Source organism: Pseudomonas macauensis (assembly GCF_047902425.1).
Classification (GTDB): Bacteria; Pseudomonadota; Gammaproteobacteria; order Pseudomonadales; family Pseudomonadaceae; genus Pseudomonas.
Map to the genome: position 1 here is coordinate 114,200 of NZ_CP138377.1, position 113,391 is coordinate 227,590.

Below are 113,391 nucleotides of genomic sequence, written 5' to 3' on the forward strand. Positions count from 1 at the left end.
ACAGCTCGGCGCACTGGCCACGGTAGATGCCGGGCTTGTCGACTTTGGTCCAGGCCTCGTTGACGAAGCCGGGAATGGCGTCGCGCTTGACCGCGAAGGCCGGCACCCACCAGGAGTGGATCACGTCGCTGGAGGTGACCAGGAAGCGCACCTTGACCCCGGCCGGCAGCACCAGCGGGTTATCCACCTCCAACAGGTAGTGCTCGTCCTTGTCGGCCTTGTTGTGGATCTGGTCCTGGCTGGTGGCCAGGTTGGAGAAGAACTCCACGTCCTGGCCCAGGTACTTGTACTGCCACTTCCACTGGTAGCCGGTGACCTGCACGTCCAGCTCGGGCTCCGAGGTGTCGTACATGTGGATCAGCGTGCGGGTGGCCGGGACGGCCATCACCACCAGGATCAGGAAGGGAATGATGGTCCAGAGGATTTCCACCGTAGTGCTTTCGTGGAAATGCGCGGGCTGCTGCCCGGTGGACCGGCGGTGGACGATCATCGACCAGAACATCGCGCCGAACACGATGATGCCGATGACCACGCAGATCCAGAAGATGGTCATGTGCAAGTCGAAGACATTACGGCTGACTTCCGTCGCACCGGGGGCCATGTTGACCGTCCAGGCGGCGTTTGCCTGACTGAAAGCCAAGAGCAAAAGGAAGCCCATCCAGACTCGTGGATGTCGCAGCATTCGGGTTCCCCTTATCGTTGTTTTTATCCCGCCGGCATTGCGCTCGTGCGGCAAACCCCCATTCCAGAAGGTTTGCGCGCTTGAACTCGCCAACGGCCAAGGGAGCGACCGCCAAGACAACTGACTTTGACCGTCATCACCTCGGCGCACGCAGGGCAGGCCGGGTCCATCAGGTTTTTCGTGTGTCGAGTCGGAGTATAGACACGGCTTGCGACATAACAACGCAGAGTAAAAAACCGTTTCTAAAGACCGAAGAGTGATCTCAAAGCCGCGGCCGGCGCGGCTTTGGAGTACCATGGTGGCGGTGTGATATGCCTGGACGGCATAAACACTTCATGAATATGACAATCGCGTCTTAGCTGCAGCCGGACGCCGGCTAAGGTCTTTCTTCACGTTCCAAACCCGTTGTCTTGGAGTTGTCATGAATACCGCTGCACTGCGTGAGCTGATCCGTAATGCCCATCTGCTCGAGTCCCGCCACGGCCATCTCGCCCGCCTGATCCAGAGCCAACTGCAGAGCCTGCACAAGAGCATCGCGCTCGCCGGTGAAGACCCCAGCGGTACGCTGACCCGTTTCGTTCACGCCTACATCGAACAGGTGCCGGATTTCCTCGACGCGGCCAACGCCGTGGCCCGCGAGGCGGGTATCGAGGATCGCATCAAGCCGGTGCTCAAACTCGCCGAGCAATTCTTCCTCACCCCGCCAGCCCTGCTCGACGGCCATGACGGACTCGATGCGCTGCTGGACGAGGCCTACCTCGCCCATCGCCTGGTGGAGGAAGTGAACGACCGCTACATCGCCCACTTCAACCAGCCGCTGATCCCGCTGGACACCACGGTGGCCAATCTTGTCGCGCACCAGCTGATCGGCGAACCCTTCGCCAACCAGCTGGACGAAGCCGTGCACCACGCGGTCGACGGCATGCTCGACGAAAGCACCTTCGCCTCGGACACGGCGCAGAGCTACCGCGCGCGCCTGAACGACCCGCAGGTGGTGATGGCCTGGCAGCAGTGGCCGTGCCTGTCGCGGCAGTTCGGCGTCGAACTGGAGCTGGGCCGCGACTGAGGGGTCAGCTCGCGCCTTGCAGCGCGCGCACCCGTCCTTCCACGCGGCGCCGCAGGCCGTTGCCTTCGATGCAGAGCCGGCAATCGCTGGCCGCGGCGGTGCGTCCCCAATCCTCCAGCAACTCCATGCACGCGTGGTCGATGTAGCTCAGGTGCTGCAGCGGCACACGCAGGTGCGTTCCGGGCTTCACCGACTGCAACACCTTGGAGAGTGCCGGCACCTTCAGGAAAGTCGCCGCGCCGACCAGTCGCAGCTCCGCACCGTTGCCCTCGTCGTCGTAGCGCAGCTGGATCTTCAGCCGCGCGGCCTTGAACACCAGCTTCAGCACTGTCAGCGCGAAGCCCAGCAGTACGCCGGTCAACAGGTCGGTGGCGACGATGGCCAGCGCGGTGGCCGCATGGACCAGCACCGGCATCCGCCCGTAGCGGCCCAGTGAGCGCAGCGCCTTGAGGTCCACCAGCTTGATGCCGGTGTAGACCAGCACGCCGGCGAGGCTTGCAATGGGAATCTGCCGCAGCAGCCCGCCCAGCAGCGCGACGAACGCCAGCAGCCACAGCCCGTGGAGGATCGCCGAGGCGCGGCTGCGCGCACCAGCCTGTACATTGGCCGAGCTGCGCACGATCACCCCGGTCATCGGCAGCGCGCCGACCAGCCCGCAGAGCATGTTGCCCACGCCCTGGGCGCTCAGTTCGCGGTCCATGTCCGAACGCGGGCCATTGTGCATACGGTCCACCGCGGCGGCGGAAAGCAGCGTCTCGGCGCTGGCGATGAAGGCCACCACCACGGCGGCCAGCAGCAGCGTCGGGTCGAGCAGTGCACCAAGGTCCGCGGGCCGCAGCCAGTCGATGGCATCGCCGAGGTTCTGCGGCACGTTCACGCGCAGTACGTCGAGGCGAAACACCATGCTCGCCGCCGTTGCGAGGCTCACGCCAAGCAACGCGCCGGGCAGCATGCGCAGCTGGCTCGGTTTGAAGTGGTCCCACAGCGCCATGCACGCCATGGTGCCCAGCCCGAGCATCGCCGCGTCGAACCCGCTCGCCTCGGACAGCAGCGCGGACGGGAAAGCCAGCAGGTTATCCAGCCCGGACGCCTGCGGCTTGAGGTCCAGCATCACGTGTACCTGCGACAGTACGATGAGAATGCCGATGCCCGCGAGCATGCCATACACCACGGCCGGCGAGGTCACGCGGAACCAGCAGCCCAGGCGCAGCCGGCCCGCGAGCAGCTGTAGCGCACCGGCCAGCAGCAGTATCGGCCCGAGCATGGCCATGCCGTGGGTGCGTACCAGCTCGAAGACCAGCACCGCAAGGCCCGCCGCCGGGCCGCTGACCTGCAGCGGCGAGCCGGCGAGAAAGCCGACGACGAGGCCGCCGATGATGCCCGTCACCAGCCCCTTGGCGGGCGGCATGCCCGAGGCGATGGCGATGCCCATGCACAACGGCAGGGCGACGAGAAAGACCACCACCGACGCGAGCAGGTCGCGTGGCAGCGCTTGGCGCAGTTGGGAAAATCCGGATGCAACAGAGTGGGAAGCCGACATGGCGCTGTTCTCCTTCGGGCATTTTTCGGGCACGCGAAAGCCCACGATGACGGCCTCGACCGCATCGACACGCGCAATTCAACGGGGCGGCGAACGCGGTGGCCGCGCTCGCCTCAGGCAGGGATCAAGTCAGACGCGGGGCGCGGCGTTTGTTCTGAGGGCCGCCGCGCCCCTGGAAGCTTTTTACTGAGGGGAGTAACGCGGGCGCGGAGTGGCGTTGGGCGTCGGGCCTTCGCCGTCGAGGGCGCGGAAGCGGCCTTCCTGGGCGTCGTAGGCCTTGATGGCGCTGGTCTCGATGTCGTACACCCAGCCGTGGATGAACAGCTGGCCGGACGCCAGGCGCGCCGCCACCGAGGGGTGAGTCTTCAGGTGATCCAGCTGGGCCACCACGTTCTCCTCGGTGAGGATGCCCAGGTGCTCATGGCTGGCGCAGCCACAGGTCTGCGCGACCACTGTGCGAGCCACTTCGGCGTGGCGCAGCCATGCTTTTACCGTCGGCATGCCTTCCAGCGTCTGGGGCGCCAGCACCGCTTTCATCGCGCCGCAGTCGGAGTGACCGCAGACGATGATGTGCTGCACGCCCAGGGCCATGACCGCGAACTCGATGGCGGTGGACACGCCGCCGTTCATCTGGCCGTAAGGCGGCACGACGTTGCCGACGTTGCGGGTAACGAACAGGTCGCCCGGCGAACTCTGGGTGATCAGCTCCGGAACGATGCGCGAGTCGGCGCAGGTGATGAACATGGCGCGCGGGTTCTGCGCGTGGGCCAGCTTCTTGAACAGCTCTTCCTGCTGCGGGAAGACCTCATGACGGAATTGACGGAAGCCCTCGACGATATGGCGAAGCGCCTCATCAGCAGATTCGTGGGCGTGATCCTCACCGTGCGTTTTGTCGTTCATGTATCAGCCTCGAAGAATGACGAAGAATTTTCCCACGCCAGCCGACGCTCTCCCCAGGGAGAAAAGGCACAGCCGTGGGAAAAAATCTGTCGTGACCGGTAAGTCACTTTGTGCTCAAACCCTAGAGAAGTAAGATTAAACCAAAATTAAAAAACCGCTCTGGCATGAGCTTTTGCATGATGTTTCGCCGATATTTCGCGATGATATCGGCAAGCTATCATGGCGTTGCGATGTTGCCGTGATGTCGTTGCGCTTGTCGAATTTTCCCGCAACGTGTCAGAACAGGCTCATCTGGCTTCGCGGTGGTGCGAAGGCCGTGCAGTCCAGGCCGAAGCCGCCCCGGCGGTTCAGCCCCAGGCGGCGTAGAGCGACCTCGAAGCGCTTGGCCAGCAGCTCGGCGAATGGCCCCTCGCCACGGAAGCGGTGGCCGAAGCGGCTATCGTAGATTTCCCCGCCGCGCACCTGGCGGATCAGGCTCATCACATGGTTGGCGCGCTGCGGGTAGTGCGCCGCCAGCCATTCCTCGAACAGCGGCCCGACTTCCCGGGGCAGGCGCAGCAGCATATAGCTGGCGCTCTGCGCGCCGGCGTCGTGCGCAGCTTCCAGCAGGGCCTCCAGTTCGCGGTCGTTGATCATCGGGATCATCGGCGAACACAGCACCCCCACCGGAATGCCCTGTTCGCGCAGCACGCGAATCGCCCGCAAGCGTGCCGACGGCGCAGCGGCGCGGGGTTCGAGGATGCGTTTGAGCTCATCGTCCAGGGTGGTCAGGCTGATCATTACCCCGACCAGGTTCTGCTTCGCCAGCTCGGCGAGCAGGTCGAGATCGCGCAGGATCAGCGAGCCCTTGGTGACGATGGTCACCGGATGGCGGAAGCGCAGCAGCACTTCGAGGATCTGTCGGGTCAGGCGCTGCTGGCGCTCGATGGGCTGGTAGGGGTCGGTGTTGGCGCCCAGGTTGATCGGTGCGCAGACGTAGCCCTTCCTGCTCAATTCCTGCTCCAGTACCTCGGCGGCGTTGGTCTTGGCGATGAGTTTCGTCTCGAAATCCAATCCTGGCGACAGGTCCCAGTAGGCATGGCTGGGCCGCGCGTAGCAGTAGATGCAGCCGTGCTCGCAACCGCGATAGGGGTTGATCGAGCGGTCGAAGGGCAGGTCCGGCGACTGGTTGCGGGAGATCACCGTTTTCGCCAGCTCGGTACGGATTTCGGTCACCTGGGGCCTGGGGACCTCATCGAGCCAGTCGTTATCCACAGGCACCGAGGTGGTCGGCGCGAAGCGATTGTGCGGATTGCTGGCGGTGCCACGGCCGCGGGGTGGGAGCTGGGAGGTCATGTGGGAAGGCTCTGAAAGAATGCTGTATATAAATACAGTAATCCACGGAGTTTTCCACAGCCAGCGTGAACCGCCCGGTGGTCGGATTCACGCCTGTAGGGCGTATAACGCTCCGCGTTATACGCCGATTGATCCTGGTTCCAGCGCGCTTCGAGGTTGGCCATGAAGGCGCGCTGGGATCGGTGAGTCGGCGTACAACCGCGAACGGTTGTACGCCCTACGACCATGCTGGTTGAGGAGCTGTTGTAGGAGCAACTGTCTTGTCCCGGCTGAATCTGTGCCAGGGCTTTCCCCCTCACCCCAGCCCTCTCCCTCAGGGAGAGGGAGCCAGATCGTGCCGGCTGACAGAGTGCTTTCATCCTGCACCGGACGGTCCCCTCTCCCCCTGGGAGAGGGTGAGGGCCGACCCGAGCGCAGATGCATCTCGTAGGAGCGGACTCTGTCCGCGAAACGATCAAAGCACCCGCGCGAACACCCAGTACAACCCCGCCGCCAGCCCGATGGCCGCCGGCAGGGTGAGCACCCAGGCCAGCAGCATGTTGCGGATGGTCGGCCACTGCAGGCCGCTGCCGTTGGCGGCCATGGTGCCCGCCACGCCGGAGGACAGCACATGGGTGGTGGACACCGGCAGGCCGAAGCCATCCGCCGCGCCGATGGTGAGCATCGCCACCAGTTGTGCGGCGGCGCCCTGGGCGTAGGTCATCGGCGTCTTGCCGATGCCTTCGCCGACGGTGGTGACGATGCGCCGCCAGCCCACCAGGGTGCCCAGGCCCAGCGCCAGGGCGACGGCCACCTTCACCCACACGGGAATGAAGCGGATCGTCCGTTCGCCTTCGCTGCGCAGCGCCTGCAGGGTGCTCCAGGTTTCCAGGTCGACGTTCTGCTCGCTGTGGTCGAGCATGCGGATGGTCTCCAGGCTCAGGTACAGGTCGTTGCGCAGGGCCTGCACCTCCTCGCCGGGGACCTTCGCCATCTCGCCGTGCCGCTCCAGGCGCGCAGCGACATCGCCGATGACCGCGCCCAGCGCCGGCAACAGGCCCGCATCGACGCGCGCGTCCTGCTGATAGGCCAGCAGCACCTGGCGCGGGTCGCCACTGGCGGCGCCGCCGGCATGTTGCAGTTGCGCCTGGCTGGCCTGGGCCAGGCTCAGCAACTGGCGGGACTGCTCCAGGGAATGGCCGCGATCCACGGCGAACGCCAGCGGAACGGTGGCGATCAGGATGAGCATGATCAGGCCGATGCCTTTCTGCCCGTCGTTCGAGCCATGGGCGAAGGAAACCCCGGTACAGGTGACGATCAGCAACCCGCGAATCCACCAGGGCGGTGGCGTGCGCCCTTCGGGCGAGCGGAACAGCGCGCGGTTGCCAATCCCCGCGCTCATCGCCCGCAGCAGCACGAAGGCGCTGAAGAAGCCGACCACCGGCGACAGCAGCAGCGCATAACCCACCGTCAGCAACTGCGACCAGGCACTGCCGGACAGCCCCAGGTGCCCGGCCATTGCGCCATGGGCCAGGCCGATGCCGACGATGGAGCCGATCAGCGTGTGCGACGAGGACACCGGCAGCCCCAGCCACCAGGTGCCGAGGTTCCACAGGATCGAGGCGATCAGCAGGGCGAAGATCATCGCCAGCCCCGCGTTGCTGTCTACCTTGAGCAGCAGGTCCAGCGGCAGCAATGAGACGATGGCGAAGGCCACCGCGCCGCTGGAGAACAGCACGCCGAGGAAATTCCACAGCCCCGACCAGGCCACCGCGAAGCGTGGTGGCAGGGCGTTGGTGTAGATCACCGTGGCCACGGCGTTGGCCGTGTCGTGGAAACCGTTGATGAATTCGAAGCCCAGCGCCACCAGCAGGGCGATGACCAGGACCAGCATCGGCCAGCCCGGTTGCAGCGATGTGCCGCTGGCGCGAATGTCCTGGCCGAGGCTGGTGAAGGTGAACACCAGGGCCCCGGCCAGCAGCAGAAAGAACGTCAGGCGCCCCTTGAGGCCATGGGTTTCGCGCAGTACGGGGCTGATCGGGAACTGGGTCAGGCGCGAGGCGCGCATCACTTCCAGCAGGCCATAGCGGTCAAGCACGGTAGTGGCGCTCCCTCCGGGGAGTGAATGGGATGTCGGTCACGGCGGATTCCTTGCGGTGATGCGCTACAGACTAGCCGCCCTGCGGGCGACCGGCCTCAACGCAGGTCAATCGACAGCATTTTCCGGTTGCCAGCGGGCCGTTCGCCGGGAACCGCCGGACGGCCCGCTGGCGCCGATGCACGGCCCTATACTGAAGCCTGGACGACCGGACGCGCTATGTGCCCGGCCAGGGTCAGGAGCGGGCGGCAGGTCCTTCGGACGCCGTCGAGCCGGCGAGCGGCCATGAACAGTCTGTGTTTCTGCAGTGCCATCGGGGCGCCCTGGCGACGGTGCGGTGTCCTCATGTTGCTTCTGCTGGCGCTGGCCGGTTGTTCCCATCGCCCCCCCGAGCCTGTCGGTCCGGTCAGCGAGGCCACCTGGCGGCAGGTGGACGCCGACATCGGCGCCGCCTCCCTCAATGCCACGTCCCAGGCCCGCGCCTACGCTGAAGGCGCCATGGAGCACTGGATGGACCTGGTCTACCAGCGCACCGACAGCAAGTTCATCCCCTGGTTTTCCAGCTACTGGACGCAGCAATGGCTGAGCATGAAGGTCGCCTGGTACAAGATGGGCTCCCAGGGCGATCTCGATCCCACGGTGGATCGGCTGGCGGCCTACCTGCAGGAGGAGTACCACGAGCAGGTGCTGGTGCCGGTGGCCAGAGAGCTCGACCCCGACTCCATCATGGAAACCGCTGCCCGGCGTTACATCGGCGCGCTGGTGGAGGCCCTCGGCGCCATTCCCCAGCGCCGCGGCGTGCCGCAGAAGGCCTTCGACGAGCACCTGAGGGGCATTCCGGCGATTTCCCTCGGTCCGCCGTCGAGCCGCGACGCTTCGCTGTATGACGTGGTGCGCGCCAAGGACGTTGGCGAACTGCCGGCCTTCGCCGCGCTGATGCAGGAGATTCGCAAGGCGGCGGGCAAGGCGGGCGCCGGCACCAAGGTCAGCGGGGTTTCGCCGGTGGCCCAGCGAACCAGTGCCAAGCTGGTCAACGAGCTGCGCAATCGCAGCATCGCCGGGGTAGTCGCCAGCGCCGCCGGCAAGGTCGCGGGCTCGATCATCTCGGTGGCTTTCACCCTGTTCAGCCTGAGCAGCAACGACCATGACCGTCCCGAGGTGGAAAGCCAGTTGCGCAAGGAGATCAACGAAGCCTTCGACGAGCAGTGGCTGCTGCTGATGCACGACTCGCAGGGCGGGGTGATGGCGGGTGTCGACTACCTCGGCGGGCGGGTCCTGCAAAGCCTGACGGGGCAGCTGGCGCAACCGGTGGAGAATGGGCAGGGGACTGACGACGTTCAGTCCTTCGGCGCTACGCCGCCTCCGCCCATCGACGCCAGCGGCGGAATTCGTGTGCTGCGCCAGGGGCAGGGGGCCGCACCCTGAGCGCGACGTTCGGCGCCTGACGCTTCGCGCAGGCGGCCATGCGCAGTATCCTTGCCGCCCGACTTTCGCGGCCGGACGCTGATCCCATGCATTACCAGAACATCCTCTTCGACCTCGACGGCACCCTCACCGACCCGCGTGAAGGCATCACCCGTTCGATCCAGTACGCCCTCGCCCAGCTCGGCATCGACGAGCCCGACCTGCGCCAGCTCGAACACTTCATCGGCCCGCCGCTGCTGCAGTGCTTCATGAGCACCTACGACTTCGACGAGGCGCGCGCCTGGGAGGCGGTGAACCACTACCGCGTGCGCTTCAAGGAAACCGGGTTGTACGAAAACAAGGTGTTCGATGGCGTGGGCGAGTTGCTCGAAATGCTCGGCGGCCAGGGCCGCACGCTGTACATCTGCACCAGCAAGCCGACGGTGTTCGCCGCCGAGATCGCCCGGCACTTCGACTTCGCCCGAAACTTCAAGGTGATCTACGGCAGCGAGCTGGACGGCACGCGCACCAATAAGGTCGAGCTGATCGAGCACCTGCTGGGCATCGAGAAACTGGACCTTGCGCAGACGCTGATGATCGGCGACCGCAAGCACGACCTGATCGGCGCCCATCGCAACGGCCTGTCTGCTGCCGGAGTGGGTTACGGATTCGGTAGCCGCGAAGAGCTGCTGGCGGAAAATCCGGCGCATTACTTCGCGAGCATGGACGAGTTGCGCGCGGCGTTTGCCTGACGGCGTTGCGGCTTACCTGTAGGAGCAGATCTTATCCGCGATGGCCGTGGCACGGCGTCGGGATTTCGCGGGCAAGGTCCGCTTGTACGAGATGCATCTGCGCTCGGTTTGGCCCTCACCCTAACCCTCTCCCAGGGGGAGAGGGGACCGTTCGGTGCAGGATGAAACCTTCGCGTCAGCCGGCTCGGACTGCCACCTCTCCCTGAGGGAGTGGGCTGGGGTGAGGGGTAGGCATCGGCACGGACTACCCGGAAGAAGACAGTTGCTCCTACGCGATGCACACCTCGCGCGCGGCTTTGCTCACATCAGCCGCGCAGCCACTCCGCCAGGCGCGCCATCATCGCGTCGCACTTGGCCAACTGTTCCAGGCTGACGAACTCGTCCGGCTTGTGCCCCTGGTCCATGCTGCCGGGGCCGCAGACCACGGTGGGAATGCCGACCTGGTCGAACAGCCCGCCCTCGGTGCCATAGGCCACGGTGGAGAACTCGCGGGAGCCGCTGAGCAGGGCGATCAGGTCGGCCGCCTCGGTCTGCGGGTCGGTAGCCAGTGCCGGGTAGGCGGACAGCGGGGTGAAGCGGATGTCCGCCTCGGCCTTCACTGCGCGCATCTTCGGCAGCAACTCGGCTTCGGCGTAGTCGCGCAGGTCATCGGCGACCTGTTGCGGGTCGTCACTGGGCAGCGCGCGCACTTCGAAATCGAACTGGCATTCGGCGGGCACGATGTTCAGTGCGCGGCCGCCATTGATAACGCCGGTCTGCACGGTGGAGTAGGGCGGGTCGAAGCGGGGGTCGTGGCGCTCCGGCGCCGCCAGGCGGGTGCCGATCTCGCCGAGGCGGCCGATCAGCTTCGCCGCGTACTCGATGGCGTTCACGCCCTGCGGTGCATAGGCCGAGTGGCAGGCCGCGCCATGGACGTTGCAGCGCATCGCCAGCTTGCCCTTGTGCCCCAGCACCGGCTTGAGTTCGGTGGGTTCGCCAATGATGCAGACCATCGGCTTGTGTTCGCGCTGCTCCAGCGCGGTGATCAGCGAGCGCACGCCCAGGCAGCCGACTTCCTCGTCATAGGAGAAGGCCAGGTGCACCGGCAGGCGCAACGGCTGGGCGAGGAAGGCCGGAACCGCCGCCAGCACGCAGGCGATGTAGCCCTTCATGTCCGCGGTGCCGCGACCATAGAGGCGGCCGTCGCGCTCGGTCAGCTCGAACGGCGGGACCGTCCAGTTCTGCCCGTCCACCGGCACCACGTCGGTATGCCCGGACAGGCAAACGCCGCCGCGATCCCGCGGGCCGAGGGTGGCGTAGAGGTTGGCCTTGCCGCCTTCGGCGTCGTAGAACAGCTCGCTCTCGACGCCTAGACCTGCGAGGTAGTCGCGGATGTATTCGATCAGCGCCAGGTTGGGATTGCGGCTGACGGTGTCGAAGGCAATCAGCTTGGCGAGGATTTCACGGCTGGTAGACATGGTCGGGTCCTGCTTCTTTGCTTTTTGTAGGAGCGAGCTTGCTCGCGAACAAAACCCGCAGCGAGGCAGGGTTCGCGAGCAAGGACTAGGCGTCCCCCTCGCTCCTACATGTTCAAGGCATCACTCGTCGCCCGGCACGCCGTAGCTCGGCGCCTTGGTCGGGTCGAGGGCGCGGGTGAGGTAGTCCTGCAGCTGCGGCTTGTAGGCGACCCAGAGCTTTTCCAGCTCATCGATCGGCGCCTCGTCGGCCCAGTCTACGCGCAGGTCGACGATCGGCCAGACCAGGTCGCCCACCACCTTCATCGCCGCCGAATGCACCGGACCGGCTTCGCCACCGGCGGCCATCGCCGCCTGCATGGCCGCCAGCAGGCGCTCGGCCAGGCAGCCGTCGGCCTGCTCGAAGGCGCGGGTCATGGCTTCCATTACTGCCGTGGAGGACAGCAGGTTGCCCGCCGCCACGCAGTTCTCGCCGGCCACCGCGTGGTTCACGCCCAGCGCTTCGCTGCCGGTGAACAGCGCGACCTTGCCGTGCTGGTCGATCACGGTCACCTGGCGGTACTGGCTGTAGCCGTTGCTCGACAGCGCCTTGTCCAGTGCCGCGCCAGGCTCCAGGCCGGTTTCCAGCAGGTCCAGGATCTGCGGGCCGAGGGCCGGCAGGGTGACGTTCTGTGTGGCCACCGCGCCAACGCCGGCGCGTACCCAGGGGCAACGGGCGCCCACGGCAATGCTCGAGGAGCTGATGGCGATACCCAGCTGGCCGGTCTCGGCGCAGCGTCCAACGATGGAAAAGGTCATGGGAGCTCCTTAATCAATCCTGTGTCGTAAACGACAAAACGGCGAGGCAGGGAAATCCCCGCGTCGCCGCTTCGCCTCAGCCATTCATCAGTCCGGAATGACCGCGATGACGTCGATTTCCATCAGCCACTGCGGCTGGCCCAGGGCCGATACCACGAGGCCGGTGGAGATCGGGAACACGCCCTTCAGCCACTTGCCGACTTCCTGGTACACCGGCTCGCGGTAGCGCGGGTCGATGATGTAGGTGGTGGTCTTGACGATGTGCGACAGGTCGCTGCCGGCTTCTTCGAGCAGCTGCTTGACGTTCTTCATCGCCTGCTCGGCCTGGGCGCGCGGGTCACCCAGCCCTACCAGGTTGCCCTCGAAGTCGGTGCCGACCTGGCCGCGTACGTACACGGTGTTGCCGGCGCGTACGGCCTGGCAGAGGTCGTTGTCCAGGGTCTGGTTCGGGTAGGTGTCCTTGGTGTTGAACATGCGGATGCGAGTATGGGTAGGCATCTCTTACTCCCAGGAAGCGGCTTTTTGAACGGAGGCTTCGCGCTGCGAAGCGTCCTGGTATTCGACATATTTACGCTGGGTGGCGATGTGGCCGGCCACGTGCTTGGCGTCGTGCCAGACACCCCAGATGAACGAGGAGCCCCGGCGCGACAGCCACGGCAGGCCGACGAAGTACACGCCCGGCTCGCGGGATACGCCACGCTGGTGCTTGGGCTTGCCCTTCTCGTCGAAGGCATCGACCTGCAGCCAGTTGAAGTCCACGGCATAGCCGGTGGCCCAGATGATCGAGGTGATGCCGGCGGCGGCCAGGTCCAGTTCGAGGATAGGGTTGCGTACGCATTCGGCGTCCGGGTAGACCTTGCGGGCCTCCGGCTCTTCCGGCAGGTCCAGGCCGTTGCGCTCGATGTAGGCATCGGCGGCGTCCAGCAGGCCCAGGTAGTTCTCGTCGCCCGCCTTGAGGTTCTTCAGCAGGTCGTCCTGGAAGGTCACCTTGCCACCTTCGAAGGCCTTGGTCAGGCCGACCAGGGTGATGCCCTCGTTGGCCAGGCGGCGGAAGTCGATGGTCTCGCCACCACGGGCACCGCTCACGGCGATGGTCACGTGCTCGCGACCCGGCTGCACTTCCTCGGCGTCCCACAGGCCGAGCACACCCAGCCACCAGACGAAGTCACGGTTGCGGTAGGAGCGCGGCGGACGGTCATGGGCGCCCACGGAGAGGAAGACCTTCTTGCCGGCGCGGTTCAGCTCGTCGGCGATCTGCACGCCGGAGGAGCCGGCGCCCACCACCAGCACGGCGCCTTCGGGCAGCTGCTGCGGGTTGTAGTACTGGGCCGAGTGGATCTGCTGCAGGCTCTCGGTCTTCGGCGCAATGGCAGGGATCACCGGGCGCTGGAACGGGCCGGTGGCGGAAACGATGCGCAGGGCCTGGAGGGTGCCTTCGGAGGTTTCCACGGTGAAGCCGGGACGGCCGTTGTTGCGGGTCACCTTCTTCACTTCCACGCCGGTGTGGATCGGCGCGTTGAACTGCTTGGCGTAGGCGACGAAGTAGTCCGCTACCTGCTCCTTGGCCGGGAACTCGTCCGGGCCGACGGAGAATTCCATGTTCGGGAAGCGGTCGTGCCAGGCCGGGCCGTTGGCGACCAGGGAGTCCCAGCGGCCGGTGCGCCAGGCTTCGGCGATGCGGCTCTTCTCCAGCACGATGTGCGGTACGCCCAGGCTGGTCAGGTGCTCGCTCATGGCCACGCCGGCCTGACCGGCGCCAACGACCAGCGTATCGATTTCCAGGTTATCGAGCGACTTCTTGGCGAAGGCGTTCGGATTCAGCTCGGTCATGGCTTGCTTCCTCTGACTCTGATCTCGTTGTTCTGCTTGTTGCGGCTAGTAGCGAGGTGCTTGGGCGCATTCTGTTCAGAGGCTGGCAATAGCGAAATTATGTTTTTTGTAGTCGCTGGCTAGGGAAAAGCTGTCGGGCCGCAAGCCACGCGGCATGCGGGCCGAAAGGGCGGGGGTATAGGATTTTTGGTGGCTGGGGTGACAAATTGGATAGGCAGCGTGTGGGCAGGGCGCCGTAGGCGGTTTTTCCAGGCTTTGGGTCAGCCGCGTAGGGCGTACAACCGTTCGCGGTTGTACGCCGATATACCTTGCCCTATCGCAGCTCCGTGGCTGATCTCGGCATGCCTTGAAGTCACGCGGAGCGTTATACGCCCTACGGGTACGGATTATCGGCTCTCCGCCACCGCCTCCAGGAACCGCTCCAGCACCAGGTTCGGCCGGCGGCCCTTGCGGGTGACCACGGTCAGCGGGATGTCGTACTGGAAGCGCTCCGGCCGCAGCGCCCGCATGCGGCCCTGGGCGACCCAGTCGGCGGCGTAGTGGTCGGGCAGGTAGCCGATGTAGCTGCCGGTGAGGATCAGGAAGGCCATGCCCTCGCGGTCGGAGGCATTGGCGCCGCCGCGCAGTTCCTGATGCCGCTCCTGCGCCTCGGCGGGAATGCGGTAGCTCGGCGCCACGGCATCGCAGGCGTGCACTTCCTCCACCGTGATGCTCGCGTCGTCGCGTTCGAACAGCGGGTGTTCGCGGCTGCAGTACAGCAGCGAGCGTTCTTCATAGAGAGAGGAGTACTCCAGCCCCGACAGCGGACTGATCAGCGGCACCACGCCCACGTGCAGGCGTCCGTCGAGCACGCCCAGCTCGATCTCGTTGGGCGTGGTCATGCCGATATTGATCCGTACCCCCGGCCCGCTGGCCTTCAGCGCGCGCAGGGCATGGGTGATGCGCATCTGCGGCAGAGTCACCAGGTTATTGATGATGCCGATGTTCAGCGCGCCGCGCAGGTGTTGGTGCAGCTCGTTCACCTCCGCGCGAAAACCCTCCAGCGCCGCCAGCAGCGACTGGGTGGCGCGGTACACCTCGCGGCCCTCGTCGGTCATGGCGAAGCCGGCGCGGCCGCGCTGGCACAGGCGCATGCCCAGACGTTTCTCCAGGTCGCCCATGTGCAGGCTGATGGCCGAGCGGCTGATGCCCAGCGTGCTTTCCGCGGCCGAGAAGCTGCCGCACTCGACTATGGTTTTGAAGATGCGCAGCAGGCGGATCTCGAAGTCGCTGACCTGGCCCAGGGAGGGCGCGCGGGATTTTGCCATTTTAGTTTTACCAATTCGAAACTGAGCGTGAGAAGAATAGGCTTTAACTCACGTTTAGTCAGGCTCAATCTTGGGCTATCGCAGCAGGCACGACGCGGCCTGCGCGCCCAACAAGACTGTCGTCGAGGACAAGCTCCATGAACCAGCACGTGAACGTCACCCCGTCGGTGGCCAGCGAACTGAACCTGAAGGCCCACTGGATGCCCTTCAGCGCCAACCGCAACTTCCACAAGGACCCGCGCATCATCGTCGGCGCCGAAGGCAGCTACCTGGTCGACGACAAGGGCCGCAAGATCTACGACAGCCTCTCCGGCCTGTGGACCTGCGGCGCCGGCCACTCGCGCAAGGAAATCGCCGACGCGGTGTCCAGGCAGCTGACCACCCTCGACTACTCCCCGGGCTTCCAGTACGGCCACCCGCTGTCCTTCAAGCTGGCCGAGAAGATCGCCCAGATGACCCCCGGCAACCTGAACCATGTGTTCTTCACCGGCTCGGGTTCCGAGTGCGCCGACACCTCCATCAAGATGGCCCGTGCCTACTGGCGCATCAAAGGCCAGTCGCAGAAGACCAAGCTGATCGGCCGCGCCCGTGGCTACCACGGCGTGAACGTCGCCGGCACCTCCCTGGGCGGCATCGGCGGCAACCGCAAGATGTTTGGCCAACTGATGGACGTCGACCACCTGCCGCACACCCTGCAGCCGGGCATGGCCTTCACTCCGGGCATGGCCGAGACCGGCGGCGTCGAGCTGGCCAACGAGCTGCTCAAGCTGATCGAACTGCATGACGCGTCCAACATCGCCGCCGTCATCGTCGAGCCGATGTCCGGCTCCGCCGGCGTACTGGTACCGCCGAAGGGCTACCTGCAGCGCCTGCGCGAAATCTGCGACCAGCACAACATCCTGCTGATCTTCGACGAAGTGATCACCGCCTTCGGCCGCATGGGCAAGGCCACCGGCGCCGAATACTTCGGCGTGACCCCGGACATCATGAACGTCGCCAAGCAGGTCACCAACGGCGCCATCCCCATGGGCGCGGTGATCGCCAGCAGTGAAATCTACGACACCTTCATGGGCCAGAGCCTGCCGGAATACGCGGTGGAATTCGGCCATGGCTACACCTACTCCGCGCACCCGGTCGCCTGCGCCGCCGGCATCGCCGCGCTGGACCTGCTGGAGAAGGAAAACCTCATCCAACAGTCCCTGGAGCTGGCGCCGTACTTCGAGAAGGCCATCCACGGCCTGAAGGGCGCGAAGAACGTCATCGACATCCGCAACTGCGGCCTGGCCGGCGCGATCCAGATCGCCGGCCGCGACGGCGACGCCATCGTGCGTCCGTTCGAAGCCAGCATGAAGCTGTGGAAAGAAGGCTTCTACGTGCGCTTCGGCGGCGACACCCTGCAGTTCGGCCCGACCTTCAACGCCAAGCCTGAAGACCTGGACCGCCTGTTCAGCGCCGTCGGCGACGCCCTCAACGGGGTGGCTTAAGTGAGCGAACGTCCGAAGGCCGTCCCCACGGTACAGATCGACAACGACAAGGTCCTGGTCACCGAGTGGCGTTTCGCCCCCGGTGCCGAGACCGGCTGGCACCGCCACGGCATGGAATATGTCGTGGTGCCGGTGACCAACGGCGAGCTGCTGCTGGAAACCCCCGAGGGCGAGCGGCGCGCGCCGCTGGTCCTGGGCCAGAGCTACACCCGCCAGATCGGTACCGAACACAACGTGATCAACCCCTGCGATCACGAAGTGGCCTTCATCGAGATCGAGCTCAAGGACGGCCAGCCGCACGACCACTGAGCGCGCGGGCACGCAAGCAGGCATGCCGGGACAAGTCACCCTAGAGTGGCTGCCGGCGTGCCTTGCAGCCCACGCTTCACACCGAACAATCCCCTCTCCCTTCAGGGAGAGGGCTAGGGAGAGGGGCTCTTGAAAGAACCCCGCCCCACACTTTCAGCGAGAAGAGACAACCCATGAGCACCGTCAAGCACCTGATCGGCGGCGAACTGATCGCCGACACCGGCCGCAGCGCCGACGTCTTCAACCCGTCCACCGGCGAAGCCGTACGCAAGGTCCCCCTGGCCAGCCGCGCCACCGTGCAGAAGGCCATCGACGCCGCCAAGGCCGCCTTCCCGGCCTGGCGCAACACCCCGCCGGCCAAGCGTGCCCAGGTCCTGTTCCGCTTCAAGCAACTGCTCGAAGCCAACGAGCAGCGCATCGTCCAGCTGATCAGCGAAGAACACGGCAAGACCCTCGAAGACGCCGCCGGTGAACTCAAGCGCGGTATCGAGAACGTCGAATACGCCTGCGCCGCCCCGGAAATCCTCAAGGGCGAATACACCCGCAACGTCGGCCCGAACATCGACGCCTGGAGCGACTTCCAGCCCATCGGCGTGGTTGCCGGCATCACCCCGTTCAACTTCCCGGCCATGGTGCCGCTGTGGATGTACCCGCTGGCCATCGCCTGCGGCAACACCTTCGTGCTGAAGCCGTCCGAGCGTGACCCGAGCTCCACCCTGCTGATCGCCGAGCTGTTCGAAGAAGCCGGCCTGCCCAAGGGCGTGCTGAACGTCGTGCACGGCGACAAGGAAGCCGTGGACGCGCTGATCGAGGCTCCGGAAGTCAAAGCCCTGAGCTTCGTCGGCTCGACCCCGATCGCCGAGTACATCTATTCCGAAGGCACCAAGCGCGGCAAGCGCGTGCAGGCCCTGGGCGGCGCCAAGAACCACGCCGTACTGATGCCCGACTGTGACCTGGACAACGCCGTCAGCGCACTGATGGGCGCGGCCTACGGCTCCTGCGGCGAGCGCTGCATGGCCATCTCCGTGGCCGTCTGCGTGGGCGACCAGATCGCCGACGCGCTGGTCGACAAGATCGTCCCGCAGATCAAGGGCCTGAAGATCGGCGCCGGCACCTCCTGCGGCCTCGACATGGGCCCGCTGGTCACTGGCGCGGCGCAGGCCAAGGTCACCGGCTACATCGACAGCGGCGTCGAGCAGGGCGCCAAGCTGCTGGTGGACGGCCGTGGCTACAAGGTTGCCGGTCACGAGAACGGCTTCTTCGTCGGCGGCACCCTGTTCGACCAGGTGACCCCCGAGATGACCATCTACAAGGAAGAAATCTTCGGCCCGGTCCTGTGCATCGTCCGCGTGAACAGCCTCGAAGACGCCATGAAGCTGATCAACGACCACGAATACGGCAACGGCACCTGCCTGTTCACCCGTGACGGTGAAGCGGCCCGCCTGTTCTGCGACGAGATCGAAGTCGGCATGGTCGGCATCAACGTTCCGCTGCCGGTGCCGGTGGCCTACCACAGCTTCGGCGGCTGGAAGCGTTCGCTGTTCGGCGACCTCCACGCCTACGGCCCGGACGGCGTGCGCTTCTACACCAAGCGCAAGGCCATCACCCAGCGCTGGCCGCAGCGCAAGTCGCACGAAGCTGCGCAGTTCGCCTTCCCCAGCAACGGCTGAGGCTGACGAAAAAGGCATGGTCGGTAACGACCATGCCTTTTTTCTTTCCACCCCCTGAATTCCGCACACACGGCGATCCGCGCATCGCCGGGGCCCTGGTCGCGCCCACGACAAGCAAGCGACCAACCACTGTAGGTATCGAGCGCCGGTCCGCCGGCTCCCCGAACGTAATGGACGCAACACCCTGCAACGTGGAGACAACAATAATGACCAGGATCCTCAAGCTCACCTCCCTGGCGATCGCCCTCGCCGCCACCAGCCAGTCGTTCGCTGGCGACCTAACCGTCGTGTCCTTCGGCGGCACCAACAAGGACGCCCAGGTCCAGGCCTTCTACAAACCCTGGCAGCAGAACAGCGGCAACCGCCTGGTGTCCGGCGAATACAACGGCGAAATGGCCAAGATCAAGGCGATGGTCGACACCGGCAGCGTTGCCTGGAATGTCGTCGAAGTGGAAGGCGCCGAACTCGCCCGTGGCTGCGACGAAGGCATGTTCGAAGAACTCGATCCGGCGCAGCTCGGCCTCAAGCAGGAAGACTTCGTGCCCGGCGCTATCCAGCCCTGCGGTATTGGTTTCCTCGTCTACTCCACCGTGCTCGCCTACAACCGCAACAAACTCGCCAGCGCGCCCACCAGCTGGAGCGACTTCTGGGACGTCGAGAAATTCCCCGGCAAGCGCGGCCTGCGCAAGCTGGCCAAGTCCACCCTGGAATTCGCCCTGCTCGCCGACGGTGTGAAACCCGCCGAGGTCTACCAGGTGCTCGCCACCCCGCAAGGACAGGACCGTGCCTTTGCCAAGCTCGACCAGATCAAGCCGTACATCCAGTGGTGGGAGGCCGGCGCCCAGCCGCCGCAATTCCTCGCCGCCGGTGACGTGGTCATGAGCTCCGTCTATAACGGCCGCCTTTCCGCCCAGCAGCGCCAGCAGTACGGCCTGGACATCGTGTGGAACGGTGGCATCTACGAGTTCGACTCCTGGGCCATCCCCAAGGGCGCGCCGCAGCAGGACATGACCCGCCAGTTCATCGGCTACACCCTCGAACCCGAGCAGCAGAAGAGCTTCTCCCAGCACATCGACTACGGCGCCGCCAACCTCAAGGGGATGGAACTGCTGGACGCGAAACGCGTGGCCGATCTGCCCACCGCACCGCAGAACATCGAACAGCAGATCCCGGTCGACGTGACCTTCTGGACTGACCATGGGGAACAGCTGGAGCAGCGCTTCAATGCGTGGGCGGCGCGGTGAGTTAGCTGAAGACTCTCCCGCGATTACGCATGAACGAGAAAGGCCGGTCGAGTGACCGGCCTTTTCCGTTTCTGGATCGGTGGGCAAAAAGTCTGTACAGCTTCGTAGGGCCCAAGAGCATCATCGCGGACGGAGTCTGCTCCTACGGGAGCTTGCCGCGCCGCGTAGGAGTGGCTCCAGATCAGCCGAAATGCTTCTTCAGGTAAATCCGCTGATGCCCCGGCGGGCAGTCTTCCAGCACGCCCATGCGCTCGAAGCCCTGCTTCTCGTAGAAGCCCGGCGCCTGGAAGCTGTAGGTGTAGAGGAACACCCCTACGCAGCCGCGGCGGCGGGCTTCCGCTTCGGCCTGGGCGATGAGCTGGGCGCCGAGGCCGTTGCCGCGCTGGTCGCCCGGCAGCCAGAGGTAGTCGATGTAGAGCCAGCCCATGCCCGATTGGCCGAACATGCCGCCGACCACTTCGCCCTGCTCGTCGCGGGCGTAGAGCTCGAAGTCGTCGTAGGTGTTGCTGCGGCCCATCTGCTCGAAGTTGTAGGCGAGCAGGCCCTGGACAACTACCTCGCGCGCGCGAGGGTCGACGCCGAGGGTGAAGTTGAAGATGGGTTGCATGGTGCCCTCCGGATTGGCGAAAGCGACCAGTCTAGGGAGCTGGCGGCGGGTTGGGTAGGGTGCCTTTGGTAGGAGGGGCGGTAGAGCCGCACTCAGCGTGCAGCACTCACGTTACGCACGTACAAATCCTTTCCACCAGTGCTGCTGGTGCCTCGCGCCTGCAGTTCGAAGCGCTTGGGATTGCCTTTGATCAGGTCACTGAGCTTCTTGAAGCCATACAGGCGCGGATCGAATGCGGGCTGCAGCTTGCTGATGTTCTGCCCCAATGCACCCAGTTGAACCCAGTCGTCATCGTCTCCATCGATGTCATCGAGCACCTTCGCGATGAAGTCCAGAGGGACTTTCTGTGACTTGGGTTTGGCGATCTGCCTGGGCGTATCGCTGACGCTGGGCGGAGCGGTCTTATCGACTGCTGGGAGTGGCTCCGCAGCGACCTCGGGAGTCGCGCGCAGGATCTCCGTATAGACGAACTTGTCGCAGGCAGAGACGAAGGGCTTTGGTGTCTTTTCCTCGCCGAAGCCGTAGACGGTCAGCCCTTCCTCGCGCAGCCGCGCGGCCAGGCGGGTGAAGTCGCTGTCGCTGGAGACCAGGCAGAAGCCATCGAAACGACGGGTGTACAGCAGGTCCATGGCGTCGATGATCAGCGCGCTGTCGGTGGCGTTTTTGCCACTGGTATAGGCGAACTGCTGCATCGGCTGGATGGAGTGGTCCAGCAGCACCTGCTTCCACTTGCCCAGTTGTGGCTTGGTCCAGTCACCGTAGATGCGCTTTACGCTGGCAACGCCGTACTTGGCGATCTCTTCGAACAGCCCTTCGACGATGGCGGCGGGGGCGTTGTCGGCGTCAATCAGGACGGCGAGGTGCTTCTGCTGGCGGGGAACGGGGGTCTTGATAGCCATGTTGCATCCTTTCCTGGCGGTCCATGGACCTTAATCGGAGCTGGCAACAGATGCCAGAAGAGTGAAGCACACCGGTGCGTTGCTTCAGCTCACCCCTGCGCGAACTCGCACTTGTCCCGTCCGCTGCGCTTGGCGTCGAGCAGCGCCGCGTCGGCGCGGCTGACGGTCTGCGAGTAGCTTTCACCGGGCTGGTGTTCGGCCACGCCGAAGCTGGCAGTGACGGAGAGGGCTTCGGTGCCGACGCGTACGACGAGGCAGCGGATGTCGCTGCGCACGCGCTCGATGATGGCGGCGGCGTCGGTCAGGCGGGTTTCCGGGAGGAGGATGAGGAATTCCTCGCCGCCCCAGCGCCCGCAAAGGTCGTACTGGCGCAGCGCGGCCTGCATGGCGCGGCCGATTTCCACCAGCACGCGGTCGCCGATATCGTGGCCCCAGGTGTCGTTGACCTGCTTGAAACGGTCCACGTCGAGCATGGCCAGGACGTAGGTTTCTCGGTTGCGCTGGGCGCGCTCGCTTTCTTCGCGCAGGCGCTCCATCAGCAGGCGGCGGTTGGCGATACCGGTGAGCGGGTCGTGGGTGGAGGCTTCGCGCAGGGCGATGTTCAGGTCGCGCATCATGTTCTGGTAGCGGTCGGAGATGCGCGCGACCTTTTCCAGCTGGCGCAGCTGCTTGTGGTAGCGCTCGGACAAGGTGCTGTTCTGCGCCCGGGCCATGGACTGGAAACCGTCGGAAATCTTTGCGATGCGCTCCAGGCGCGCGAGCTGGTCGAGCGATTGCTGGTGTTTCAGGTACAGGGCCTCGCGCAGGGGGTGCCCTTCGTACTGAGGATCGGCCAGCAATTCGTCGATCAGCAGGTCCAGCTCGCGCTCGCTTGTCATGGCTCTTACTCGTCGTAGGCTTGGATGACGAACGGGAAGGTACAGTCCTCGCGGAATTCCTCGGCCAGCTCGGCGACGCGCTCGTTGCGGCGGTCGTAGTGCCAGGTGACGGTGGCTACGCGGCCGTCGCGGTGGGCTTCTTCGAGCAGGTCGAAGATGTCCATCATGGCCTTGATGGAGCTGGTGTTGAGGTACAGCAGGCGCAGGTCGAGGGCGAGCGGGCGCTGGGCCTGGGCGAGGAAGCGCTCGACCCATTCGATCACCTGGCCGAACAGTTCATAGGAGTTTTCCGGGTAGGAGTCGCCCTGCATCGTGAGGGTGCCGGCCTGCCAGTCGCCGTGGATCGAGGGGGTGGACTGGGTTCCTGAAATGTTGAGCTCGGTCATGGCTGGGTGTTCCTGAATTCGCAGGTTCAGATCACGGCGCGCAGGCTGAAGAAGGCGCGGCCATCGGGTTGTTCGGTGAGGGAAGTCTTGAGCGGCGCGCTGGATTTGCGGGCGATGTCCAAGAGGCCCAGGCCTGCGCCGGAGGTGGCTTCGGCATCGCGCGGGCGGCGCAGTTGTTCCTTGTAGGCGGCCTTGAGCTGGACCTTGTCGAGCCCGGCGATGGCCTCGATGCTGCGCACCAGGCTGCGGCCGTCCTCGATCTCCACCAGGTTGCCGGCGGAGACCACGTAGTGGCCTTCGTCGTTACGGGCGATGGCGACGGTGGCCGAGGCTTCCTGCTCGCCGTAGCCGCGTACGGCGGCGTAATGGCGGATGTTCTGGGTCATCTCGATGTACACCGCGAACACGTCCATGGCTTCGCTGGGATGCGCCTGTTCGGCTTGCAGGTAGTTGCGCAGGGCGTGACCGATTTCCTCGATCAGGCTGCGCGAGATGGGGCCGTTGAAGCAGAGCAGGATGCGTTGCCGGGTGAAGCTCTCGCGCATGGCCAACAGATCTAGCGATTCCATGGAATACCCCTAGTCGAATCGGAAGGAGAGGATGGTGATGTCGTCGCGCTGCGGCCGCTCGCCCTGGTACTGGGCCAGGGTCGCGGCGAATACGTCCGCCTGCTCGGCCAGCGGCCTGCGTGCGTGGCTGCGCAGCATGTCGGCGAAGCGGCTGTTGCCGAAGCCGAAGCCGTGTTCGCCGCCGGCCTGGTCGAGGAAGCCGTCGGTGCACAGGTAGTAGGTCCAGCCCGCTTCCATGGGGATCTCGACGTCCTGGTAGTCGCCCTGGCGCTTGTCGCCGATGGCGCGGCGCGCGCCCTTGTATTCGCGCACGTCGGTGCCGTCGCTGGCGAACAGGGAGATCTTCGCGCCGGCGAAATGCAGCACGCGGCGGCCGTGGTCGACGCGCACGAGCCCGGCGTCCATGTTGGTGGCCAGGGAGCGGGTGACCTGTTCCTCGCTGAGCATGCCGCGCATGACGTGGTCGGTTTCGCGCAGGATGGCGGCCGGGTCGTGGCTTTTCACGCTGTCCACCGCGTGGTCGATGGCGGCCAGGGCAAGCATGGTCATCAGCGCGCCGGGCACGCCGTGGCCGGCGCAGTCGACCACGCCGATCAGGCTGTCGCGGGGACCTTCGCGGTAGATGTAGAAGTCGCCGCCGACCACGTCGCGCGGTTTCCACAGGACGAAGTGGTGCTCGCCCAGGGATTTCTGCAGCTGGCGGTCGGGGAGGATGGCGCGCTGGATCAGGCTGGCGTAGTCGATGGAGTCACCGATCTTCTTCTGCGCGGCGGCCATCTCGCGGTTGGCGGCTTCCAGCGCCTGGGTGCGCTGCTGCACCTTGTCTTCCAGTTCCTCGGTATGCCGGCGCACCTGGTCGGCCATGCTGGCGAAGGCGGAGGACAGTTCGCCGATCTCGTCCGGGCGGGTGCGCGGCAGCGGGCTGTCGTACTGGCCGGCGGCAATTGCCTTGGCCGATTGCTTGAGGCCGCGCAGCGGGCGCAGCACCAGCAGGTCGACGGTGTAGGCGAAGCCGATCAGCAGGATCGCCAGCAGCCCTGCGAGGGTACCCACCAGCGGCCACATCCAGCGGCTGTCGAGCACCTGCGCGGCGTGCAGGTCGATGACGCTGAGCACGTGCCAGCGCAGTTGAGGGATGTAGGCCATGGCCAGCAGCTGGTTCTTGCCATCCACCGTCGCCCACATCATCTCGACTTCGCCGGGGTTGGCCTCGGCCTGGCGCAGAGTCTGGCGCAGGGCGTCGCGTTCGCGGTCGTTGCCCAGCAGGTCGAACACGCGGTGCTGCGCCTTGGCGCCGGCGCCGGAGGAGTAGGCGATCATGTTCGTGTCCGGGTGTGCCTGGATGGCGCCGTCGGGGGCGACGATCATCGGCGTCACCCCGGCTTCGCGGCGCGAGATGAACTGGTCGAGGAACTCGGTGAGGTCCAGGCCGCCGCCGGCCAGGCCGACCTTCTCGTTGCCGGAGCGGACCACCATGTTGAACCAGACCTTGGTGACCTTGAGCTTCTCGTTGTAGTCGACGTTGATGTTGTACGGCTCGTCGCGCGCCAGGGTCTCGAAGTACCAGGCGTCCTTCGGGTCGTCCTCGCTCAGGGTGTAGCGCGGCGAGTTGGACAGCGGCGAATTGGAGTCGTTGAAGTAGTAGTGGTGCGAGGCGTTCACCACCACGAAGTAGGAGTAGTTGTGCTGGTCGGCGCGGAAGCCCTCGGCTTCGCGGAAGAACAGCGAGCGGCGCGCCGGATTGTTCTCGGCGAGCATCCAGTCCTGGGTCACCACGGACTCGGCCAGCCGCCGCGACAGCGCAAGCTCGCGAATCACCGGAGCGATGATCTTCTGTTGGTTGAGCAGGGTGAAGTTTCTCGCAAAGGCGAGGCCGAAATGCGTGCGGATGTCCTCCATGGCCTTCCAGCCCAGCAACACCGCCGGTACCAACGCCAGAAGACAGGCGATGAGCAATGCCACCACCGATTTACCGCGCAACCCCCATCTTGCCGCCATGGCTCTCTCAGTTCCCCTCGTCGCCCGCCGTCTGCCGGTCTTTTGGCGAAAGCTCAATTGTGCAGTTTGTATACCGGCACAATCAAACCAAATTAATGGCGCAACGCCATAATTTTGGCGTCACGCTATCGACTGGAGAGTCTAGTCACTGTCTGAAAGATCGCTCAGGTGGCGTTCTGATTTCGTGCGCTACTAGACGCGATTTCCGCCGCCGCTCTGTCGAGCCTGGTGTAGGAGGGCCGCAGCGATGCGTTCCAGCGGCAGGACTTCCTTCGCCGCGCCCAGCTCCACCGCCTCGCGGGGCATGCCGTAGACCACACAGCTGGCTTCGTCCTGGGCGACGGTGTGGCCGCCGGCCTGGCGGATCGCCAGCAGGCCCCGCGCGCCGTCCTTGCCCATGCCGGTGAGCAGGGCCGCCAGCAGGTTGCGTCCGGCGCAGCGGGCGAGGGAGTCGAACATCACGTCCACCGCCGGCCGGTGGCCGTTGACCGCCGCCTCGTGCTGCAGGTGCACCACGTAGTTGGCGCCGCTGCGGCGCACTTCCATGTGGAAGTCGCCGGGGGCGATGAGTACGTGGCCGGGGAGGACGCGGTCGCCGTCGCGGGCCTCGCGCACGGACAGGCGGGTCTGGCGGTCCAGGCGCTCGGCATAGGACCTGGTGAAGCCCGGCGGCATGTGCAGGGTGACCACGGTGCCGGGACAGTCCGGCGGTAGTCCCAGCAACACTTCCTTGATCGCCTCGGTGCCGCCGGTGGAGGCGCCGATGGCGATGATCTTCTCGGTGCTCAGCAGCGGCCCGCCAGCCGCGACGCTCGCCATGGCCGAGGCGCTGGGCCTGCGCATCCGCGCACGGGCGGCGGTCTTGAGCTTGGCGCGGATTTCCTCGGTGTAGGCCTGCATGCCTTCGGCAATGCCCAGGCGCGGCTTGGCGATGAAGTCGATGGCGCCCAGCTCCAGGGCGCGCAGGGTGGCTTCGGAGCCTTTCTCGGTGAGCGAGGAAATCATCAGCACAGGAGTGGGCCGGCCCTTCATCAGCTTGTCGAGGAAGGTCAGGCCGTCCATGCGCGGCATTTCCACGTCGAGGGTGATCACGTCCGGCGAGTGCTGCTTGATCAGGTCGCGGGCGGCGAAGGCATCTGGCGCCAGGCCCACCAGTTGCAGCTCCGGGTCGCCCTGGATGATGTCCTTGAGCAGGCTGCGGACCAGCGCCGAATCGTCCACCACCAGAACCCTGACCGCCATGATGTCCTCCTTCAGAACAGATCGATGGTGCCGCCGCGTGTCTGCCGCGACAGCTGCTGGCGGTACTGTCGCTCGCGCTGCAACAGCGTGTCGTTGGCCAGCGCGCGCAGTTTGCGCACCAGTACCCGGCCGCTGCCGGGGAAGTAGTAGACCTTGCGCGGGTGCACGTCGAGCAGGTCCTGGGCGAGCACCGGAATGCCCTCGGCGCTCAGGTAATCGAGGACGAACTCGACGTTGCGCTGGCCCACTTCGGCGCTGAGGTTCTGCAGCACAGAGCCGCCGCCGAACACCTTGGCCTCGAAGTTGCGGCGCTGCGCGCCACGGCGCATCAGGCCGTTGATCAGCAGGTCCATGGCGTGCACGCCGTAGCGCCCGGAGCTGGTCAGCAGGCTGTTGGCGCCGGTGTCGCCGGGCAGCATGAAGTGGTTCATCCCGCCCAATCCCAGGCTGCGGTCGCGCAGGCAGACCGAGACGCAGGAGCCGAGCACGGTGACGATCATCAGCTCCTCGTCGGTGACGAAGCATTCGCCGGGCAGCAGCTTCACTGCGTCCAGGCCGAAGCGCGGATCGTAATAGCGGTTGAGCTGGCTCATCTCAGACGGTTCTCGCCGCCTGGTAGGTGGTGCGGCCCACCGAGCGCACCAGGTGGGCGGCGTGGACGAAGTTCTCCGAGTGCCCGGCGAACAGTATCCCGCCGGGCCGCAGCAGGCCGACCATGCGTTCGAGCAGGCGGGTCTGGGTCGGCTTGTCGAAGTAGATCATCACGTTGCGGCAGAAGATCGCGTCGAGCCCGCCGGCTATGCCCCAGTTGGCGTCGAGCAGGTTGATCTGGCGGAACTCCACCAGTTGCCGCAGCTCGCCGACCACCCGCGCCTTGCCGGCGTTGGCGCCGGTGCCGCGCAGGAAGAAGCGCCGCTTCTGCGAGGTGCTCAGTGCTTCCAGGCGCTCCAGCGGGTAGATGCCCTGGCGGGCGCTGTGCAGCACGCCGGTGTCGATGTCCGAGGCGATGATCTGCACCGGCGGCGTGAAGCTGCCCAGGGCGTCCACCAGCGTCATGGCGATGGAGTAGGGCTCTTCGCCGGTGCTCGACGCGGCCGACCAGACGCGCAGCGGGCGGTGGTCGAGCAGCTGCTCGTCGGCGAAGCGCGCCAGGTGTTCGAAGTGGTGGCGCTCGCGGAAGAAGGCGGTGAGGTTGGTGGTCAGCGCGTTGACGAACAGTTGCCACTCTTCCTCGTGGTTCTCCAGGTAGGCGAAGTACTCGGCGAAGCTGTTCAGCCGCAGGCTGCGCAGACGCCGGGAAAGGCGGCTGTAGACCAGTTGTTCCTTGTTCTCCGAGAGGCTGATGCCGGCGTGCCGGTACAGCCGTTCGCGCACCTGCTGGAAGTCGCGGCGGGTGTAGTGGAATTCGTGGTCGGGGGCGGGCAGGTTGATCGACATCGTCAGTCTCGATGGTGAGCAGCTTGCGTAGGGCGGATAACGCCTGTGGCGTCATGTGCCCTACTGGAGTTGTAGGGCGTACTCATCGTCGGCGTTATGGCTGAGCCCTGAGCCCTGAGCCCTGAGCCCTGAGCGCCGCGAAGCCGCGACTTCGTGACCGAGCCCGGAGTGCCTGGGATCAAGATCAAACGGCGGATAACGTCGAACGTTATACGCCCTACGCTTACGTCTCATCTCCGACCCTCCCTGGTCAGCACGCGGCAACCGGCCCTCTCATTGCTCCGGTCGCCGCCGTCCCTGCCCCGCCCACTAGAACTCTTCCCAATCCTCCTCCTTGCCCTTGGCCCGCACCGCCTTGGCCACGCCGCGCGAGGCGCGGGTGCTGTGGGCCGGCGCCTCGGTCCGCGCCGGGCGGGCGGCGGCCAGGGGCACCACGGTGGCCGAGGTGTCGAGCTTGAACACCGAGACCGACTGGTTGAGCAGCCCGGCCTGCTCCTGCAGGGCTTCGGCGGAGGCCGCGGCCTCTTCGACCAGGGCGGCGTTCTGCTGGGTCATCTCGTCCATCTGCGACACCGCGCCGTTCACTTCCTCGATGCCGCTGCTCTGCTCGGCACTGGCCGCGGCGATCTCGGCCATGATGTCGGTCACGCGCTTGATCGCCACCACGATGTCGCTCATGGTCTGGCCGGCCTGGGCGACCAGGGTGTTGCCGTTCTCCACCTTGTCCACCGAGTCGTTGATCAGCGTCTTGATCTCCTTGGCGGCGGCGGCGGAACGTTGCGCCAGGGTGCGCACTTCCCCGGCCACCACCGCGAAGCCACGGCCCTGTTCTCCCGCGCGCGCCGCTTCCACCGCGGCGTTCAGCGCGAGGATGTTGGTCTGGAAGGCGATGCCGTCGATCACCCCGATGATGTCGGCGATCTTGCGTGCCGAGTCGTTGATGGCGGACATGGTGCCCACCACTTTCTGCACCACGTTGCCGCCCTCGGTGGCGACTTCCGAGGCATTCACCGCCAGCGAGTTGGCCTGGCGGGCGTTCTCGGCGTTGAGCTTCACGGTGCTGGTCAGCTCTTCCATGCTGGACGCGGTTTCTTCCAGGCTGGAGGCCTGCTGCTCGGTGCGGGTGGACAGCTCGGCGTTGCCGCTGGCGATCTCGCTGGCGGCGGTATGGATGGTGTCGGCGGCCTCGCGGATCTGCCCGAGCATGCGCGACAGGCTCTGCGCGGTCTCGTTGGAGTAGTCCTTGAGCTCGCCGAAGGTGCCCTGGTAGTCGGCGTCGATGCGCTGGGTGAGGTCGCCCTGGGACAGCGCGGCGAGCATCCGGGTGACGTCGCGCAGGCCCTTGTCGGCGGTGTCCACCAGTTGGTTGAGGCCGCTGGTGAGGTTGAGGAGGAAGCCGGATTTGCCCTCCTCGGAGATGCGCCTGGAGAAGTCGCCCGCGGCGGCGGCATTGACCAGTCCGGCCACCTCGCGCTCGACGTTCACTTCCAGCGTGCGGTCGTTCCATTCCACCACCGAGCCGAGGCGCTCGCCAGAGTCGCTCATGACCGGGTTGGCCACCAGGCCGAAGGTGCGTCCGCCGACTTCGATCTGGGTACGGAAGGTGCTGGTGAAGGTGGCGAGCAGGCGCTGCTGGTGCTCGGGGTGCTTGTGGAACTGGTCGATCGAGCCACCCATCAGCTTGCTCACCGAGAAGCTCGGCAGTGCCTTGCGCAGATCGGCCTCGGCATTCTGCAGCATGGCGGTGACGGTCTTGTTCATGTAGATGATGTTGCGCTCGCCGTCGGCGATCATCACGTTGGTGCTGCAGTTGTCCAGGGCGCTCTTGATCCGTGCGTTCTCCCCGGCGATGCGTTGCTCGCGCTCGCGGGCGGCCAGTTGCTCGGTGATGTCCTGCCACTCCACCACGGCGCCGAGGCGTTCGCCGGCTTCGTTGAGCACCGGGTTGGCCACCACGGTGAGCGTGCGTCCGCCCAGCTTGATCTTCGCCTCGTAGGTGCCCGCCAGACGGTCCAGCAGGCCGCGCTGGTGCCCCGGGTGCTTGTGGAAACGGTCGATGCTGCCGCCGAGGATGTTGCTGGCGCGGAAGTCCGGCAGCTCCTGGCGGATATCGGCTTCGGCAGCGAGGAACATCTGTCCCACGGCCTGGTTCATGTAGACGATGTTGAAGTCGCGGTCGGCGATCATCACGTTGGCGGTGACGTTGTCCAGCGCGCTCTTGATCCGCGCGTTCTCCCCGGCGATGCGTTCCTCGCGCTCGCGGGCGGCCAGCTGCTCGGTGATGTCCTGCCACTCCACCACGGCGCCGAGGCGTTCGCCGGCTTCGTTGATCACCGGGTTGGCCACCACGGTGAGCGTGCGTCCGCCCAGCTTGATCTTCGCCTCGTAGGTGCCCGCCAGGCGGTCCAGCAGGCCGCGCTGGTGCGCCGGGTGCTTGTGGAAACGGTCAATGCTGCCGCCGAGGATGTTGCTGGCGCGGAAGTCCGGCAGCTCCTTGCGGATATCGGCTTCGGCAGCGAGGAACATCTGCCCCACGGCCTGGTTCATGTAGACGATGTTGAAGTCGCGGTCGGCGATCATCACGTTGGCGGTGACGTTGTCCAGCGCGCTCTTGATCCGCACGTTGAACTCGGCGGCTTCGGCGGAGGCCTTGAGGCTGGCGCGCACGCCGTCGATGGCCTCGGTGATCACCGCCTTCTTGCCCGGCAGGCGGTCCATCTCCACGCTGAGGTCGCCACGGCCGTAGGCGGTGACGGTGGAAACCACCTTCATCTTCACCGCGATGTGCGCGGCGACCAGGTCGTTGATGCCCTTGGCGATGCGCGCCTGGCGGCCGCTGAGCTTGTCGGCGGGGATCACCTCGTCGATCCAGCCCAGGTCGTGCTGGCGGGTCATTTCCACGAGGCCGGCTTCCAGGGCCTCGTTCTGCGCCAGCTCCGCGCGCTGCTCGCGCAGAGTGCGCTGCACGTTGCGCAGGCCGTCGTAGAGGCGCTCGTAGCCGGGCGCAGGGGCCTCGCCGATGGCGACATCGAGGTTGCCGTCGACCAGGCTGTGGAGAATGGTGGTGATGCGGTCGGCGCGCTGCTGCGCCACGGCGTGTGCGTTGAACAGACCCATTGTCGTTATCCTCGGCTCATTCTTTTTTTGTCGTGTGGCAGTCAGGCGGCGGCTTCATCGACCAGCGCCATTTCCCGGCTGGTCATGAGTTTTTCGATGTCCACCAGGATCAGCATCCGCTCGCCCGCGGTGGCCAGGCCGAGCAGGTATTCGGTATCGAAGCTGGCGGCGAACTCCGGCGGCGGCTTGATCTCCTCGCCGGACAGGGCGATCACGTCGGACACCGAGTCCACCACCGCGCCGACGATGCGCCGGCCGACGTTGAGGATGATCACCACGGTGAACTGGTCGTAGCTGATGTCGTCCAGGTTGAATTTGATGCGCAGGTCGACGATGGGCACGATGGCGCCGCGCAGGTTGATCACGCCCTTGATGAAGGCGGGGGCGTTGGCGATCGCGGTGACCTGGTCGTAACCACGGATCTCCTGCACCCGCAGGATGTCGATGGCGTACTCCTCGCGGCCCAGGGTGAAGGTCAGGTATTCCTGCGCGGGGCTGATCGCTGCGCTGGCTTCAGAGGCGCTCATGAAGGCTTTCTCCTTGTGCCGCCAGGCGCGGCAGGGCGTCGACATCGAGGATCAGGGCGACGCTGCCGTCGCCCATGATGGTGGCGCCGGCGATCCCGTCGATCCGGCGGAAGTTCTGTTCCAGGCTCTTGATCACCACCTGCTGCTGGCCGACCAGCTCGTCCACCTGCAGGGCGAAGCTCTTGCCCTCGGATTCGAGGATCACCACGATGGCCTGCTCCGGCGGCAAGGGCGTGGCGTCGATGTGCAGCAGTTCGTGCAGGGAGAACAGCGGCAGGTACTCGCCGCGCACGCGGATCACCGCCGCCTCGTCGCCGGCCATGCCGCGTACGTCGTCGGCGCGGGCCTGCAGCGACTCGACGATGTAGGTCAGCGGGATCACGTAGTTGACCTTCTCCACCGCGACGATCAGGCCGTCGAGGATGGCCAGGGTCAGCGGCAGGCGGATGCACAAGCGGGTACCCATACCCGGCGCCGAGTCGATCTCGATGCGTCCGCCCATGGCCTGGATGTTGCGCCGCACCACGTCCATGCCGACGCCGCGCCCGGAGAGCTCGGTGACGGTCTCGGCGGTGGAGAAGCCGGGCATGAAGATCAGCTGCCAGACCTCGGCGTCGGTCATCGAATCCTGCACTGCCATGCCCTTCTCGCGAGCCTTGGCGAGGATGCGCTCGCGGGAGAGGCCGCGGCCGTCATCGGAGATTTCCACCACCACGCTGCCGCCCTGGTGGCTGGCGGCGAGCTTCACCGAGCCCTGGGCCGGCTTGCCGGCGGCCAGGCGTTCGGCGGGCGTTTCGATGCCATGGTCGATGCTGTTGCGCACGATGTGGGTGAGCGGGTCGCTGAGCTTTTCGATCACGCTCTTGTCCAGCTCGGTGTGCTCGCCCTGGAGGATCAGCTCCACCTGCTTGCCGAGGCGCGCCGAGGTGTCGTGTACCAGGCGCGGGAAGCGGCTGAAGATGAAGCTGATCGGCAACATGCGGATCGACATCACCGATTCCTGCAGATCGCGGGTGTTGTGTTCCAGCTGCGCCAGGGCCTGCTGCAGACGCTCGTAGTGGCTGGGGTCGAGGTCTTCGCTGAGCTGGCTGAGCATGGCCTGGGTGATGACCAGCTCGCCCACCAGGTTGATCAGGCTGTCGATCTTCTCGACGCTGACCCGGATCGAGCTGGACTCGCCCTCGCTGCGGCTGTCCGCGCGCGTTGCCGCCACGGGCTTGGCCGGCGCGGGCACTGGAGTCGATGCGGGCGCGGTGGGTGCCTCGCTGGCGCTGGGCGTACCCGGTGCATCGTCGAAGAAACCGAAGTCTTCGCTGGATGCCGGAGTGGTCGACGGCGTACCCGGCGCATCATCGAAGAATCCAAAGGCGTCGTCGCCGATGGCGCTCGCCTCGGGGGTGCCCGGTGCGTCGTTGAAGAGGCCGAAGCCGTCGTCGGTCGGCGCGCTCGAAGGCTCCGCCAGCCAGGCGCGCAGGCGCTCCACCGTGGCCTGCACCGGCACGCTCGGGTCCGGGCACTGGTCGCGGTGGGCGTCGAGCAGGCGCTGCAGTACGTCGCGGGCTTCGAGGAACACCCCGATCATCTCCGCGCGCAGGGCGGTCTGCCCGCAGCGGATGCGGTCGAGCAGGGTTTCCAGCTCGTGGGTGACGGCGGTCAGGTCGTCGAAGCCGAACATGCCGCTGGAGCCCTTGATCGAGTGGGCCGCGCGGAAAATACCATTGAGTGCCTCGGCGTCCGGCTGATCGAGGTCGAGCCCGATCAGCAGGAGTTCGAGGGTGGCCAGGTGTTCGTCGGTTTCCTCGAAGAACACCTGGAGGAATTGCTCCATACCGGTAGCCATTGAGGGTTCCCCTACGGCAGGACCTTGCGGGTCACTTCCAGGAGCTTGGGCGGGTCGAACGGCTTGACCAGCCAACCGGTGGCGCCGGCGCTCTTGCCCTGCTGCTTCATGGCGTCGCTGGATTCGGTGGTCAGCATGAGGATCGGCACGCTGCGGTAGCCGGCCATGTCGCGCAGGCTGCGGATCAGCGAGAGGCCGTCCATGTTCGGCATGTTCTGGTCGGTGAACACCAGGTTGTAGGTCTTGCGCTGGGCCTTGCCCAGACCGTCCTTGCCGTCCACGGCCTCGTCCACGTCATAACCGGCGGACTTGAGCGTGAAGCTCAGCATCTGCCGTATCGAGGCCGAGTCGTCGACGATCAGAATCTGCTTTCCCATTGCGTGACTTCTCCTTGCTCCAGGGGACTGCATTCGGGGTGTCGGTGGGCGTCAGCCCACCAGGGCGATGTTCGCCAGGTACTCGATGATCGACTGCAACATGTCCTGCCTCCTTCGCACCCGTTGGCCGGGTGCACTCAGAACAGCTCGACTTCCCCAGCGCTGAGGCTGGTCTGCGCCACCGGGTTGCTCAGCGGACGGCCGAGTTCGGCGACTTCCGTGCGCAGCCGCTCGCCCCATTCGCGGGGCTCGCGGCCATCCAGCGTGCCGAGGCCAACGGCCAGCGCGCCGAGCCGCGCGCTGTGCTTGCCGATCTGCCCCAGCAACTGGCTGCTCATGTCCTGGAATTGCAGGGCGGTGACCGCCGCGTTGACGCCGTCGCCCACTTCCAGGGAAATCCGGTCCAGCTCCTGTACCACCTTGACGGTGTGCTGGTTCATCGCGTCGAGGTCGTCGAGCATGCTCTGGATCTTCTGGCGCGAGTCCAGGGCGAAGGACATGTCCTTGTCGGCCAGCTGGGCGATGGCGCCTTCGGCATCCTTGATCTCGTGGTAGACCACGTCGACGTGTTCGCGGATGGCTTGCGAGAAGTGCGTGGAGCGGGTGGACAGCGCGCGCACCTCATCGGCCACCACGGCGAAGCCGCGGCCGCTTTCACCGGCGCGGGCGGCCTCGATGGCGGCGTTCAGTGCCAGCAGGTTGGTCTGCTTGGCGATGGCGTCCATGTCCTGGGTGGATTGCAGGATTTCCGCGATCTTGTGGGTGACACGGTCCATGCGCTCCACCAGCTGTTGCGAGGTGCGGCTGGTTTCCAGCGTCGCCTCGACGAACAGCCCGAGGGTTTCCTGGGTGGCATGGATGAAGCGCTGGAAGTCGATGTCGTCGTCCAGGTGGCCGCGTCCGTCGTAGCGCTCGATCAGCGAGTGGGACAGGCCGCGCTGGGTGTCGATGCGTTCGGCCAGGCCGTGGAAGCTGTCGGTGAGCTGGCCGATGGCGTGGTGCAGGATGCTGTCGATCTGGTGGGTGTGGCCGTTGAGACTGGAGAGGTGGTTTTCCATGGCGTCCTGCAGCGGGCGCCACTGCGGCAGCTGCTCGCTGTCCAGGCTCACCTGCTGCGCGCTGGCCGGCGCCTGGGCGGGGCCGGTCAGCAGGGTGCCCAGGGCCAGGCTGGAGAGCCAGCCCACCGGCAGCAGTATCCAGATCGGCACGCCTACCCAGCAGAGCCCGGCCACCAGGGCCCAGGGCAGCGACTGGAGGATCAGGCGTTTCGGCCACACTGGGCCGCCGGCCTGATCGACAGGCGAATCGAATCGGGTATCGCGCATGCTGCACTCCATTGCCGAGCGCCAGGAAGGTAGGCCACGCGGCTGCTGAGATAGGTCCTGAGCAGTACGTCGGCCTGGCTTCTTAAAGCTAGAGTGTCGTTGGATGATGTCAAATTGACGCTAGTTTGTCGGCGGCCGGCAAGGGGCCTTGATTTAGATGGATTTTTGCGTGGAGGGCCGTTGGTCGCGCTTCGCATCCGGCGACGGACGGTAGTCTGAAAGCCCCGTATCCCGGGGGCTCCAGGTGTTTTTGGGGTGGCAAAACGGGTCGGGACTGGCATTGCGTGCCAGCCCGATTTTCCCGTCGAGGGTTCAGCGCGCGAGGAACGGCGGCGGTGCGTCGATCACTCCGGTTTCGTTGACGTACTGCTTGTAGTGTTCGATCAGCGCTTGCAGCTTTTCCGGCTGGCGCGTAGCCAGGTCCTGGGTCTCGCCGGGGTCGCTGGCCAGGTCGTAGAGCTGCCAGGTGGCCGGGCCGACCGGCGCCGGCAGGTACACCGCCTTCCAGTCGCCCTGGCGGATGGCGCGCATGCCGAACAGCTCCCAGCCGGTGACGGTCTTCTCGTCGTGGGCCTGCTCGGTCTCGCCCGACAGCCAGCCCAGCCACGACTTGCCGCGCACCTCGGCCACGTCGCGGCCGCGCCAGCGCTTGCCGGGGTGGCGCACACCGGCGAGGTCGAGAAGGGTCGGGGTGATGTCCATCACCGTGGAGAAACCGTGGCTGATCTCGCCCTGGCGCTTGAGCTGCGGGTAGCGCACCAGCGCCGGCACGCGGATGCCGCCTTGCGTGGTGAAGGCCTTGTACAGCCGCGACGGCGCGGTGGCCGCCTGCGCCCAGCGGGGGCCGTACCAGATGTAGGAGTTGGCGCGACCGATGTTTTCCAGGCTGTTGTCGTAGTGCTGGTCGAGGAAGCTCAAGAGGTCCGGGCCGAAGCGCGGGAAGGCTTCCAGCAGTGCGCCCTCGGCGCCGTTGTCGGACATGAACAGGACGAAGGTGTTGTCCAGCTCGCCCTGCTGGCGCAGGTAGTCGACGACGCGGCCGACGTTCCAGTCCAGGCGCTCGACCATCGCCGCGTAGACCTCCATGGCCCGCGCCGATTTCGCTTTTTCCTCGTCGCTGAGCTGCGCCCATTCCTTGCTGATCGCCAGTACCGGATGCGCCTTCACGTCGGCGTCGATCAGGCCCAGCGCCTTGAGCCGCTCCAGGCGCTCCAGGCGTAGCGCCTCGGGGCCGGCGTCGTAGCGGCCCCGGTACTTGTCCACCACCTCCTTGGGCGCCTGCAGCGGCCAGTGCGGCGCGGAGAAGGGCAGGTAGGCGAAGAACGGCCGGCTCTGGTCGCGCTCCTTCAGGTACTGGATCAGCTTGTCGCCGAAGGCATCGGAGGAATAGAAGTCCGCCGGCAGCTCCTCGATGAACTGGTCGTCCTCGACGTACAGCGCCGGCGTGCTCTTGAGGATGCGCGGCGTGGTCTCGTCGTAGGGCGGTTCGAAGCCATAGTGGTTGGCCGCGCCGGGCAGCAGCGAGAAGGAGCGCTCGAAACCGCGCGCGTGGGGTGCCTGCTCCAGCTTCAGGCCCAGGTGCCATTTGCCGGCCATCAGCGTCTGGTAGCCGGCCTCGCGCAGCAGCTCGGGCAGGGCCACCACGCGGTCGTTGAGGTAGCCCTCGTAGCCCGGCTTGCCTTCCAGCTCCGGGGTCAGCGCCTCGGCCATGGTGCCGATGCCGGCGATGTGGTGGTCGGTGCCGGTGAGCAGCATCGAACGGGTCGGCGAGCAGGTCGGCGCGGTGTGGAAATCGGTCAGGCGCAGGCCGTCGAGGGCCAGGGCGTCGAGATTCGGGGTGGAAATCTCGCCGCCGAAGGCGCCGAGGTCGGAGAAGCCGAGGTCGTCGGCGACGATGACGAGGAAGTTGGGGCGTTTGCTCATGATTGGGCTCGTATGACTGGGAGGATGGGTGCGTTGGGCGTGCCCTCACCCCAGCCCTCTCCCAGGGGGAGAGGGGGCAGTCCGTGCCGGCTGAAGCCGTAATCCCAGCCGGCGCCGATCGGTCCCCTCTCCCTCTGGGAGAGGGTTAGGGTGAGGGTGCTCTTGCCGTCAGCAGGCAATGAACTCGAACGGCAGGTCCTCGACCCGCCTGGGCTGCGGCGCGACGTAATCGCCATCGCCGGTCAACTCGTGCAGCAGCGCCTCGCGCAGGCGCAGGAAGTCGAAGCCGCCGCGCTCGCGCGGATGCGCCAGTGGCACCTCGACGATCCGCTTGATCCGCCCCGGCCGCGGCGCCATCACCACCACGCGGTCGGCGAGGAACAGCGCCTCCTCCACGTCGTGGGTGACCAGCACGGTGGTGATCCGCTCGCGCTGGCGGATGCGCAGCAGCTCTTCCTGCAACTGCTGGCGGGTCAGCGCGTCGAGGGCGCCGAAGGGTTCGTCCAGCAGCAGGATGCGCGGGCTGGCCACCAGCCCCCGGGCGATGGCCACGCGCTGCGCCATGCCGCCGGAAAGCTGGTGCGGGTAGGCTCGCTCGAAGCCCTTCAGGCCCACCAGCTGCAGGTAGTCGGCGACCTTGCCGGCCTTGCCGGTGGCGCTCAGCGGTTCGTTGACCAGGCCGAGTTCGATGTTCTGCTCCACCGTCAGCCAGGGGAACAGGCGGTGTTCCTGGAAGACGATGCCGCGCTCGCCGCCGATGCCGTCGATGGGTTTGCCGGCGATGCGGATTTCGCCCTGGAACTCGCGGTCCAGGCCGACCAGCAGGCGCAGCAGGGTCGACTTGCCGCAGCCGCTGGCACCGACGATGGCGATGAACTCGCCCTCGGCGATCTCCAGGTCGAAGCGTTCGATGGCCTGCAGCTCGCGGCCGTCCACGGGGAAGCGTTTGGCGACCTGGCGAAAGCTCACCAGCGCCTGGGAAGTGAAGGCGTTCATGCGTGTCTCCAGCGCGTCGCGCGCGCTTCGATGCGGTGTCCGAGGGCGGCGAGCAGGGCGCCGGTGAGGCCGACCAACAACATGCCGGCGCCGACCAGGTCCATGCGGAACAGCTGCTGGGCGCCGATCATCAGGCTGCCGATGCCGCCGTTGGACGGCATGAAGTATTCGGCGCCGATGGTGCCCAGCCAGGCGTAGATCAGCGCCAGGCGGATGCCGGCGAACACCGAGGGCGCGGCTCCCGGCAGCACCAGCCGGCGTAGCCGCTGCCACGGCGACAGGCGCAGGGCGAGGGCTGCTTCGCTCAGTTGCGGAGGCAGGCTGGCGACGCCGCGCTGGGTGGCCAGCAGCAGCGGGAAGAAGGCGGCCAGGCCGACGAACACCACCTTGGCCGTCTCGCCCAGGCCGAACCAGGCGGTGAGCAGCGGCACCCAGGCGAAGATCGCCACCTGCCGCAGCGCGGCGAAGCTCGGGCCCAACAGGCGCTCGGCGGGGCGCAGCAGGCCGAGCGTGAGACCCAGGGCGAAGCCCAGTGCGCCGCCCAGCAGCAGGCCGCCGAGGGTGCGTTTCAGGCTGGCCAGCAGCGCACCGGGCAGGCTGCCGTCGAGCAGCCCTTGCCACAGGGCGACGGCCACCGAGGCGGGGCTGGCGAGGATGGCCGGATCGACCCAGTCGAAGGCGCTGGCGGCCTGCCACAGGGCGAGCAGCGCCAGCGGCAGCAGCCAGGGTTGCAGCCGTTGCCAGCCGTGCCCGCGCGCACTGCGGCGCAGCTCGCCGGTGGCCTGCTGCGGCCAGTGCAGCAGGCGCTTGTCCAGGGCCTGGAGGCCACGGTCCATGGCCGCGCCCACCAGGCCGATGACCAGGATGCAGACGAACACCGTGTCGAGCATGAACAGCTGGCGCGCCTGCACCATCAGGTAGCCGATGCCTTCGCTGGAGGCCAGCAGCTCCACGGCCAGCAGCGAGGTCCAGCCCTGTGCCAGGGCCAGGCGGACGCCGGTGAGGAAGGCTGGCAACGCCGCCGGCAGGATCAGCCGCCACACCAGCAGGTGACGGGGCAGGCGCAGCACGGCGGCGGCTTCGCGCAGGCGCGGCTGGGCGTCGCGCACGCCGACCAGAGTGTGCAGGGTGACCGGAACGATCACCGCCTTGATCAGCACCACCAGCTTGAGCAACTCGCCAATGCCGAAGAACAGCATGAACAGCGGAATCCAGGCCAGGGTCGGGACCTGCGCCAGGGCGCTGAAGGTCGGCAGGATCAACCGTTCGGCGCGTCGGCTGAAGCCCAGCCAGGCGCCGAGGGCGGCCCCGCTGGCGATGCCGGCGAGCAGGCCCCAGGCCAGGCGCTTCAGGCTGATGCCCAGTTGCAGCCAGAGCTCGCCGCCCAGCAGCTCGCGGGCGGCCTGCAGCACCAGCTCCGGGGTCGGCAGGATCTGCGCCGACATCCAGTGTCGGTGGCTGGCGACCCACCACAGCAACGCCAGGGCGGACGGCACCAGCCAGGGTAGCGCGCGGGAGGCCGAAACCCACGGCAGGCGCGGTGAAGCGAGCGCCGGACGGGGAGCGGGGAGGGCAAGGCCGGAGGGCTTTGTAATATTCTTCATTGGAATATGAAAAATCCAATCAATGCATTTATGAGCTAAGAAAGGTCATTTAAGGGAAGCCCTTCTGCCTCGGCCAATGCATTCGAGGAATATTTTTTATGCCGTCCGGGCATTCCCGCGCGGAGCCCGAGTGCGCCTGATTTAGGTCTTTCAGTTACTAAAAAATAAGTTTTTATTATTTTCTTTGCAGGCCAAGAGCTGCCTTTAGTGCCTCCCACGCATTCAACCCATTGCAGGAGGCAGGCGCCATGAAGGCCCTCACCCAACAGTTGCTGTCCCTCTTCGCCGCACCGGTGCTGGCCGGCCTGCTCGGCGCTTATCCGACCTTCACCCAGGCCGCGCCAGTGAAGGAAATCCGTATCGCCGTCCCCGACGTCAGCGCCGGCCCGAAGCCGTCCGGCGGCGGCATCGTCGACGTGCTCACCACCCGCCAGTTGCTGGAAAAGGAATTCGCCGCCGACGGCATCGCCATCAAATGGACCTTCTTCAAGGGCGCCGGCCCGGTGATCAACGAAGCCCTGGCCAACGACCAGGTGGACTTCGCCTACCTCGGCGATCTCGCAGCGATCATCGGCAAATCCAGCGGCCTGGACACCCGCCTGCTGGCCGCCACCGCGCGCGACGTCAATCACTACCTCGGCGTGCAGCCGGGCTCGGACATCAAGTCCCTGGCCGACCTCAAGGGCAAGCGCGTGGGGATCTTCCGCGGCACCGCGAGCCAGCTGTCGTTCGACAACGCCCTGGCCAGCGCCGGGCTCTCCGAGAAGGACCTGAAGGTGATCAACCTCGACTTCAGCGCCGCGCTGGCGGCTCTGGCGGCGAAGCAGATCGACGCTACCTGGGGCCTGGCCGGCCTGTTCGCCCTGCGCGAGAAGGGGCTGGCGGACATCGTCCTGAGCACCCACGACCTCGGCGGCGCCGGCACCCTGCAGGCGGGGCTGGTGGGTAACGGCGCGTTCGTCGACGCCCATCCCGACCTCACCGAGCGGCTGCTGAAGGTGCAGTTGCAGGCGGTGCAGTGGGCCAGCGCCGAGGCCAACCGCGATGCCTACATTGACCTGGTGTCGAAGCAGGCCAACTACCCGGCGGTGATCTTCCGTAGCGAGTATCAGGATCGTGGGCTGGCGGAGGTGTTGTCGCCGAAGCTGGATGCGGGGTTCCTGGCGAAGCTGGATGCGTCCATTCAGGCCGCGAAGCGCTACGGGTTGATCCGGCGGGAGTTCAAGGCGGCGGACTGGGCGAAGCCGGAGTTGCAGGAGGCGGCGGGCAAGCAGATCGCGGGGCAGCCGGTGGCGGTGGTTCAGTGAGACAGGGCGCCTATTGCGGACAGGAGGCACTGATTTCGTAGGAGCGGACTCCGTCCGCGATGTTCTTGCTCTTCGTAGGGCGGAGAACGCCTCTGGCGTTATTTGCCGTCTTGGCCGGTGTTCCTGCGCCGCTTCGGCGTGTTCGGGGACATTTGGTTTCGCCCCCTCGGGCGACCCACTTTGGCAAACGACCCAAAGTAGGCAAAGGTCTGTGCCCCATCATCCGGGTCCCGCTTCGCGGGACTCCCCTCGCTCCATCGAAGTTTCAGGGGCACGCGTCGACGGGCCATCCATGGCCCAACGACGCTCTCGCGGCATCCATGCCGCTCAACCCCTGAAACTCCGATTCCACTCGGCCTCCTGAAGGGGCGCTCCGGTGCGTGCGGATATTTCTCTGGAAGTCTTTAAAGCCAGAGCCAGAGCCAGAGCGGAGCTGTGCTCCTGTAGGAGCGGACTCTGTCCGCGATGCTTGTGTAGGGCGAATAACGCGCAGCGTTATCCGCCGTGATGGGTATCGCCTTGCTCCACACCATCCTACGAAGAGCAATCCAGCATGAAGCAGCCAAAGTCCCAGGCGCGCGCAGAGTCCCGTCAGGAGGCCGAGTGGAGGTATTGCGCAGAGGGGCGAGCGGCATGGATGCCGCGAGAGGCGTAAAGGGCCAGGGACGGCCCTTGTACGCCGACCCTCGGAGCAATACCGGAAGGAGGGAAACGGAGCGAAGCGAAGTAACAGCCGAAGGCTGACCCGAAGGGTGAGCGAAGCGAATCACCCCCGGCGAAGCCGGGGCCGGATGTCGGGACGGGCCTTTTTGGTTCCTTTTGGGGCCCCAAAAGGGACTCGCCCGAGGGGGCGAAACAAAATCTCTCAGTGCACGTCGAAGCGGCGCTGGAACACCCATACCCCACAACGGCGGATAACGCCTTCGGCGTTATCCGCCCTACGAAGAGCAAGAGCATCGCGGACGGAGTCCGCTCCTACAGGGCTCGCGGTATCGCCCGGCTTTTCCTGGGCTGGGACGACATGCCCCGCCTGGTCACCGACGGCCTCCAGCGGCGTCACGCCGCCTCCCCATCCAACTCCACCAGCAACTCGATCATCGCCCGCGCCGCCGCCGAGAGGCGGTCGCCGGTGCGGGTGACGATGCCGCAGCGGGCCTGGAGGATGTCGACATTGGCCGGCAGGTTGCGGAAGTACAGGCGCACCAGCTCGCCACGGGCCATGGGCTCGCTCACCGCTTCCTCGACGGCGATGCCGATGGCCTCGGTCTGGCTGACGATGCGCACCAGCGAGGCCATGTCCTCGCACTGGATGTTGGCGGTGACGTCGATCTTGCCGCTGAGGTTGGCCAGCATCTTGCGCGCGCTGGGCGGGATCAGGGTGGCGGCCAGCGGGTAGGCGAACATGTCGTTGGTGGACAGGCTCTCCTTGGCCAGCAGCGGGTGCCCCTGGCGGCAGAAGAACAGGCCGTTGCGCGGCCTGAGCGGGCGGGTCTGGAAGTTGGGGTCGGCTTCGAAGTGGCGGATGTCGGCGACGAAGAATTCGATCTCCTCGCGGCTCAGGTTGCGCGCCAGGCGCTCCCAGTTGTCCACCCCGAACTGGATGTGCAGGCGCGGGTAGCGCCGGACGAACTGCGCCACGGCATCGGACACCAGTTTCTGCGCCGGCGCCGGGCCGCAGCCGAAGCGCAACTCGCCCGAATCCAGCTTGTTCAGCTGGGCGATGGCATGGCTCAGGTTGCTCGCGCCCTGCACCAGGCTCAACGCGTGCTGCAGCACCACCTGGCCCTCGGGGGTGGGGCGCAGGTCCTTGCTGGCGCGGTCCACCAGGCGGCAGCCCAGTTCCTGTTCCAGGCCCTGGATGCTGCGGCTGAAGGCCGGCTGGGTGATGCCCATGGCGTCAGCGGCACGGACGAAACTCCGATGTTCGTTGAGGGCGATGAAGTACCGCAGTTGGCGCAGATCCATGATGCATTTCCGGCATTGAAAATAGTGGGCAAAGGCATTTGCCGCAGGGGATGCGCTGGTTTTAAATGCAAGCTCTTATTCCGTCAATGAAGAATAAAACTTAAATCTATTCTTTTAAGAAATAAGAATATGCATGAGACCAGGAGCCGCCCGATGTATGCCTTGAGCCGCCCGCCTTGCCGAATGTGCCGTTGCTGCGGCCGTCCGCGCTGCCGCTGACCGCCCCGCCGCCCTGACGCGGCGTCATCCCGAATCACTGAGCTGCCGTTCGCCGCGCTGACGCGGTGCGGCCCCCTTTTGCCCGCGCATTTCGCGGTCGCCCAAGGAATCACCCATGAGTTCGAGACAGCATTTCCCCTCCATCGCCCCGCGCCGGCTGCGTGCGCCGGACTACGCCATCATCCTGCTGCTGGCCCTCGGCGGCGCGCTGCCGGTCCTCGCCGAGGAGCAGGACGAGGACACGACCACCGCCACCACCACCGCGACGCCTGCCGCCACCAAGGCCGAGCCCGCCAAGGCCGATGCCACCCTGGGCAAGGTCACCGTCACCGCCCGCCGCCGCGAGGAGGACTCGCAGAAGGTGCCGACGCCGATCACCGTGCTCGGCGGCGAGACCCTGGAAAGCCAGCGCATCTACAAGGTGCAGGACCTGCAGCAGGTGCTGCCGAGCGTCAACGTCGCCTTCATCCATGCGCGCCAGTCGAGCATCGCGGTGCGCGGCATCGGCAACAACCCGGCCAGCGATGGCCTGGAAGGCAGCGCCGGGGTCTATCTGGACAACGTCTACCTGGGCCGCCCCGGCATGGCGGTATTCGACCTGCTGGACATCGAGCAGCTGGAACTGCTGCGCGGCCCGCAGGGCACGCTGTTCGGCAAGAACACCACCGCCGGCGTGCTGAACATCAGCACCCGCGCGCCGACCTTCACCCCCGAGCGCAGCGTCGAGGTGTCCGGCGGCCAGGACGGCTACTTCCAGGGCAAGGGCACGGTATCCGGTGCGCTGACCGAGACCCTGGCCGGGCGCGTGTCGGCCTACCGCACCCGCGACGACGGCTACATCAAGAACGTCTACGACGACAACGACCTCAACGGCGGCGCGCGCCAGGGCATCCGTGGGCAGCTGCTGTTCAAGCCCAACGACGATTTCGACCTGCGCTGGATCAACGACTACAACGAGGAGGATTCCAGCAACGGCAGCATGGTGGTGTACGGCGCCGCCGACCGCTTCTGGCAGCGCGCCGCCGCCGTGGGCGCCTCGCCCATCCGCGACCCGGACCGGCACAAGGTCAACATCAACAGCCGGCAGAACGTCAGCGTGCACCAGGGCGGCAGCTCGGTGGAGGCCAACTGGAACCTCGATGGCGGCTTCAAGCTGACCTCCATCAGCGCCTACCGCTACTGGCACTTCACCCCGGCCAACGACGAGCAGCTCAACGTCTCGGCGATCAACAACACCGGCGTGGAAGTCCACGACCGCCAGTTCTCCCAGGAAATACGCCTGGCTTCGCCTACCGGCGGCGCCTTCGACTACGTGCTCGGCGCCTACGCGTTCAACCAGAACCTGGGCAACAAGACCTTCACCGACTACGGCCCCCTGGCCGACCAGTACCTGCTGGGCACCAATCTCAATGCGCTGAACAACACCTACACCAAGGCCAACGGCAAGATCGAGACCGACAGCTTCGCGCTGTTCTCCCAGGGCACCTGGCACCTCACCGACAAACTGGATTTCACCGCCGGCCTGCGCGGCACCTATGAGGAAAAGGCCGCCAAGGTCGAACGTTTCGCTCCCGTGGGCGGCGCGCCGGTCACCGGCGCGGGCGCCGTGGTGCGGCGCAACCAGCTGGGCGCCTACGATTCGGGCGACCTCAGCCTTTACAGCTTCGCCCCCTCGGCGCTGCTGAGCCTGAGCTACCAGTTCAGCGATGACCTGCTGGGCTACGCCTCGCTGTCCCATGGCGAGAAGTCCGGCGGTGTGAACCTGGCCGTGGCCAGTGCGCCGACCGCCGGGGCGGACTCGCTGCTGGTCGGCCCGGAGCGCGCCAACGATGCCGAACTGGGGATCAAGTCGACCCTGTTCGACAACCGCCTGCAGCTCAACACCAACATCTTCTGGACCGGCATCCACGGCTACCAGGCGACCACCCTGTACCAGCCGCCGGGCTCGACCCAGCTGGTCTCGGTGCTCTCCAACGCCGGCAGCGTGCGCTCGCGCGGCCTGGAGTTCGAAGCTACGGCATTGCCCGTGCGCGGCCTGACGCTGAACTTCAACGGCTCCTACAACGACGTCACCTACCTGTCGTTCAAGGACGCCCCGTGCCCGGCGGAGGTGTCCACCAAACCCGGCGCGCCGGCCACCTGCGACCTCACCGGCGAGGACGTGGTGGGCGCCTCGAAGTGGATTGCCAACCTCAACGGCGAATACACCTGGAACCTCGACGACGGCGTCCGCCCCTACGTGACCGGCAGCTACGCCTACCGCTCCGAGGCTGAGGGCACGCTGGACAACTCCGACCTCTCGAAGATCGACGGCTACGGGCTGGTGAACCTTTCCGCCGGCCTGCGCAAGGACATCGGTGACGGCCAGCTGGACGCCTCGATCTGGCTGAAGAACGCCTTCGACAAGGACTACTACCTGGCCGCCTTCGCCAGCATCAACGGCTCCTACACCGCCTCGGTGGGGCAGCCGCGCACGCTGGGCGCCTCGGTCCGTTACGACTTCTGATCCCATTCCCGCGCCGGCAGCGGCGCGGTCCATTGCCACAGTAAGAGGACTTCGACATGAGCAACGCAGCACAAGTCATTCCGCAACCGGGCATCGAACTCGACATCCATCCGGTGGCCGGCCGCATCGGCGCCGAAATCCGTGGCGTGACCCTTTCCGGCACGCTCGACGCCGCCACCGTCGGGGCGATCCAGGCCGCCCTGGTGAAGCACAAGGTGATCTTCTTCCGAGGCCAGGGCCAGCTCGACGACGCGGGGCAGGAAGCCTTCGCCCAACTGCTCGGCGAGCCGGTGGCGCACCCCACGGTGCCGGTGGAGGAGGGCACCCGCTACCTGCTGGAGCTGGACGGCGCCCAGGGCCGCCGTGCCAACTCCTGGCACACCGACGTGACCTTCGTCGAGGCCTATCCCAAGGCTTCGATCCTGCGCAGCGTGGAGGCGCCCGCGGCCGGCGGCGACACCGTGTGGGCCAACACGGCGACCGCCTACGACGACCTGACGCCGGAACTGAAGGCGCTGGCCGATTCGCTCTGGGCGGTGCACAGCAACGAGTACGACTATGCCGGCATCCGCCCGAACGCCGATCCGGCGCGCCTGGAGGAATACCGCAAGGTGTTCACCTCGACCCTCTACGAAACCGAGCACCCGGTGGTGCGCGTGCACCCGGTGAGCGGCGAGCGGACGCTGCTGCTGGGGCACTTCGTCAAACGCCTCAAGGGACTCTCGCAGCACGACTCGGCGCACCTCTTCGCGGTGCTGCAGAGCCACGTCACCCGCCTGGAGAACACCGTGCGCTGGCGCTGGCAGCCGGGCGACGTGGCGATCTGGGACAACCGCGCGACCCAGCACTATGCCGTGGACGATTACGGCACCCAACCGCGCATCGTGCGCCGCGTGACCCTGGCCGGCGAAGTGCCGGTGGGCGTCGACGGGCAGCGCAGCCGGACGGTCAGGAAGGTCTGAAGTCCTCTGCTATCGCGCCCTCTCCCCAGCCCTCTCCCTGAAGGGAGAGGGAGTGTCCGATTGAAGCGCACTTCCCGTGCAGACCTGCCACCTCGGTTGCAGCGTTGCACCTTGGTTTCGCCTGGCACCGATCCAGTCCCCTCTCCCTTCAGGGAGAGGGTTAGGGAGAGGGCCAACCATGCTTGAACGGAGCACCGACGCATGACCCAACCCGCCCTCAAACAATCCACCCCCGAACCCTTCGCCATCGTCCCCCTCGACGCGCCGCTGGGCGCCGAAGTGCGTGGCCTGGACGCCCGCGAGCCGCTGACCCCGGAGCAGATCCTGGCGATCAAGCAGGCCCACCGCGACCACCACATTCTGATTTTCAAGAACCAGCAACTCGACGACGAGCAGTACCTGCGCTTCGCCACCCTGTTCGGCGCGGTGTTCCAGCCGCCGGCTGACGTGCCGGTGCTCTCCTCCGGCGCCGACGGCAAGGCGCCGGACATCGTCAAGGTGGCCAATACCGGCGACGGCGAGCTGGGCAATTTCGCCCTGCCGGCCCACGTCGATCACCAGTGGACGCCGGTGCCGTCTTCCGGCTCGTTCCTCTACGCGCTGGAGGTGCCGAAGACCGGCGGCGAAACCCTGTTCACCAACCTGGCGCGCGCGTACGAGACGCTGGACGAGGCGACCCGCGCCGAGATCGATCCGCTCAAGCTGATCAACTACAACCCCTTCATCCGTCTCAAGAGCGGCGGTTACAACGGCGGCTTCGTGCGCTACCGCACGTCGGACATCGAGCCGATCCAGGGTACCGAGCACCCGCTGGTGCGCACCCATCCGGAGAGCGGCAAGCGCGTGCTGTTCCTCTCGGTGCACACCGAGGTGGAAATCCCCGGCCATGATCCGCAGCAGGGCGCGGCGCTGATCGAGCGGCTGCGCGAGCACCTGCAGCGGCCGGAGCTGAGCTACACGCACCGGTGGGAAGTGGGCGATATCGTCTGGTGGGACAACCAGGCCACGCTGCATGCGCGCAACGCGTTCCCGGCCAGCGAGCGGCGGCGCCTCAAGCGCATCAGCTTGAGCGGCAGCCGGCCGTTCTAAAAGGGTAATGAGGCGCGGGGGAATGGCCGGCGCCCCATCCGCCAGCCGTTCCGCCGCGCCTCACCATCTACGGCTTACAGGGTGCCGAGCAGCTTGCGCGCGGCCTGGGTGTGGTCGGCGATCAGACGCTTGAGGTCGAGGCCTTCGACTTCGCCGTCGATGACCCGCCAGGTGCCGCCGATCATGATCCGGTCGGCCTTGTCGGCGCCGCACAGCAGCAGCGCCGAAAGCGGATCGTGGCTGCCGGAGAAGCGCAGTTCGTCGAGCTTGAACAGCGCCAGGTCCGCCTGCTTGCCCACGGCCAGTTCGCCGATGTCGCTGCGGCCGATGAGCTTGGCCGAACCCTTGGTGGCCCAGCCCAGCGCGCGTTCCGGGGTGATCTTCTCGGCGCCGTAGCGCAGGCGCTGGATGTACAGGGCCTGGCGGGCTTCGAGGATCATGTTGGAGGCGTCGTTGGAGGCCGAGCCGTCCACGCCGATGCCCACCGGCGCGCCGGCTTCTTCCAGGGCCACGGTCGGGCAGATGCCCGAGGCCAGGCGCATGTTCGAGCTGGGGCAATGGCAGACGCCGGTGCCGGCCGCGCCCAGGCGCTGGATTTCCTCGTCGTTGAAGTGGATGCCGTGGGCCAGCCAGGTGCGCGGGCCGAGCCAGCCGACACTGTCCAGGTAGTCCACGGTGCGCTGGCCGAAGCGCTGCAGGCAGAAGTCTTCCTCGTCGAGGGTTTCGGCGAGGTGGGTGTGCAGGCGCACATCTTCGCGCTCGGCCAGTTCGGCGCTGGCGCGCATGATTTCCGGGGTGACCGAGAAGGGCGAGCAGGGCGCCAGGGCAATCTGCACCTGGGCGCCGTCGCCGCGCTGGTGGTACTCGCGGATCAGGCGCTGGCTGTCGTCGAGGATGGCTTCGGCGCTCTGCACGGTCTGCTGCGGCGGCAGGCCGCCGTCGGCTTCGCCCAGGCTCATGGAGCCACGGGTGAGCATGGCGCGCATGCCCAGTTCCTGAACCACGCCGGCCTGCACGTCGATGGCCTGCTCCAGGCCATCGGGGAACAGGTAGTGGTGGTCGGCGGCGGTGGTGCAGCCCGAGAGCAGCAGCTCGGCCAGGGCCACCTTGGTGGCCACGCCCAACTGGTCAGGGGTCAGGCGCGCCCATACCGGGTAGAGGGTCTTCAGCCAGGGGAACAGCGGCTGGTTCACCACCGGCGCCCAGGCGCGGGTGAGGGTCTGGTAGAAGTGGTGGTGGGTGTTGATCAGGCCGGGCGTCAGCACGTGCTGGCTGGCGTCGAAGGTCTGCTCGCAGGGAGCCTTGGGCTGCTGGCCGGCGGCGACCAGTTCGACGATGCGGCCGTCCTGCACGACGATGCCGCCGCGGGCGTCCTGATCGTTGGCAGTGAAGACGGCGAGCGGATTGCGCAGCCAGAGACGGGTAGAAGGCATGAGTGATTCCTCGTTGGGCGGAGCCGCCGTGTGAGGCGAGCCGGCTCCATTGATGAGAGAGCCAGCTCAGTGTTCACCCTGTCTGCTGATCCAGGTTCGTTGACCCGGAGGTCAGACGTGGGCGCATGGTAACGCCGCCGGGACGCTTCGTCACCAGTCGATCGTCGTTCCCTGGTAGTCCAGGTAGAACTGGCCGCCACGGCCGGCGTGGGTTTCGACCTGATCGGCGAGGCCTTTCACGCTGGTCGGAACATCCAGCGGCGCGGCTTCGCCGCCCATGTCGGTGCGCACCCAGCCGGGGTGCAGGTTGAGCACTGTGATGCCGGTTTCCCCCAGTTCGGCGACGAAGCTGCGGGTCAGCGAGTTGAGCGCCGCCTTGCTCGCCCGGTACAGCGCCATGCCGCCGGATTCGTTACCGGCGACGCTGCCCAGCTCCGAGGTCATGAAGGCCAGCACGCCGCGTTCGCTGTTCAGGCGCGGCAGCAGGCGCTCGGCCAGGCGCAGCGGCGCCACGGCGTTGACCATGAACAGCTGGCCGACGTCGGCAGGGCTGGCGTCGATGGCCGACTGGTGCGCCGGGCCGTAGATGCCGGCGTTGATGAAGACGAGGTCGAAGTGCGCGCCGGCCAGGACTTCAGCGAGGCGGTCCTGGGAGTGCACGTCGTCCAGCAGCAGGGCTTCGACGCGCACCGGCAGATTGGCCAGCTCGCCGGGGTGGACGACGTCGCGCACGGTGGCGGTGACGTCCCAGCCACGGTCCAGCAGTTCACGCACCAGGCCCAGGCCGAGGCCACGCGAGGCGCCGATGATCAGGGCGGATTTCGGGAGGGTCATGGCGGGGCTCCGGTGGGGAAGGGATAGGGAAGGATAACCCACCGGCGGGTCCTGCTCTTGTAGGAGCGAGCAAGCTCGCTCCTACGAAGATCGAAAAGCAGAAATGACAAGGCCCGGCATGAGCCGGGCCTTGTGGATAAAAAGCCCCGGAGAGTGTGCGCCGGGGCCAGGGCAAGTCGCCCAATCAGTCGGTGGTGATCTTCGAGTGCTTCTGGGTGTCCTTCATGGTCGCGTAGACCAGCAGCGAGCAGGCGATGCACGCGGTGACGTACCAGTAGAAGCCGCTCTCCATGCCGATGCTCTTGAACCACAGCGCCACGTACTCGGCGGTGCCGCCGAAGATCGACACGGTCAGCGCGTAGGGCAGGCCCACGCCCAGGGCGCGGATCTCGGTGGGGAACAGCTCGGCTTTGACCACGGCGTTGATCGAGGTGTAGCCGCTGACGATGACCAGCGCGGCCATGATCAGGAAGAACGCGCCCCACCAGGTGGTGACGGTGTGCAGGGTGCTGAGGATCGGGTAGGTGAACACGGTGCCCAGCACGCCGAAGGCGATCAGGATCGGGCGGCGGCCGATCTTGTCCGACAGCGCGCCGACGATGGGCTGCAGCAGCATGAACAGGAACAGGGTGGCCGCCGAGATCATGGTCGAGTCGGTCTTGCTCATGCCCACGGTGTTCACCAGGTACTTCTGCATGTAGGTGGTGTAGGTGTAGAAGGCCAGGGTGCCGCCCATGGTCAGGCCGACCACGGTGAGCACTTCCTTGGGATGGCGCAGCAGGGCGCGGATCAGGCTTTCCTTGGGCTCTTCCTTCTTCTTGGTGAAGGACTCGGTCTCTTCCATGCCGCGGCGCAGGAACATGGCCACGACCGCGCACAGCGCGCCGATGAAGAACGGCACACGCCAGCCCCAGCTTTCCAGCTGCTCGGTGGTCAGGGCCTGCTGCAGCACGATCAGCACTGCCAGGGCGATGAGCTGGCCGGAGATCAGGGTCACGTACTGGAAGCTGGAGAAGAACCCGCGCTGTTCCTTGTTGGCCATCTCGCTCAGGTAGGTGGCCGAGGTGCCGTACTCGCCGCCGACCGACAGGCCCTGCAGCAGGCGCGCGAGCACCAGCAGGATCGGGGCGCCGACGCCGATGGTTTCATAGCTGGGGGTCAGGGCGATGATGAGCGAGCCGAAGCACATCAGCAGGACCGAGGCCAGCAGCGCGGCCTTGCGGCCCTTGCGGTCGGCGTAGATGCCCATCAGCCAGCCGCCGATCGGGCGCATCAGGAAGCCCACGGCGAAGATCGCGGCGGTGTTCAGCAGTTGGGCGGTCATGTCGCCCTGGGGGAAGAATGCCTTGGCGAAGTACAGCGAGAAGGCGGCGTAGACATACCAGTCGTACCACTCGACCAGGTTGCCCACCGAGCCACTGAAGATCGACTTGATGCGCTGGGAAGTCGTACGGGGTGCGGCAGAAGCGGAGACGGCGCTTGCGCTATCCATGGGTATTCCTCTTGTCGTTGTTGTCGTCAGGCGTGCGGACTACGGAACGGCACGCCGGCGCGCCGCGAGGGCGGCGCAGTGAGCAGGGCGATAGCAGGCAGCGTGCCAAGGCGCGAAAGCCCCGTGGCAGAAGGGTTCCGGCGTTTCGAGAAGGTATTTGGGCAGGCGAAGGAATGCCGATGGGCGAGGGTGGTGAGCGGAAATCCGCCGATGTGAGGAGCCGTACGATGGTGTGGAGCGAAGCGATACCCATCATTCCCGGCCGATGGGTATCGCAAGCTCCACCCATCCGACGAAAACGCTGCTGGATGCCCTACCGCTGCCGGAACAGATCCCCCGGCGTGAACCCGAACAATCCCTTGAACGAGGCGATGTACGCCGAGGTGGAGTCATACCCGCAATCCAGCGCCGCGGCGGTGACGCTGTCGCCGGCCTCCAGCGAACCGAGCGAGGCGAGCAGGCGCTGGCGCTGGCGCCAGAGGCGGAAGGTCATCCCGGTCTCGCGCTGGAACAGCCGCGACAGGGTCTTCTCCGAGGTGCCGATGCGCTGCGCCCAGTCGCCCAGGGTCTGGTTGTCGGTCGGATGGTCGATCAGCGCCTGGCACAGCTGCAGCAGGCGGGCTTCCTGCGGCATCGGCAGGGAGAAGGCGACTTCCGGCAGGGTGCGCAGCTGGTCCAGCAGCACCTCCACCAGCCGCGATTCGGGGCTGTCGCCCTGGGGGTAATCCACCGGCAGCTCGCAGAAGCTCTTGATCAGCTCGCGGGCCAGCGGTGTCACCTCCAGCACCCGGCAGCGGTCCGGCGCCCATTCGCAGGCATCGTCGCGGATGTACAGGCTGCGCATCTCGGCCTGGGTCGAGGTCACCACCTCATGGTCGAGATAGGCCGGAATCCAGATCGCCCGCTGCGGTGGCGCGAAGAAGCTGCCCTCGGCGGTATGCACGCCGAGCACGCCGCTGATGGCGTAGGACAGCTGCACCCAGGCGTGATGGTGCTTGCTGGTCCAGGAACCGGCGCGCAGGCGCTCGGCGCGGGCGTAGACCGGCCGGGGCAGGCGTTCGAGCACCGGGATCAGGCGTTGCAGTTCGGGAGCTTGTCCTTTCATCGGTATATCTTGGGTGTATGTCGCTAGCTGACGAAGTCTGGCAGGGCTACCCTGCCGTCTCAAGCCGTATCCGGAGGTCGTCGATGCTCAGCTTTTCCGCCCAGGAGTACCCCTATCCCTCGCAGCGCTCGCTGGTCTTCGGCCGTCGCGGGATGGTCGCCACCTCGCAGCCGCTGGCGGCGCAGGTCGGGCTGGACATGCTCAGGCGCGGCGGCAACGCCATCGACGCGGCCATCGCCACGGCGGCGGCGCTGACGGTGGTCGAGCCCACCGGCTGCGGCATCGGCGGCGACGCCTTTGCCCTGGTCTGGGTGAAGGACCGTCTCTACGGCCTGGATGCCAGCGGCCACGCGCCGCAGAAGCTGAGCATCGAGGCGGTGCAGGCCGCCGGCCATTCGAAGATGCCGCTGTACGGTTGGACCCCGGTGACCGTGCCGGGCTGCCCGGCGGCCTGGGCCGAGCTGTCGCGGCGTTTTGGCCGCCTGCCGTTCGCCGAGCTGCTGGCGCCGGCCATCGAACTGGCGCGCGACGGTTTCCCGGTTTCGCCGGTGATCGCCGGCCTCTGGCAGAGCGGCCTGGACAAGTTCCGCACGGCGCGACCACAACATCCCGAGTTGCAGACCTGGTTCGACGAATTCCTCCTCGACGGCCGTGCCCCCTTCGCCGGCGAACTCTTCGCCAATCCGGCCCAGGCCGACACCTTGCAGGCCCTTGCCGAAAGCCAGTGCGAAAGCTTCTACCGTGGCGAGCTGGCGCGCAGCATCGCCGCTCACGCCGAGCGCAGCGGCGGCTACCTGCGCGCCGATGACCTGGCCGGCTACCGGCCGCAGTGGGTCGAACCGATCTCGCTGAACTACCGCGGCTACGACGTCTGGGAAATCCCGCCCGCCGGCCAGGGCCTGGTGGCGCTGATGGCGCTGAACATCCTCAAGGGCTTCGACTTCGGCGACCGCGACAGCCCGGAAACCTGGCACCGCCAGGTGGAGGCGATGAAGCTCGCCTACGCCGATGGCCGCGCCTACATCGGCCAGCCGGACTGCATGCGCGTCAGCGTGGCCGATCTGCTCAGCGACGACTACGCCGCCAGCCGCCGTGAACTGATCGGCGCGCGGGCGCTGGAGCCGCATCCGGGCAAGCCGAAATCCGGCGGCACCGTGTACCTGGCCTGCGCCGACGGCGAGGGCAACATGGTCTCCTTCATCCAGAGCAACTACCACGGCTTCGGCTCCGGCGTGGTGGTACCCGGCACCGGCATTGCCCTGCAGAACCGGGGCGCCGAGTTCAGCCTTGATGCGCAGCACGTCAACGCCCTGCGCCCCGGGAAGAAGACCTTCCACACCATCATTCCCGGCTTCCTCAGCAAGGACGGCGTGCCGCTCGGCCCGTTCGGCGTGATGGGCGCCTACATGCAGCCGCAAGGGCACGTGCAGATGGTGATGAACCTGGTGGACTTCGGCCTCAACCCCCAGGCCGCACTCGACGCGCCGCGCTGGCAGTGGCTGGGGGACAAGCGCGTGGGCATCGAATACCACGCGCCGCGGAGCCTGGCGGCGGTGCTGACGCGGCGTGGCCACCATGTGGAAGTGGCCCATGACCTGACCACCTATGGGCGCGGCCAGATCGTCCTGCGCGACCCGGTGAGCGGGGTTCTTTGTGGCGGAACCGAGCCGCGCACCGACGCCCATATCGCCGTCTGGTAACACAACCGCCCGGCAGTCCGGCGCAATCTCCAGGTGTGGCGCGTGTCCGCCTCTGGCATCATTCGCGCCCGAAAAAATGCGTGATGTTTCCCTCGGGGCACTGTGTAGATTTCCTACAGAAGAGTTGTATACACAATTTGAATTGATTCGATTCAACACAAATCTGTCATGTATCCAATTTTCTTCCTGGTGATCGCCAAAGTCTGCACCTGAATGGCGCGAGGCTGCCCTGGAATCCGGCAAAGTTGTCTCGTGGGTCAGGAAATTGCCGACCCAGAGCCGGCTTGAGAGTGTCCGCCGTCCCTGTGGGGACCACGCAAAAAGCACGGATCGATCATGGATCCGGCATAAAAACGGAACGCTCGGTCAGGTTTGGCGCCAATCTTGCTTTCCCAGGCCAGACCTGACCGACAGGACAGGTTCCGCTGACAACTAAAAACGTAATTCGACTGCACTGATTTAGGAGCAACGCATGACTCGCACTCTCGCATCCCTGCTGTTTGCCAGCGGGCTGCTGGCGGCCGGCCAAGCCATGGCCGGCGGTGAAGACCTGACTCCGGCTCCGGCCTCCAACGACGGCCCGCTGATCTGGCACAACGAAAGCCTGAGCTACCTGTGGGGCAAGAACTACAAGGTCGATCCGCCGATCCAGCAGACCTTCACCCTCGAGAGTGCGAGCGCCTGGACCTGGGGCGACATCTGGTTCTTCGTCGACCAGATCAACTACAACGGCAAGGAAAGCTCGGTAAACGGCAAGAACAGCTACTACGGCGAGTTCAGCCCGCGCCTGTCGTTCGGCAAGCTCACCGGCACCGACCTGTCCTTCGGCCCGGTCAAGGACGTGCTGCTGGCCAGCACCTACGAGTTCGGTGAAGGCGACGTCGAGTCCTACCTGCTCGGCCCGGGCTTCGACCTGGCCCTGCCCGGCTTCGACTACTTCCAGCTGAACTTCTACTACCGCAAGCCCGACGGCAATCGCGTACCGTCCGGCGCCTGGCAGATCACCCCGGCGTGGGCCATCACCATCCCGGTGGGCAACTCCGACATCCTGTTCGACGGCTTCATGGACTGGGTCGTCAACAACAAGGACGCCAGCTCCAGCGAGCGCGGCCAGAGCGACTACCACGCCAACCTGCACTTCAACCCGCAGATCAAGTACGACCTGGGCAAGGCCATGGGCTACGAGGCCAAGCACCTGTACGTGGGTATCGAGTACGACTACTGGTCCGACAAGTACGGCATCAAGGATTCCCAGTACTTCACCACCGACCAGAACACCATGAGCGCACTGGTCAAGTACCACTTCTGACGGCTCGCCGGGCCCCGCCACGCGGCGGGGTCCGCGGTCCTGTATGGCGCATTGCCACTCATTTTCTCCGGCGAGCGCTTGAATCGCCCGCCCCGCCTGGGTTATCCATGCTGCGCCCCCCGTAGACGTGGATTCGCCCCATGACCCTCCAAGTGCCCGCCCATACCGTGCAGAACGGCGACAAGCCCGCCGGCCGCATTCGCCAGAAGAACGAAGAAGCCATCCTCACGGCTGCCGAGGAGGAGTTCGCCCGTCACGGCTTCAAGGGCACCAGCATGAACACCATCGCCCAGCGCGTCGGCCTGCCCAAGGCCAACCTGCACTACTACTTCAGCAACAAGCTGGGGCTGTACGTGGCGGTGTTGAGCAACATCCTCGACCTGTGGGACAGCACCTTCAACCACCTCACCGTGGACGACGACCCGGCCACCGCGCTGGCTGCCTACATCCGCGCCAAGATGGAATTCTCCCGCCGTTACCCGCAGGCCTCGCGGGTGTTCGCCATGGAAATCATCAGCGGCGGCGAGTGCCTGACCGAGCATTTCAGCCAGGACTACCGCACCTGGTTCGCCGGCCGCGCCGCTGTGTTCCAGGCCTGGATCGCCGCCGGCAAGATGGACCCGGTCGACCCGGTGAACCTGATCTTCCTGATCTGGAGCAGCACCCAGCACTACGCCGATTTCGCCACCCAGATCGCCTTCGTCACCGGCCGCAAGCGCATGTCCAAGCAGGACTTCGGCGAGGCCAGCGACAACCTCATCCGCATCATCCTCAAGGGCTGCGGCCTGACACCGCCGGCGACGGCATGAGTTTCACCCTCGCCGCGCCCGTCCTCTACCAGGAAGAGATTCGCAAGAGCCGCTTCCACTGCGTTGCCGCGCCGATCGCCAGCGAGGCCGAGGCGCTGGCCTTCCTCGCCGCGCACCGCGACGCCAGCGCCGGGCACAACTGCTGGGCCTGGAAGCTGGGCAACCAGTACCGCTTCAGCGATGACGGCGAACCCGGCGGTACGGCCGGACGCCCGATGCTGGTGGCCATCGAGGGGCAGGACATGGACCGCGTGGTGGTCATGGTCAGCCGCTGGTTCGGCGGCATCAAGCTTGGCACCGGCGGCCTGGCCCGCGCCTACGGCGGCTGCGCGGCGAAATGCCTGCAGGACGCACCGCGTGTGGAGCTGGTGCCCAGCAGCCGGCTGGCCTTCGAGTGCAGCTTCGCCGAGCACGCGCTGTTCAAGGCGCGGTTGCTGGCCCTGGGCGCCGCCGTCGAAGACGAGGCCTTTGGCGCCAATGGCGTACAGCTGACGCTGAACCTGCCCACCGTCCAGGTGGACGCCCTGCAGCGACTGCTCAGCGACCTCAGCCGGGGCCGTATCCAGGCGCAATCGCTGGACACCTGAAGCTTCTCCCCAATCGCCGTGGAACCGCCTGTGGATAACCTGTGGTTCGACGCCGCCTGCCCGGATGAATCGTGGTCTTGGGCGAGCTGGTCGATTTTTGATCAAAAGCACAGCCCGGCGTTGGGCATTATTTGAACAAGCTGTGGAAAAGCTGTTGGCAGATTTGCCCGGATTTTCCTGATCCGGCGGCCATCGAATCATTCAGTGAACTTATACAGCTCCCGCAGTGCCTGGGCTCGGGCCTTTCGAGCGAATGTTCAGTGGCGGTGGAGAACCCGGTGTAAAAGCTCTGAACAATTTGTGGGTAATCTGTGCGCTATTCGGGCCCGATCATTGCTCGTCCGGGGCGATGATCAATCAGCAAGGCTCACTGACAAGCAGGTTGCGCGGAACCAGGGGCCCCGCCAGCCTGTGGGTAACTTTGGGGAAAAGACGCCGGCGCGGAGGCCGGCGCCGGGGCTTACAAGCGGAATTGCGCCATCTGCCGCGCCAGGTCGTCGGCCAGGGCGCGCAGCTCGCGGCACTGCTCGCTGCCGTGCTGCACTTCGCGGGTGGTGGCATGGGCCAGGTCGGCGATGCCCTGCACGTTGCGGTTGATCTCCTCGGTCACCGCCGACTGCTCCTCGGTGGCGGTGGCCACCTGGTGGTTGATGTCGCTGATGCGCTCCACCTGGTCGGCGATGGCGCCCAGCGAGGCGCCGGCCTGTTCGCTGGCGGTCAGGCTCTGGCCGGTGGCCTGCTGGCCGGAGTGCATCGAGCGCACGGCAACCTCGGCGCCGTTCTTCAGGCGCTGGATGATGGCGAGGATTTCGTCGGTGGAGCCCTGGGTGCGGCTGGCCAGGGTGCGCACCTCGTCCGCCACCACGGCAAAACCACGGCCCAGCTCGCCGGCCCGCGCCGCCTCGATGGCTGCGTTGAGGGCGAGCAGGTTGGTCTGCTCGGACACGCCACGGATCACCGCCAGCACCTGGTCGATGCTCGCCACCTGGTCGGCCAGCTGGCCCACCGCGCTGGCGGCCTCGCCGATTTCCCCGGACATGCGTTGGCCGAGCTGCAGCGAGCCGTCGACCACCCGCCGCGCCTCGCCGGCCTCGTCCCGCGCCTGCTGCGAGGCACTGGCCGCCTGTTCGGCGTTGCGCGCGATCTCCTGCACGGTGCTGCCCATTTCGTTCACCGCCGTGGCGACCATGTCGGTCATCTCCTGCTGGCGGCCGGCGCGTTCGGCGGTGTTGTCCACCACCCGCGCCACTTCGCCGACCGTCTGCAGCAGCCGCTGGCTGGTGGCGAGCACGGCGCCGATCAGCGCACGCTGGCCTTCGAGGAAGCGGTTGAAGCCGCGCGCCAGGTCGCCCAGCTCGTCGGCGCGACTGTCGTCCAGGCGGCGGGTCAGGTCGCCACCGCCTGCGCCGATGTCCAGCAGCGCGCCGGTGACCTGGCGAATCGGTTTCACCAGGCTGCGCGCCATCAGCACCACCAGCGCCAGGCAGACCAGCGCCACCAGCGCGCCGGCCAGGCCCGAGAAGGCCAGTGCTTCGCGGGCGTCGGCGTAGATTTCCACCTCCGGCACTTCGCTCACCAGGGTCCAGCCGAGGTCGTGCAAGGGCAGGCTGGCAGCCAGGAAGTCCTCGCCGTCGCGCTCGAAACGGGCGCTCTGGAAGCCCTGTTTGCCGAGCAGCGCGGCCGCCGCCCGGGCGCCGAGCAGGTCGTCCAGGGTGCGGCCCTTGGGCAACGACGGGTCGGGGTGGATCTGCACCTGGCCGTCGTTCTTCACCAGGTACACGCGCCCGGACGCTCCGAAGCGGAAGTCGCGGATCAGCGCTGACAGCTCGCGCATCTCCAGGCCCAGCCCGGCGATGCCCAGGAGCTTGCCGCCCTGCTCCACGCGCTGGTCGATGAACAGTGCCAGTTCGCCGGTGCCGCCGTCGACGTCGATGTTCCACATGCGTGGCTTGCCGCTGTCGATGAACTGGAAGTACCAGCTGTCCTTCGGCTCGCTGCGGCTCAAGGTGCGCTCCTTGCCCTTGTCGCTGTAGTAGGCGCCGCTGGCGTTGGAAGTGATCAACGCGGAGAAGGCTTTCTGCGAGGCGCGGATGCCGCCCAGGTAACGGGTGAATTCGGCGAGCCGTTCCGGGCTTTCGCCACCGGCCAGCCAGTCCTGCACCAGGGTGTTCTCGGCGATGCCGGAGGCGGCGGTGATCGGTCCGGTGAGGCGTCGTTCGAAATCGTTGGCGATCGCCTGGATGCTCGCTGGCAGGGCCTGTTCGAGCAGGTAGCGCTCGCTCAGGCGATTGACCAGCACGGCATACAGGCCGAGGACGATGAGCAGGCTGATCAGCAGGGCAGCGCCCATGCTGAGGATGAGTTGGGTCTGGATACTTCGCAGGCGCATATTCTTGTTCTCCTCCGAACGCACGGCGAATCGCCCGCGGCTGGATGCGGGCGAAGAGACGGGGTCAGGAGGTTATCGGCCGGGGGGCGGAAAACTGTTGTCCAGTTGGTCAGCTTTTCGTCGGATCGCTGCACAGCGCCGCCCAGGCCACGCCTTCACGGGTCTGGCGCGGCGGTGCGTCCTGGTGATAGCGGGCGATGACCTGGGCGGCAATGGAGATGGCGACCTCCAGCGGCCGTTTGCCGGGCACCTCGGCCAGCCCGATGGGGCAGTGCAGCTGGGCGATGACCTCCGGCGCATAGCCGCGCTGTTCCAGGCGCATCTGGAAGCGCTGGGCCTTGGTGCGCGAACCGATCATGCCGAGGAAACGGGCGTCACCGCGCTTGAGCACGGCTTCGGCGAGGGCGTAGTCCAGCGGGTGGTTGTGGGTCATGACCAGGAAGTAGCTGCCCGGCGGCGCTTCGCTCACCGCGTCTTCCGGCTCGTCGAGCAGGCGCATGCGTACGCCCTCGGGGACCGTCTGCGGAAACTGGGCCGCGCGGCTGTCGACCCACTCCAGGCGCAGCGGCAGGCCCGCCAGCAGCGGCGCCAGGGCGCGGCCCACGTGGCCGGCGCCGAACAGCAGCACCTGCGGCCCGCGCGCGGCGAAGCACTCGAACAGCAGGCTGGCGCGCCCGCCGCAGCATTGGCCCAGGCGCGGGCCGAGGGGGAAGTGCTCCAGCGCCTGCGCATCGCGGCCGGCCAGCAGGAGCTTGCGCGCGTGCTCGATGGCGGCGAACTCCAGGTGACCGCCGCCGATGGTGTCCACCGTGGTTTCGGCGGTGACCAGCATCTTGCTGCCGGACTCGCGCGGGGTGGAGCCCTGCACGCCGACCACGGTGACCAGCACATAGGGCTCGGCGCTGTCGCGCAGGCGGGCGATGGCGTCCATCCAGGTGGTTGTCATGGCGCGGGTCCTTCGTTCGAGTTCGGTGTGGGTGGGTTTCCCCTCACCCCAACCCTCTCCCGGGGGGAGAGGGGGCTGTCTGCAGCGGGATTCGAGTCTTCCGCTTCGCAGGTGGTTTCCGGCTGCAGCTGTGGCTGCGCCTCACGCCGATCGGTCCCCTCTCCCTCTGGGAGAGGGCTAGGGTGAGGGCGTTCCTGCTCCAAACGGCGCACAGCCTCGCACGCCCACAACACCCGCTCCGGCGTCGCCGGCGTATCCAGGTCCGGGCTCACCCGGTAATCAGCCAGGCTGGCAACGGCATCGCGCAGCGCCGACCACACCGAGATCGCCAGCATGAACGGCGGTTCGCCCACGGCCTTGGACAGGTACACGCTGTCCTCCTCGTTGGGCCGGTCGAACAGCGCCACACGGAAGTCCTCGGGCATGTCGCTCACCGCCGGAATCTTGTAGGTCGCGGGCCCCACCGTGAGCAGCCGGCCCGCATCGTCCCAGCGCAGCTCCTCGGTGGTCAGCCAGCCCATGCCCTGGACGAAGCCGCCCTCGATCTGGCCGATGTCGATGGCCGGGTTCACGCTGCGGCCGACGTCATGCAGGATGTCCACCCGCCGCACGCGGTATTCGCCGGTGAGCGTGTCCACTTCCACCTCGGACACAGCCGCGCCGTAGGCGAAGTAGAAGAACGGATGGCCCTGCCCCTTCTCGCGGTCGTAGAAGATTTTTGGCGTGCGATAGAAACCGGTGGCGGAGAGCTGGATGCGGGCGAAATAGGCCGCCTGGATGACTTCGGCAAAGCCCAGGCGTTGCGTGCCGACGGTCACGCCGCCGTGTTCGAAGCGCACCTCCTGCGGCTTCACCCCGTCGCGCTCGGCGAGGAACTCCGCCAGGCGCTTCTTCAGCGTGCGCGCCGCGTCGCGGGCGGCCATGCCGTTCAGGTCGGTACCGCTGGAAGCGGCGGTGGGCGAGGTGTTGGGCACCTTGTCGGTGCGCGTCGCGGTGATCGCCACGCACTCCAGCGGTACCTGGAATTCCTCGGCGACGATCTGCGCGACCTTGGTGTTCAACCCCTGGCCCATCTCGGTACCGCCGTGGTTCAGCTGGATGCTGCCGTCGGTGTACAGGTGGATCAGCGCGCCGGCCTGGTTCAGGTGCTGGGCGGTGAAGGAAATGCCGAACTTCACCGGGGTCAGCGCCAGGCCCTTCTTCAGCACCGGGCTCTGCGCGTTGAAGGCGTGAATCGCCTCGCGCCGCGCGTGGTAATCGCTGCTCCGTTCCAGGCGCGCGATCAGCTCGCCCAGCAGGTTGTGCTCGACCTTCTGGTGGTAGGGCGTCAGCTCGCGCCCCATGCTCCCGTAGAGATTCAGCTTGCGCACGTCGAGCGGGTCCTTGCCCACCGCGCGGGCGATGTCGTCCATGGCGCGCTCGATGATCATCATCCCCTGCGGCCCGCCGAAGCCCCGGAAGGCGGTGTGCGAGACGATGTTGGTGAAGCTGCGGTAGCCGGAGATGGCCACGTCGGGGATGAAGTAGGCGTTGTCGGCGTGGAACATCGCGCGGTCGACGATGGCGTCGGAGAGGTCCGGCGAGTGGCCGCAGTCGCCCACCACTTCCAGTTGCGCGGCCAGCAGCCGGCCGTCGTCGTCGAAGCCGATGCGGTAGCGGTTGTGGAAGGGGTGGCGCTTACCGGTCAGGCGCATGTCGTCGGCACGCGGCAGGCGCAGTTTCACCGCGCGACCGGTCATGCGTGCGAGCAGCGCGGCGAGGCAGGCGAAGGGCGCGGCCTGGGTCTCCTTGCCGCCGAAGCCGCCGCCCATGCGCCGCACTTCCACCGTGACCTTGGCCAGCGGAATCGCCAGCACCTCGGCCACCAGTTTCTGCACTTCGCTGGGGTGCTGGCTGGAGGTGTGCACCAGCATTCCGCCGTCGTCGGTGGGCAGCGCCATCGAGGCCTGGCCTTCGAGGTAGAAATGCTCCTGCCCGCCGACGAACTGGCGGGCTTCCAGCACGTGCGGCGCAGCGGCCAGCGCGGCCTCGGCATCGCCCCGGCGCATGTGGTGTGGTGGGCGCACGAAGCGTTCCTCCGCCTTGGCCTGGAGCGGGTCGAGCAGGGCACTTCCTTCGGAATATTCGACCGTCGCCAGGCGCACGGCGCGGCGGGCCTGGATCAGGCTTTCGGCGGCCACCGCGAACAGCGCCTGGCCGTGGTATTTCGCGCGGTCCCCGGCCAGCAGCGGGTCGCCGGGGAACACCGGGCCGATGTCGGTGTGGCCGGGTACGTCGTCCAGGGTCAGCACCGCCACCACGCCGGGGGCGGCGCGCACGGCGTCGAGGTCGAGGGAGCGCACGGCGCCACAGGCGATGCCGGTCAGGCCGACGGCGGCGTGGAGCAGCTCGCGGGGTTCCTTCAGGTCGTCCACGTAGCGCGCCGCGCCGCTGACGTGCAGCACCGCGCTGTCGTGTTCGCGGGGCTGTCCCGCGCTGTGTATGGCGCCCGTTACGCCGTTGCTGGCCAGCGGCGGCAGACTACGCATGGCGCACCTCCGCAGGGCTCTGAGTCCATTCCAGTAGTGCGCGCTGCAGGAGGTTCTGCGCCACCTTCAGGCGATAGGCGGCGCTGGCGCGCAGGTCGTCGATGGGCCGGAAGTCCTGTGGGATCGCCGCTTGCGCAGCGGATACGGCAGCGGCGTCGAAGGGTCTGCCGCGCAGCGCCGCTTCGCTTCGTGCACCGCGTAACGGCGTGGCCGCCATGCCGCCGCAGGCCAGGCGCACATCGGTAACGATGCCGGCGTCATCGAAGTCCAGGCGCAGGGCCATGCAGACGGCGGAAATGTCGTCGTCGCGGCGCTTGGAAATCTTGTCGATGCGGAATTTCTGGTGGGCTTTCAGGCGTGGAATCAGCACCGACTCGATGTACTCGCCGGGTTGCAGGATCGTCTTGCGGTAGCCGGTGAAGAAGCCATCGATGGGCACCACGCGCACCGTACCCGCGCGGCGCAGCCGAAGCTTCGCATCCAGCGCCAGCAGCACCGGCGGCATGTCGCCGATGGGAGAGGCGTTGGCGATGTTGCCGCCGAGGGTGCCGCGCTGGCGGATCTGCAGCGAACCCAGGCGCTCCATCAGGGCGGCGACGCCGGGGAACTCGGCGAGGGCTTCGATGCAGTCGGCGTAGGGGCGGGCGGCGCCGATCAGCAGGTGGTCGGCGTGGGTTTCCAGGTGCTGCAGTTCGCCCAGGTTGTCGAGGTGGATCAGCGCCGGGAAGGCCTTCAGGTTCTGCGTGGCTTCCAGCGCCAGGTCGGTGCCGCCGGCGATCAGCCGTGCCTGCGGATGGCGTTGCAGCAGGTCGTCCAGCTCATCCAGCGAGGTGGGTAACCAGGCGTTTTGTTCGCTGTCGTGCAGCGTGCCCGTGGCGGGCAGTTCGCGCAGGCGGGCGAGGGTGAGCGCGGCGTCCCGGGCGAAGCGATCGGTGCACGGCTGCCCGGCGATCTGCGTGGCGGCGTCGAGGATCGGCCGGTAGCCGGTGCAGCGGCACAGGTTGCCGGACAGGGCGGTCAGCGCCGTCTCGCGGTCGTGGGGCGGCGGCGAGTGGTGCCAGGCGAACAGCGACATGACGATCCCCGGCGTACAGAAACCGCATTGCGAGCCGTGGCAGTCCACCATCGCCTGCTGTACCGGGTGCAGCGCGCCTGGCTGGCCGAGGTGCTCGACGGTCAGTACCTGGCGCCCATGCACCGCCCCGAGCAGGGTGATGCAGGCGTTCACCGCGCGGTAGCGCAGCTTCTCGCCGTCGGGCTCGACGAGCACCACCGTGCAGGCACCGCAATCGCCGGAGGCGCAACCTTCCTTGGTGCCAGTGCGGGCCAGGTGGCTGCGCAGGTAGTCGAGCAGGCTGGTTTCCGGCGGCAGTCCGTCGGCCCGGATCAGCTCGTCGCCCAGCAGGAACTGGATCATGGGGATACCTCGTCGTCAGGCGCCGGTGCCCTCAAGGCAAGCATAGGCTCGTGGGGCTTTTTGACCAGACAGCCAGGAATGCCGACGGGGTTTGCGGATGCGTGGGGCGTACAACCGTTCGCAGTTGTACGCCGATACACCGCGTTGCGTCGTCGGCTCCGGCGCGGGCTCGGAGTGCCTTGGGGGCAAGGTCAATCAGCGTATAACGCGGAGCGTTATACGCCCTACGCGGATGCCTTCAGGCGTAGGACGAGGAAGCTGGTTTCGATAGGAAACCTCTTCCTTTTATATATCCATTGATAGAGATGCTCAATTAAATTGATGCCCTAAATCAATGGGCCTTTCTTGTCATCAGGCGATAATCTTCCCCCTGTCGAATTTCAACCGATCGACCCACTCGATTAAACGACAACTCTCTACGAGGAATTGCCTAATGAACCTGATCAACACCCAAGTTCAACCGTTCAAGGTCAACGCTTTCCATAACGGCAAGTTCATCGAAGTCACCGAAGAGTCCCTCAAGGGCCACTGGTCGGTTCTGATCTTCATGCCGGCAGCCTTCACCTTCAACTGCCCGACCGAGATCGAAGACGCGGCCAACAACTACTCCGCTTTCCGTGACGCTGGCACCGAGGTTTACATCGTTACCACCGACACCCACTTCTCCCACAAGGTGTGGCACGAAACCTCCCCGGCCGTGGGCAAGGCTCAGTTCCCGCTGATCGGCGACCCGACCCACCAGCTGACCAACGCTTTCGGCGTGCACATCCCGGAAGAAGGCCTGGCCCTGCGCGGCACCTTCGTGATCAACCCGGAAGGCGTGATCAAGACCGTCGAAATCCACTCCAACGAGATCGCTCGTGACGTCGGCGAAACCCTGCGCAAGCTGAAAGCTGCCCAGTACACCGCCGCTCACCCGGGCGAAGTCTGCCCGGCCAAGTGGAAAGAAGGCGAGAAGACCCTGGCTCCTTCCCTGGACCTGGTCGGCAAGATCTAAAAACGGTCGGGAAGCGGTTGCGCGGCGGCTCCTGCCGCGCAACTTCCGGGCGTCTGCTCACGACGCTTCCCAATCCGTTTTCGCAATACCCCGAGGATGCCTACCGGCATCCTCCCTACCTAAGCCAAAAGCGTGCGTAGGGCGGTCCCGAGGGATGCGCCGGGGAACCCTTTTGCCCAAATTTCAAAGGAAGTCGAATCATGTTGGACGCCACTCTTAAAACTCAGTTGAAGGCCTACCTGGAAAGGGTCACGCAGCCGTTCGAGATCGTTGCGTCCCTGGATGACGGCGAAAAATCCCGCGAACTGAGCGAACTGCTGCACGAAATCGTCGGCCTGACCGACAAGATCACCCTGCGTGAAGATGGCAGCGACGAGCGCAAGCCGTCCTTCGCGCTGAACCGCCCGGGGGCGAACATCGGCCTGGCTTTCGCCGGCATCCCCATGGGCCACGAATTCACCTCCCTGGTGCTGGCGCTGCTGCAGGTCGGCGGCCACCCGTCCAAGCTCGAAGCCGACGTGATCGAGCAGATCAAGGGCATCCAGGGTTCGTTCGAGTTCGAAACCTATTTCTCGCTGTCCTGCCAGAACTGCCCGGACGTGGTGCAGGCGCTGAACCTGATGGCCGTGCTCAACCCGAACATCCGCCACGTCGCCATCGACGGCGCGCTGTTCCAGGAAGAAGTCGAGCGTCGCCAGGTGATGGCTGTGCCGAGCATCTACCTCAACGGCGAAGTGTTCGGCCAGGGCCGCATGGGCGTTGAAGAAATCCTCGCCAAGATCGACACCGGCGCCGCCGCTCGCGAAGCCGAGAAGCTGTCGGCCAAGGAAGAGTTCGACGTGCTGGTCGTCGGCGGTGGCCCGGCTGGCGCCGCTGCTGCCATCTACGCCGCCCGTAAGGGCATCCGCACCGGCGTTGCCGCCGAGCGTTTCGGCGGTCAGGTGCTGGACACCATGGCCATCGAGAACTTCATCTCGGTGACCGAGACCGAAGGCCCGAAACTGGCTCGCCAGCTGGAAGAACACGTCAAGCACTACGACGTGGACATCATGAACCTGCAGCGCGCCAGCGCGCTGATCCCGGCCAAGACCGCTGGTGAGCTGCACGAAGTGCAGTTCGAGGGCGGCGGCAGCCTCAAGGCCAAGTCCGTGATCCTGGCCACCGGCGCCCGCTGGCGCGAAATGGGCGTGCCGGGCGAGAAGGAATACAAGGCCAAGGGCGTGTGCTTCTGCCCGCACTGCGACGGCCCGCTGTTCAAGGGCAAGCGCGTGGCGGTGATCGGCGGCGGTAACTCCGGCGTCGAAGCGGCCATCGACCTGGCCGGTATCGTCAGCCACGTGACCCTGCTGGAGTTCGACAGCAAGCTGCGCGCCGACGCCGTGCTGCAACGCAAGCTGTTCAGCCTGCCGAACGTGGAAGTGATCACCAGCGCGCTGACCAGCGAAGTGAAAGGCGACGGCCAGAAGGTCACCGGCCTGGTCTACAAGGACCGCAACTCGGAAGAGTTCAAGTCCATCGACCTGGAAGGCATCTTCGTGCAGATCGGCCTGCTGCCCAACAGCGAATGGCTCAAGGGCACCCTGGAGCTGACCCCGCGTGGCGAGATCATCGTCGACGCTCGCGGCGAAACCTCGCTGCCGGGCATCTTCGCCGCCGGTGACGTGACCACCGTACCGTACAAGCAGATCGTGATCGCGGTCGGCGAAGGCGCCAAGGCGTCGCTCTCCGCCTTCGACCACCTGATCCGCACCTCCGCGCCGGCCTGATGGTCCAGCGCTAGAAAGACGCCCGGTTCACGAGAGTGAGCCGGGCGTTTTCTTTTGTGCGGGGAAAGCGTTCGCGAGCAAGCTCGCTCCTACAGTGGGAGGCGCGATCTGCTCTTCGTAGGAGCGAGCTTGCTCGCGAACATCGCCTCACCCAAAGCTTCAGAGAATCGGCGACACCAACCGCGCTACTCGCATCCCCAACTGCTGCAACCGGTGCAGGCGCTTGCGGTCGTCCAGGTTCATCTCCACCGATTGTTCGAAGTCCGCCTCCAGCATGCGCTCCACCTCCTGGGCGAATCCTTCGTCGACCGTCACCACCATGATCTCGAAGTTCAGGCGGAACGAACGGTTGTCCAGGTTGGCGCTGCCCACCGCTGCCGTGTCGTGGTCGATCAGCAGCACCTTCTGGTGCAGAAACCCGGGCTGGTAGCGGAAGATGCGCAAACCGGCGCGCACGGCGTCCAGCGCGTACAGGCTGGAGGCGGCGTACACCGTCTTGTGGTCGGGCCGTGACGGCAGCAGGATGCGCACGTCCACCCCGCGCAGCACTGCCAGGCGCAGCGCGGCGGCCACCGCCTCGTCGGGCACGAAGTACGGCGTGGTGATCCAGATGCGTTCCACCGCCGCGTTGATCGCCTCGACGAAGAACAGCGAGCAGGTCTCCTGCGGGTCGGCCGGGCCGCTGGGCACCACCTGGCAGAGCATCCCCGAGTCTTCATAGGCCTTGGGCAGGATCAGCGTCGGCAACGTGTGGCTGGCCCAGTACCAGTCCTCGGCGAAGCACTCCTGCAGGCAGGCTACCGCCGGGCCGCGCAGTTCGATGTGGGTGTCGCGCCAGGGCGACAACGGCGGCTTCTCGCCGAGGTATTCGACGCCGACGTTGTGCCCGCCGACGAAACCGCGCACGCCGTCGACCACCACGATCTTGCGGTGGTTGCGGAAGTTCACCTGGAAGCGGTTGATCATCCCGCTGCCGGTGCTGAACGCATGCACCTGCACCCCGCCATTGCGCAGCTTGTCGATGTAGCGGCCGGGCAGGGCGTGACTGCCGATGCCGTCGTAGAGCAGGAACACATCCACACCGTTGGCCGCGCGCTCCAGCAGCAGTTGCGCCAGGCGCTGGCCGAGAGCGTCGTCGCGGATGATGAAGAACTGCACCAGCACCACCTGCTTCGCCGCGGAGATGGCTTCGAAGATGGCCTCGAACGACGCCTTGCCGTTCACCAGCAGGCGCACATGGTTGTTCGCCAGGGTCGGCATGCGCGCCAGCCCGACCATCGCCTTGAGCCCCTTGTAGCCGTCGTATTGGCGCGCCGCCAGGGCTTCCTCGACCCAGGGCCGCCAGTCCAGCTCGGCGGCGGCCACGTGCATCTCCTCGTTGGCCTGACGGCGCGCGCCGATGTAGGCATCGAAGCGGCTGCGGCCGAACACCAGGTAGGGCACCAGGGTCAGCAGTGGCATGAACACCAGCGAGGTGGCCCAGGCGATGGCGCCCTGGGCCGTGCGCACGGTGAGTACGGCGTGCACCGCGGCGATGACACCCAGTATCTGGACCAGTACCAGCAGGTGGGTGATGTAGGAGGAATACTGCATGGGCGCGCGATCGAATCCTTGTGGTCGGCGTGTGTCCTGAGCTTAGTTGGTGCCCGGCGGCTGCGGCCAATGCGGCAGCGGGCCGCGCCAGCGCTCCCAGGCCTTGCCCAGGCGCAGTACCTCGATATCGGCGAAGCGCGGGCCGACGATCTGCAAGCCTATGGGCATCCCCTCGGCGGTGAAATCGCAGTTGATCGAGAGTGCCGGTTGCTCGGACATGTTCCACGGCACGGTGAAGCCGATGTGCTCGAAGGGTCGCGCCGGGTCGTTGCTGGGCGAGGCGAACTCGGCCGGGAAGGCCGCCACCTGGTTGGTCGGCGAAAGCAGGAAGTCGACGGTGTGGAACTGCTCGGCGGCGCGCCTGCGCATCTCGAAGGTGCAGTTGAAGCCGCGCACCGCTTCGGCGCCGGAGACCGCCGCGCCGCCTTCGGCCCATTGGAAGATGTACGGCAGCACCTTGGCCTGGCGCTCGGCCGGGAGGTTTTCCAGGTCGGCCCACAGGCGGGCGCGCCAGAAGCGGTCCAGCCCTTCCAGCAGCTCGCCATCGAGGATCGGCCGTACCTCGATGATCTCCGCACCGGCCTCGGCGAAGCGTCGTGCGGCGGCTTCCACGGCGGCGCGCACCTCGGGCTCTGGTTGCAGGCCGCAGCCGGGGTCGAGCTGCAGGCCGATGCGCAGGCCGCGCACGTCGGCGGACTGGGCGTGCCAGTCGAGGTCGGCCGGCGGCAGGGCGGTGGCGTCGCGCCAGTCGGGACGGGACAGGTGCTGCATCATCAGCGCCGCATCGTCCAGGGTACGGGTCATCGGCCCGGCGCAGCGTCCGGTGTAGTAAGGATCGATGGGAATGCGCCCGAGGCTCGGTTTGAAGCCGACCAGACCGCACCAGCCGGCGGGCAGGCGCACCGATCCGCCGATGTCGGTGCCGATGTGCAACGGTCCGTAGCCCGCCGCAGCGGCGGAGGCCGCGCCGGCGCTGGAGCCGCCCGGGTTCATGCGCAGGTCCCAGGGGTTGCGCGCCAGCTTGTGGAAGCTGGAAAGCCCGGAGGAGAGCATGCCGTAGTCCGGCACCGTGGTCTTGCCCAGCAGGATGGCGCCGGCTTCGAACATCCGCGCGGCAGGCGGTGCGTCGGCGCTGGCCGGCTGCAGCAGGGTGGCGGCGCTGCCCAGGGGGATCGGGTCGCCGCGGGTGGCGATCAGTTCCTTGATGGTCACCGGCACGCCATCCAGTTCGCCGCAGGGGGCGCAGCGTATCCAGCGCGCCTCGGAGCGCCGCGCCTGTTCCAGCGCGCGCTGCGGGTCGAAGGCGTAGAGCGCGCAGAGCTGTGGCTCCCAGCGCTCGATATGGGCGATCAGGTGGTTGAGGTACTCCACCGGCGAAAGCTGGTGCGAGCGATACAGGGCGAGCAGTTCGACGGCGGACAGGTCGTGCAACGGTGGCATGGCGGTCTCCGGCGGGGGCGTCGTCTCACCCTAGCCGAATCCGCGCCAAGAAGGGATAGGCGCGGTGGAGACAACGCGCTCGCCCTGTCCTGAGTCAGGGTTCAGGCGCGCTGGCGCGACTGCTGGTCGATCAGGTACTGCAGGCGGTACAGGTGGCGGTAGCCGGCTTCCCAGGCGCCATGCCCGGATTTCACGTTGATGTGGCCGGCGGACGGCAGGATCACCGTCTCGGCGCCCCAGGTGCGGCCGAGGATCAGGGCGCGCTGCGGGCTGCAGGCTGAGTCGTTGTCCGAACCCACCAGCACGGCCGGGAAAGGCAGCGCCTCGCGGGCGATCGGCGCGAAGTTGCGCAGGGCTTCGTGGCAGGTTTCCCGCTCCACGTCCGCCGGGGCGACCAGCAGGGCACCGGAGACCTGCGCCAGGACGCGGCGATCGGCGCGGGCGGCCCAGGCGGCGACGGTGACGCAGCCCAGGCTGTGGGCGATCAGCACCACGCGGCCCGGCTCGCGGCGAATCTCGCGGTCCAGTTCGGCGACCCAGTCGGCGCGCTGCGGGGTGATCCAGTCACGCTGCTGTACCCGCGCGGCATTGGGCAGGGCGCGCTGCCAGTGGCTCTGCCAATGGGCGTCCTCGGATCCGTGCCAACCCGGCACGATCAGGTAGCGGATGCGTTCGTTGCGCATGGAACGGCCCTCTCGAATCGTCATGAGAAGGCATTCTAGGGAGGGTTTTAATATTCGTTAAGGAATAAGAAATTCTTTGCTTATGCAGTATTTCTGCTAAACGAATGGCTATAAGGGCTTATTCCTGCGCTCGGCGCAGTGGGCAGCAGCGCGCCAGGATGCCTTCCAGGTTGAGGTCGGGCATGGCGTAGTCACGCAGGGCCTTGGCGGTCTGCTCGACATAGTCGCGGGTGGTGCCGAAGTGACCCTGGGCACTGTCCAGCACGTGCCGGAAGATGCTGTCGGGCAGGGAGCCGGCGTAAGTGGGCAGGTGGCGTTCGAGGACGAAGCCCAGGGCGCGCACGCGGGTGCCGTCGTCCAGGCGGCAGCTCAGCCACTCCGGGCGGTAGGAGGCGTAGGGCATCTCCCGTTCCCAGAGCGCGTAGAGGTTGGCGTCGAGGTTTTCTTCCGGCAGGCGGAAGGCGAAGCCGGAGCAGGAGCCGCCCCGGTCGAGACCGAGCACCAGGCCCGGCGCTTCCGGCGTGCCGCGGTGTGTGAGGGACCACAGGTAGAGACCGCGATGGTAGCCGTGCACCCGCGCGCGGCGGGCTTCGGCCACCGGGAACTCCGGCCGCCAGATCAGCGAGCCGTAGGCGAACAGCCAGACGGGACCGGCGCCGTGTTCGCCCATGGTGATGTCGAGCGAGGCGCGCAGTTGTTGTGGTGTGAAGCGTTCCGGCACCCCCAGTGTCGGCGGATAGAACGGGCCATCCAGGGCGGGAGACGATGTCATGCGGTACCCCTCAGGTCTCCTGACTGTCATCAACTTAGTGTAAGCGCGCGAGGCGCGGAAGGCCCTGATGGGCAAAGGGATATCGCCGGAGCGGGGATGACGACGAACGGCGGGGCGTAGGGCGTACAACCGTTCGCGGTTGTACGCCGATACACCTCGTCTTATCGGCTGCTCCAAGGCGAACCTGGAGTGCCGTGGGGCCAAGGTCAATCGGCGTATAACGCGGAGCGTTATACGCCCTACGTCTTGGTGGAGGTCGGAGCGGGAATAAAAAAAGGCCGCTCACCCCTGCCTGAGTAATGGGTGAGCGACCTTGAAGCCTGTTGCGTTGTGGAAGACCCGTTGTACACCCTCTCTATTTCAAGGGTTTTACAGCTTCCTCAACGCGCGGTGATCACCGCCAGTTTGGTGATTCCGGCCTTCTCGATGGAGGCCATGGCCTTGGCCACCTGGCCGTAGTTCACCCCTTCGTCCGCCTGCAACTGCACGCGCAGTTCGGCATCTTTCGCCTTGGCCGCCGCCAGATTGCTCTGCAGCAGGTCCGGCTGGATCTCGTCCTTGTTGATGAACCACTTGCCGGCGCCGTCGATGCTCACCACCAGCGGGTCCTTCTGCTCCGGCGGGGCGACCGCCTCGGTCTTGGGCAGGTTGATCGGGATGGCGTTGGTCAGCAGCGGCGCGGTGACGATGAAGACCACCAGCAGCACCAGCATCACGTCCACCAGCGGGGTCACGTTGATCTCGGAGAGAACCTCGTCGCTGTCCTGAGTCGAGAAGGCCATGTCAGCTCGCCTCCTTCACGCTGGCGCCGGCAGACGGTTTGCGCGCGGCGGTGGGCAGGGCGACGACGCGGAAGGCGCTCTTCTGCGCGAGGCTGTAGAAGTCGTGGGCGAAGTCGTCGAGGTCGGCCGCCGTGAGCTTCAGGCGACGGAGGAAGTAGTTGTAGACCAGCACCGCCGGCACGGCGACGGCGATGCCCACGCCGGTGGCGATCAGTGCGCTGCCGATAGGGCCGGCGACGGTTTCCAGGCTCGCCGAGCCCGCCGCGCTGATGCCCTTGAGCGCTTCCATGATGCCCCACACGGTGCCGAACAGGCCGATGAAGGGTGAGGTGGAGCCGATCGAGGCGAGCACCGCCAGGCCCGATTCCAGGGAACGGCGCTCGCGCTGGATCTGCTGGCGCAGGGCGCGTTCGAGGCGGTCCTGGTGGTTGATCGATTGGGCGAGGTCCGGCTGGCCGTTGTCCTGCACCTGGATGGCGGCGAAGCCAGCCTGGGCGACACGGGCGCCGGCGCCGGGCTTGCCGGCGGCCTGGTCACCGGCGGATTCGAGGCTGGTGGCGCTCCAGAACTGCTTCTGGAAGCGCTTGTCCTGGGACTTCTGGCGGGTGAACTGGACGCCTTTCACCAGGGCCAGCGCCCAGGTGACGACGGAGAAGCCGACCAGCAGCCAGATGACTGCGCCTTCGACGGATTCCAGGGGGTTCAGGGGCAGACTCATGGGTGTTCTCCTTCCGCGATTCTCGTGCGGCTGATCTGGGCAAATGGAATCAATGCAATTTGAAATCGATGGGCACGCTGACCCAGCCGTCCTGGGCCACGTCGCCGCGCTTGGCGGGGACGAAGCTCCAGCGTTTCACCGCGCGCACCGCGGCATCGTCCAGGGCGTCGCGGCCGCTGCTCCTCTGCACCTGGATCTCGCTCGGGCTGCCGCTGGCCAGCACATGCACACGCAGCAGCACGGTGCCTTCCCAGCCACGGCGCTGGGCCAGTGGCGGATATTCCGGTGCCGGATTCTTCAGGTAACCGGCGCTGGCCGAGGGCGGCGTCAGCGGGGCCGGAGCCGGTGCTGGCGGAGCGGGTGGTGCCGGTTGCGGCGGCGGGGTTTCGGCCTTGGGCGGCGCGGGCTGCTCGACCGGCTTGGGCACGGGTTTGGGCTTGGCGACGGGTTTCGGCTTGGGTTTGGGAATCGGCTTGGGCGGCGGTGGTTTCACCGCGTTCTCGTCCACCACCGGGGGTGGCGGCTCCTGCACCACGGGTTCGGGGATCGGCTCGGGTGGCGGCGGTTCGACTACCGGCGGGGTGGGCGCAGTGAATTCGATGGTCATCGGCGGCACCTGCGGCGGTACCTCCGGCAGCTTCGGCGTGGGCTGCTGGCTCAGCCAGTAGATCACCGCGCCGTGCAGCGTCAGGGCGAACAGACCGAGCAGCACCGCTTCGCGGCGACCGAGGGTGCGGGCTTTCGCCGGCACATGGCGGCCCAGTTCCAGCGCGTGGCGCAACGGGCGGCCGAGATCGACCAGGTCGCCGCCGGGCACGTGGCGCAGGAAGGCATCCGGCGCGAGGGCATGCTGGGGTTGGGCCATGAACGATCTCCTTGCAGGTCTGCGCGGCTCTGCGTCGCGCTTGAAACGGACCTGCATGATTGGTGGATCGTCTTAGCTCTTGAAGTGATTATTTTTGTTATTGAAATAACTTTTTGAACTATGAATTTTTGCCGGACCGCTACAGGCCTCGCCGCGCGCGGGATTGCGGGAAGTGGCAAAAAACCGATGCCTTTGCCGCATGGAAAGTATGCGGGGAAGGCTGGTGAAAAACGGTTCAGAACTGCGTGATAGAGCCTGTCTGTAGGAGCGAGCTTGCTCGCGAACAGTGTTTGCCGGTCGCGCCGAGCTGGGCGGGTTCGCGAGCAAGCTCGCTCCTACGAAAATCAAAAAGCCCCAAAAGCCGGAAAGCAGGGCGCCGGAAACGAAAAAGCCCGGTCATTCGACCGGGCTTTTCCAGAGCATCAGGCTCGCGGCAATCAGAACGCCGGGACCACGGCACCCTTGTACTTCTCGAGGATGAACTGCTTCACCTCGGGGCTGTGCAGGGCGGCGGCCAGCTTCTGCATGGCGGCGCTGTCCTTGTTGTCCGGGCGGGCAACCAGGATGTTCACGTAGGGGGAGTCGGAACCTTCGATGGCCAGGGCGTCCTGGGTGGGGTTCAGCTTGGCTTCCAGGGCGTAGTTGGTGTTGATCAGGGCCAGGTCGACCTGGGTCAGCACGCGCGGCAGGGTGGCCGCTTCCAGCTCACGCACCTTGATGTTCTTCGGGTTCTCGACGATGTCCTTCGGGGTGGCGGTGATTGACTTGTTGTCTTTCAGCTTGATCACACCGGCCTTGTCCAGCAGCAGCAGGGCGCGGCCGCCGTTGGTGGCGTCGTTGGGGATCACCACGGTGGCGCCGGAGGGCAGCTCTTCGAGCTTCTTGAACTTGGTGGAGTAGGCACCCAGCGGCTCGATGTGCACGCCGGTGACGGCCACCAGCTTGGTGCCCTTGGACTTGTTGAACTCATCCAGGTACGGCTGGTGCTGGAAGAAGTTGGCGTCCAGTCGCTTCTCGGCAACCTGGGTGTTGGGCTGCACGTAGTCGGTGAATTCCTTCACTTTCAGCTCAACCCCTTCCTTGGCCAGGATGGGTTTGACGAAGTTGAGGATCTCGGCGTGCGGCACCGGGGTGGCGGCGACGGTCAAGCTGTCGGCGGCCTGGGCCAGCGGGGCGGAGATGGCTGCGGCAGCGGCGAAAGCAGCGAGCAGTTTTTTCATTGTTGGCTCCTAAGAAAGCCCGCGTCCGGCGGGCCAGTCGGTTACTTGCGGGAGAAGTGGACCACCAGCTTGTCGCCGACGGTCTGCAGAATCTGTACGAGCACCAGCAGCATCACCACGGTGACCACCATCACGTCGGTCTGGAAGCGCTGGTAGCCGAAGCGGATGGCCAGGTCGCCCAGGCCGCCCGCGCCCACCACGCCGGCCATCGCGGTGTAGGACACCAGGGTGATGGCGGTGACGGTGATGGCGGCGATGATGCCCGGACGGGCCTCGGGCAGTAGTGCGTTCCAGATGATCTGGCGAGTGCTGGCGCCCATCGCCTGGGTGGCCTCGATGATGCCCTTGTCCACTTCGCGCAGCGCGGTTTCCACCAGGCGCGCGAAGAACGGCGTGGCGCCCACCACCAGCGGCGGGATGGCGCCGGCGACGCCCAGCGAGGTGCCGGTGATCAGCACGGTGAAGGGGATCATCACGATCAGCAGGATGATGAACGGCAGCGAGCGCAACACGTTCACAACGAAGGACAGCAGGGCATACACCGCGCGGTTCTCGAACATCTGCTTGGGCCCGGTGAGGAACAGCAGCACGCCCAGCGGCAGGCCCAGAACGATGGTGAATAGCAGCGAACCGCCGAGCATCCAGAAGGTGTCGATGCTGGCCTGGAGGATCTCGGACCAGTCGATGTTTACAAAGAACTCGTTCATGCGCGCAGCACCTCGACATGGACTTCGGCGGCGTTCAGCTGCGCCATCGCGGCTTCAATATCACCGCCCACCAGGGACAGGGTGAGCTGGCCGTAGGGCTGGTCCTTGATGCGGTCGATACGCCCCGCGAGGATGCTGTAGTCCACGCCGGTCTGGCGCGCGACGGTGCCCAGCAGCGGCGCGTAGGTCGCCTCGCCGCGGAAGGTCAGACGCAGGATGCGGCCCGGCACGTGGGCGAAGTCGTCGTGCTGCTCGTCCTCGTCCACGCGCTCGGCTTCGAAGACAAAGCGGCGGGTGGTTTCGTGCTGCGGGTGCAGGAACACGTCGGCGACGTCGCCCTGTTCGACGATGGTGCCGGCGTCCATCACCGCCACCTGGTCGCAGACGCGACGGATCACGTCCATCTCGTGGGTGATCAGGACGATGGTCAGCTTCAGCTCGCGGTTGATCTCCGCCAGCAGTTGCAGGACCTGGCCGGTGGTCTGCGGGTCCAGCGCGCTGGTGGCCTCGTCGCAGAGCAGGATCTTCGGTCGGCAGGCCAGCGCACGGGCGATGCCGACACGCTGCTTCTGGCCGCCGGAGAGCTGCGCCGGGTACTTGCGGGCGTGGTCCTTGAGGCCGACGCGTTCGAGCAGTTCGTCCACCCGCGCGGTGATTTCGGCGGCGCTGTAGGTGCCGGCGAGCTTCATCGGCATGGCGATGTTGTCGGCGACGGTCTTGGAGGCCAGCAGGTTGAAGTGCTGGAAGATCATCCCGACGCGCTGGCGGAAGCGGCGCAGGCCGTCGGCGTCCAGGGCGGTGATGTCTTCGCCGTCGATGACGATGCGCCCGCCGCTGGGCTCTTCCAGGCGGTTGATCAGGCGCAGCAGGGTGCTTTTACCGGCGCCGGAATGGCCGATCAGGCCGAAGACCTGGCCGCCCTCGATGGTCAGGCGGGTCGGCTGCAGGGCCGGGATATCGCGTCCGGCGACGCGATAGGTCTTGTGGACGTCGTGGAATTCGATCACTTAGCGAACCTTGTGGGTACGAGGAGGCGCCGCTCGCTGCCGGGGCCGTTGGATGAACAGGCGTAGGCAACGAGCGTAGGCGGTCAGCCAAAACCGCGCATTTTAACCTGCTTTTTTATGGCTGATTAATCTTTGTTCAGATAAGCGCAGAACAAAAGAGAATAAAGGGCGCCGCGAACGGGCGCCCGTGGGGGATTACGGCGTGCAGTTCGGCTGGGCAGCCGGGGCAACCGGCACGGCGGGCTTCTGCAGGCCGCTGACATCGGCGGCGACGCCGGGCGCGCGGGGCATCAGTGAGCGGGCGCGGGTCAGGGCCGCGGTGGCGCCGTTGACGTCGCCGTTCTGCAGCGCCGTGCGGCTGCGCTCCAGGTAGGCGTCTGCCAGGCGCTGGCGGCGCTCGGCGAGCTGGGTGGCGGTCTCCTGCTCGGAGCCGAGCTTGAGTTGCGCGGATTCCAGACGGCCGGCGGCCAGTTCGGTTTCGAAGCCACTGCTGCTGGCCGGGTTGCTCGCAGTGCTCTGGCAGGCGGTGAGGGCCAGCGCCAGAGCCATCAGCGAGAACAGGCGGATGACGAACGACTTCATGCGTCAGGGTCTCTTTTGATCAAAAAATCGCCAAATTCTACACCGTACGGCGCGGCAGGACAAAACTCAGCAGGAACAGGGCCGCCGCGCTGACCACGATGGAGGGGCCGGCGGGGGTGTCCTTGAACCAGGACAGCGAGAGCCCGGCGCACACCGCCACCAATCCAATCAGACTGGCGCCGAAGGCCATTTGTTCAGGGCTGCGCGCATGCCGTTGGGCGGCTGCGGCGGGAATGATCAGCAGCGAGGTGATCAGCAGCACGCCGACGATCTTCATGGCCACGGCGATGACGATGGCGATCAGCAGCATCAGCGCCAGGCGGATGGCGGTAACGGGCAGGCCTTCGACCCGCGCCAGTTCCTCGTGCACGGTGATCGCCAGCAGCGGCCGCCACAGCCAGCAGATCAGCCCCAGCACCAGGGCGCTGCCGGCGACTATCCACAGCAGGTCGGTCTGGCTGACGGCGAGCAGGTCGCCGAACAGGTAGGCCATCAGGTCGACGCGCACTTCCTTCATGAAGCTCAGGGTCACCAGGCCCAGCGACAGCGTGCTGTGGGCGAGGATGCCCAGCAGGGTGTCGGCGGCGAGCGGCTGGCGCTGCTGCAGGGTGACCAGCAGGACGGCAAGCAGCACGCAGCCGACGGTCACCGCCAGCGTCGGGCTGACGTCCAGCAGGAAGCCCAAGGCCACACCGAGCAGGGCGGCGTGGGACAGGGTGTCGCCGAAATAGGCCATGCGTCGCCAGACGACGAACGAACCCAGGGGCCCGGCGACCAGCGCCAGGGCCAGCCCGGCGAGGAGGGCGTTGAGCAGGAAATCAGCCATGGTTGCAGTCGGGGCCGTGCTGGTGGACCGGAGTGAAGCGCGTGCCGGCGGGGAAGGCGGGTTTCACCACCTCGCCGTGCAGGTCGTGGGAATGGTCGTGGTGGTGGTGATAGACGGCGAGGCTGCGGGCGTCCTGGCCGAACAGCTCGACGAAGGCCGGGTCGCCGCTGACCTGTTCCGGATGGCCGGAGCAGCAGACGTGGCGATTCAGGCAGACCACCTTGTCGGTGGCGCTCATCACCAGGTGCAGGTCGTGGGAAACCATCAGCACGCCGCAGCCCAGGCGGTCGCGCAGCCGGCCGATCAGGCGGTACAGCTCGGCCTGGCCGGCAACGTCGACGCCCTGCACGGGTTCGTCGAGCACCAGCAGCTCCGGCTTGCGCAGCAGGGCGCGGGCCAGCAGAACGCGTTGCAGTTCGCCGCCGGAGACGCTTTGCAGCGGCTTGTCGATAACGTGTGCCGCGCCGACTTCCTTCAGCGCATCCAGCGCCTGGGAGCGTTGCACGCCGGGCACCAGGCGCAGGAAGCGCAGCACGGTGAGCGGCAGGGTCGGGTCGACGTGGAGCTTCTGCGGCATGTAGCCGATGGACAGCTTGGGCGCCCGCCAGACGCTGCCGGTATCGGGCTTGAGCAGGCCGAGCACGCTGCGCACCAGGGTCGTCTTGCCGGCGCCGTTGGGGCCGATCAGGGTGACGATCTCGCCGGGGGCGATGGTCAGGTCGACGTTCTGCAGCACCGCTTGGCCTGCGTAGCTGACGCCGACGCCTTGCAGGCGGATCAGGGCGTCGCTCATCAGGCCTCCCGCTTGCCGGGGGCGCAGGCGCCGCAGAGGCCGACCACTTCGACGGTCTGGGTTTCTACGGCGAAGCCGACGCTCTTGGCGCCGGTGACGATGGCCTCGCTGATCGCCGGCTGTTCCAGCTCGATGGCGGTCTTGCAGGCGCGGCAGATCAGGAACTGGCCTTCGTGGGCGTGTTCGGGGTGGGCGCAGCCGATGAAGGCGTTGAGCGAGGCGATGCGGTGCACCAGGCCGTTTTCCAGGAGGAAGTCCAGCGCGCGGTAGACCGTTGGCGGCGCGGCCTTGCGACCGTCTTCCTCGCTCAGCACGGCGAGGATGTCGTAGGCGCCCAGCGGCTTGTGACTCGCCCAGACCAGCTCCAGCACGCGCCGGCGCAGTTCGGTCAGGCGCACGCCCTGGCGCGCGCACAGCGCATCGGCGTCGGCCAGGGCGTTGGCCACGCAATTGGCGTGGTCATGCGGGCGACAGGCGAGGGGAGTCTTGGGGGCGATCTTGTACATGCGGCGGCGACGCTCTTGTGTAGAGACGTTATTATATTACTCTTTCATCTCCCCCCTGTGTGAGTACCGCCGTGTCCTTCCGTCCCGTCGCCCTGCTGACCGCCGCTTGCGCGCTGCTGCTCAGCCTTCCCGTGCGCGCCGAGGTCAGCGTGCTGACCAGCATCAAGCCGTTGCAGCTGATCGCCGCCGCCATCCAGGACGGCGAAGGCACGCCGGACGTGCTGCTGCCGCCGGGTGCCTCGCCGCACAGCTACTCGCTGCGCCCGTCCGATATCCGCCGGGTGCGCGACGCTCAGCTGTTCTACTGGGTCGGCCCGGACCTGGAGAACTTCCTGCCCAAGGTGCTGGAAAGCCGCAAGGGCCCGAGCGTCGCCGTGCAGGACCAGGCCGGCATGCACCTGCGCAAGTTCGCCGATTTCAGCGGGTCCAACCACCCGGACCACGATGACGCCCCAGACCATGACGAGATTGGCCATGACCACGACCATCGCCCCGGCATGATCGACGCCCACCTCTGGCTGCTGCCGGCCAACGCCCAGGTGATTGCCGCGCGCATGGCCGAGGACCTGGCCATCGCCGATCCGGCCAACGCCAGCCGCTACCAGGCCAACCTGAAGGCTTTCGACGAGCGCATGGAGACGCTCGATGCGCGCCTGAAGCAGCGTATCGATCCGCTCAAGGGCAAGCCGTTCTTCGTCTTCCACGAGGCCTTCGATTACTTCGAGGAAGCCTATGGTCTGCGTCACACCGGGGTGTTTGCCGTGTCCGCCGACGTGCAGCCGGGGGCCCGCCATGTGGCTGCCATGCGTGCGCAACTGCAGAAGGCCGGGCCGTCCTGCATCTTCAGCGAGCCGCCGCTGCGCCCGCGCCTGGCCGATACCTTGAGCCAGGGCTTGCCGGTGCGCCTGGCCGAGCTGGATGACCTGGGTGTGGGCGTGAAGGTGGATGCCCAGGGCTACGAGAACCTGCTGGGCAACCTGGCGGGTGAGTTCGCAGGGTGTCTGGAGAAGCTCTGATCCGGGCTTCCCGGGAATTTCCTCTGCCTGGGGTATCCCCTCACCCCAGCCCTCTCCCAATGGGAGAGGGAGCCGATTGTGCCGGCTGATGCTGTGGTGCCACCCTGCTGCGGACAGTCCCCTCTCCCTCTGGGAGAGGGTCAGGGTGAGGGGCTCTTCGTAAGCCACCACAGAACCCGCGTCCGGAAAAATCGCGGACAAGGTCCGCTCCTACGGGCGCATTCCCGCGCCTGATCGTCGCACCCACCCCCTCCGAAAACCCTCCCCTCCTGCCCCCAAGCCTGCCGATCGTCTGGAATTCCGGACCCATCGCTGCGTCTGTCGGTCAACCGGCTATTGTCTGTCTTTATGGGTAGCCGGCACTACATATTGATGCCTGTCAGTTTTTGGCTCCCACATATTGGGTTTACTCGCGCTCCGTTGTGCCTGCCACCCAACTGCCAGGAGGTTATTTACCGGATGGCCAAGACCGATGCGCGCCCCCGCGGCGCAGACCAAGGAGTCCTCGCCCTGCAACCCGCTTCGCAGGATATCTGGGACAGCAAATACCGCTTGAAGCACAAGAGCGGCAAACCCATCGACGGCAGCGTCGACGAGACCTGGCAACGGGTCGCCCGCGCCCTGGCCGGCGTCGAGGCGAACAAGGCGCTGCGCGAACACTGGTACGAGCGCTTCCTCTGGGCCTTGCGCAACGGCGCCATCCCGGCCGGGCGGATCATCTCCAACGCCGGCGCCCAGGGACACAAGCCCGCCACCTCGACCATCAACTGCACCGTCTCCGGGATCATCCGCGATTCCATGGACGACATCCTGCAGAAGGTCCACGAGGCCGGGCTGACGCTCAAGGCCGGCTGCGGTATCGGCTACGAATTCAGCACCCTGCGCCCGCGTGGCGCCTACGTCTCCGGCGCCGGTGCGCACACCAGCGGGCCGCTGTCGTTCATGGATATCTACGACAAGATGTGCTTCACCGTGAGCTCCGCCGGGGGGCGGCGCGGCGCGCAGATGGGCACCTTCGACGTCAGCCACCCGGACGTGCGCGAGTTCATCCGCGCCAAGCGCGAGGACGGTCGCCTGCGCCAGTTCAACCTCAGCCTGCTGATCACCGACGGTTTCATGGCCGCGGTGGAGAACGACGAAGACTGGCCGCTGGTGTTCCCGATCCACCAGAAGGAGCGCGACGAAGTCGATCTGGAGGACGCCGAGCAGGTGGTCTGGCGCGACTGGCCGATACACGATGACTACCTGGTGGGCGAGGACGGCCGCGTGGCCTGCAAGGTCTACGGCCGGGTCAAGGCGCGGCACCTGTGGGACATGATCATGGTCTCCACCTACGACTATGCCGAGCCGGGCTTCATTCTCATCGACCGGGTCAACGAGCTGAACAACAACTGGTGGTGCGAGGCCATTCGCGCCACCAACCCCTGCGGCGAGCAGCCGCTGCCGCCCTACGGTTCCTGCCTGCTGGGCTCGGTGAACCTGACCTGCTTCGTGAATGATCCCTTCGGCGAGAACGCGCGCTTCGACTGGGAGCGGTTCCGCGAGGTGGTCCGGGTGTTCACCCGCATGCTCGACAATGTGGTGGAGATCAACGGCCTGCCGCTGGAGCAGCAGCGTGCGGAAATCCTCGGCAAGCGTCGCCACGGCATGGGTTTCCTGGGGCTCGGCTCGGCGCTGACCCTGCTCAAGCTGCGCTACGGCAGCCCGGAAGCCTGCGTGTTTACCGAGGAAGTGGCGCGCGAGATGGCCCTGGTCGGCTGGGAAGTGGCCCTGGAGCTGTCCCGCGAGAAGGGCCCGGCGCCGGCTCTGGCGAAGGACTACGAAGTGACCGCCGAGATGCTGCGCAAACGTCCGGAGATGGTCGACGATGGCTACAAGGTCGGCGACAAGGTTGCCGGCCGGGTGCTTCACGCGAAGTACTCGCGCTACATGCAGCGGGTCGCCGAGTACGCGCCGCAACTGGTGGAGGAGCTCGCTGAGCAGGGCGCTCGCTTCACCCATCACAGCTCCATCGCGCCCACAGGCACCATCAGCCTGAGCCTGGCCAACAACGCCTCCAACGGCATCGAACCGAGCTTCGCCCACCACTACTCGCGCAACCTGATCCGCGCCGGGCGCAAGACCAAGGAGAAGATTTCGGTCTATAGCTACGAACTGCTGGCCTACCGCGCCCAGGTGGACAACCACGCGGTGCCGGACGCCGAGGAGGAAAAGCACCGCCTGCCGGACTATTTCATCACCGCCGACGACATCACCCCGCAGCAGCACGTGGACATCCAGGCCGCCGCACAGAAGTGGATCGACTCGTCGATCTCCAAGACCGCCAACGTGCCCACCGACTACCCGTTCGAGGACTTCAAGGACATCTACCTCTATGCCTGGCGCCAGGGCCTGAAGGGCTGCACCACCTTCCGCTTCAACCCGGCGGCCTTCCAGGGCGTATTGGTGAAGGAGGCTGACCTGGAGAAGACGGTGTACCGCTTCGAGCTGGAGGACGGCAGCGTGGTGGAGCTCAAGGGCAACGAGGAAGTGGAGTACGACGGCGAGATCCATACCGCCGCCAACCTCTTCGACGCCCTGAAAGAAGGCTATTACGGCAAGTACTGATACCCCTGGAGAGACGTCATGAGTGTCAAGATCAACCAGAAGATCAAAGGCTTCCAGGTGGTGGACGTGGCTGAGGAAAAGGCCCGCGCCGAGGCCGCCGCGGCCGCCGCCGTGGTGAAGATGGACGAGACCCTGCAGCGGCCGGAGATGCTGGTGGGCGCCACCTACAAGATCAAGTCGCCGCTGTTCGAGCACGCGCTGTACGTGACCATCAACGACATGGTGCTCAATCCGGACACCCCCTACGAGCAGCGCCGGCCCTTCGAGATCTTCATCAACTCGAAGAACATGGACCACTTCCAGTGGATCGTCGCGCTCACTCGCATCATGTCGGCAGTGTTCCGCAAGGGCGGCGACTGCACCTTCCTGGTGGAGGAGATGAAGGCCGTGTTCGACCCGCGTGGCGGCTATCTCAAGCGCGGCGGCGTCTACATGCCGTCCATCGTGGCCGAGATCGGTGCTGTGGTGGAGCGCCACCTGGTCGCCATCGGCCTGATGGAAGGTCCGCAGCTCGACGAGGAACAGCGCCTGTACCTGGCCGAGAAGCGCGCGGCCTATGAAGCGGCGCAGGGCACCAACAAGGCCGAGCCCGGCGAAGGCTTCCCCCCGGGCGCCCAGCTGTGCGGCAAGTGCAACACCCTGGCGGTGGTGCAGATGGATGGCTGCGCCACCTGCCTGAACTGTGGGCATTCCAAGTGTGGGTGAGCGGAAGGCTCTGCGACGCATGCGTCGCCCCGAGAACGCCTGGCCATGAATGGCCGGGCCAACGTGGACATTGGAACAACGGCGGGAATTCTCGTCCCCCAGGCCTGACCTTTGCCTCTGCATGAGTTGCGTTGAGCGGATTGCACTAGAGTGCAATCCGCGAGTTGCTTCAGTACGGATTATTGCATTAAATTGCAAAAAATGATGTAAAGCCTCTTCGAGATTTGCATCAAATTGCAATTTCAGGTCGAATGCTTTAGGTTGAATTGCATCAAATTGCAAATTTGGCCCATCTGCCCATGCCACGAACCCTCACCGTCCAGTGTTTCGTGAACGGGGTTTGGCAGGACGCCTTCACCCTGACCTTCCAGGACCCGCTGAATCCCGGCGATACCCGCTGCACCTCGGGGTATCTGACGGACTACGTGGTCAGCCATATCGATGAGCTGAACTCGCCCTTCGAGCAATCGGTGAGCGTTTGCCAACGCCTCGGCCTGAATGTCGGCTATAGCCGCGGCTACCCGGCTTTTATCCACGACGTGATGCCCGCTGGCGCTGCGTTCCGCTCGCTGAAGAAGCGCTTCGCCGCCAGCAAGCCCGATGACATCGGGCTGGAGCTGTATCTGCTGGAGCGCTGTACGCCTTCGCCCGTTGGCCACCTGCGCATCAAGGAGTCGCTGGGATACCTGCGCGAAGGCCGGGTGATGGGCTTCGACCGGCGAGAGGTCGTGCAGCGCAACAGCGAATTCCTGGAGTACGCCTACGAGCAGGGCGCCGCCATCGGCGGCGCGACAGGCGCGGGTGGCGAGGCGCCAAAGCTGTTGCTGGTGGAAGCGGAGGACGGCCGCCTGTATGCCGATGCCGTGCTTGACGACGCTCAGGTGCGCCAGCACTGGTTCGTGAAGTTCGCCAGGAACCGCGCGGCACCGCGCGACAAGGACATCCTGCGCAGTGAGTTCCACTACTACCAGGCGATCACTGCGCTGGGGATGGAGACGATCTCGACCCAGGGCATGGCCCTCGAAGACGACGGAGAACACAATCCCAGCCTGTGGATGCCACGGTTCGACCGGCGGATCACGGAGCACGGCATACAGCGCCACGCCGTCGAGTCGATCTACTCGATCTGCGGCAATACCGAGCCGGGCTCCTTCATGCGCCACGAGGATGTCCTGCATAGACTGCTCACGCTCTGGTGTGAAGCGGGACAGACCGACCAGCTCTTCGACCTGCGCGTCGACTACATCGCTCGGGACCTGCTGAACAGGGTGCTTGGCAACTCCGACAACCATGGTCGCAACACGGCGATCCTGCGGGACGGCGGCAGGCTTCGCCTCGCGCCTATCTACGACCTGGCGCCGATGGTGCTCGACCCCGAAGGGGTTACCCGAGTCACCAAGTGGGATCATGAAGAGCGCGGCGCTCCGGATTGGCGAGCGGCCTGTCGCAGCCATGCGGACAGCGTCACAGGAGACGAAGTCTTCGAGGCGTTGCGTGGCATCGCGGCAAAATTCAGGGCGCTGCCGGACCTGCTGACTGGACTTCCCGACGAAGTCCGGCGTGCGCGGACTCTTCCGCTCAACGACCTCGATGCGCGGCTGAAGGAGTGGGGGTTGCTATGAAGGACCTGACACTGGACGAGCGCGATGAGTTGATTCGCGCCATAAGCGCGGCAGTGGCCGATGGAAGCCTCGATCTTGGCGGCGCCGTGAAGCGGTTGCGCGTAGAGGTTACCGGGATGAAGCAGGCCACCTTCGCGCGCATGTGCAAGATTTCCATGCGGGCACTCAATCACCTGGAACATGGGGATGGCAATCCGACGCTGGCCACCCTGGAGGCTGTCTTCAGGCCCTTTGGGTTGCGGATGGGGCTGGTGCGAATAGACCCCGTTGACCTCAAGAGCACCCTGACGAAAACCGAGCTCGACGGATTTGGCCTGCCCGTTGTCCAGACCACGAAGCCGTAGGGTCAACTCGCCTGAGAGCGACCCGCTCCACGGGGTGGCTGTGAATACCCAGGCTCCTTACAGCGCAAACGGCAGATGAATCTCCACCTTCTGCCGCTTCTCCAGCCGCCGCTCGAACTCGCTCGGATCGTGGATCAGCACGTCCTGCCCGGCAAAGGCCTCGGCGGCGATCAGCCGCGACAGCCAGAAGCGCACGCAGGCCACCCGCAGCATCTCCGGCCACAGTTCGGCCTCCAGCGCGGTGAACGGCCGCTTGGCCGCATAGGCCGCCAGCAACGCGCGGGCGCGCGGGCCGTCGAGGGCGCCGTCTTCGCTGGAGCACCAGTCGTTCACGGCGATCGCCAGGTCGTAGAGCATCCAGCCTGAGCAGGCGTTGTAGAAGTCGATCAGCCCGGCCAGGTGCGGGCCGTCGAACAGCACGTTGTCGCGGAAGAGGTCGGCATGCAGGTTGGCGCGCGGCAGCGCCGGCTGCTCGGCGAGCAGGCGGGCGATTTCTTCCAGCGCATCGGCCAGGAGGTCGGCGGCATGGCCGGACAGGTGCGACTGGAAGGCCTGGCCTTCATGCAGCATCCAGCTCAGGCCGCGATCGCTGGGCCGCTCGATGATGCGCCCGCGCGTCGCCAGGTGCAGGCGTGCCAGCAGGTCGCCGACTTCCCGGCAATGGTGGTTGTTCGGCGTCCGCTCGTGGCGGCCCGGCAGGCGCGGTTGCAGCAATGCCGGCTTGCCTTCGAGCTGGCGCAGCGCCTCGCCATCCTTCGTGCGCAGGGCATAGGGCACCGGCAGGTCGGCTTCGTGCAGGACGTCGAGCAGTTCGATGAAGAACGGCATTTCCTGTACCGGGCCGCGCTCGACCAGGGTCAGGACGAATTCGCCCTGCTCCAGGCTGACGAAGAAGTTGCTGTTTTCCGAGCCCTCGGCGATGCCGCGGAAGTCGTGCAGGCGGCCGAGGCCGTAGGGGGCGAGGAAGTCTTCGAGAACCGGACGTTCCAGAGGTGTGAATACCGACATGCTCAATCCTCTGGAGCGTCGTGGATGGAAAGGGTTACCAGCTGAAGATCTGCCACTGTGGAATCAGCTTGTCTGGTTGGTCCGAGCGGATGAAGTTGCCGTCGCTGCCGTCCTGGCGCACCAGGAAGTACGGCTTGCCGTGCTTGGGCGTGACCTTGATGGCGTAGAGGAAACCGTTCACACGGTATTCCTGGATGGTCTTGTCGCCTTCCTGGCGGATGGTTACATCCGGCTCCGGCGTTGGGGCATCGTCCGCCGCCATGACGGAAGTCGCGCCAAGACCCAGCAGAGCGGCGAGCAACAGGCGGTTCAACGTACGCATGATAACCTTGTCCCTTTGTCGAATTGGCTACGGACAGTTTAGCCCGAGCCCTTCTGAAAAGGTTGATTCCCCTCATGAGCCAAGCACCCCTCGTCCTCGTGGACGGCTCGTCCTACCTGTATCGCGCCTTCCATGCCCTGCCGCCGCTGACAACCTCCACCGGCATGCCCACAGGCGCGGTGAAGGGCGTGCTGAACATGCTCAAGAGCCTGCGCAAGCAGTACCCCGACAGCCCCTTCGCGGTGGTGTTCGACGCCAAGGGCCCGACGTTCCGCGATGCGCTGTTCGCCGAGTACAAGGCCAATCGCCCGTCGATGCCGGATGAGCTGCGCGTTCAGGTCGAACCGCTGCACGCCAGCGTGCGGGCGCTGGGCCTGCCGCTGCTGTGCGTGGAAGGCGTGGAGGCAGACGACGTGATCGGCACACTGGCCCGGCGCAGCGCCGCGGCGGGGCGAGCGGTGGTGATCTCGACCGGCGACAAGGACATGGCGCAACTGGTCGACGGGCACATTACTTTGGTCAACACCATGACCGGAAGCGTGCTCGACCCCGATGGCGTAAAAGAGAAATTCGGTGTCGGTCCTGAGCTGATCATCGACTACCTCGCGCTGATGGGCGACAAGGTGGACAACATTCCGGGCGTGCCCGGGGTGGGCGAGAAAACCGCGCTGGGCCTGCTGGTGGGCGTCGGCGGCGGCCTCGACGTGCTGTATTCCAGCCTGGACAAGGTGCCCGAGCTGCCGATCCGCGGCGCCAAGGGCCTGCCGGCCAAGCTGGAGGAGCATCGCGAGATGGCTTTCCTGTCCTATGAGCTGGCCACCATCAAGACCGACGTCGAACTGGACGTCGACCTCGACGGGCTGCACCCGGGCGAGCCGCAGCGCGAGGCGCTGATCGGCCTGTACCGCGAGCTGGAATTCAAGAACTGGCTGGACGATCTGCTGCGCGAGGCCAAGGAAGAGGGCGGCGGCGACGTCGAAGCGGTGTCCGTCCAGGCCACCGCGAAATACGACACCGTGCTGGAACAGGCCGAATTCGATGCCTGGCTGAAGAAGCTCGAAGCCGCCGACCTGATCGCCTTCGACACCGAGACCACCAGCCTCGACCCGCAGCAGGCGCAGGTGGTGGGCGTGTCCTTCGCCGTCACCGAAGGCGAGGCCGCCTACGTGCCGCTGGCGCACAGCTACATGGGCGTGCCGGCGCAACTGGACCGTGACACCGTGCTCAAGGCCCTCAAGCCGTTGCTGGAGGACCCGAAGAAGCGCAAGGTCGGCCAGCACGCCAAGTACGACATGAACGTCCTGGCCAACGCTTCGACGCCCATCGCCGTGCAGGGCATCGCCTTCGACACCATGCTCGAATCCTACGTGCTGGACTCCACCGCGACCCGTCACGACATGGACAGCCTGGCGCTCAAGTACCTCGGCCACAGCACCATCCGCTTCGAGGACATCGCCGGCAAGGGCGCCAAGCAGCTGACCTTCGATCAGATCGCCATCGAGCAGGCCGGCCCCTACGCGGCCGAGGATGCCGATGTGACCCTGCGTCTGCACCAGACCCTGTGGGCCAAGTTGCAGGCCATTCCGTCGCTGGAGAAGGTCCTGACCGAGATCGAGATGCCGCTGGTGCCGGTACTGGCGCGCATCGAGCGCAACGGCGCGCTGGTCGACGCCAATCTGCTGGGCAGGCAGAGCGTCGAGTTGGGCGAGAAGATGGTCGAGCTCGAGCGCAAGGCCTATGACCTGGCCGGGCAGGAGTTCAACCTCGGCTCGCCCAAGCAGCTCGGCGCCATCCTTTATGAGAAGCTCGGCCTGCCGGTGCTGGCCAAGACCGCTACCGGCCAGCCGTCCACCGCCGAGAACGTCCTCGCCGATCTCGCCGAGCAGGATTACGAGCTGCCCAAGGTGATCATGCAGTACCGCTCCCTGAGCAAGCTCAAGAGCACCTACACCGACAAGCTGCCGGAGCAGATCAACCCGCGCACTGGGCGCATCCACACCAGTTACCACCAGGCCGTGGCGGCCACCGGCCGGCTGTCCTCCAGCGACCCGAACCTGCAGAACATCCCGATCCGCACCGCCGAGGGGCGGCGCATCCGCCAGGCCTTCGTCGCGCCCAAGGGCTACAAGCTGCTGGCGGCGGACTACTCGCAGATCGAACTGCGCATCATGGCCCACCTGGCCAAGGACGAAGGCCTGCTGGACGCCTTCCGCCACGACCGCGACGTGCACCGCGCCACTGCCGCCGAAGTGTTCGGCGTGCCCCTGGAGGAGGTCACCTCCGACCAGCGCCGCAGCGCCAAGGCGATCAACTTCGGCCTGATCTACGGCATGAGCGCCTTCGGACTGGCCAAGCAGATCGGCGTCGAGCGTAAAGAGGCGCAGGCCTATATCGACCGCTACTTCGCCCGCTATCCCGGCGTGCTGGCCTACATGGAGCGCACCCGTGCCCAGGCCGCCGAGCAGGGCTTCGTCGAGACGCTGTTCGGCCGCCGCCTGTATCTGCCGGAAATCGGCTCGAAGAACGCCGCCATGCGCAAGGCCGCCGAGCGCACCGCGATCAACGCGCCGATGCAGGGCACCGCCGCGGACATCATGAAACGCGCCATGGTGGCTGTGGATAACTGGCTGCAGGACAGCGGGATCGACGCCCGCGTGATTCTCCAGGTACACGACGAACTGGTGCTGGAGGTTCGCGAGGACCAGGTGGAGCAGGTCAGCAACACCATCCGGCCGCTGATGAGCGGCGCGGCGGAGCTGGATGTGGCGCTGGTGGTCGAGGCCGGGGTGGGTGCGAACTGGGACGAGGCACACTGACGAACGGTCGAGGGGCCCGGGTGGCGGGCCTCTCGGTAGACCGATGAGCGGTCGTTCCGGGCCTTGCGAAAAATATTTTCGGGGCCTGCTGAACTTTCCCGCAAACGCCCCAGTCAGAACACGTGAATGGCTGGTGAAGCCCTTCGATGCTCCTTTGCAGTGTTTAGTGTTGGCAGATTACTGGACCCCGCCCTAGCGGTCCGGACTTAAACCCCGAACTTCCCCCTCCCCATACGAAGCTCGGGGTTTTTTTTGCCTGCGATTCAGCCTTCGGCTTCCTCGCCCACCTCTTCTTCCTCGTCATCCAGCAGCCCCAGCCAGCCGGCCAGGACCATCTGCGCCTCTTCCACGCCCTGACGCTTGGGGGCGGAGAACAGCTGGAGGGTGGCCACGTCGCCCCAGCCCTGCTGGATTTCCTTGCGCACTTTCAGCAGCGCGTTCTTCGCTGCGCCGAAGGCGAGTTTGTCCGCCTTGGTCAGCAGTACGTGGATCGGCAACTGGCTGGCCTGGGCCCAGTCCAGCATCAGGCGGTCGAAATCGGTCAGCGGATGGCGGATGTCCATCAGCAGCACCACGCCGGCCAGGGCGTTGCGGCTGCTCAGGTAAGCCTCCAGGTGCTGCTGCCAGTGCAGTTTCAGCGGAATCGGCACCTTGGCGTAGCCGTAGCCGGGCAGGTCGACCAGGCGGCGCTCGTCATCCAGGCGGAAGAAGTTCAGTAACTGGGTGCGGCCCGGAGTCTTGGAGGTGCGCGCCAGGTTCGCGTGGGTCAGGGCGTTCAGCGCGCTGGACTTGCCCGCATTGGAGCGGCCGGCGAAGGCGACTTCCAGGCCGGTGTCTTCCGGGCACTGGTTCACCTTGGCGGCGCTGATGAGGAACGTGGCCTGTTGGCACAGGCCGAGAATCGGGTTTTTCGCAGGGTTCATGGGGGGCATGGGCATATTCGCAGAGGGGTGCGACCAGGTGTCGCGGGGAGCGGGCTCGTTTCCGTTTCGGCATTGGAAGTATATAATGCCGCGGATTTTGTGTGCGCTTTATCCCCCAGGGTCGGGCGCCACGGGAACTCCAGAAGTTCGCGCATTTAGAACGCGAACGTTCCCTGACGATGAGGACAATCATGAAGAAACTGCTGTTCGCAGCCATCGTTGCCGCGCTGGCCTCCAGCGCCCAGGCCGCCCAGGATCCGGAAGCCGTGTTCAACCGAGCCTGTGGCGCCTGCCACAGTGGCCAGTTGCCGATGGCGCCGAAGAAGGGCGATGCCGCCGCGTGGAAACCGCGCCTGGACAAGGGCATGGACACGCTGGTGCAACACGTGACCAACGGTTTCAACGCGATGCCGCCTCGCGGCCTGTGCACCGACTGCAGCGCCGAGGATTACCAGGCCATCATCCAGTGGATGTCCAAGTAATCCCGGAAGCCCTACTCTTTCACCCTTAGCCGTTATTGGATTAGCTGATGAACAAATTGATCGTGAGTCTGCTGTTGACCCTGGGCCTTACCGGCGTAGCGCACGCCGCTGGCGATGCCAAGGCCGGTCAGGCGAAAGCTGCTGTATGTGGTGCCTGCCATGGCGCCGATGGCAACAGCATGGCGCCGAACTTCCCGAAACTGGCCGGCCAGGGTGAGCGTTACCTGCTCAAGCAGATGCACGACATCAAGGAAGGCCGCCGCACCGTGCTGGAAATGACCGGCCTGCTGACCAACCTGAGCGACCAGGACCTGGCCGACATCGCCGCCTACTTCTCCAGCCAGAACATGAGCATCGGCATGGCCGATCCGAAGCTGGTCGCCCAGGGTGAAGCCCTGTTCCGCGGCGGCAAGCTCAACGAAGGCATGCCGGCCTGCACCGGTTGCCACAACCCCAGCGGCCTGGGCAACGCCGAAGCCGGCTTCCCGCACCTGGGTGGCCAGCACTCGGCCTACACCGCCAAGCAACTGACCGCCTTCCGCGAAGGCGATCGCACCAACGACGGCGACGCCATGATCATGCGCAGCATCGCCGCCAAGCTGTCCAACAAGGACATCGCCGCGATCTCCAGCTACATCGAAGGCCTGCACTAAGCCGCGCGCCGGGCGGAAATCGCTGGAATGAAAAAAGGGTGGCTTCGGCCGCCCTTTTTCGCATCCGCCGCCACTACAATGCTGGAACCGCACCTGGCGCCCCAGGTCAAAACCGCTTCATCCCGCCGCGCCCGAGCGAGGCGGATCCGCTCAGCCAAGGAGTGAACCATGCGTAACCTGATTTTCACCGCCGCGCTTGCCGTTGCCGGTCTGTTCGCCTTCAACGCGAATGCCACCGAGTTCGAGGCTGGCAAGAACTACACCGAGCTGAGCCAGGCCGTGCCTGTGTCCCAGCCGGGCAAGATCGAGGTGGTGGAGCTGTTCTGGTACGGTTGCCCGCACTGCTATGCTTTCGAGCCGACCATCAATCCGTGGGTCGAGAAGCTGCCGGCCGACGTGCATTTCGTACGCATCCCCGCCATGTTCGGCGGCCTGTGGAACATCCATGGCCAGCTGTTCCTGACCCTGGAATCCATGGGCGTGGAGCAGAAGGTCCACCATGCGATCTTCGAAAAGCTGCACAACAACCCCAAGAGCCTGACCACCCCGGAAGAAATGGCCGCCTTCGTGGCTGAGCAGGGCCTGGACAAGGACAAGTTCCTCAGCACCTACAACTCCTTCGCCATCAAGGGCCAGATCGAGAAGGCCAAGAAACTGGCGATGGCGTACCAGATCAGCGGCGTACCGACCATGGTCGTCAACGGCAAGTACCGCTTCGACATCGGTTCGGCCGGCAGCCCGGAAGCCGCCCTGGAGCTGGCTGACCAGCTGATCGCCAAGGAACGCACCACCGCCAAGGCCGCTCAGTAAGGAGCTGGCGATGCTGCGCCGGCGGACTCGAGATCGTGTCGCGGGGGTCTGTGTCCCGAGGGTGAATCCCATCCACGGGAGCGCTTCGGGCTTGCCCGATGACGGCCGGCTCCGCCTGCTCAGCTTCAACATCCAGGTCGGTATCAGCACCGAGCGTTACCGGCACTACCTGACCCGCGGCTGGCAGCACCTGCTGCCGACCGCGGGACGGGCGAGCAACCTGCAACGCATTGGCGAGCTGCTTGCCGACTATGATCTGGTGGCGTTGCAGGAGGCCGACGGCGGCAGCATCCGCTCCGGCAACATCAACCAGGTCGAACACCTGGCCCAGCTCGGTGCCTTTCCCTACTGGTACCAGCAACTCAACCGCAATCTCGGGCGCATCGCCCAGCACAGCAACGGCTTGCTCAGCCGTCTGCAGCCCACCGCCCTGGAAGACCATCCGCTGCCCGGCCCGCCCGGACGCGGCGCGATCCTCATGCGCTTCGGCGAAGGTGAGGACGCCCTCGCGGTGGTGATGATGCACCTGGCCCTGGGCGCGCGAACCCGTACCCGCCAGCTCGCCTACATCCGCGAGCTGCTGCAGGGCTATCGCCACCAGGTGCTGATGGGCGACATGAACACCCACGCCGCCGACCTGCTGGAAAGCTCGCCCCTGCGCGACCTCGGGCTGATCGCACCGCAGGTGGAAGCCACCTTCCCCAGCTGGCGCCCGCAGCGCTGCCTGGACCATATCCTGCTCAGTTCCGAGCTGGCGCTGGAGCGCGTCAGCGTCCTGCCGCAACCGATTTCCGACCACCTGCCGGTGGCCGTGGAAATCCGCTTGCCGGATGCCTTGCGCACCTCCTCGTCGCTCGCCTTGCGCGGCGAGGCCATTGAATGAGTCGCGAAGCCGAACCGCGCTGGAAACAGAAGTACCTCGACACCCTCGAGCAACAGGAAAAGCTCGAGCGGCGCTGGAACGCCCGCGTCGACCTGCTGCGCCGAGGCCTGGTGCGCAGCAGCCTGGCGGCGGAAGGCAGCGACAAAGCGGTGGACGCCTGCATGAAGGAGCTGCGCGAGGTCCTGCGCCGCGACGAAATGGACGCCGGCCTGGCTCGCCTGATCCCGCAACTGGAACGCGCGGTGCTCGATTCCGAGCAGCGCCGCCAGCAGCGCATCGAGCAGAACATCGCGGCGCTCTCCCAACTCGCCCAGCAACTACTGGCGCTGGAGCTGCCGGGGGACGTGCGCAAGCCGCTCAAGCATTTCGCCAGGGACATCGCCGCGCGCGCCAGCAGCTCCCGCGAGCTGCCGGCCCTGCTCACCGAACTGAGTGGCCTGCAGCGCCGCGTACTGGAACACTTCAACGGCGCCGACAATGAGCAACGCCCTGGCCTGCTGCAACGCCTGTTCGGTGGGCGCGAGGCTGCCGCCGATGCGCCGGAGGAGTTTCAGGTGGCCACTGCCGCTATGGCCGAAGCATCTGTGGTCGAAGCGGCGGCTCAGGGTGAGCCAGAGGCAGCTCAGGTTGAATCGCCGGCACCTGCACCCCAGCCCGAGCCTGTAGCGGCCGAGCCCATTGCTGAGCCGGCCGTGGCGACAGCTACCACGGTGGCTGCCGAAGCGCCGGCCGTTTCTCCAGGCGTGGCGCCGGGACCTGCCCTGCTCGACAGCCTGCCATTGCCTCCCGGCCTGTTCGGCGAGCCAGCCGAAGCGGCCGACCCATACGCCCTGCCACCGCGCCCGGAGCCGGGCTACAGCGCGGTCGCGCCGCATATCGAAGCCAGCCTGCTGCATCTGCTGGACGAGATGCACCTGCCGATCACCCACCAGCCCCAGGCCGATGCCCTGCGCACCCGCATTCACGGCAGCCTGAACTGGTACGAACTGGTGCCGGTGCTGGATGACCTGGCGGTGCTGGTGCTCTCGCTCAACGACAGCGGCCAGCGCGAGTTCGAAGGCTACCTGTACCAGCTCAATGAGCGCCTGGGCGTCTTCCTCGACGGACTGCAGGCCGTACACGACAACCATGCCGGCGCAAGCTCCAGCGCCCGTGCCCTGGACGACACGTTGCGCGAGCACGTCAGCGGCCTGAAGGACAGCGTGCTGGAAGCCACTGACCTCGAGAGCCTCAAGCGCCACGTGGAACGCCGCCTGCAGGGCCTGGTCGGCACCATGGACCAGTTCCGCGAGGAGCGCGAAGCCCGCGAGCGCGAAGTGGGTGAGCGCATCCAGTCACTGATGACGCGGGTCGCGAGCATGGAAGAGGAGGCGCGGACCTTCAAGGCCAATATCGAGGACCAGCGTCAGAAGGCCATGACCGACGCGCTCACCGGCCTGCCCAACCGCGCCGCCCTGATCGAGCGCCTGGAGCAGGAAGTGGCCCGTTGGGAGCGGTCCGGCGGTGACCTGCTGCTGGCGGTCCTGGACGTGGACCACTTCAAGCGCATCAATGACGACTTCGGCCATCTGGCCGGTGACAAGGTGCTGAAGATCATCGCCTCGGAGCTTTCCAAGCGCCTGCGCAAGACCGATTTCATCGCCCGCTACGGCGGCGAGGAGTTCGTCGTGCTGCTGCCCGCCACGCCCCTGGAGGGCGGCCAGCGGCTGCTTGACCAACTGCGTGGCGCGGTGGAAGCCTGCCCGTTCCACTTCAAGGGCGAGCGTCTGGTCATCACCTGTTCGGCCGGTCTGACGGCTTTCCGTACCGACGAGCGCAGCGATGCGGTCTTCGAGCGTGCCGACCAGGCGCTGTACCGCGCCAAGCGTGGCGGACGCAATCGACTGGAAGTCGACTGAGCCTCCGCTCGATGTTCCCGTAGGGCGTATAACGCTATGTGTTATACGCCGCTTGACCTTGGCTACAGGGTGCTCCGGGTTCAGCCCTGGCGCCGGCTATGGGGTGGAGGTGTAGCGGCGTACAACCGCTAACGGTTGTACGCCCTACAGAAAAAACTTCCGTTCACGCCATAAAATCTTGACGAACGAAAGCTCTTGGGTTTTGATTCGTGCAATTATCTTTCGAATCGAAACTTAAGTATTCATGTCGAAACGCAACACGCCACAACGCCGCCACGACATCCTGGCGCTGCTCGCCGAGCAGGGCGAGGTCAGCGTGGACGATCTCGCCCGCCGTTTCGCCACCTCCGAGGTGACCATCCGCAAGGACCTCGCCGCCCTGGAAGGCAACGGCCTGTTGCTGCGCCGATACGGCGGCGCGGTGCCGATGCCCCATGAGCTGATCGGTGAGCCAAGCCAGCCGCTGTCGCGCTACAAGCAGGCCATCGCCCGCGCGGCGGCCTCCTGCATCCGCGAGCACGCACGAATCATCATCGACAGCGGCAGCACCACAGCGGCGCTGATCCCTGAGCTTGGGCGCAAGCCGGGGCTGGTGGTGATGACCAACTCCCTGAGCGTGGCCAACGCCCTGCGTGAGCTGGAGCGCGAGCCGGTACTGTTGATGACCGGCGGAACCTGGGACCCGCACTCCGAGTCCTTCCAGGGCCAGGTGGCCGAGCAGGTGCTGCGCTCCTACGATTTCGACCAGTTGTTCATCGGCGCCACCGGCCTGGACCTGGAGCGCGGCACCACCACGTTCAACGAACTGCTGGGGTTGAGCCGGGTCATGGCCGAGGTCGCCCGCGAAGTGATCGTGATGGCCGAGTCCGACAAGCTGGGCCGGCGCATCCCCAACCTGGAACTGCCCTGGAGCAGCGTCCAGATCCTGATTACCGACGAACGCCTGAGTGACGAAGCGTTCGAACTGATCCAGGCGCGTGGCGTGAAAGTGATCCGCGCGCGCTGCGAAGACTGAAAAGGAGAGCCATCCATGTGTGGAATCGTAGGCGCCATCGCCGAACGTAACGTGACCCCGATCCTCGTCGAGGGCCTCAAGCGCCTCGAATACCGTGGCTACGACAGTGCCGGGGTGGCCGTGGTCGATGGCTCCGGCGCGCTGGATCGCCGCCGCCGCGCCGGCAAGGTGTCCAGCCTGGAGCAGGCCATCGAGGAGCAGCCGCTGCTCGGCCGCCTGGGCATCGCCCATACCCGCTGGGCCACCCACGGCGCGCCTACCGAGGCCAACGCCCACCCGCATTTCTCCCACGGCGAGCTGGCGGTGGTGCACAACGGCATCATCGAGAACCACGAAACCCTGCGCGAGATGCTCAAGGCGCGCGGTTACGTGTTCACCTCGCAGACCGATACCGAGGTCATCGTCCACCTGCTGCACCTGCGCCTGAGCGAGATGGGCGACCTTACCGTGGCACTCAAGGCGACCGTAAAGGAGCTGCACGGCGCCTACGGCCTGGCGGTGATCAGCGCCAAGCAACCGGACCGCATCCTTGCCGCACGTAGCGGCAGCCCGCTGGTAGTCGGCTTGGGTCACGGCGAAAACTTCCTGGCTTCCGACCAGTTGGCCCTGCGCCAGGTCACTGACCGCTTCATCTACCTGGAAGAAGGCGATATCGCCGAAATCCGCCGCGACAGCGTGCAGCTCTGGGACGTGAAGGGCAATCCGGTGCAGCGCGAGGCCGTGCGTTACCACGAAGGCGCCGAGGCCGCCGACAAGGGCGAGTACCGCCACTTCATGCTCAAGGAAATCCACGAGCAGCCGTCCGTGGTGCAGCGCACTCTGGAAGGTCGCCTGGGCACCGAGCAGGTGCTGGTGGATAACTTCGGTCCGCAGGCCCGCGAACTGCTGGCCAAGGTGCGCAACGTGCAGATCGTCGCCTGCGGCACCAGCTACCACGCGGGCATGGTTGCCCGGTACTGGCTGGAAAGCCTGGTCGGCATTCCCTGCCAGGTCGAGGTCGCCAGCGAGTTCCGCTACCGCAAGGTGGCGGTGCACCCGGATTCGCTGTTCGTCACCATCTCCCAGTCTGGCGAGACCGCCGACACCCTGGCCGCGCTGCGTTATGCCAAGGAGCTGGGTTTCCTCTCGAGCCTCTCGATCTGCAACGTCGCCACCAGCTCGCTGGTGCGCGAATCGGACATGACCCTGCTGACCAACGCCGGCCCGGAAATCGGTGTCGCCTCGACCAAGGCCTTCACCACCCAGCTGGTGGCGCTGCTGCTGCTGACCCTGGGCATCGGCCAGGTGCAGAAGCGTCTGGGCGAGGGCGTCGAGGCCGAGCTGGTGGCCGAGCTGCGCCGCCTGCCGACCCGCCTGGAAGAAGCCCTGGCGATGGAGAGGGTGGTGGAGAAGGTCAGCGAACTGTTCGCCGAGAAGCACCACACCCTGTTCCTGGGCCGTGGCGCGCAGTATCCGGTGGCGATGGAAGGCGCGCTGAAGCTCAAGGAAATCTCCTACATCCACGCCGAAGCCTACCCGGCCGGTGAGCTCAAGCACGGCCCGTTGGCCCTGGTGGACGCCGACATGCCGGTGGTCACCGTGGCGCCGAACAACGAGCTGCTGGAAAAGCTCAAGTCCAACCTGCAGGAAGTGCGCGCCCGTGGTGGCGAGCTGGTGGTCTTCGCCGAGGGCGGCAGCGGCATCTCCAATGGCGCGGGCACCCACGTGGTGGGCATGCCGGCGATTCATGATTGCCTGGCGCCGATCCTCTACACCGTGCCACTGCAGCTGCTGTCCTACTACGTCGCCGTGCTCAAGGGCACCGACGTCGACCAGCCGCGCAACCTCGCCAAGTCCGTGACCGTGGAATAAACCGGTCACCGTCGGGTGGTCTCCGAGGGCCGGCGCGTTGCGTCGGCCCTCTGTCCTTCCTTCTTCCGCTTCTGATGTGTAGGCGTTTGCGCCGTAAAGCCGTCACAATTTCCCTACAAAACCTTCACGAATTCTTCGCGCTCCTGCCAAGACGATAAGTCAGCCTTTGCGCAGCGTCCGTAACGGGCGAACTGCGTAGCCGAGGCCATTGCGGCTCCGGACTTACAAGACCAGGAACCGGCCATGGCCGGTCACCAACAACACACTGGCTCGGGCGACCCATGACGATCGAAGCGTTCGTGCTGACACGGGATGTTTCCGCCCTCGCTTCCCGCTGGGGTCGACATCCATGAAGTTCCTGGTCACCGGCGCTGCCGGTTTCATCGGCTTCCACACTGCGCAGCGGCTGTGCCGCGACGGCCACGACGTGGTCGGCATCGACAACCTCAACGACTACTACAGCGTCGAGCTCAAAGAGGCGCGCCTGGCCTTGCTGCGCCAGGAGCGCAACTTCCGCTTCGAGCGCCTGGACATTGCCGATGCGCCGGCCCTGGCCGCGCTGTTCCAGCGGGAGCGCTTCGAGCGGGTGATCCACCTGGCCGCCCAGGCCGGGGTGCGCTATTCGCTGGAAAACCCACAGGCTTACGCCGACGCCAACCTGACCGGCTTCGTCAACCTGCTCGAAGGCTGCCGCCATTCGCAGGTCGGCCACCTGGTGTATGCCTCCAGCAGCTCGGTGTATGGCATGAACAGCAGCATGCCGTTCAGCACTGACGCGGCGGTGGACCAGCCCGTGTCGCTGTACGCCGCGACCAAGCGCGCCAACGAGCTGATGGCGCACACCTACGCGCACCTTTACCGGCTGCCGCTCACCGGCCTGCGTTTCTTTACCGTGTACGGCCCCTGGGGGCGCCCGGACATGGCGCTGTTCAAGTTCACCCGGGCGATCCTCGAAGGCCGCCCCATCGATATCTACAACAACGGCGAGATGTCCCGCGACTTCACCTATATCGACGATGTGGTGGAGGGCGTGGTGCGCATCCAGGACTGCCCGCCCCAGCCGGGCGAGCGCGGCGAGGCGCCGGTGGCGCTCTACAACATCGGCCGTGGCGAGCCGGTGCGCCTGCTCGACATGGTGGAGTGCGTGGAGCACGCGCTGGGCCGCCGGGCCGTTCGCAACTACTTGCCGCTGCAGCCCGGTGATGTGCTGCAGACCTGGGCCGACGTCGAGGCGCTGGCAAAGCGCACCGGCTTCCGCCCGGCGACTTCGCTGCAGAGTGGGGTCGAGCGATTCGTTCATTGGTACCGCGAGTTCTACGCGGTTGAAGAGTCCTGCGCCGGTGCGGCGTGAAGGCCACGGAGTAAGAGTCCAAGCATGTCCAACAGCCCTTACGTGTCGGTGCTGATTCCGGCGAAGAATGAAGCCGAGAACCTTCCCGGGCTCCTTGAGGAAGTCCGCCAGGCGCTGGCCGGCGAGACCTTTGAAGTCATAGTGGTTGACGACGGCAGTACCGACGCGACCCGTGCCGTGCTGCAGAGCCTGCAGCGGAGTGGTTACGCCGAGCTGAGGGTGCTGACCCACGAGCGTTCGCTGGGCCAGAGCACGTCCATCTACCACGCCGCCGAGGCCGCCCGTGGCCGTTGGCTGGCGACCCTGGATGGCGACGGGCAGAACGACCCGGCGGATATCCCCGGGATGCTCGCCATGGTCCGCGCCGCCGACTGCCCGGCAGACCTCAAGCTGATCGCCGGACACCGCGTGAAGCGCCAGGACAGCGCCAGCAAGCGCTGGGCCTCGCGCTTCGCCAACCGCCTGCGCGGCCGCCTGCTCAACGACCACACGCCCGACACCGGCTGCGGGCTCAAGCTGATCGAGCGCGAAGCCTTCCTGCGCTTGCCGTACTTCGATCACATGCACCGCTTCATTCCGGCGCTGATCCAGCGCCACCAGGGCGCCATGCGCGTGCACCCGGTGAATCACCGGCCGCGCAACGCCGGGGTGTCCAAGTACGGCAACCTGGACCGCGCGCTGGTGGGCATCCTGGATCTGTTCGGCGTCTGGTGGCTGATCCGGCGCACCCGCCTGGACGCCGTTCCCCGCGAACTGGGACGCTGATCCATGGCGAACCAGGGCGAGCCGGGCAACCCCCTTTCCAGCCTGGCCCCCCTGCGTGTCGGGCCCGGAACGCAGCATTCCTGGTTGTGGCGTTGCGCCGAGCGGCCCTGGCTGCTGCTGGCGCTGGCGGCCCTGTTGCTGGGGGCCGGCCTGGGGCTGCGCCAGCCGGGCAACGTCGACGAGGAGCGCTTCCTCGGCGTCGCCCTGGAGATGCTGCAGAACGGTGACTGGCTGATTCCCCACCGCGCCGCGGAAATCTATCCGGACAAGCCGCCGCTGTTCATGTGGCTGGTGGCGCTGCTGGTTCGCCTGGGAGTGACGCCGAACCTGGCGCTGTTCCTGCCGGCTTTCGGTTCCGGTCTGGTGGCCACCGCCTGCCTCTACGACCTGGGCCGTCGCCTGTGGAATCGTCGCATCGGCGTCATCGCCGGGCTGCTGTTCCTGGCCACCTACCAGACCTATTCGGTGCTGCGCGATGGCGGCATCGACGGTTTCCTCTGCCTGTGGATCAGCCTGGGCATCTATGGCCTGTGCCGCCACCTGCTGCTCGGTCCGGCGTGGCGCTGGTTCTACCTGGCGTGTGCGGCGATGGGCCTGGGCATCATCAGCAAGGGCGTGGGCTTCCTCCCGGCGCTGATGCTGATTCCCTACGCCTATGCGGCGCGCAAGGGCTGGTCCGGTGTGGTGCGCATGCCCAGCCAGGCGCGCGCCTGGTGGCTGGGCCTGCTGGTGGCGCTGGGGGCCATCGCACTGTGGCTGGTGCCGGTGGTGCTGCACGTTCTGCTGAGTGGTAGCGCCGATGGCCGCGCCTACCTCGACGACATCCTCCTGCACCAGACCGCCAAGCGTTACGCCAGCGCCTGGCAGCACCAGGAACCGTTCTGGTACTTCTTTGCCAAGGTCATTCCGCAGTACTGGCTGCCGCTTGTGCTGGCCCTGCCGTGGATGGTGCCGGCCTGGCGCCGACAGCTGGCCCGCCATGACGGCCGCCTGCTGGTGCTGCTCGGCTGGGTGGCGCTGGTGCTGCTGTTCTTCAGCCTGAGCTCCGGCAAACGCAAGCTCTACATCTTCCCTGCGCTCCCCGCCCTGGTGCTGGCCATGGCGCCGCTGGTGCCCTGGCTGCTGCGCCGCTGGTTCGCCGAGCGGCCGAGGGCGCGCAAGGTCTTCCTGGTCATCGCGCTGTTCTGGTTCGCCGCCTGGTTCGCCCGTGGCTTCATCGAGCCGCTGCGCGACCCCGGCGACGACCGCCGTCCGCTGATGGCGGAGGTGGCACGCCTGAGCGGCGGCGCCGAGCTGGTGCTGACCAACTGGCGCGAGGGCCACTGGCTCTACGCCCGTCAGCCGCTGGTGCACTTCGGCCTGGATACCCCGGACCCATTGAACAAGGCGCTGACCTGGTTGCGCGGCCATCCGCAGGCGCTGGCCATGGTCTCCGCCGAGGGCCTCGACCGTTGCTTCCGCCGCGAGCGCGCCCGCGAAGTGAAGGGGGACTACGAGGAGCACTGGTTCCTGGTGGGCGCCGATGCCGACAACGGCCAGTGCGCCGACGACGCTTCCGCCCCGGCCTACCGCTTCGCCTGGAAGCAGCCGTACTTCTGAGTTTCCACTTTCCTGGGAGTCTGAACGTGAACAGAGCCGCCAACAGCGTGGATGTCATGCAGCTGCACCCCCTGCGCCGTCGTTTCGACCGGCGCACCTTGCTGTGGCTGGCTCTGACACTGGTGCTGCTGGTGCCGGGCGTGACGCTGCTGCTCATGAAGCACTGGCCGCAACAGGCCTACTTCTACCTCAGCAGCCAGCTGCACGCTTCGGAGTGGGCTGGGCGCAGCGTCTGGCTGCCCGACTACAAGGTGGTGATCGATGCGCAGCCGGTGAAGGGCATCGAGTCCGACCTGTCGGCCCTGAGCTACGACTTCGACCATGATCGCTTGATCGCCGTGACCAACGCCGGTGCCATGAAGCTGGCGGTGCTGAGCAAGACCGGGGAGCTGCTGGCGCAGTATCCCATGACCGGTTTCCAGGACGTCGAAGGGGTGGCCTACCTGGGCGGCGGCCTGGTGGCGGTGTCCGATGAAAACTTTCAGCAGATCGACTTCTTCACGCTGCCGGAGCAGCCCGGCCAGGGCATCGACGCTCGCGATGCGCAATCGTTCGCCCTGGAGATCAACCCGAGCGTGCACAACAAGGGTTTCGAAGGGCTGACCTACGACCCGGACCACGACCGCCTGTTCATCGGTAAGGAACGCGGTCCGCGGCAGATCTACGAAGTCACCGGGGTTCGCGCGAGCCTCGCCGGCAAGCTACAGCTCAAGGTGATCGACCACACCGCCTGGGTGAAGCGCAGTGTGTTCGGCACCGATATCTCCGACCTCCACTACGACCGCAAGAGCGGCCACCTGCTGGTGCTCAGCGAGGAGTCGAAGCTGATCATGGAGTTGGACGGGCAGGGCAAGCTGGTCAGCTTCCGCTCGCTCGGCGGCTTTGGCGACCTGAAACACGCGGCGCCCCAGGCCGAGGGGATGACCATGGACGCCGACGGCAATCTCTACGTGGGCAGCGAGCCGAACCTCTTCTACCGCTTCGAGAAGCAGCGCTGAGGGGGCCGCTTCGGGTGCCCCTGGGGCGATTCCTCAAGGGCTTGTAGGAGCGAGCCTCAGGAGACTGCTACAGGAGCCGCCGAAGGCTCACTGACTCTGCGCGCTAGCGCCCTCGGCCTGGCGCCGGATCAGCGCCAGGTTGCGCAGGTAGACCACGATGCCGAAGGACTGGCCGAGGATGATGACCGGGTCGCGCTGCGCCACAGCGTAGCTGAACAGCAGCACGCTGCCGGCCATCGACAGGTACCAGAAGTAGATGGGGTTGACCGGCCGTCCGGCGCGCTCGGAATACCACAGCTGCAGCACGAAACGTCCGGTGAAGAGTACTTGGCCGACCATGCCGAGGGTGGTCCAGAACGGATCGGCGCCGGTGATGGCATGGATGATCGGTTCGGGCTTGGACATCCAGCCCAGCGCGATGGCCACCGCCGACCAGGTCAGCCAGGGCCAGGCGAAGAACAGCGCCCGGCCGCCGCCGTGGCGACGATCCAATTCCAGGTTGCGCAGGTAGATCGCCAGGCCCGCGAGTTGCCCCAGGCTGATCACCAGGTCCCGCTGATGGGTGGCGTAAGCCAGCAGCAGCACCGCGCCGGCACAGCTGAAGTACCAGAAGTGCACCGGCATCAGGCTCTTGCGGGCGCGTTCGGACAGCACCCACTGGACCAGGAAACGGGCAGAAAAAGCCGCCTGCGCGGCCAGTCCGATGGCAAACCACAATGGATTGGCTGCGTTCAAGCAGAGCCCCTCGGTCGAATCGACGAAAGCCGCGTCTTTCGCGGCCTGTAGCACTGCCCGGCAGTATACACGGGGCAGATGTCTCTTAAATGTCGGCGACGAATGGTCGAGCGAAAAGACTGAGCGGCGGCGAGGGAAGGGGGAGATCAACATTCCCCCGGTGCCTGCACGTCCGGGGGTGTGGACGGGGCACCGAGGCCAGGCGGCAGGAGCCGCAACACGAGGGGAATGGAAATCGACCTTGTCTTGTGGACAAGGTCGGACCCCGACCCTCCGAGGGGTACCTGACAAGTCTCCCGAAGGGCGCAAGGCGGGCCAACGATAGAAGCTGGCCACTGGCCGGTCAATCGAAAACGACAAACGCCCGTTGGGCCTGTCCGATATTCGAACCAAAAGCGCGAGGCAATGCCGCGCAATTCGTTAGCCGGCTATCGGAGGTGTCTATACTGTTTCTGATTGTGTCAGCGTCAGATCGCCCGGACCAGGCGGCGATAGGGCTGATACGGGGCGGCCAGGGACCTCCGCCCAAAGATCCGGGACGCTGTTCAACCCAATCAGAGAAGCCCCATGAACGCACCTGCCTCCGCGCCGCAGTACTCCGCCCATGAGCGCCGTACGCGCATCCTCGCCATCGTTGGCGCCTCCTCGGGCAACCTGGTGGAGTGGTTCGACTTTTACGTCTACGCCTTCACTGCCTTGTACTTCGCCCACGCCTTCTTCCCATCGGACGACCCGACGGTGCAACTGCTCAACACCGCCGGGGTGTTCGCCGCCGGCTTCCTGATGCGCCCCATCGGCGGCTGGATGTTCGGCCGCATCGCCGACAAGAAGGGCCGCAAGACCGCAATGATGATCTCGGTGCTGATGATGTGCGGCGGCTCGCTGGCGATTGCCGTGATGCCAACCTACGCCAGCATCGGCGTCGCCGCGCCCGCCTTGCTGCTGCTCGCGCGACTGTTCCAGGGCCTTTCGGTGGGGGGCGAGTACGGCACCAGCGCCACCTACATGAGCGAGGTAGCGCTCAAGGGCCAGCGCGGCTTCTTCGCCTCCTTCCAGTACGTCACCCTGATCGGCGGGCAGTTGCTGGCGGTATTGGTGGTAGTGGTCCTGCAGCAGTTGCTCACCACCGACGAGCTGAAGGAATGGGGCTGGCGGATTCCCTTCGTGGTCGGCGCCATCACCGCGGTGATCGCCTTCTACCTGCGCCGTTCGCTGAGCGAGACGGCCAAGGAATCCAACCTCCAGCGCAAGGAGTCCGGCACCCTCACCGAACTGTTCGCCCACCACAAGCGCGCCTTCTTCACCGTGCTGGGTTTCACCGCCGGCGGTTCGCTGATCTTCTACACCTTCACCACCTACATGCAGAAATACCTGGTGAACACCGCCGGCATGGACCCCAAGGTGGCCAGCGGCGTGATGACCTTCGCCCTGTTCGTCTACATGTGCATGCAGCCGTTGTTCGGCGCGTTGTCCGACCGCATCGGGCGCAAGACCTCGATGCTCTGGTTCGGCCTCCTGGGGATGATCTTCACCTGGCCGATCCTCTCCGCGCTCAAGGCGGTGAGCAGCCCCTACCTGGCCTTCGTGCTGATCATCGCGGCCATGGCCATCGTCAGCCTGTACACCTCCATCAGCGGCCTGATCAAGGCGGAGATGTTCCCGCCGCAGATCCGTGCCCTGGGCGTGGGCCTGTCCTATGCGGTGGGCAACGCCATCTTCGGTGGCTCGGCGGAATACGTCGCCCTGGGCCTGAAGAACCTTGGCGTCGAGGAGTACTTCTATATCTACGTCTCGATCATGTGCGGCGTGGCGCTGGTGGTCTGCCTGCTGCTGCCGGACCTGCGCAAGGTCAGCTACCTCAACGACGAGGACTGACCTTGCCCTGCGCCCGGCTCTTCAGTCGCTGGCCCGGCCACGCAAGGCGTGATCGGGCAGCGCCAGGGCGATCAGCAGCGTCAGGGCGCCGAAGCCGGCATTGATCAGGAACAGGTGGCTGAACACCCGGTCCAGTGTCTGCCGCTGGGGCTCATGGCCGGCGCCACTCAGGCTGTCGAGCAGGGCGCTGGCCGACAGGCCATGGCCGGCGTCGCCCGCCAGCGGTTGCAGCATCGCCAGCAGCAGGGCCGACATCAGCGCGATGCCGACCGCGCCGCCCAGGGAACGGAACAGCGTGATGTTGCTGGTGGCCACGCCCAGGTAGCGGGTGTCCACGGCGCTCTGCGCCGCCACCAGGCTGGTGGGGAACTGGGTGCCGGCGGCGGTGCCGGTCAGCAGCATGCACAGGCCCGAGAGCAGGTAGGCGTCCGGCGGTGCCAGCGCCAGGCCGGCGATGGCGCAGGGCGTCAACAGCGCGCCGGCGACGATCTGCGGCTTGTAGCGGCCGAGGATCGCCGTCAGCCGCCCGCAGCAGTAAGCGCCCAGCGGCACACCCATGGCCAGGGGCAGCAGGTGCAGCGCCGCGCTGTCCGCGCCGGCGCCGGTGACCGACTGGAAGCGCAATGGCACCAGTACCGATAGCGAGATGACCTGGAAGCTGGCGAAAAAACTGATCAGCCAGCTCAGCGTCGCCGCGCGGATGCGGAACAGGTGCATCGGCACCAGCGGTTCCGGCGCTCGGCGCTCCTGCAGCACGAACAGCGCGATCAGTACCAGCGCGGCGGCGAACAGCCCCAGCATCTGCGGATCGTTCCAGCGTGCGCCCTGGCCGACCTCGGTGATCGCCAGCAGCAGGCTGCCCAGGCCGGCGATCATCAGCGCGGTGCCCAGGTAATCGATCACCGGCTGCCGCCCCGGCACCGGCAGGCCGCGCAGGGTGCGGCGCGAGACGGCGAGGGCGACCAGGCCCACCGGCAGGTTGATCAGGAACACCCAGCGCCAGGACAGGTACTCTGTCAGCAGGCCGCCGAGCACGGGGCCCGCGATGCTGGCGATGGCGTACATGCTGCTGAAATAGCCCTGGTAGCGGCCGCGTTCACGGGGCGGGACGATGTCACCGATGATCGCCTGGCTCACCGACATCATGCCGCCGGCGCCAATGCCCTGCAGCACGCGGGCGAGCACCAGCTGTTCCATGCTCTGTGCCGCGCCGCAGAGCACCGAGGCGGCGGTGAACAGGGCGATGGCGAACAGCATCAGCACGCGCCGCCCGTAGAGGTCACCGAGCTTGCCGTAGATCGGCATGGAGATGGTCATCGCCACCATGTAGCCGGAGATGACCCAGGCGAGCAGGTCGAAGTCGCCGAAGCCGGCGGAGATCGCCGGCAGCGACACGGCGACGATGGTCTGGTCCAGCGCACCCAGGAAGATCGCCAGCATCAGCCCCACCAGAACGGTGCGGACCGCCGGACGCGGTGCGGAGAAGGTATTCAAGGTGGCCCCCTTCACTACAGAGGTCCTCCGGTCGGAATGCGCACGGAGGGGGCGACAGTGTAGTCCAATGAAGTAACGGCCGGTCATGCCGGCATCATCGTTACCGGCTGGGAAAGGCTCTATCTCAGGACTGGAAACGAAGTATCGCGGCGGCGCTGCTACGCTTGCGTAGCGAACTATCGTTGCATACGTTCTTTTTGGAACGCCCCCGCCGGGGGCGCAATCCACTGCAAAGAACCCGGTAGACGCACCGCTGCATGGGTGCCCGATAGTCTTTTGCGGGCCAGGCCATAGGGACAGACTATGGAGTAACTGGTCTATAGTTCTTCAGCCCTGTGACCAGGAGGTATGCATGAAAGCCAATCTGCCCTCTGAGTTGCTGTCCCTGCAGTTGCCGCTGCGCATACGCATCGGCGAGGCCCAGGCCTTCGACCTGGGGCCGGACCCGCAGGTAACTCTCGTCGTGCGTGACCCGACGCTGCTGACCGAGATCACCCAGCCCAGCCTCGATGTGCTGGGGCGCGCCTACGTCGAAAAGCGCATGGACATCGAAGGCCCGATCGGCGAGGTGATCGCCATGGGGGATGCCCTGAGCGCAGCCCTGGGCGGCGATGACGACGCGGGTGACTATGTGCGCAAGAGCCACGACAAGGCCACCGATGCCGAGGCGATCCACTACCACTACGACCTCTCCAACGCGTTCTACCAGCTCTGGCTGGACCCGGAGATGGTGTATTCCTGCGCCTACTTCGAGACCGGCCGCGAAAACCTGGCCACCGCGCAATTGGCCAAGCTGCGCCACCTGTGCCGCAAGCTGCGCCTGAAGCCTGGCGAGACGCTGCTGGATGTCGGTTGTGGCTGGGGCGGCCTGGCACGCCTGGCGGCGAAGGAATTTGGCGCCCTGGTGCACGGCATCACCCTGAGCGAGGAGCAGCTCAAGCTTGGCCGCGAGCGGGTCAAGGCCGAGGGCCTGGACGGCAAGGTGACCCTGGAGCTACGGGACTACCGCGACCTGCCGCGCGACGGCCGTTTCGACAAGGTGGTCAGCGTCGGCATGTTCGAGCACGTCGGCCACGCCAACCTGGGTATCTACTTCCAGCACCTGTTCGATGCGGTGCGCCCGGGCGGGCTGGTGATGAACCATGGCATCACTTCCAGCAACACCGATGGGCGTCCGGTGGGCCGTGGCGCCGGCGATTTCATCGACCGCTACGTCTTCCCCCACGGTGAGCTGCCGCACCTGTCGCTGGCCGTTGCCCGCATGAGCGAGGCCGGACTGGAGGTGGTCGACGTCGAAGGCCTGCGCCTGCACTACGCGCGCACCCTGGACTTCTGGAGCGCAAGCCTCGAAGCGAAGCTGGCGCAGGCGGCCAAACTGGTCCCCGAGCAGGCCCTGCGCATCTGGCGCCTGTACCTGGCCGGCTGCGCCTACGGCTTCAAGAAGGGCTGGATCAACCTGCACCAGATCCTCGCCAGCAGGCCGCACGCTGATGGCAGCCACGAGGTGCCGTGGAGTCGCGGCGACATCTACGCCTGAGGTGTTCCACGGACGATACCGGGCCCGGCTTGCGGGCCTGGTTCGTCCGAACCACGACCAAAGATGATGTCGTAATGCTTGCATCGGGGGCTGGCAGAGGGTAAACCGTCGCCTCCCTTTGGCTCGCCTCTTCGGAACCATGGTGTCTTTCTTTCCTGAATTGTCCCTCGTCGAACTCACTCCGGGCCAGGCGCCGTGGCCTCTCCTGCTGCTGGCCGACCCCTGCCGAGCGCAGATCGAGCGCTACCTGCCGCAATCCCGGGTGCTGGCGCTCCGCGACGGCGAGTCGGTGCGCGGCGTGCTGACACTGACGGCACGCAGTTGGGGCGTCGTCGAAATCACCAACCTCGCGGTGGAGGAGGAGTGGCAGGGTCGCGGCCTGGCTCGTCGCCTGCTGACTGCCGCGATCGACGCAGCGCGCGCCATCGGTGCCCTGCGCCTGGACATCGCCACCGGCAATTCCAGCCTGACGCAACTCGGCCTGTACCAGCGCATGGGCTTTCGCATCGCCAGCGTGGAGCACGATTACTTCTCGCTGAACTACCCGGAACCCATTATCGAAAACGGCATCCGCTGCCGGGACCGAGTGCGCCTGGACATGGTGCTCTAAGGGCGCGCCCAGCGGCTCACCGCCACCGCGTCGTGGGCATGCAGGCTTTCCGCATGCACCACGCGCACCTCGAAGCCCGATACCTCTTCCCGTTGCACCAGAGCCTGGTGCAGCCGGCGTGCGGCGTCCTCGCAGAACATCAGGTTCTGCCCGTTGGCCAGGGCGAAGGCCTGCTCGTCGGCGCGCTTCACCGCGGTCTGCACGGCGGTGCCGAGGGCCGTTTCGGCGTGGTCGATCAGTTCATTGAACGGAAAGGCCGTCGCCTCCGGGGCGAGCCGCAGTCGCAATTGCGCTTCGCTGCGTTGGCTGTGTGGGGTGGCGACGATGCCCTGCGGACTGCCGAGCCAGGCGCGGACTTCCTCGGCCCGCAACGCCCGGCCGGCGAAATCGGCGTCGAAGCGCTGCTGGATCAACTGGCGGGCGAGCGCCGCTGAGCAGGGGCAGGTGGAGGAGTAGGGCAGCGACAGGTGCAGCGCCAGCGCCAGCTTGTCACCCTCCAGTTGCGCGTGGATTTCGCAGGCATAGCGCTTCCAGCCGCGCAGTGGACTGACCAGGGCGGGGCGGCGCAGCATCAGCTCGAAGCGCAGTGCCAGGCTGGCCTGGGAGGAAAGCTGCGCATGGCTCATGAGGAATTGCCCCAGCGTTTCATGCAGCAGGGCGGGCGACAGCTCCGCCTCGGCCAGCACCTCCAGCGCCAGGTACAACCGCGACATGTGGATGCCGCGCGCCTCGGCGTCATCGAGGCTGACGCCCGCGTCGGCGAAGGCGGCGACGCGCTCGCCGGCGATCTGCAGTGGCACGGCGATGCCCTGCATGCCGACCCAGTGGAGCGGGACAGGCAGGTGCGTGGGCTGGCAAGCGATATCGGGAAGGAAGGCGGTCATGGGCGGTCACAGTCGGCAATTGTTATAATATAACGTATTTGCCTGGCAGCATTTCCGCAACGGATTCCTTCAACGTGCCTGCTGCTTGCAACCGCTGACTCGCCCGCAGGTCAGCCGGGTGCTGTCGCCGGAGGAACTGCTGAAGCGGCTGATGTTGGTCCAGCCGATACCCCGGCTGGTGCCGATCCACACCTGTCCGTCGCTGGCGACGCCGCTGAAGAACGTCAGGCTGCCGTAGCGCGTGCCGGTCTGTGCCCAGCGCCTGCCGCTGGCTGCCTCGAAGCCGCGCAGGTAGGTGTCGTGGCCCAGGGTGGCGACGCTGTAGAGATCGCCCGCGTCGGTCATGCAGGCCAGAACCTGTGCCGACCAGGCGCAGCGTGCCGGCGCCTCGCCGGGGAAGGGCAGTGGCGACTCTCCGCTGGCATGGGCGAACGGAGCGAACAGGCAGAACAGCAGGGCGCGGCGCAGCATCGGGTATCCGCAGCATCGGTGAGGGCATTGGTATCGCACGTCGGCGACCGCTTGTCGATCTTGCATTGTTATAATATAACATAAAAGATCACCTCCGATCCGGAGACGGCCATGACCGAACAGGAACTGCTCGCCCAGCCCGGCGAGGCCTACATGAGCGAGGCACAACTGGGCTACTTCCGCGACCTGCTGCTGAACCAGCGCGGCGAGTTGCAGGGGCGCATCGACGAGGAATTCCACGCCCTGCAGGACGGCGAACGGCCCAGCGACGACGCCGACATCGCCAGCCGCGAGGAAGCGCGCCAGTGGCAACTGCGCGTGCTGGAGCGCGAGAAGAAGCTGCTGGACAAGATCGACCAGGCACTGGAACGCCTGGCCCGGGGCGACTACGGCTGGTGCGAGGAGACCGGCGAGCCGATCGGCCTGCGCCGCCTGCTGCTGCGCCCCACCGCCTCACTCTGCGTCGAGGCCAAGGAGCGCCAGGAACGGCGCGAACTGCACGTCCGCGAAGCCTGATTTTCTGGAGCCCACCCGTGAACAGCCCCATGAACAAGCCACTCCCCGTCACCGTCCTGTCCGGCTTCCTCGGCGCCGGCAAGAGCACCCTGCTCAACCATGTACTGAAGAACCGCGAGCAGCTCAGGGTTGCGGTGATCGTCAACGACATGAGCGAAATCAACATCGACGGCCGCGAGGTCCAGCGCGATGTCAGCCTCAAACGCGGGCAGGAGCGCCTGGTGGAGATGAGCAACGGCTGCATCTGCTGCACCCTGCGCGAAGACCTGCTGGAAGAGGTCAGCCGCCTCGCCCGCGAAGGCCGCTTCGACTACCTGCTGATCGAATCCACCGGCATCTCCGAGCCGTTGCCGGTGGCCGAAACCTTCACCTTCCGCGACGAGCAGGGCCGCAGCCTGTCCGACCTGGCGCGACTGGATACGCTGGTCACGGTGGTCGACGGGCTGAACTTCCTCACCGACTACCAGGGCGCCGACAGCCTCGCCGAGCGCGGCGAAACCCTCGGCGAGGATGACGAGCGCTCGCTCAGCGACCTGCTGGTGGAACAGGTGGAGTTCGCCGACGTGATCCTGGTGAGCAAGATCGACCTGATCAGCAATGCCGAGCGCGACGAGCTGCTGGCGATCCTGCGCAGGCTCAATCCGGACGCCTACATCCAGCCCATGGTGATGGGCCAGGTGCCGTTGGCGCGTATCCTCGACACCGGCCGCTTCGACTTCCAACGTGCCGCCCGCGCGCCCGGCTGGCTCAAGGAGCTGCGCGGCGAGCACCTGCCGGAGACCGAGGCCTACGGCATCGCCTCCACCGTCTACCGCGCGCGCCGGCCCTTCCATCCGCAACGCTTCCACGACTTCCTGGCGCAGCCCTGGAGCAATGGCCGCTTGCTGCGCTCCAAGGGCTTTTTCTGGCTGGCCAGTCGTTACCGTGAGGCGGGCAGTTGGTCCCAGGCCGGCGGCCTGCTGCGCCATGGTCTGGCCGGACGCTGGTGGCGCTTCGTGCCGCGCGAGGACTGGCCGCAGGACACCACCGAGCTGCAGGCCGTGCTCAAGCATTGGGACGCCGACAGCGGCGACTGCCGCCAGGAACTGGTGTTCATCGGCCAGGACCTGGACGTCGGCCGCCTTTGCGCGGAGTTGGATCGCTGCCTGCTGAACGACGCCGAGATGGCTGCCGGCACGTCCGCCTGGAAACGTCTGCCCGATCCTTTCGAGCCCTGGACCGCTGAAGCCTGAGGCTTCCGCACGGGGTAGGCCGGGCCGGACGGACAGGCAAAAAAAGGGCCGCCAGGGGATGGCGACCCGATTCACCAAGATCATGTTCGGCGTGGGGTGCCGAGAGGGTGTGAGGTACCCAGCGACAGTAAGCCTGAGACGTATGACAGGCCGATGACCGTGCCTCAGGGCTTGCGCCACTGGCCGTGGCTCTGGCCTTCGCAGAACGGCTGGAGGATGCGCGCGTCGCTGGCCACCCCGTAGTAATGGATGTCCTGGCGGTAGGGCATGCCCTGCACCTGGGCGTTCTCGCAGACGCCGAAGGCGCCGCTCGGGCAGCTATCAGCGTAGGTGACCTGGACCTTCTGGTCCTTGAGCTGCGGCTGGCAGAACCCGTCGCGGAACAGCTTTTCGGGAATGCTGCGGTTCTGCTGGCAGACCTTCACGTCGAGGTTGGCGCCCTGGCTGTGCACGACGCAGGCTTCGCCGTGGGCGAGCAGCGGCAGGCAGGCGAGGGCGAAGGGCAGGAGCTGGCGCATGGTCGGTCCGGGGGTGCGATAAGAAGTCGCGACTCTAGCGGTTTTCCCGACGAGCGTCAGGCGGCACCATGGGCGAATGTTGAAGCAGATCCCGACTCATCTCATTGCCGGCTCCCTCGGCGCGGGCAAGACCAGCCTGCTGCGCGACCTGCTGGCCCAACGTCCGGCCCACGAGCGCTGGGCGGTGCTGGTCAACGAATTCGGCCAGGTTGGCCTGGACGCCGCGCTGCTCAGCCGCGACGAGGACGGCGTCGCCCTCGGCGAGGTCGCCGGCGGTTGCCTGTGCTGCGTGAATGGCGCGCCCTTCCAGGTCGGCCTGGGCCGGCTGCTGCGCAAGGCCAGGCCGCAGCGGCTGTTCATCGAACCCTCCGGGCTCGGGCATCCCGCGCAGCTGTTGGCGCAACTGCGCGCCGCGCCCTG

General features: G+C 66.3%; 98 protein-coding genes and 1 pseudogene (2 of these 99 only partly in view). 40 read left to right on the top strand and 59 right to left on the bottom strand.

The window, feature by feature from the left end; translation table 11 throughout:
* On the bottom strand, positions 1-682 hold the 5' portion of the coding sequence (gene coxB, locus SD196_RS00545) for a cytochrome c oxidase subunit II (RefSeq protein ID WP_275609554.1). It extends 443 nt beyond the left edge of the window; the window shows 682 of its 1,125 coding nt (coding positions 1-682); it begins with the start codon at positions 680-682; its stop codon lies beyond the left edge, outside the window.
* A gap of 421 nt (positions 683-1,103) precedes the next feature.
* Between coxB and SD196_RS00550 the strand changes: the two genes are divergently transcribed.
* Positions 1,104-1,748, top strand: a complete 645-nt coding sequence (locus tag SD196_RS00550) for a hypothetical protein (RefSeq protein WP_275609555.1) — start codon at positions 1,104-1,106, stop codon at positions 1,746-1,748.
* Positions 1,749-1,752: 4 nt separating this feature from the next.
* Here SD196_RS00550 and SD196_RS00555 read toward each other — a convergent pair whose 3' ends face one another.
* The 4 genes from SD196_RS00555 to SD196_RS00570 form a co-directional block, all read right to left on the bottom strand.
* Positions 1,753-3,288, bottom strand: coding sequence for a SulP family inorganic anion transporter (locus SD196_RS00555; RefSeq protein ID WP_416310950.1), 1,536 nt, complete (start codon positions 3,286-3,288; stop codon positions 1,753-1,755).
* A 183-nt stretch (positions 3,289-3,471) separates the two neighbouring features.
* Positions 3,472-4,188 (bottom strand): carbonic anhydrase, encoded by a 717-nt coding sequence (locus SD196_RS00560; protein ID WP_275609557.1) that lies wholly within the window; start codon positions 4,186-4,188, stop codon positions 3,472-3,474.
* Between the two features lie 276 nt (positions 4,189-4,464).
* Positions 4,465-5,523: a PA0069 family radical SAM protein gene (locus SD196_RS00565; RefSeq protein WP_331315287.1), complete on the bottom strand. Its 1,059-nt coding sequence runs from the start codon at positions 5,521-5,523 to the stop codon at positions 4,465-4,467.
* A 454-nt stretch (positions 5,524-5,977) separates the two neighbouring features.
* A complete protein-coding gene (locus SD196_RS00570) occupies positions 5,978-7,570 on the bottom strand; it encodes an inorganic phosphate transporter (protein ID WP_416311785.1) in 1,593 nt (530 codons plus the stop codon).
* Positions 7,571-7,945: 375 nt separating this feature from the next.
* Between SD196_RS00570 and SD196_RS00575 the strand changes: the two genes are divergently transcribed.
* Both SD196_RS00575 and SD196_RS00580 read left to right on the top strand, forming a co-directional pair.
* Complete coding sequence (locus SD196_RS00575) at positions 7,946-9,025, top strand: hypothetical protein (protein WP_331315291.1); 1,080 nt, start codon at positions 7,946-7,948, stop codon at positions 9,023-9,025.
* Between the two features lie 86 nt (positions 9,026-9,111).
* Positions 9,112-9,756 (top strand): HAD family hydrolase, encoded by a 645-nt coding sequence (locus SD196_RS00580; protein ID WP_416310951.1) that lies wholly within the window; start codon positions 9,112-9,114, stop codon positions 9,754-9,756.
* Positions 9,757-10,061: 305 nt separating this feature from the next.
* Here the strand turns inward: SD196_RS00580 and argE are convergent, their stop codons facing one another.
* From argE to SD196_RS00605, 5 genes are all read right to left on the bottom strand, one after another.
* Positions 10,062-11,213, bottom strand: a complete 1,152-nt coding sequence (argE, locus tag SD196_RS00585) for an acetylornithine deacetylase (protein ID WP_331315295.1) — start codon at positions 11,211-11,213, stop codon at positions 10,062-10,064.
* Positions 11,214-11,333: 120 nt separating this feature from the next.
* Positions 11,334-12,008, bottom strand: a complete 675-nt coding sequence (locus SD196_RS00590) for a DUF1028 domain-containing protein (protein WP_275609563.1) — start codon at positions 12,006-12,008, stop codon at positions 11,334-11,336.
* Positions 12,009-12,095: 87 nt separating this feature from the next.
* Complete coding sequence (locus tag SD196_RS00595; RefSeq protein ID WP_207884764.1) at positions 12,096-12,506, bottom strand: RidA family protein; 411 nt, start codon at positions 12,504-12,506, stop codon at positions 12,096-12,098.
* Between the two features lie 3 nt (positions 12,507-12,509).
* A complete protein-coding gene (locus tag SD196_RS00600) occupies positions 12,510-13,838 on the bottom strand; it encodes an NAD(P)/FAD-dependent oxidoreductase (RefSeq protein WP_343576156.1) in 1,329 nt (442 codons plus the stop codon).
* Between the two features lie 386 nt (positions 13,839-14,224).
* Positions 14,225-15,145, bottom strand: a complete 921-nt coding sequence (locus tag SD196_RS00605; protein WP_343576158.1) for a LysR family transcriptional regulator — start codon at positions 15,143-15,145, stop codon at positions 14,225-14,227.
* Between the two features lie 137 nt (positions 15,146-15,282).
* On the opposite strand from SD196_RS00605, the gene SD196_RS00610 reads away from it, so the two are divergent.
* The 4 genes from SD196_RS00610 to SD196_RS00625 all read left to right on the top strand — a co-directional run bounded on the left by SD196_RS00610 (position 15,283) and on the right by SD196_RS00625 (position 19,852).
* Complete coding sequence (locus tag SD196_RS00610; RefSeq protein WP_343576160.1) at positions 15,283-16,629, top strand: aspartate aminotransferase family protein; 1,347 nt, start codon at positions 15,283-15,285, stop codon at positions 16,627-16,629.
* Entirely contained in the window at positions 16,630-16,938 is a 309-nt protein-coding gene (locus SD196_RS00615; protein ID WP_275609567.1) for a cupin domain-containing protein, read from the top strand.
* Between the two features lie 173 nt (positions 16,939-17,111).
* Positions 17,112-18,608, top strand: coding sequence for a CoA-acylating methylmalonate-semialdehyde dehydrogenase (locus tag SD196_RS00620; RefSeq protein WP_275609568.1), 1,497 nt, complete (start codon positions 17,112-17,114; stop codon positions 18,606-18,608).
* A gap of 206 nt (positions 18,609-18,814) precedes the next feature.
* Complete coding sequence (locus tag SD196_RS00625; protein WP_416310952.1) at positions 18,815-19,852, top strand: ABC transporter substrate-binding protein; 1,038 nt, start codon at positions 18,815-18,817, stop codon at positions 19,850-19,852.
* 181 nt (positions 19,853-20,033) lie between these two features.
* Here SD196_RS00625 and SD196_RS00630 read toward each other — a convergent pair whose 3' ends face one another.
* From SD196_RS00630 to SD196_RS00710, 17 genes are all read right to left on the bottom strand, one after another.
* The gene (locus SD196_RS00630; protein WP_331315310.1) at positions 20,034-20,459 is read right to left on the bottom strand and encodes a GNAT family N-acetyltransferase; all 426 of its coding nucleotides are present in this window, start codon (positions 20,457-20,459) and stop codon (positions 20,034-20,036) included.
* A gap of 92 nt (positions 20,460-20,551) precedes the next feature.
* Positions 20,552-21,358, bottom strand: a complete 807-nt coding sequence (locus tag SD196_RS00635; RefSeq protein WP_331315312.1) for an NYN domain-containing protein — start codon at positions 21,356-21,358, stop codon at positions 20,552-20,554.
* 89 nt (positions 21,359-21,447) lie between these two features.
* Complete coding sequence (gene siaD, locus SD196_RS00640; RefSeq protein WP_275609573.1) at positions 21,448-22,236, bottom strand: biofilm regulation diguanylate cyclase SiaD; 789 nt, start codon at positions 22,234-22,236, stop codon at positions 21,448-21,450.
* Between the two features lie 5 nt (positions 22,237-22,241).
* On the bottom strand, positions 22,242-22,622 hold the full coding sequence (gene siaC / locus SD196_RS00645; RefSeq protein ID WP_275609574.1) for a biofilm regulation phosphoprotein SiaC: 381 nt from the start codon (positions 22,620-22,622) through the stop codon (positions 22,242-22,244).
* Positions 22,623-22,648: 26 nt separating this feature from the next.
* Positions 22,649-23,191, bottom strand: a complete 543-nt coding sequence (siaB, locus tag SD196_RS00650) for a biofilm regulation protein kinase SiaB (RefSeq protein WP_275609575.1) — start codon at positions 23,189-23,191, stop codon at positions 22,649-22,651.
* 9 nt (positions 23,192-23,200) lie between these two features.
* Complete coding sequence (siaA, locus tag SD196_RS00655) at positions 23,201-25,189, bottom strand: biofilm regulation protein phosphatase SiaA (RefSeq protein WP_343576170.1); 1,989 nt, start codon at positions 25,187-25,189, stop codon at positions 23,201-23,203.
* Positions 25,190-25,381: 192 nt separating this feature from the next.
* The gene (locus SD196_RS00660; RefSeq protein ID WP_275609577.1) at positions 25,382-26,431 is read right to left on the bottom strand and encodes a protein-glutamate methylesterase/protein-glutamine glutaminase; all 1,050 of its coding nucleotides are present in this window, start codon (positions 26,429-26,431) and stop codon (positions 25,382-25,384) included.
* Between the two features lie 11 nt (positions 26,432-26,442).
* The gene (gene cheD / locus SD196_RS00665; RefSeq protein ID WP_275609578.1) at positions 26,443-27,024 is read right to left on the bottom strand and encodes a chemoreceptor glutamine deamidase CheD; all 582 of its coding nucleotides are present in this window, start codon (positions 27,022-27,024) and stop codon (positions 26,443-26,445) included.
* Between the two features lies 1 nt (position 27,025).
* Positions 27,026-27,868: a CheR family methyltransferase gene (locus SD196_RS00670; RefSeq protein ID WP_331315322.1), complete on the bottom strand. Its 843-nt coding sequence runs from the start codon at positions 27,866-27,868 to the stop codon at positions 27,026-27,028.
* A gap of 309 nt (positions 27,869-28,177) precedes the next feature.
* Complete coding sequence (locus SD196_RS00675) at positions 28,178-30,985, bottom strand: methyl-accepting chemotaxis protein (protein WP_416310953.1); 2,808 nt, start codon at positions 30,983-30,985, stop codon at positions 28,178-28,180.
* 41 nt (positions 30,986-31,026) lie between these two features.
* Positions 31,027-31,512, bottom strand: coding sequence for a chemotaxis protein CheW (locus SD196_RS00680; protein ID WP_275609580.1), 486 nt, complete (start codon positions 31,510-31,512; stop codon positions 31,027-31,029).
* A complete protein-coding gene (locus tag SD196_RS00685; protein WP_343576180.1) occupies positions 31,499-33,352 on the bottom strand; it encodes a chemotaxis protein CheA in 1,854 nt (617 codons plus the stop codon). Before SD196_RS00685 ends, SD196_RS00680 begins: the two co-directional genes overlap by 14 nt.
* Before the next feature lie 11 nt (positions 33,353-33,363).
* Positions 33,364-33,729 carry a response regulator gene (locus SD196_RS00690; protein WP_275609582.1) on the bottom strand — a complete coding sequence of 122 codons (366 nt, stop codon included), beginning with the start codon at positions 33,727-33,729 and terminating at the stop codon, positions 33,364-33,366.
* A 137-nt stretch (positions 33,730-33,866) separates the two neighbouring features.
* Positions 33,867-35,066: a methyl-accepting chemotaxis protein gene (locus SD196_RS00695; protein ID WP_416310954.1), complete on the bottom strand. Its 1,200-nt coding sequence runs from the start codon at positions 35,064-35,066 to the stop codon at positions 33,867-33,869.
* 300 nt (positions 35,067-35,366) lie between these two features.
* Positions 35,367-36,977: an arylsulfatase gene (locus tag SD196_RS00700; RefSeq protein WP_343576186.1), complete on the bottom strand. Its 1,611-nt coding sequence runs from the start codon at positions 36,975-36,977 to the stop codon at positions 35,367-35,369.
* Positions 36,978-37,145: 168 nt separating this feature from the next.
* Positions 37,146-37,973 (bottom strand): ABC transporter ATP-binding protein, encoded by an 828-nt coding sequence (locus SD196_RS00705; RefSeq protein ID WP_275609585.1) that lies wholly within the window; start codon positions 37,971-37,973, stop codon positions 37,146-37,148.
* Positions 37,970-39,577 carry an ABC transporter permease gene (locus SD196_RS00710; protein ID WP_370600435.1) on the bottom strand — a complete coding sequence of 536 codons (1,608 nt, stop codon included), beginning with the start codon at positions 39,575-39,577 and terminating at the stop codon, positions 37,970-37,972. Before SD196_RS00710 ends, SD196_RS00705 begins: the two co-directional genes overlap by 4 nt.
* A 248-nt stretch (positions 39,578-39,825) precedes the next feature.
* On the opposite strand from SD196_RS00710, the gene SD196_RS00715 reads away from it, so the two are divergent.
* The gene (locus tag SD196_RS00715) at positions 39,826-40,884 is read left to right on the top strand and encodes an ABC transporter substrate-binding protein (protein ID WP_416310955.1); all 1,059 of its coding nucleotides are present in this window, start codon (positions 39,826-39,828) and stop codon (positions 40,882-40,884) included.
* A gap of 1,056 nt (positions 40,885-41,940) precedes the next feature.
* Here SD196_RS00715 and SD196_RS00720 read toward each other — a convergent pair.
* Positions 41,941-42,849 carry a LysR family transcriptional regulator gene (locus tag SD196_RS00720; RefSeq protein WP_331315334.1) on the bottom strand — a complete coding sequence of 303 codons (909 nt, stop codon included), beginning with the start codon at positions 42,847-42,849 and terminating at the stop codon, positions 41,941-41,943.
* 334 nt (positions 42,850-43,183) lie between these two features.
* Here SD196_RS00720 and SD196_RS00725 point away from each other — a divergent pair, with 334 nt between their 5' ends.
* The 3 genes from SD196_RS00725 (at position 43,184) to SD196_RS00735 (ending at position 47,625) form a co-directional block, all read left to right on the top strand.
* Entirely contained in the window at positions 43,184-45,574 is a 2,391-nt protein-coding gene (locus SD196_RS00725) for a TonB-dependent receptor (protein WP_343576194.1), read from the top strand.
* A 56-nt stretch (positions 45,575-45,630) separates the two neighbouring features.
* Positions 45,631-46,536, top strand: a complete 906-nt coding sequence (locus SD196_RS00730) for a TauD/TfdA dioxygenase family protein (protein ID WP_416310956.1) — start codon at positions 45,631-45,633, stop codon at positions 46,534-46,536.
* A 201-nt stretch (positions 46,537-46,737) separates the two neighbouring features.
* Positions 46,738-47,625 (top strand): TauD/TfdA dioxygenase family protein, encoded by an 888-nt coding sequence (locus tag SD196_RS00735; protein ID WP_416310957.1) that lies wholly within the window; start codon positions 46,738-46,740, stop codon positions 47,623-47,625.
* Between the two features lie 74 nt (positions 47,626-47,699).
* Here the strand turns inward: SD196_RS00735 and SD196_RS00740 are convergent, their stop codons facing one another.
* From SD196_RS00740 to SD196_RS00755, 4 genes are all read right to left on the bottom strand, one after another.
* On the bottom strand, positions 47,700-49,058 hold the full coding sequence (locus tag SD196_RS00740; RefSeq protein ID WP_416310958.1) for an 8-oxoguanine deaminase: 1,359 nt from the start codon (positions 49,056-49,058) through the stop codon (positions 47,700-47,702).
* Between the two features lie 150 nt (positions 49,059-49,208).
* Positions 49,209-49,892 carry an SDR family oxidoreductase gene (locus SD196_RS00745; RefSeq protein WP_343576201.1) on the bottom strand — a complete coding sequence of 228 codons (684 nt, stop codon included), beginning with the start codon at positions 49,890-49,892 and terminating at the stop codon, positions 49,209-49,211.
* Positions 49,893-50,076: 184 nt separating this feature from the next.
* Complete coding sequence (locus tag SD196_RS00750; RefSeq protein WP_416310959.1) at positions 50,077-51,384, bottom strand: MFS transporter; 1,308 nt, start codon at positions 51,382-51,384, stop codon at positions 50,077-50,079.
* Positions 51,385-51,697: 313 nt separating this feature from the next.
* On the bottom strand, positions 51,698-52,495 hold the full coding sequence (locus tag SD196_RS00755) for an AraC family transcriptional regulator (RefSeq protein WP_275612050.1): 798 nt from the start codon (positions 52,493-52,495) through the stop codon (positions 51,698-51,700).
* Between the two features lie 77 nt (positions 52,496-52,572).
* Here SD196_RS00755 and SD196_RS00760 point away from each other — a divergent pair, with 77 nt between their 5' ends.
* The 4 genes from SD196_RS00760 (at position 52,573) to SD196_RS00775 (ending at position 56,894) form a co-directional block, all read left to right on the top strand.
* Positions 52,573-54,189 (top strand): gamma-glutamyltransferase family protein, encoded by a 1,617-nt coding sequence (locus SD196_RS00760; protein WP_416310960.1) that lies wholly within the window; start codon positions 52,573-52,575, stop codon positions 54,187-54,189.
* Between the two features lie 472 nt (positions 54,190-54,661).
* Positions 54,662-55,498: an outer membrane protein OmpK gene (locus SD196_RS00765; RefSeq protein WP_275609595.1), complete on the top strand. Its 837-nt coding sequence runs from the start codon at positions 54,662-54,664 to the stop codon at positions 55,496-55,498.
* Between the two features lie 140 nt (positions 55,499-55,638).
* Positions 55,639-56,307 carry a TetR/AcrR family transcriptional regulator gene (locus SD196_RS00770; RefSeq protein ID WP_275609596.1) on the top strand — a complete coding sequence of 223 codons (669 nt, stop codon included), beginning with the start codon at positions 55,639-55,641 and terminating at the stop codon, positions 56,305-56,307.
* Positions 56,304-56,894, top strand: a complete 591-nt coding sequence (locus SD196_RS00775; protein ID WP_416310961.1) for an IMPACT family protein — start codon at positions 56,304-56,306, stop codon at positions 56,892-56,894. The genes SD196_RS00770 and SD196_RS00775 overlap by 4 nt, the downstream gene beginning before the upstream one ends.
* A 460-nt stretch (positions 56,895-57,354) precedes the next feature.
* Here the strand turns inward: SD196_RS00775 and SD196_RS00780 are convergent, their stop codons facing one another.
* From SD196_RS00780 to xdhA, 5 genes and pseudogenes are all read right to left on the bottom strand, one after another.
* Positions 57,355-58,092, bottom strand: a complete 738-nt coding sequence (locus SD196_RS00780; RefSeq protein ID WP_370601726.1) for a methyl-accepting chemotaxis protein — start codon at positions 58,090-58,092, stop codon at positions 57,355-57,357.
* 177 nt (positions 58,093-58,269) lie between these two features.
* A pseudogene (locus tag SD196_RS00785) lies at positions 58,270-59,283 on the bottom strand (cache domain-containing protein); the annotation flags it as partial.
* A gap of 109 nt (positions 59,284-59,392) precedes the next feature.
* Positions 59,393-60,229 (bottom strand): xanthine dehydrogenase accessory protein XdhC, encoded by an 837-nt coding sequence (xdhC, locus tag SD196_RS00790; protein WP_416310962.1) that lies wholly within the window; start codon positions 60,227-60,229, stop codon positions 59,393-59,395.
* Entirely contained in the window at positions 60,226-62,757 is a 2,532-nt protein-coding gene (xdhB, locus tag SD196_RS00795) for a xanthine dehydrogenase molybdopterin binding subunit (RefSeq protein ID WP_416310963.1), read from the bottom strand. Before xdhB ends, xdhC begins: the two co-directional genes overlap by 4 nt.
* Positions 62,750-64,174: a xanthine dehydrogenase small subunit gene (xdhA, locus tag SD196_RS00800; protein WP_416310964.1), complete on the bottom strand. Its 1,425-nt coding sequence runs from the start codon at positions 64,172-64,174 to the stop codon at positions 62,750-62,752. Before xdhA ends, xdhB begins: the two co-directional genes overlap by 8 nt.
* Positions 64,175-64,607: 433 nt before the next feature.
* Here xdhA and ahpC point away from each other — a divergent pair, with 433 nt between their 5' ends.
* Both ahpC and ahpF read left to right on the top strand, forming a co-directional pair.
* Positions 64,608-65,171 (top strand): alkyl hydroperoxide reductase subunit C, encoded by a 564-nt coding sequence (gene ahpC / locus SD196_RS00805; RefSeq protein WP_275609602.1) that lies wholly within the window; start codon positions 64,608-64,610, stop codon positions 65,169-65,171.
* Between the two features lie 200 nt (positions 65,172-65,371).
* On the top strand, positions 65,372-66,937 hold the full coding sequence (gene ahpF / locus SD196_RS00810) for an alkyl hydroperoxide reductase subunit F (protein WP_275609603.1): 1,566 nt from the start codon (positions 65,372-65,374) through the stop codon (positions 66,935-66,937).
* Between the two features lie 159 nt (positions 66,938-67,096).
* On the opposite strand, the gene cls is transcribed toward ahpF, so the two are convergent.
* From cls to zur, 14 genes are all read right to left on the bottom strand, one after another.
* Entirely contained in the window at positions 67,097-68,530 is a 1,434-nt protein-coding gene (cls, locus tag SD196_RS00815) for a cardiolipin synthase (RefSeq protein ID WP_331315362.1), read from the bottom strand.
* Between the two features lie 42 nt (positions 68,531-68,572).
* Entirely contained in the window at positions 68,573-69,970 is a 1,398-nt protein-coding gene (locus tag SD196_RS00820) for an amidase (protein ID WP_416310965.1), read from the bottom strand.
* Between the two features lie 101 nt (positions 69,971-70,071).
* On the bottom strand, positions 70,072-70,653 hold the full coding sequence (locus SD196_RS00825) for an alpha/beta hydrolase (protein WP_275609606.1): 582 nt from the start codon (positions 70,651-70,653) through the stop codon (positions 70,072-70,074).
* Between the two features lie 118 nt (positions 70,654-70,771).
* Complete coding sequence (locus tag SD196_RS00830; RefSeq protein WP_331315367.1) at positions 70,772-71,425, bottom strand: gamma-glutamylcyclotransferase; 654 nt, start codon at positions 71,423-71,425, stop codon at positions 70,772-70,774.
* Between the two features lie 380 nt (positions 71,426-71,805).
* A complete protein-coding gene (locus SD196_RS00835; RefSeq protein ID WP_275609608.1) occupies positions 71,806-72,207 on the bottom strand; it encodes an ExbD/TolR family protein in 402 nt (133 codons plus the stop codon).
* Between the two features lies 1 nt (position 72,208).
* The gene (locus SD196_RS00840; protein WP_343576229.1) at positions 72,209-72,925 is read right to left on the bottom strand and encodes a MotA/TolQ/ExbB proton channel family protein; all 717 of its coding nucleotides are present in this window, start codon (positions 72,923-72,925) and stop codon (positions 72,209-72,211) included.
* A gap of 49 nt (positions 72,926-72,974) precedes the next feature.
* The gene (locus SD196_RS00845; protein ID WP_343576232.1) at positions 72,975-73,790 is read right to left on the bottom strand and encodes an energy transducer TonB; all 816 of its coding nucleotides are present in this window, start codon (positions 73,788-73,790) and stop codon (positions 72,975-72,977) included.
* Positions 73,791-74,227: 437 nt separating this feature from the next.
* Positions 74,228-75,010 carry a MetQ/NlpA family ABC transporter substrate-binding protein gene (locus SD196_RS00850; protein ID WP_331315375.1) on the bottom strand — a complete coding sequence of 261 codons (783 nt, stop codon included), beginning with the start codon at positions 75,008-75,010 and terminating at the stop codon, positions 74,228-74,230.
* Positions 75,011-75,051: 41 nt separating this feature from the next.
* The gene (locus tag SD196_RS00855; RefSeq protein WP_275609612.1) at positions 75,052-75,717 is read right to left on the bottom strand and encodes a methionine ABC transporter permease; all 666 of its coding nucleotides are present in this window, start codon (positions 75,715-75,717) and stop codon (positions 75,052-75,054) included.
* Positions 75,714-76,724 carry a methionine ABC transporter ATP-binding protein gene (locus SD196_RS00860; protein WP_275609613.1) on the bottom strand — a complete coding sequence of 337 codons (1,011 nt, stop codon included), beginning with the start codon at positions 76,722-76,724 and terminating at the stop codon, positions 75,714-75,716. Before SD196_RS00860 ends, SD196_RS00855 begins: the two co-directional genes overlap by 4 nt.
* A 195-nt stretch (positions 76,725-76,919) precedes the next feature.
* Positions 76,920-77,306: a hypothetical protein gene (locus SD196_RS00865; protein ID WP_275609614.1), complete on the bottom strand. Its 387-nt coding sequence runs from the start codon at positions 77,304-77,306 to the stop codon at positions 76,920-76,922.
* Between the two features lie 37 nt (positions 77,307-77,343).
* Positions 77,344-78,132 (bottom strand): zinc ABC transporter permease subunit ZnuB, encoded by a 789-nt coding sequence (gene znuB, locus SD196_RS00870; protein ID WP_275609615.1) that lies wholly within the window; start codon positions 78,130-78,132, stop codon positions 77,344-77,346.
* A complete protein-coding gene (gene znuC / locus SD196_RS00875) occupies positions 78,125-78,925 on the bottom strand; it encodes a zinc ABC transporter ATP-binding protein ZnuC (RefSeq protein WP_275609616.1) in 801 nt (266 codons plus the stop codon). The genes znuB and znuC overlap by 8 nt, the downstream gene beginning before the upstream one ends.
* Positions 78,925-79,431 carry a zinc uptake transcriptional repressor Zur gene (gene zur, locus SD196_RS00880; RefSeq protein ID WP_343576240.1) on the bottom strand — a complete coding sequence of 169 codons (507 nt, stop codon included), beginning with the start codon at positions 79,429-79,431 and terminating at the stop codon, positions 78,925-78,927. The genes znuC and zur overlap by 1 nt, the downstream gene beginning before the upstream one ends.
* A gap of 71 nt (positions 79,432-79,502) precedes the next feature.
* Between zur and znuA the strand changes: the two genes are divergently transcribed.
* From znuA to SD196_RS00905, 5 genes are all read left to right on the top strand, one after another.
* Positions 79,503-80,447, top strand: coding sequence for a zinc ABC transporter substrate-binding protein ZnuA (gene znuA, locus SD196_RS00885; protein ID WP_275609618.1), 945 nt, complete (start codon positions 79,503-79,505; stop codon positions 80,445-80,447).
* Between the two features lie 372 nt (positions 80,448-80,819).
* On the top strand, positions 80,820-83,054 hold the full coding sequence (locus tag SD196_RS00890) for an adenosylcobalamin-dependent ribonucleoside-diphosphate reductase (RefSeq protein WP_343576242.1): 2,235 nt from the start codon (positions 80,820-80,822) through the stop codon (positions 83,052-83,054).
* An 18-nt stretch (positions 83,055-83,072) separates the two neighbouring features.
* Positions 83,073-83,759: an NrdJb gene (locus SD196_RS00895; protein ID WP_275609620.1), complete on the top strand. Its 687-nt coding sequence runs from the start codon at positions 83,073-83,075 to the stop codon at positions 83,757-83,759.
* Positions 83,760-84,043: 284 nt separating this feature from the next.
* Positions 84,044-85,381, top strand: coding sequence for a HipA domain-containing protein (locus SD196_RS00900; RefSeq protein WP_331315386.1), 1,338 nt, complete (start codon positions 84,044-84,046; stop codon positions 85,379-85,381).
* Positions 85,378-85,725 carry a helix-turn-helix transcriptional regulator gene (locus SD196_RS00905; protein ID WP_275609622.1) on the top strand — a complete coding sequence of 116 codons (348 nt, stop codon included), beginning with the start codon at positions 85,378-85,380 and terminating at the stop codon, positions 85,723-85,725. The genes SD196_RS00900 and SD196_RS00905 overlap by 4 nt, the downstream gene beginning before the upstream one ends.
* Positions 85,726-85,782: 57 nt before the next feature.
* Here SD196_RS00905 and SD196_RS00910 read toward each other — a convergent pair whose 3' ends face one another.
* Both SD196_RS00910 and SD196_RS00915 read right to left on the bottom strand, forming a co-directional pair.
* A complete protein-coding gene (locus SD196_RS00910; RefSeq protein ID WP_275609623.1) occupies positions 85,783-86,733 on the bottom strand; it encodes a homoserine kinase in 951 nt (316 codons plus the stop codon).
* Between the two features lie 34 nt (positions 86,734-86,767).
* A complete protein-coding gene (locus tag SD196_RS00915) occupies positions 86,768-87,055 on the bottom strand; it encodes a DUF2782 domain-containing protein (RefSeq protein ID WP_275609624.1) in 288 nt (95 codons plus the stop codon).
* 74 nt (positions 87,056-87,129) lie between these two features.
* On the opposite strand from SD196_RS00915, the gene polA reads away from it, so the two are divergent.
* Positions 87,130-89,871 carry a DNA polymerase I gene (gene polA / locus SD196_RS00920; RefSeq protein WP_343576251.1) on the top strand — a complete coding sequence of 914 codons (2,742 nt, stop codon included), beginning with the start codon at positions 87,130-87,132 and terminating at the stop codon, positions 89,869-89,871.
* Positions 89,872-90,134: 263 nt separating this feature from the next.
* Here the strand turns inward: polA and yihA are convergent, their stop codons facing one another.
* Positions 90,135-90,794 carry a ribosome biogenesis GTP-binding protein YihA/YsxC gene (yihA, locus tag SD196_RS00925; RefSeq protein WP_275609626.1) on the bottom strand — a complete coding sequence of 220 codons (660 nt, stop codon included), beginning with the start codon at positions 90,792-90,794 and terminating at the stop codon, positions 90,135-90,137.
* 191 nt (positions 90,795-90,985) lie between these two features.
* Here yihA and SD196_RS00930 point away from each other — a divergent pair, with 191 nt between their 5' ends.
* The 11 genes from SD196_RS00930 to SD196_RS00980 all read left to right on the top strand — a co-directional run bounded on the left by SD196_RS00930 (position 90,986) and on the right by SD196_RS00980 (position 103,099).
* Positions 90,986-91,276 (top strand): c-type cytochrome, encoded by a 291-nt coding sequence (locus SD196_RS00930; RefSeq protein WP_152219061.1) that lies wholly within the window; start codon positions 90,986-90,988, stop codon positions 91,274-91,276.
* Positions 91,277-91,323: 47 nt separating this feature from the next.
* The gene (locus SD196_RS00935; RefSeq protein ID WP_275609627.1) at positions 91,324-91,929 is read left to right on the top strand and encodes a c-type cytochrome; all 606 of its coding nucleotides are present in this window, start codon (positions 91,324-91,326) and stop codon (positions 91,927-91,929) included.
* Between the two features lie 168 nt (positions 91,930-92,097).
* The gene (locus SD196_RS00940; protein WP_275609628.1) at positions 92,098-92,739 is read left to right on the top strand and encodes a thiol:disulfide interchange protein DsbA/DsbL; all 642 of its coding nucleotides are present in this window, start codon (positions 92,098-92,100) and stop codon (positions 92,737-92,739) included.
* Positions 92,740-92,749: 10 nt separating this feature from the next.
* Positions 92,750-93,622, top strand: a complete 873-nt coding sequence (locus SD196_RS00945) for an endonuclease/exonuclease/phosphatase family protein (RefSeq protein WP_275609629.1) — start codon at positions 92,750-92,752, stop codon at positions 93,620-93,622.
* Positions 93,619-95,520, top strand: a complete 1,902-nt coding sequence (locus SD196_RS00950; RefSeq protein ID WP_416310966.1) for a diguanylate cyclase — start codon at positions 93,619-93,621, stop codon at positions 95,518-95,520. The genes SD196_RS00945 and SD196_RS00950 overlap by 4 nt, the downstream gene beginning before the upstream one ends.
* A 244-nt stretch (positions 95,521-95,764) precedes the next feature.
* Positions 95,765-96,535: a DeoR/GlpR family DNA-binding transcription regulator gene (locus SD196_RS00955; RefSeq protein ID WP_275609631.1), complete on the top strand. Its 771-nt coding sequence runs from the start codon at positions 95,765-95,767 to the stop codon at positions 96,533-96,535.
* Positions 96,536-96,550: 15 nt separating this feature from the next.
* A complete protein-coding gene (glmS, locus tag SD196_RS00960; protein ID WP_343576265.1) occupies positions 96,551-98,386 on the top strand; it encodes a glutamine--fructose-6-phosphate transaminase (isomerizing) in 1,836 nt (611 codons plus the stop codon).
* A gap of 349 nt (positions 98,387-98,735) precedes the next feature.
* Positions 98,736-99,737: an NAD-dependent epimerase gene (locus SD196_RS00965; RefSeq protein ID WP_343576267.1), complete on the top strand. Its 1,002-nt coding sequence runs from the start codon at positions 98,736-98,738 to the stop codon at positions 99,735-99,737.
* A 24-nt stretch (positions 99,738-99,761) separates the two neighbouring features.
* Positions 99,762-100,502 carry a glycosyltransferase family 2 protein gene (locus SD196_RS00970; protein ID WP_343576272.1) on the top strand — a complete coding sequence of 247 codons (741 nt, stop codon included), beginning with the start codon at positions 99,762-99,764 and terminating at the stop codon, positions 100,500-100,502.
* 3 nt (positions 100,503-100,505) lie between these two features.
* Positions 100,506-102,101 (top strand): glycosyltransferase family 39 protein, encoded by a 1,596-nt coding sequence (locus tag SD196_RS00975; protein ID WP_343576275.1) that lies wholly within the window; start codon positions 100,506-100,508, stop codon positions 102,099-102,101.
* A 26-nt stretch (positions 102,102-102,127) separates the two neighbouring features.
* Positions 102,128-103,099, top strand: coding sequence for an SdiA-regulated domain-containing protein (locus SD196_RS00980; protein WP_275609636.1), 972 nt, complete (start codon positions 102,128-102,130; stop codon positions 103,097-103,099).
* An 87-nt stretch (positions 103,100-103,186) separates the two neighbouring features.
* Here the strand turns inward: SD196_RS00980 and SD196_RS00985 are convergent, their stop codons facing one another.
* Entirely contained in the window at positions 103,187-103,834 is a 648-nt protein-coding gene (locus tag SD196_RS00985) for a lipid-A-disaccharide synthase N-terminal domain-containing protein (RefSeq protein WP_370600454.1), read from the bottom strand.
* A gap of 567 nt (positions 103,835-104,401) precedes the next feature.
* On the opposite strand from SD196_RS00985, the gene SD196_RS00990 reads away from it, so the two are divergent.
* Entirely contained in the window at positions 104,402-105,709 is a 1,308-nt protein-coding gene (locus SD196_RS00990) for an MFS family transporter (RefSeq protein ID WP_275609637.1), read from the top strand.
* 21 nt (positions 105,710-105,730) lie between these two features.
* Here the strand turns inward: SD196_RS00990 and SD196_RS00995 are convergent, their stop codons facing one another.
* The gene (locus SD196_RS00995) at positions 105,731-107,149 is read right to left on the bottom strand and encodes an MDR family MFS transporter (RefSeq protein ID WP_416311786.1); all 1,419 of its coding nucleotides are present in this window, start codon (positions 107,147-107,149) and stop codon (positions 105,731-105,733) included.
* 406 nt (positions 107,150-107,555) lie between these two features.
* On the opposite strand from SD196_RS00995, the gene cfaB reads away from it, so the two are divergent.
* Positions 107,556-108,740, top strand: coding sequence for a C17 cyclopropane fatty acid synthase CfaB (cfaB, locus tag SD196_RS01000; protein WP_416310967.1), 1,185 nt, complete (start codon positions 107,556-107,558; stop codon positions 108,738-108,740).
* A gap of 139 nt (positions 108,741-108,879) precedes the next feature.
* Positions 108,880-109,350 (top strand): GNAT family N-acetyltransferase, encoded by a 471-nt coding sequence (locus SD196_RS01005; protein WP_275609639.1) that lies wholly within the window; start codon positions 108,880-108,882, stop codon positions 109,348-109,350.
* On the opposite strand, the gene folE2 is transcribed toward SD196_RS01005, so the two are convergent.
* Positions 109,347-110,234 carry a GTP cyclohydrolase FolE2 gene (gene folE2, locus SD196_RS01010; RefSeq protein WP_416310968.1) on the bottom strand — a complete coding sequence of 296 codons (888 nt, stop codon included), beginning with the start codon at positions 110,232-110,234 and terminating at the stop codon, positions 109,347-109,349. The two genes, SD196_RS01005 and folE2, sit on opposite strands and share 4 nt — an antisense overlap.
* Before the next feature lie 69 nt (positions 110,235-110,303).
* Positions 110,304-110,705, bottom strand: a complete 402-nt coding sequence (locus SD196_RS01015) for a hypothetical protein (protein WP_416310969.1) — start codon at positions 110,703-110,705, stop codon at positions 110,304-110,306.
* 111 nt (positions 110,706-110,816) lie between these two features.
* On the opposite strand from SD196_RS01015, the gene dksA reads away from it, so the two are divergent.
* Positions 110,817-111,221, top strand: coding sequence for an RNA polymerase-binding protein DksA (gene dksA / locus SD196_RS01020; protein WP_275609642.1), 405 nt, complete (start codon positions 110,817-110,819; stop codon positions 111,219-111,221).
* 29 nt (positions 111,222-111,250) lie between these two features.
* The gene (gene zigA / locus SD196_RS01025) at positions 111,251-112,453 is read left to right on the top strand and encodes a zinc metallochaperone GTPase ZigA (RefSeq protein ID WP_331315413.1); all 1,203 of its coding nucleotides are present in this window, start codon (positions 111,251-111,253) and stop codon (positions 112,451-112,453) included.
* 164 nt (positions 112,454-112,617) lie between these two features.
* On the opposite strand, the gene SD196_RS01030 is transcribed toward zigA, so the two are convergent.
* Positions 112,618-112,971 carry an NADH:ubiquinone oxidoreductase gene (locus tag SD196_RS01030; RefSeq protein WP_275609644.1) on the bottom strand — a complete coding sequence of 118 codons (354 nt, stop codon included), beginning with the start codon at positions 112,969-112,971 and terminating at the stop codon, positions 112,618-112,620.
* A 76-nt stretch (positions 112,972-113,047) separates the two neighbouring features.
* Between SD196_RS01030 and SD196_RS01035 the strand changes: the two genes are divergently transcribed.
* Positions 113,048-113,391, top strand: the beginning of a protein-coding gene (locus SD196_RS01035; RefSeq protein ID WP_416310970.1) for a CobW family GTP-binding protein. 619 nt of this gene lie beyond the right edge of the window; the window shows 344 of its 963 coding nt (coding positions 1-344); its start codon is at positions 113,048-113,050; the stop codon falls past the right edge of the window.

Excerpts from the sequence above, each read along its gene's own strand:
- SD196_RS00550 (WP_275609555.1), top strand. The coding sequence starts at position 1,104 with ATGAATACCGCTGCACTGCGTGAGCTGATCCGTAATGCCCATCTGCTC.
- SD196_RS00555 (WP_416310950.1), bottom strand. The coding sequence starts at position 3,288 with ATGTCGGCTTCCCACTCTGTTGCATCCGGATTTTCCCAACTGCGCCAA.
- SD196_RS00560 (WP_275609557.1), bottom strand. The coding sequence starts at position 4,188 with ATGAACGACAAAACGCACGGTGAGGATCACGCCCACGAATCTGCTGAT.
- SD196_RS00565 (WP_331315287.1), bottom strand. The coding sequence starts at position 5,523 with ATGACCTCCCAGCTCCCACCCCGCGGCCGTGGCACCGCCAGCAATCCG.
- SD196_RS00570 (WP_416311785.1), bottom strand. The coding sequence starts at position 7,570 with ATGCGCGCCTCGCGCCTGACCCAGTTCCCGATCAGCCCCGTACTGCGC.
- SD196_RS00575 (WP_331315291.1), top strand. The coding sequence starts at position 7,946 with ATGTTGCTTCTGCTGGCGCTGGCCGGTTGTTCCCATCGCCCCCCCGAG.
- SD196_RS00580 (WP_416310951.1), top strand. The coding sequence starts at position 9,112 with ATGCATTACCAGAACATCCTCTTCGACCTCGACGGCACCCTCACCGAC.
- argE (WP_331315295.1), bottom strand. The coding sequence starts at position 11,213 with ATGTCTACCAGCCGTGAAATCCTCGCCAAGCTGATTGCCTTCGACACC.
- SD196_RS00590 (WP_275609563.1), bottom strand. The coding sequence starts at position 12,008 with ATGACCTTTTCCATCGTTGGACGCTGCGCCGAGACCGGCCAGCTGGGT.
- SD196_RS00595 (WP_207884764.1), bottom strand. The coding sequence starts at position 12,506 with ATGCCTACCCATACTCGCATCCGCATGTTCAACACCAAGGACACCTAC.
- SD196_RS00600 (WP_343576156.1), bottom strand. The coding sequence starts at position 13,838 with ATGACCGAGCTGAATCCGAACGCCTTCGCCAAGAAGTCGCTCGATAAC.
- SD196_RS00605 (WP_343576158.1), bottom strand. The coding sequence starts at position 15,145 with ATGGCAAAATCCCGCGCGCCCTCCCTGGGCCAGGTCAGCGACTTCGAG.
- SD196_RS00610 (WP_343576160.1), top strand. The coding sequence starts at position 15,283 with ATGAACCAGCACGTGAACGTCACCCCGTCGGTGGCCAGCGAACTGAAC.
- SD196_RS00620 (WP_275609568.1), top strand. The coding sequence starts at position 17,112 with ATGAGCACCGTCAAGCACCTGATCGGCGGCGAACTGATCGCCGACACC.
- SD196_RS00625 (WP_416310952.1), top strand. The coding sequence starts at position 18,815 with ATGACCAGGATCCTCAAGCTCACCTCCCTGGCGATCGCCCTCGCCGCC.
- SD196_RS00630 (WP_331315310.1), bottom strand. The coding sequence starts at position 20,459 with ATGCAACCCATCTTCAACTTCACCCTCGGCGTCGACCCTCGCGCGCGC.
- SD196_RS00635 (WP_331315312.1), bottom strand. The coding sequence starts at position 21,358 with ATGGCTATCAAGACCCCCGTTCCCCGCCAGCAGAAGCACCTCGCCGTC.
- siaD (WP_275609573.1), bottom strand. The coding sequence starts at position 22,236 with ATGACAAGCGAGCGCGAGCTGGACCTGCTGATCGACGAATTGCTGGCC.
- siaC (WP_275609574.1), bottom strand. The coding sequence starts at position 22,622 with ATGACCGAGCTCAACATTTCAGGAACCCAGTCCACCCCCTCGATCCAC.
- siaB (WP_275609575.1), bottom strand. The coding sequence starts at position 23,191 with ATGGAATCGCTAGATCTGTTGGCCATGCGCGAGAGCTTCACCCGGCAA.
- siaA (WP_343576170.1), bottom strand. The coding sequence starts at position 25,189 with ATGGCGGCAAGATGGGGGTTGCGCGGTAAATCGGTGGTGGCATTGCTC.
- SD196_RS00660 (WP_275609577.1), bottom strand. The coding sequence starts at position 26,431 with ATGGCGGTCAGGGTTCTGGTGGTGGACGATTCGGCGCTGGTCCGCAGC.
- cheD (WP_275609578.1), bottom strand. The coding sequence starts at position 27,024 with ATGAGCCAGCTCAACCGCTATTACGATCCGCGCTTCGGCCTGGACGCA.
- SD196_RS00670 (WP_331315322.1), bottom strand. The coding sequence starts at position 27,868 with ATGTCGATCAACCTGCCCGCCCCCGACCACGAATTCCACTACACCCGC.
- SD196_RS00675 (WP_416310953.1), bottom strand. The coding sequence starts at position 30,985 with ATGGGTCTGTTCAACGCACACGCCGTGGCGCAGCAGCGCGCCGACCGC.
- SD196_RS00680 (WP_275609580.1), bottom strand. The coding sequence starts at position 31,512 with ATGAGCGCCTCTGAAGCCAGCGCAGCGATCAGCCCCGCGCAGGAATAC.
- SD196_RS00685 (WP_343576180.1), bottom strand. The coding sequence starts at position 33,352 with ATGGCTACCGGTATGGAGCAATTCCTCCAGGTGTTCTTCGAGGAAACC.
- SD196_RS00690 (WP_275609582.1), bottom strand. The coding sequence starts at position 33,729 with ATGGGAAAGCAGATTCTGATCGTCGACGACTCGGCCTCGATACGGCAG.
- SD196_RS00695 (WP_416310954.1), bottom strand. The coding sequence starts at position 35,066 with ATGGAGTGCAGCATGCGCGATACCCGATTCGATTCGCCTGTCGATCAG.
- SD196_RS00700 (WP_343576186.1), bottom strand. The coding sequence starts at position 36,977 with ATGAGCAAACGCCCCAACTTCCTCGTCATCGTCGCCGACGACCTCGGC.
- SD196_RS00705 (WP_275609585.1), bottom strand. The coding sequence starts at position 37,973 with ATGAACGCCTTCACTTCCCAGGCGCTGGTGAGCTTTCGCCAGGTCGCC.
- SD196_RS00710 (WP_370600435.1), bottom strand. The coding sequence starts at position 39,577 with ATGAAGAATATTACAAAGCCCTCCGGCCTTGCCCTCCCCGCTCCCCGT.
- SD196_RS00715 (WP_416310955.1), top strand. The coding sequence starts at position 39,826 with ATGAAGGCCCTCACCCAACAGTTGCTGTCCCTCTTCGCCGCACCGGTG.
- SD196_RS00720 (WP_331315334.1), bottom strand. The coding sequence starts at position 42,849 with ATGGATCTGCGCCAACTGCGGTACTTCATCGCCCTCAACGAACATCGG.
- SD196_RS00725 (WP_343576194.1), top strand. The coding sequence starts at position 43,184 with ATGAGTTCGAGACAGCATTTCCCCTCCATCGCCCCGCGCCGGCTGCGT.
- SD196_RS00730 (WP_416310956.1), top strand. The coding sequence starts at position 45,631 with ATGAGCAACGCAGCACAAGTCATTCCGCAACCGGGCATCGAACTCGAC.
- SD196_RS00735 (WP_416310957.1), top strand. The coding sequence starts at position 46,738 with ATGACCCAACCCGCCCTCAAACAATCCACCCCCGAACCCTTCGCCATC.
- SD196_RS00740 (WP_416310958.1), bottom strand. The coding sequence starts at position 49,058 with ATGCCTTCTACCCGTCTCTGGCTGCGCAATCCGCTCGCCGTCTTCACT.
- SD196_RS00745 (WP_343576201.1), bottom strand. The coding sequence starts at position 49,892 with ATGACCCTCCCGAAATCCGCCCTGATCATCGGCGCCTCGCGTGGCCTC.
- SD196_RS00750 (WP_416310959.1), bottom strand. The coding sequence starts at position 51,384 with ATGGATAGCGCAAGCGCCGTCTCCGCTTCTGCCGCACCCCGTACGACT.
- SD196_RS00760 (WP_416310960.1), top strand. The coding sequence starts at position 52,573 with ATGCTCAGCTTTTCCGCCCAGGAGTACCCCTATCCCTCGCAGCGCTCG.
- SD196_RS00765 (WP_275609595.1), top strand. The coding sequence starts at position 54,662 with ATGACTCGCACTCTCGCATCCCTGCTGTTTGCCAGCGGGCTGCTGGCG.
- SD196_RS00770 (WP_275609596.1), top strand. The coding sequence starts at position 55,639 with ATGACCCTCCAAGTGCCCGCCCATACCGTGCAGAACGGCGACAAGCCC.
- SD196_RS00775 (WP_416310961.1), top strand. The coding sequence starts at position 56,304 with ATGAGTTTCACCCTCGCCGCGCCCGTCCTCTACCAGGAAGAGATTCGC.
- SD196_RS00780 (WP_370601726.1), bottom strand. The coding sequence starts at position 58,092 with ATGACCGACATGGTCGCCACGGCGGTGAACGAAATGGGCAGCACCGTG.
- xdhC (WP_416310962.1), bottom strand. The coding sequence starts at position 60,229 with ATGACAACCACCTGGATGGACGCCATCGCCCGCCTGCGCGACAGCGCC.
- xdhB (WP_416310963.1), bottom strand. The coding sequence starts at position 62,757 with ATGCGTAGTCTGCCGCCGCTGGCCAGCAACGGCGTAACGGGCGCCATA.
- xdhA (WP_416310964.1), bottom strand. The coding sequence starts at position 64,174 with ATGATCCAGTTCCTGCTGGGCGACGAGCTGATCCGGGCCGACGGACTG.
- ahpC (WP_275609602.1), top strand. The coding sequence starts at position 64,608 with ATGAACCTGATCAACACCCAAGTTCAACCGTTCAAGGTCAACGCTTTC.
- ahpF (WP_275609603.1), top strand. The coding sequence starts at position 65,372 with ATGTTGGACGCCACTCTTAAAACTCAGTTGAAGGCCTACCTGGAAAGG.
- cls (WP_331315362.1), bottom strand. The coding sequence starts at position 68,530 with ATGCAGTATTCCTCCTACATCACCCACCTGCTGGTACTGGTCCAGATA.
- SD196_RS00820 (WP_416310965.1), bottom strand. The coding sequence starts at position 69,970 with ATGCCACCGTTGCACGACCTGTCCGCCGTCGAACTGCTCGCCCTGTAT.
- SD196_RS00825 (WP_275609606.1), bottom strand. The coding sequence starts at position 70,653 with ATGCGCAACGAACGCATCCGCTACCTGATCGTGCCGGGTTGGCACGGA.
- SD196_RS00830 (WP_331315367.1), bottom strand. The coding sequence starts at position 71,425 with ATGACATCGTCTCCCGCCCTGGATGGCCCGTTCTATCCGCCGACACTG.
- SD196_RS00835 (WP_275609608.1), bottom strand. The coding sequence starts at position 72,207 with ATGGCCTTCTCGACTCAGGACAGCGACGAGGTTCTCTCCGAGATCAAC.
- SD196_RS00840 (WP_343576229.1), bottom strand. The coding sequence starts at position 72,925 with ATGAGTCTGCCCCTGAACCCCCTGGAATCCGTCGAAGGCGCAGTCATC.
- SD196_RS00845 (WP_343576232.1), bottom strand. The coding sequence starts at position 73,790 with ATGGCCCAACCCCAGCATGCCCTCGCGCCGGATGCCTTCCTGCGCCAC.
- SD196_RS00850 (WP_331315375.1), bottom strand. The coding sequence starts at position 75,010 with ATGAAAAAACTGCTCGCTGCTTTCGCCGCTGCCGCAGCCATCTCCGCC.
- SD196_RS00855 (WP_275609612.1), bottom strand. The coding sequence starts at position 75,717 with ATGAACGAGTTCTTTGTAAACATCGACTGGTCCGAGATCCTCCAGGCC.
- SD196_RS00865 (WP_275609614.1), bottom strand. The coding sequence starts at position 77,306 with ATGAAGTCGTTCGTCATCCGCCTGTTCTCGCTGATGGCTCTGGCGCTG.
- znuB (WP_275609615.1), bottom strand. The coding sequence starts at position 78,132 with ATGGCTGATTTCCTGCTCAACGCCCTCCTCGCCGGGCTGGCCCTGGCG.
- znuC (WP_275609616.1), bottom strand. The coding sequence starts at position 78,925 with ATGAGCGACGCCCTGATCCGCCTGCAAGGCGTCGGCGTCAGCTACGCA.
- zur (WP_343576240.1), bottom strand. The coding sequence starts at position 79,431 with ATGTACAAGATCGCCCCCAAGACTCCCCTCGCCTGTCGCCCGCATGAC.
- SD196_RS00890 (WP_343576242.1), top strand. The coding sequence starts at position 80,820 with ATGCCTGTCAGTTTTTGGCTCCCACATATTGGGTTTACTCGCGCTCCG.
- SD196_RS00895 (WP_275609620.1), top strand. The coding sequence starts at position 83,073 with ATGAGTGTCAAGATCAACCAGAAGATCAAAGGCTTCCAGGTGGTGGAC.
- SD196_RS00905 (WP_275609622.1), top strand. The coding sequence starts at position 85,378 with ATGAAGGACCTGACACTGGACGAGCGCGATGAGTTGATTCGCGCCATA.
- SD196_RS00910 (WP_275609623.1), bottom strand. The coding sequence starts at position 86,733 with ATGTCGGTATTCACACCTCTGGAACGTCCGGTTCTCGAAGACTTCCTC.
- SD196_RS00915 (WP_275609624.1), bottom strand. The coding sequence starts at position 87,055 with ATGCGTACGTTGAACCGCCTGTTGCTCGCCGCTCTGCTGGGTCTTGGC.
- polA (WP_343576251.1), top strand. The coding sequence starts at position 87,130 with ATGAGCCAAGCACCCCTCGTCCTCGTGGACGGCTCGTCCTACCTGTAT.
- yihA (WP_275609626.1), bottom strand. The coding sequence starts at position 90,794 with ATGAACCCTGCGAAAAACCCGATTCTCGGCCTGTGCCAACAGGCCACG.
- SD196_RS00930 (WP_152219061.1), top strand. The coding sequence starts at position 90,986 with ATGAAGAAACTGCTGTTCGCAGCCATCGTTGCCGCGCTGGCCTCCAGC.
- SD196_RS00935 (WP_275609627.1), top strand. The coding sequence starts at position 91,324 with ATGAACAAATTGATCGTGAGTCTGCTGTTGACCCTGGGCCTTACCGGC.
- SD196_RS00940 (WP_275609628.1), top strand. The coding sequence starts at position 92,098 with ATGCGTAACCTGATTTTCACCGCCGCGCTTGCCGTTGCCGGTCTGTTC.
- SD196_RS00945 (WP_275609629.1), top strand. The coding sequence starts at position 92,750 with ATGCTGCGCCGGCGGACTCGAGATCGTGTCGCGGGGGTCTGTGTCCCG.
- SD196_RS00950 (WP_416310966.1), top strand. The coding sequence starts at position 93,619 with ATGAGTCGCGAAGCCGAACCGCGCTGGAAACAGAAGTACCTCGACACC.
- SD196_RS00955 (WP_275609631.1), top strand. The coding sequence starts at position 95,765 with ATGTCGAAACGCAACACGCCACAACGCCGCCACGACATCCTGGCGCTG.
- glmS (WP_343576265.1), top strand. The coding sequence starts at position 96,551 with ATGTGTGGAATCGTAGGCGCCATCGCCGAACGTAACGTGACCCCGATC.
- SD196_RS00965 (WP_343576267.1), top strand. The coding sequence starts at position 98,736 with ATGAAGTTCCTGGTCACCGGCGCTGCCGGTTTCATCGGCTTCCACACT.
- SD196_RS00970 (WP_343576272.1), top strand. The coding sequence starts at position 99,762 with ATGTCCAACAGCCCTTACGTGTCGGTGCTGATTCCGGCGAAGAATGAA.
- SD196_RS00975 (WP_343576275.1), top strand. The coding sequence starts at position 100,506 with ATGGCGAACCAGGGCGAGCCGGGCAACCCCCTTTCCAGCCTGGCCCCC.
- SD196_RS00990 (WP_275609637.1), top strand. The coding sequence starts at position 104,402 with ATGAACGCACCTGCCTCCGCGCCGCAGTACTCCGCCCATGAGCGCCGT.
- SD196_RS00995 (WP_416311786.1), bottom strand. The coding sequence starts at position 107,149 with ATGCTGGCGATCTTCCTGGGTGCGCTGGACCAGACCATCGTCGCCGTG.
- cfaB (WP_416310967.1), top strand. The coding sequence starts at position 107,556 with ATGAAAGCCAATCTGCCCTCTGAGTTGCTGTCCCTGCAGTTGCCGCTG.
- SD196_RS01005 (WP_275609639.1), top strand. The coding sequence starts at position 108,880 with ATGGTGTCTTTCTTTCCTGAATTGTCCCTCGTCGAACTCACTCCGGGC.
- folE2 (WP_416310968.1), bottom strand. The coding sequence starts at position 110,234 with ATGACCGCCTTCCTTCCCGATATCGCTTGCCAGCCCACGCACCTGCCT.
- SD196_RS01015 (WP_416310969.1), bottom strand. The coding sequence starts at position 110,705 with ATGCTGCGCCGCGCCCTGCTGTTCTGCCTGTTCGCTCCGTTCGCCCAT.
- dksA (WP_275609642.1), top strand. The coding sequence starts at position 110,817 with ATGACCGAACAGGAACTGCTCGCCCAGCCCGGCGAGGCCTACATGAGC.
- zigA (WP_331315413.1), top strand. The coding sequence starts at position 111,251 with ATGAACAAGCCACTCCCCGTCACCGTCCTGTCCGGCTTCCTCGGCGCC.
- SD196_RS01030 (WP_275609644.1), bottom strand. The coding sequence starts at position 112,971 with ATGCGCCAGCTCCTGCCCTTCGCCCTCGCCTGCCTGCCGCTGCTCGCC.